The following is an 87,327-nucleotide window of genomic DNA, read 5'->3' on the forward strand; positions in this document are numbered from 1 at the left end:
GGATCGACCGGAAATTCGTCTTCGTCAAAGGGCGGGAGTTCGTCGATGAAGTTATTGAGGAAGAGGGGGAGCTCGATTATTACCGGGCGCGTGCCAACGGGAAACCGTACTACGTGCCGCCGAAAGAGGAGCTCCTCCGCTACGCGAACGCCAACTACTACGAGGAGACGCCGCAGGTCGCGGCATTCCGGAAATACGCGAAGCGGCATTTCTTCCCGGGAGATGAAGCCGGGCTCGAAAACTGGGTCGACACGGCGCATTTCTACATCACGGCAGAGCCGGCACCGACGAAGGCCATGTCGGCGCTTCTCGAAGACGCCGGCGCCATCCCGAGCGAACAGCAGCTCATGGAGATTTTCCCGCTGTACGTGGAAATGTCGAACAACACGAGGATTTGGGAAAACCGGGGCCACACCCCGAACGAACTGGCCGGCGCCGGTCCGGTGAACCGCTTTGCCGGAAGCCGCATGCCTTCATTTGAAGCACCACCCGTGCATCCCGTCACCGTCCAGAAAATCGGCCGCAACGACCCGTGCCCGTGCGGAAGCGGGAAGAAGTATAAAAAGTGCTGCGGGAAGGCGCAGTGAGCCGGCGGGATAGTTAAAACCTCCCGATTCGGGGAAAGGGATAGGTAACAAGCTGTTCTTTCAGAGGAGGAGATCGGGTGAGGATTCGGAAGGTGGATTTTTTTCACGGCGCACTGACGAACGTATTGCTGAACAAGGGATTTGAAGTGTCGATTCTCGAAGGACATCCGGAAGGCGTATACAAGCTCAAGCGGGACGGCGAAGAATTCGTCGTGTATTCCAAGTACCTGTCGGCGCCTTCGTCGAAGCGGAAAGAAAAATCGATCCGGTGGTCGTTCTCATTCCGGCCGGAAGAAGTGGCGCGGATCCGGGAGCTGGACGATGAATTCGGAAACTGCCACGTGGCGATCGTCGGATCGTACGGCAACCGCCCCGGCGGCGAACTGATCGTCCTCGACATGGACGAGCTGACCCGCTGCATCGGCGGACTGGAGCTTCATGAAAGCTACTGGATCGTCGTGCTGCGGCGGAAACACTACCGCACCCGCGTATACGGCAACGCCCTAAAGCGGAGCGAAGCGTTCATCCCGAAAATGAAAGTCATGGGCGTGCACGTGGACGAAGGCGCCCTGGAAGGCGAAGTTCTGGAATAACCAAAGGAAAAGCACCCGCCGTGGCGGGTGCTTTCGTATTGGAACGGATTTCGCGGTGTGGGGTGGGTGTTAACTTTGGGCGTGCGGGTGTCACGTTTGGGCGAGCGAGTGTTAACTTTCGCAGGGTGAGTATCAACTTTAGAGTTTCAGTATTGGTGAGTGAGTGGGCGTTAAGGCTCGAATAGTGAGTGAGTTTACATAATCCTGGGGGGGATCGTGAAATGTTGTGTATCTGGGTCGAAACGTTGTGTATCTAGGTTGAAACGTTAATTTGCTAGGCTGAGACGTTAATTTGCTGAACTGAAACGTTAATTAGCTAGGCTGAGACGTTAATTTGCTGAGCTGAGACGTTAATTATCTAGGGACCCAGACGCCGCAATTTGAAACGGCGTCAGCCGACACCCAAGCAATCAGAAGGGGAGAAGGCACCCACTCGCTGTGGATTGCCACCGGCTCGGCGTCGAAAGGTCCTCACTCGGGCTTGAAAGCTGCCGACTCGGACCCGATTGCCGCCCACTCACATCCGGAAGAGGCATGCCGTGTCAAATTGCGGCTCACTCGCGTACCAAAGCGGCTTACTCGCGCCGAATTGCGGCTCACTCGGACCCCAAAGCGGCTCACTCGCGCCGAATTGCGGCTTACTCGGGTCCCAAAGCGGCTCACTCGCAGTCCAAAGCGGCTCACTCGTCCCTCAAAGCGCCCACTCACTTTTTCACTCTCCCACACCCCAAATCTCTCACCCGCCCCAAAGGCATCAAACCCTCTCACCACGCCCTAAACCCCTCACCCGCTCCCCAGCAAGAATCCGCTGCTTTCCCCCATGACCACCCCAGCCACGCAACTCCCCACAAGCAGCAGGAGAAAGACGCCGGCGAGGGCGAGGTCCGTAGCTCTCAGCTCCACGGGGCGGTGAAATTCACTACGCGGTTCGCCGGTGAATCCACGGGCTTCCATGGCGAAGGCGGTGCGTTCGGCTTTGCGGACGGCGCCGGCGAGCATCGGGATGAGGAGGCGGCGCATGCCGAGGGCGCGCTGCCACCATCGTTTGCCTTCGTCGGCGCCGCGAAGCCGCTGGGCCTGACGGATCTGCACCAGTTCGTCTTTCAATACCGGGAGGAACTGGTAGCTGACCATCGTGCCGTAGGCGAGTTTCGGCGGGAGTCGGAGTTGCTGCATGAGGCTCATGACGAATGTGACCGGATCGGTGGTGAGGGCGAACAGCAGCGAGAGGCTGGAGAAGGCCATCACTCGGAAGGTGAGGGACCAGGCGCGCGCCCATTGTTCGTCGGTCACGTCGATGCCGAGGAAGGAGCCGATGATTTCTCCGCCGGTGTCGGCGCCGAAGACGAGTGTGGTCCACAGGTAGCCGGCGGCGCCGAGCGTGAACGGGAGCATCATGAGCGCCCACAGTTTCCAGTTGATCCGGCTGGCCGCCGCTTGAAACACGAGGATGCCGATCCAGAAGAGGAGGGGCGTCCACGGGTTGAAGAAGAAGGCCATCGTGAGCATCGCGATGATGACGACGAGAAACTTCACCGACGGGTTCATGTCATGCAAGAGCCGGCTCAAGGCGGGTCGCTCCTTTCGGCGGGATCAAATGATGGTCGGCGAGAAGTGCGGAATCCGCCCAGATGTCCGCGGCCTTGAATTTGCCGGTGAGCCGGCCGTCTTTGATCAGCAAGACCGAGTCGGCGATGGCGGCGGCGAATTCCATGTCGTGTGTGATGATGAGGAACGTCACTCCTTCACGCCGCCTTTCGTCAATCAGGCCGAACAGCTCAAGAAGGGCGGCGGCGTCCTGGCCGGAGGTCGGTTCGTCCATGATGATGACCGGCCGGTTGTCCGCGAGCATGGCGCCGATCGCCACGCGCCGCTTTTGTCCGTGGGAGACGGAGAACGGGTGGGCGTCCGCGATTTCGTCGAGCCGGAGGCGTTCCATCAGATCATCGATGCGCTCTGCGGAGGCGATTCCGGAGAAGGCGAGTTCGTCGCGGACCGACTCGGTCAGGAACAGGAATTCCGGCGATTGGGGCACGTAGCCGACGCCGGGCGCCTTGATCGCCCCGCTTGATTTATAGATGCCGCAGAGCGCTTTCGCGAGTGTTGATTTGCCGCTGCCGTTCGGGCCGGCGATGACGGCGACTTCGCCCTGGTCCAGTCCGAATGACAGCGGGGCGAGGATCTGTTTGTCTTTGATCGTCACTGAAAGTCCGTCCACACCGAGCACGGGTCCCGGCCCGGCAGCGGGCGGCCGTTCCGGGAACCGGACGGGCGGTTTCGGCGAGAACGGCCGGTCTCCGGTGAGCCGTCCGTCCGGTCCGAGTTGGAGTTCCCGGTCGAAAAACCGGTGCCACAGGTCAAGCCGGTGTTCCACCGCGACGACGGTGAGGCCGGTCTGTTTCTGCAGATGGTCCAGCCACCGGACGAGTTCCTCGGCGGTGAGCGGGTCGAGATGGGCGAGCGGTTCGTCGAGGAGCAGCGCGTCCGGCTCCATGACGAGCGCACAGGCGGTCGCAATGCGCTGTTTCTGCCCGCCTGACAGGTTCTGGATGACCGAGTGACGGAAGCCGGAAAGACCGGTGAGTTCCAGCACGTCCGTGATCCGGCGCTCCATCTCGGCCCTCGATACATGCAGGTTCTCAAGTGTGAAGGCGAGCTCCTCCTCGACGGTCGGCATGCAGAACTGCGAGTCGGGGTCCTGAAAGACGGTCGCGACGAGCCGGTTGATCTCGCCCGGATGCCAATCCTCCGACGGCCGGCCGAACAAGGAAAGGCCGCCCGACACGAAACCGTCGCAGTTCGCCGGGTACAGGCGGTTGAGCAAGAAAAGAAGCGTACTTTTGCCGCAGCCGCTCGGTCCGGACAGGACGACCCGCTCGCCGCGTTTGATTTCAAACGAAAGATCGGTGAGCGTGTTCCCCCCGTCATCCGGGAACCGGAACGACATGCGGTCGAGTGCGAAAATGGACTCAGACACGGGCCTCCCCCTTGCCGGCCCGGGAAATGGCGTAGCCGCGGAGTGCACCGGTCGCGAGCAAGCCGTCCGCGAGGTATTTGCCTCCGACGCCGGCAATGAGGATGCCGCTCATCACGCGGAGTCCGAGCATGATCAGGACGAACTTCGGATCAAGCGCCGCGTAGCCGGAGACGAAATAGCCGTAGACGAAGCTGAACACGGCGGAGCCGGCGCCCGCGAGCATCATGACGGGAAGGTTGAACCGCTTGTAGCCGGTCGCCGCGAAAGCCGCTTCCGCACCGAGCCCCTGGATGATTCCGGACAGGATGAGGCGCGGACCGGCGCCGTTTCCGAGCAGGACTTCGATGATCGCGGCGAGCGTTTCGGGCAGGAAGGCGGCGCCGGGCTTCCGGATGATCGCCATGCAGAGGATCGAGACGATGAACCAGATGCCGAACATCCACTCGTAGGCGAGCGGCCCGATGAGCCCCGACCAGATATTGCCGAGATGGACGAAGACGAGGTAGACGATGCCGAAGACGACGCCGAACAGCGACATGAGGATGATTTCCTTCAGCTTCCATGATTTCATCATCGGCCGGCACCTCCGTGGGATGGGCTGTTCACGCTCATCGAGACGGTCATGACGAGGTGGCGGTGCTCATCCGAGCGGGCGTTCGTGAACGCTTCTTCGTAGAAGTCAAATACATCGTGGATATCTCCGTGGATGCCGCTCGCGTAATGCATCGATTCGTTGAAGACGCCGCGTTCCTTCGCCCGGTCGACTTCCCGGTAGATGACTGACATGTAGTCCGGGTTGTTCATCGGATAAAGCGCGAACTGCGAGGAGACGTACTGCCGGGTCTCGTCCCGGTTCAGCAGTTCGTCCGGCTTGTCGAGAAACGCGTCCCCCGCCGAATCTCCCGGGCAGCCGGCCGAGAACGTGCCGTTCAGTGCGACATGCACGCCGGTTTTTGCCGCATGCAGCGTGATCGCCTTGGCGACATTGAACACATGCGCCTGCTTGCCGCGGATGACCGTCGATACGTCGTCGGTATGCATCCAGACGGCGGATGTGTCGGTTTCCTTCAGTGCGCCGGTGATCACGTCGACGAAGCCGTCCGTCATCGGGTTGAGCGTGAAACGGAACCCGGTGATCGGGCTCATTCCGCATTGCAGTTGATCCATGTTGATTTCCCCCTTGTTGAAAATGAACACAAAAAAGCCGCATCCGCGAAGATGCAGCTGAGATTTCTGAAAGCCGTGCGAACACTAAAGCAGGCGCATTGAAATCCGCCGCACTTCCTCACGCAGGTCCTAACCTGTTCGAGTCCAAAGGGATCGGAGCAGTCGCTCGCATCTCAGCCCAAAACGGGCACCCCCAGCGCAGAAAACGGTATGCAGTTTTTTCGTGCAGGCGGGATTTCCCGCCGCTCATAGTGTAGGTGATTGGCCCGGAGAAGGCAAGCCCCTTTATAATCGGGTATAGAAAAGCGAGCCGCCAGACTGAGCCAGCCGGAGGGATATCCTATGACCGAACAATTCGAACCCAAGCATTTTGCGGAACTTTTATCAGAGCGATCCGTCGAGGACGCCATCCAGTACAAGAATTCCTGCATTCCCGGGACGCTGTACAAGTTCTCTCCGCTTTTTGACGAGCGGCGGGTGGATTGGCGGACGGAGAATGAGCTGCGCATGGCGTCGATCCGCAACGGGGAGATCTGGGCGAGCGCCGCGGAGTTTCTGAATGACCCGTTTGAGTTCAAAGCCGTTCTGCTGGACGATTCGGAGTTTGCGGATCAGCAGGAGGCCGGGATGATGGAGCGGCTGCTCGACCGGATCCGGAAAGTGCTCCTGTCGGCCAGCTTCACTGCGAAGCTGGACAATTTTCCGATGTGGGCCCACTACACAAACAATTATCAGGGGTTCTGCGCGGAGTACGCGGTGACCGGCGGGGACCGGCTGTTTCCGGTCATTTATGCGCATGACCGGCGGAATGCCGCGAAGCTGCTGAAACGGATGGTGCTGGAGCTGCATCTGCTTTTCAAGGGAGAGCTGGAACGCGAGCAGCTGTCCGCGGTTGAACCGGCGCTGTTGTATTTAAGCCATTTCGTCAAGCACGATTCATGGGACTACGAGGAAGAGTACAGGATCGTCCCGGCAAATCCGGGACGGGCGAACGGCAAGCTGATCGGGAATTCGGAGGCGGGACTGGAGCTGTCCGCGCTGTGCCTCGGCAACAGATGCCGCCGGGAAGACAAGCTTTCGCTGTATGACATCGCATCCGAGCAGGAAGTTCCGATCTACGAAATCGACTTCGACAACAGCAGTTCCAAATTCCGCCTCATGTTCAGGGAATTCCGGCCCGAGTGAAGAGTGGTTTTGTTAAATAACGAGCTAGAAAGCACATGATTCTAATAAGTTCGACAAAATGAACGAAACAGATGGACAGCCCCGAATGGATATAGGTATAATGGATACAGAATAGGAATCGAAAAGAAAATCTTACAGTCAGCTGGATATGGTAAGCAGTTCGGACATCGCGGAAAAGGCTGTCGGAGAGCATCGGGTTGAGCGGCACAGGTTCCTGGGAACGCCCGGTTTGTCTGCCGGGTTGAAGAGAGGGGGAGAGAGCGGGCGTCCGGACAGGAGTCCGGATGCCGTGGGGAACAGTGCTGCTTATGGGAATTCAATTATCAAATTGTTGCTACTTTGTCGTGAGTTTGTGTTAAAAGCAGACCATTCAAAGGGGGAGTAGTTTCAATGCAGAAGGATTTCTACCGGATCGACGGACGGGTCATGGGCATCTTGCCGGAATTTGACGAATACGGCAAGCCGGGATCGCTCGTCCTGGAGCCTGACCGGACGTTCATCGTCCCAATGAAACCGCGCCATCTGATCGACCGCACACTCCGCACATACGGGACGAGCTACCGCGGAGCCGTGGAAGGGGCGGCCTATATTCTGGAGCGGAATCACAATCCGCCCGTCCTGATCAATGCGGGAAAACCGGTCATCCTGTTCCCGACCACATCGCCCTCACGCGAAGAATGCGCCTGGTTCGCCCTGGACCATATCGTCCACTTCCAGGAGGAAGAAAAGGCGACCACCCGCATCACCTTCACGAAAGGCAACAGCCTCGTCGCCGATGTCAGCTGCTACAGCTTCAACACGCAATTCCAGAAAGCGCTGCGCTTCCGTCACCAACTCGAGCGCCCGGACGACCGCCTGTCGCAGGCATTCGAACCGGGGGTGAGTTACCACCTGGTGAAAGGGAAGGGCATGCGGAATTTCGAGCGCAGGGACTGAGCCTCATTCATTGCAGACGATCCGGGAGCCGGCGAGAGCCGGCATCCCGGGTCGTTTTTGTCGTCCGGCCCATATGCAACTTTCCCCCGCCCCGCCCGTATAAAGGATTAACGGATGAGCCAGCACAGATGAAAGGCGGAGAGCGTCATGTTCGGTGTGTTTCTGGTCGTTCATATCGTGTCGGGAGTGTTTTGCCTCATCAGCGGGTTGTTTGCGATGGGGGCGCCGAAGCGGCGGGGGCGGCATACAACCGCCGGGAAGGTTTACCTTGGGTCTTACACGTCCGTGTTCGTTTCATCGCTCGTGATGTCGGTGCTTCGTTGGGAAGAAAGTGCGTATTTATTTTATATTGCGTTGTTTTCCTATGGGCTGGCGGTGTTCGGCCTGGTCGCGGCCCGCAGGAAGGGGCGGGGCTGGACCGGACGGCATATCGGGGGGATGCTCGGTTCGTATATCGGAATCGTGACGGCGACGCTTGTCGTGAATGTTCCCCGGGTGCCGCTGATCGGTGAGTGGCCGGTGCTCGTCTTCTGGTTGCTGCCGACGGTGATCGGGACGCCGCTCATTGTCCTGGCGGGCCGGCGGTACCGGCCGAAGAGGCGGGCGGCGTGAGGGGACATATCCACGCTCCGTTCCGGGTAAAGAATTCTATGGGTGCATCCATGGAATTCGGTACAGGAATGGAGGATATGATGAATTTAAATGAAATGATCGAAGGCATGACTGAAGAGATGGTGGAGGTACGGCGTCAGATCCACCGGCATCCGGAGCTGAGCCATGAGGAGTCCAAGACGACGGAGTTTGTGCGGGTGCTGCTTTCCGGGACGTCGATGGAGTGGCGCGATCCGGGGACGCCGACGGGGCTCGTCGGGCTGATGCATGGCGGTGCCGGCGACGGGCCGGTGCTCATGCTGCGGGCCGATCTGGATGCGCTTCCGCTGAACGAAGAAACCGGGCTGCCGTTTGCGTCGGAGCAGACGGGAGTCATGCATGCGTGCGGACACGACATCCACACGACGGTGCTCGTCGGGACGGCGCTTGCACTCGACCGGATACGCGACGAGTGGCGGGGAACGGTGAAGTTCGTGTTCCAGCCGTCCGAGGAGAAGGAAGGCGGTGCGCCGGAACTGATCGATGGCGGCGTTCTCGAGGACCCGAAACCGGACCATGCAGTATGCCTGCATACGTGGCCGATCACGGACGCCGGGAAGATCGGCATCCGGCCGGGGCCGATGACGGCGGCGAACGACAGCTTCGTCGTGACAGTGACCGGCACGGGCGGCCACGGGGCGCATCCCGAGACGGCGATCGACCCGATTCCGGTGTCCGAGGACATCATTGATTCATTCCAGCGGATCATTTCCCGGAATCTGTCGCCGTTCGATCCGGCGGTGATCACGGCCGGGCAGATCCACGGCGGGACGGCGGACAATGTCATCGCGAAAGAAGTGATGTTCTCGGGGACGATCCGGACGCTCGCCCCGAACACGCGCGACTACGTGAAGAAGCGGATGGAGGAGATCGCATTCCATACGGCTGCTGCATCCGGAGCCGAGGCGAACGTGACGTTCAGCGGAGGGACGCCGCCCGTCATCAACGACGGACCGCTCGTCCATGTGCTCGAGCGTTCCCTGATCAAGAGCGTCGGCCGGGAGAACATCGACCATCTGGAAGTCCCGTCGATGGGGAGCGAGGACTTCGCTTATTACCTCGAACAGGTGCCGGGCCTCTTGTTCCGTCTCGGGACGGGCAATGACGAGGACAGCCGCACGCGTGTCGGGCTGCACAGTCCGGAGATCGTATTCGACGAACGGTCGATTCCGACGGGGATCGCCGCGATGTCCGGATTTGCGCTGGAGTATCTGAATGAAGGCATGGACGGCCGGCTTTCCTGAGAGGAAGCCGGCTTTCCTGTACGGCAAGGAAGTTTGTCGAACGGAAAGAAGTTTTGCGGATTTTAGCTTTGAATTCAAGATACCTGCTATAATGGCCTTAACAGTTATTTTCAGTCGGTTCGAGGAACACGGGAACGGGGGGATGAGGTGCAGGTGATGGAGCAACAGAAAGCGCCCGTGACTGTCGAAGAGGAAAGTCCCATGGCCGTGCTGTTCAGCGGATGGGCAGGGAAGACGCGGTTCGCAGTGACGATCGAGAGCCGGGACGCGGATCTGCTTGAAGGGGAAGAAGGCCTCTCGTTCGCCCGGACATGCGCCGGGCGGCACGGATGCCGGACATTCCTCGGGATGGATCCGGTTGTCGTATTTGAAAAAAGCGGAGCGGCCAGACGGACGTATCTGTTTACATTTTGATCGATTGGACTGAAGACCGGCCATGTGCCGGTTTTTTCTTACCGGAAAAAGGTACCCACTCGCTACGGATTGGTACCGACTCGCCTCGGATTGCCACGCACTCGGAGGAAATTGGCACCGACTCGCGAAAGATTGCTACCGTCTTTAAGAAGAAAGCAACCGGCTCAACCCAAAACACCGCCGCAGCAAGGAGATTTCCTCCAGCTGTGGCGGTGTTTTGTTTAATTCGCGCTTCCCGGGATGGCGATTCGCGCGGAAGTGAGCCGCTGACGGACAGCGATGCCGATCCAGGCGGCGAGTCCGGCCTTGATGAAGCCAACGGGGAGGAACGGCGTGAATCCGCCGGCGAATGCTGCCGGCCAGGAAAGGCTGGCTGCGTATTTCAGCCAGAGGGTCCCGATGATCAGTGTGATGAACATGCCGATCACATTGGCGACGAGTGCCTGCTTGACCGTGAAACTCGTCTTTTCCAGATAGAGGCCCATGATGAAGGCCGCCGGAATGAAGCCGAACAGGAATCCGCCGGTCGGGCCGAACAGGCTGCCGAGCCCGCTTCCCATTTCTGCAAAGACCGGCACCCCGATGGCCCCCAGGCACAGGTAGATCACGACGGACAACGTCCCGTATCTGGCCCCCAGGATGGTGGCGGCGAGCCCGATTGCAAGCGTCTGGCCGGTGATCGGCACGAGCGGCAGCGGCACGACAACCTGCGCCAGAATTCCGATGATCGCCGCGAACAAAGCCGCCACGATCATCATCGATAGATTGGAACGTGATTGTTGCATAGGTATACCCTCCTTAATTGAATATAAGTAAACCTAAATTATAAATAAGATAACAAAACTATTGTATGTTTCTTTTGCAACAGTGTAAAGAGCAAGTCGAAAAGAGTTGTTTTATTCCTTACGTCAGCAGTCTCTTAAATATCTTCTCGGTATATAGGTTAAAAGGCCTGTAAAGTCTCTTATTTTTATCATTTAAGAGATGCGTAAGAAGGTCTAACGTATGATTCGGTTACTCAGAAGTGATAACCGGTCTCGTATGATGATGCCGGTAAGGATGACCAATTGGGGGGAGTGGCAATGCGTGGTTTAATGCCTTGGATCATCAGTTTAGCTTTGCTGATGTTGGCAGGATGCAGTCCATTTGTGAAGGAAGCCGTTGAGCCGAAGGTCAAGGGCAGTGCGTCTGAAATGAAAATACCGGAATTCTCGGTTCCGGAACAGGAGCCGATCGCCTCTATCGTCACTACGGAGAAGGCGATGGCTCTGACATTTAATGGACTGGCTGAGGCGTCCACCATGCATGGGGTATTGGACGCCTTAGATGAGGTCGGTGTGAAGGCGACATTTTTTGTTCCCGGTATCCGTGTGGCTGAACAACCGGAGCTGGCCCGGGAAATTATGGACCGTGGGCATGAGTTGGCCAATAACACATTGAATCAGGTAATGCCGAACAGCCTTTCCTATAAAGAAGCTTACATGGAGATTAATTTGGCGAATGAAGTACTGAAGCAGACAGTGAAAATCGAGCCGAGGTATGTGCGTTCACGCTCGGGAGATTCGGGAGTTTCATTCGAACAAGCGGCATCGCAAATAGGAATGCAGGTTGTGACAAACACGATCAACCCAAAGGACAGTGACATGAAGTCAGCGGAAGAAATCGCCGCGTATGTAAAGAGATTTTCAACCCGGGGAGCAATCATCCAATTAAACACTGATGTCAATCCGGCTGTTGTTGACGCTATTCCGCTTATTTATGAGGAAGCTGCGACATCAGGGTACGAATTCATGACACTGGATGAGATTGCAGCCACCTCCTATGCGGATGAGGAATACACATCGAACGGACTGAAAGAAAATCTCGATTATAAAAAGTTGCAACCAAAGATCATCGAGCGGTTCAGCACAAGCAAAAAAGAGATTGCTCTCACGTTTGACGACTGGGCGAGTGATAAAACTATCTCCAAAGTGCTTGAGATTCTCAAGTTACAGAATGTCAAAGCTACCTTCTTCCTGAAAGCAGATGGAGTGGAGGCGAATCCGCAGCTGGCGCGCCTAATTTTGGAGGACGGCCATGAGATTGCCAATCATTCCTACTCGCATCTTGACTTGACGACAATGACTCCGGAAGAGATCCAAGAAGATCTGATCAAGGCGGATGAGGTGATTTCGCAGGCGATCCGGAAGACTCCGTCCAATTATTTCCGGCCTGCAAAAGGGATCATCGACGAGGAACGTGCAAAGATAGTGGCGGCCACAGGTATAGAGGCGACTATCCTGACCGGAGTGAGTTCGCTTGATTGGAATATGTGGTTTACGGATCAGGAAATCTATGAACGGGTGATGGAGCGTGTGGAACCGGGCAGCATCATCACGATGCATATCCTTGACGAATCCCACACAATCAAGGTTTTGCCAAGATTGCTGAAGGATCTTCGGGAAAAGGGATACGAATTCCGGACAGTTGACTCGTTCATGAAGGACAGGCAAGTAACGGCCGTGGAAAAACGGGCGGATGGGAGGTAATAATCATGGCGGTTGCAAAGGAAATCTTGACCCGGCCAAAAGAGGATCGGCGTCTTCTAAGCAATATTCCGGATCCTCTGAACCGGCGTCGCCCGGAAGACAGAAGGGGATTCCGGACGAAGGATGGTGAGATCGATCCTTCTGACTCGAACGGCTTACACAACCTGAAGGAACGGGGACGCCGGTATGTGGCGGACTTTCCGGTCAGAGTAAAGATAGGCGGAAAAAAAGGTAAGATGATGGAATTGTCCTGTCAGGATATTTCAAACACCGGGATGCTGCTAAAAGTTCCCGCAGAACACGATACGGAATTCAACGTCTTTCAAGAGCTATCGCTTAAATTTTTACTGCCCGGAGGGATCATGCCGGAAGGGTATGAATCGAGAATACGGATGCGAGCCAGCGTTGTGCGGGTGCTCCGTGCAGAGCCGACGGAAAATGAGAAGTCAGTCCTATATGTGGCGGTGAGCTTTGAACAACCGCTTCGCCATTACTTGTCCCGGAGAAGATGGGGATTATCGGTGGCGACTGCCAGCCTGTTGCTGTTCTTCATCGCGCTGATCGTCGTGCTCATGCGTACAGAAAGCGTCGTGTATTTCAAGTTCAATAAGTTCCTCTACTTTTACAGTATTATAGCTGCCGTATTTCTGCTCAGCCGGTACTTCTTCGGCAGCTTGTATCGGAAAGTCCCGGTCAACCTGCAATATGAGCCCGGGGTGTCGATTATCATCCCGGTGTTCAATGAAGAAGAATGGATTGATCGGACGATTCTCGGCTGTATTGATCAGTCTTACCCGATAGATAAACTTGAAGTGATTGTCGTGGATGACTGCTCCACAGATACGACTGCGAAAAAGGTCCGGGAAACGATCAGGCGGATTAACCGCGAGGGGGAGCGCTTCAAAACAGAGGAACGGATCCGGTTCCATATCCTTCCCAAGAATGCCGGAAAGCGTGAGGCGCTCGTCGAAGGAGTGAAGATGGCGAAACATGACCTCGTTGTCTTTGTTGATTCGGACAGCTTCCTTGAACCAAATGCTATCCGGACGATCGTGCAACCATTCCAGGATCCAAAGATGGGCGGGGTCGCCGGCAGGACTGAAGTGGAGAATAAATTCACAAATGCGCTTACGAAGCTGCAGACAGTCCGCTATTATATTTCATTCCGTATCATGAAGGCGGCAGAATCGTGGTTTGATGCGGTGACATGCCTGTCTGGCCCACTGTCTTGCTATCGAAAAGACTTGGTGATGGCCAATGCCGAGGATTGGCTGAACCAGCGCTTTCTTGGCCATCAGGCCACGTTTGGCGATGATCGGAGCATGACGAACTATATCTTGAAAACACATCGTACGGCCTATCAAGATGATGCAGTCTGTTCAACGATTGTGCCATCGAAAACAAAGATTTTTCTAAGCCAGCAAATGAGATGGAAGCGGTCTTGGCTCCGCGAGTCACTGCGGGCACTGACTTTCATGTGGAAAAAGGAACCGTTCATGTTCTTGTTCTTCATCGTCGGTTTGATCGTCCCGATTGCGGCTCCGGTAGTCGTTTTATATAACCTTGCATACGTGCCGATCGTTCATGGCGTATTTCCGACGACATTTCTGCTCGGTCTCGCCTTGATGGCGATGTTGATGAGTTTTGCTTATTTGTTTTTCCGCAGAAGCAAGCTGTGGTTCTTTGGTTTCATCTTTGTCCTTTACTATGAATTCATCTTGCTTTGGCAGATGCCTGTAGCATGGGTGACATTCTGGAAGTCAACCTGGGGAACGAGAGAAACACCGCAGGATGTGATGGAGAAAAACAAGAAACTCGAGAAACGCCGAATGCGGGAAATGAGGAAAAAGCGGGCAAAGGTGGAGAGCTGATATGGACAACAACCCATTTAATCACCAGTGGAAAGACCGGAAGAAAAAATTCCGTTCAGTCGTGCAGGTAGGCATTCTGGCCATACTTGCCTACTTCATCGTCCATTCGGTCTTCTTCATCAAGAAGCATGAGACGGCCGCCATTGAAGAGGAAAACGGCCGGGGGTTCATCGCGTTATCTTACTTCGGGGTGGATCGGAGCGGGAACACGAAATATTTGTCAAAGAATGAGTTGGATCGTCAACTGACAATCTTGAAGGACCAAGGCTTTGAAACCGTGTCTCAAGAGCAAGTCCTTGAATTCTATAAGAACGGCACACCGCTTCCGAAGAAAGCGTTGTTCCTTTCATTTGAAGACGGCCGGACCGATTCCGCCATTTTCGCGCAGGGTACCCTTGAGAAGCTCGGTTACAAGGCGACGATGTTCACGTACGCCGACAAAATGGATGCCAAGGATTCCAAATTCCTGAAGCCGAATCATCTGAAATCGATGATGAAGAGCGGGTTCTGGGAGTTGGGAACGAACGGCTATCGATTGAAGTATATCAACGTCTTCAACGGAGAAGGCGGTTATCTCGGAGAACTTGATGAGGAACAGATCCCTGACAAGACGAAAGTCGAATACTATAACCATTATCTGATGGACTTCCTGAAAGATGAATTTCTCATTCCGAAAGAGTCCCATGAGGAGATGGCAGAGCGGATTACCGAAGACTATGTCCGGATGGAGAACATCTACACCGAGAAGTTCGGCGAGGTTCCGGGAGCTTATGCAATCATGCACTCGAACTCCCTTTACAACAACTTGAATCCGCTTGTCACGCAGGTGAACGATCAAGAAATCAAAAAGCAGTTCAAGATTCACTTTAACAGGGACAGGAAAGCGTACAACAGTCGCTATGAAAATCCGATGAACTTGAATCGGCTGCAGGTTGCACCCCATTGGCCGGCCAATCATCTCCTGATGCAGATACAAAAGGATTCCCAAATACCGGTGAAGTTCATTTCAGGCGATGAAAAAGTGGCAGGGATGTGGCAGCCGGTGGATGGAGTCGCTGAACACCGTGACGGGCAGATCATCCTCACGTCGGTTCCGGGTAAGGAAGCGGCATTAACTCTTCAGCAGACAATCCCGGGCAACTCGGAGATCACGATGACATTGAATGGCAATATCATGGGGAATCAAACGATTGTCCTGCAGAGCAAGAAGGACCATTCTATCGTGAAGCTCAGTCTCGAGAAAAACAAAATGAGTGTTATCCGGGGAGAGGCGGACAAAGAAGAATATATCCAATCTTCTTATGAACTGAGCGAGCCGGAGTGGGACAGGAAAGACTATGCATTCAGCAAAGCGACCAACTATACGTATCTTGACACGCAAAGGGGTTCCCGGATTGACGAAGATGAATATCCTTCCAATTTGAAAAACAATCGGCCGATCAAACTTAAATTCGAGGGGGATCTATTGCGGATAAACCTGGACGGGCAGGAATGGACCGTGGATACAAGGGAGCAAGGATTTGAGGAAGGGTATTGGATGGCCCTGTCCGGCTCTTCAGTCAAACAAAATACGACACATGAGCAATTCGAGGACGAGATTTACGATGCCATCTTCTCGGATTTGCTGATCATGTCAGGAAAGGAACCGGTTTACACGGCTTTCCCCGCTGCAACGGAACGGGTAAAGCAAAGGGTGTCCGATCGGGTGAATAAGGTGCTCGATTTCTTTATTGATGAAATATGAAAATGACCATGGCAGCCGGAAAAGTTTCAGGAAGAAGGCGGTGCAGAGATGAGGTGGATTCCCAATATATTAATAACAGTCGTTGCCGCTCTGCTGCTGGCTTCCTGTTCGATAAGAATGGAAGGGGCTGTGCAGAAGGAAGAGAATGATCAATCTCCCTACAAGATTTCCGCGTGGGCCGTCGAATGGCAGGAAGAAGCGGGGCTTGAAGAGGTGCGCCAGGCGGCAGAAGGAATAGATGATCTTCTCCTATTCGGTGCCTATTTCAGCGGGAACGGAGGACTGCTCCTGACAGACAGCGCCAAGCGGATGCTCGATACGGTGTTTACAGATGAACGGCTAGAGAAACAAGAAAAGTTCCTGACGATCGTCAATGACCGTTTTCTGGCGCCAGGTCAAGTGGAACATAAGAACCCGGAGCTCATCAGAACGGTTCTGTCGGATGCCGAATCCGAATCCCGTCATATTGATGAAATCCTCCGGTTGGCATCCGCTTACCCGCTGGACGGGATTGAACTGGATTACGAAAACGTGCCGACGGACCTCGCGGGACAATTTATCAATTTTATCAAAAGGTTGGATGAGCGGCTGGCCGATAAACAGCTAAAGCTGAGAGTCGTCCTGGAACCAGGTTTTCCGGCTGACCGGCTTTCCCTTCCTGCAGGAGTTGGATTTACGGTGATGGCGTATAATCTGCACGGCTTTCATAGCGGACCCGGGCCAAAAGCGGATGAGGCATTCCTCGATCAGCTAATGGACAGGTTTCCAAACGTAAATAACAATATTTCGTTTGCCTTTTCCACAGGCGGATTTGCATGGAAGGATGGTTCGGCAACGGCGTTGACCGAACTGCAGGCAATAGAGTTTGCCGGAAAGGCGAACAATCCGCCGGACCGGGACTCCGGAAGCCAAGCGTTGTCGTTTCAGGCGGATGAAGACGGAGCAGTGAGCGAAGTATGGTATGCAGATGCAGAGACCATCAGGCACTGGATGGAATACATGCACAAATGCGGGGGTTACAAGGGATTTTCAATCTGGCGGATGGGCGGTTTATCAGGCCCGACTCTAAATATGCTGGAGGAACTATAAGGAAAAGAATGGCGGGTGGGAAGAGTGGATAATTTAAATATCGCCGTAATCGGTCTTGGATACGTCGGTTTGCCGCTGGCTGTAGAGCTGGCAAAGAAGTTTCATGTTGTCGGGTTTGATATTAATGCGGAAAAAGTAGAAGCCTACAGGAATGGTGTTGATTTGACTGAAGAGGTCGGGGGCGAGGTTCTTCGGAACACCGGGGCCATATTCACATCAGATGAGGCATTTCTTCGCAGCGCCGATGTTTTCATTGTTGCTGTCCCGACGCCGATCCATTTCGACCATACGCCAGATCTAGGTCCGGTGATATCCGCCTGCAGGACGGTGGGGCGCCATCTGTCAAAAGGGACAACCATTGTATTCGAGTCTACGGTATATCCCGGGACGACAGAGGAAATCTGCATTCCCATATTAGAAGAAACGTCGGGATTGCGGGTGAGGCACGATTTTCACGTTGGGTATTCTCCGGAACGCATCAATCCCGGGGATAGGGTACACACATTAACATCGATTACGAAAATCATCTCGGCGACAGACAGCGAAGCACTTCAGCGTATAGACGATATGTATTCCGCCATCATCGAGGCGGGGGTATACCGGGCTCCATCAATCAAGGTGGCAGAAGCCGCCAAGGTGATTGAAAACGCACAACGGGATATTAACATCGCGTTCATGAACGAGCTATCTATCGTTTTCAACAAGATGGAGATAGATACGAATGACGTACTGAAGGCTGCATCGACGAAGTGGAACTTCATGAACTTCACGCCGGGACTTGTCGGCGGGCACTGCATCGGTGTGGATCCCTACTATTTCATCTACAAAGCGGAACAGCTTGGATATACATCACAGATAATGGCCGCCGGAAGGAAGATCAATGATTCGATGGGGAACTTCATCGTGGCGAATGTCGTGAAGGAGCTGATCCGTTCCAACGGCAAGATCAGCGACCATGCGCGAATCGGCATACTTGGCTTTACGTTCAAAGAGAATTGCGGGGATTGCCGGAATACGAAAGTGATGGATATTGTGGAGGATCTGAAGACCTACCGGTTTGAATGTCTGGTGCATGATCCGTTGGCCGACCCGTCGCAAGTGTATAGGGATTATGGAATCACGCTCGTTAAAGAGGAGGACCTGCGGGAACTGGACGCTGTCATCATCGCGGTTGCCCATGATGTGTTCATGAATGAGTATCCTGCTGAGCGGATTCGGACAATGTTAAAAGATGATTGCCATGTCATTTTCGATTTAAAATCGATCTATTCGCCGGAAGAAGTGAAGGAGCAGCATCTCTCGGCTTGGTCATTGTAATGATGGACGTAAAGTATTAATTTGAAAGCCGGGAATCTCCCGGTTTTTCTTGTCGCGGAAAGAATGAGACCGAATCAGGGCCGGGTTCTGGAATAAAGAATTCCACCGGTCAGCGTCCGGCAAGAAGCTCATATAGTTCAGTCAGTTTTCCGTCAGGGTCGACGCCAAGATCGTCGTATAGAAGACGGGCGTATTCCTCATATAGCTGGAGAGCCTTCGGCCTGTTGCCCTGTTGCGCAAGGAGGAGCATGCTATTGCGGATATTGCGGTCCAGATACGGATCCAGCGACTGTTGAATCTGCAAGTACTCAAGCGCACGGGACAGATTGCGATCCTGATAGTAATCCACGAGTCTGTCCAAAAGAAGGATGACATGTCGTTGATATTGCTCGGCTTTGTCGTCTGCCCAAGGGTATCCGCTTTGTCCGAATAACCTTCCGGTGTAGCTGTGAATAACAGTGTCGATTTCCTTTGCGGGCAACGTGCCGGCCAAGCTCAGCTCTATCATGTCCAATTCCGGTGTAACCGCGCCCGCATTAAAAATATAGTTCGGATTGGTGAACGACACGGAGCCCGCCAAACCACAGGATTTAAGCAACTTTCGTAGATAGGAGAGGCAAGTGTGAAGGTGGATTTTAGCTTTCTTGTATTCATGGTCCGGCCAAAGTGCCTCAATCAATACGTCACGATGGACCTGCCGATTCTGGTTCAAAATGAAGTAGGCGAACAGTTCTTTCACCTTGGAAGTTTTGAAAATAAGTGGCTGGCCATTCAGCGTGGCCACAAAATCTCCGAACACCTTAATATTCAGTGTGGAAGCAGGATGTTCTTGCCCAGCGGAAGCTAACTGTGAACGGTTCGATTTTAGCCTGTCTAGTGTTTTCTCAAGACGCCTGGCTGTGATCGGCTTCAAAATATAGTCGACCGACTCGATTTCAAATGCCTGTACTGCATAGTCAGAGTGGCCGGTGACAAAAACAATTTGTACCCACGGGAAACTTGAAATGATTTCTTCAGCAAGATCCAGGCCGCTGACTGTGCCCATTTCGATATCCGCAAAAACCGCATCGGCCGTACTGGTAATCAAAGCATCCTTGAGGGATTCAGGCTCCGTAAATGCTCCGATGACTTCCACTTGCCCGGAGTCTTCCAGCTTTCTGCGCAATAGGGAAAGGGCCAGCGGTTCATCATCGATCAAAAAGGCACGAATCATTTAAATCAGCTCCTTTATCCGTAGTTTCTGCCAATTTAACATCTTTAATGAAGTATACTATATATATTGGTGAAAGGTTCGGAAACAAATGGTGGCATATCAAATTTGGTCGAATGTCGGCCTAGCACACATATGGTGATGGGATGCCGTGCTGCAAGGAGGAGCGACAGATTGAAGAGAGCGGTCGTCATGATTGTTTGTCTCGCGATTGCGGGACTGACACTAGTTAGTTTATTTGGCGGTTCTGCTTTGCAGTTTGGCAATGAAGCTCATGTAATCGCCGGCAAGACGAAGATTACTAATGAAGAGAGAGAGTTATCCAAGTTAATTGGCGAATGGGCTTTTTATCCTGGAGAATTCATTGACGCTAAACATCCGCCGGATTTGAAATTGGCCCCCGCACGGATACACGTTCCCGGAAAATGGACAGATAGCTTCAGTGACCGACACTTTCAGGCGGGGACGTATCGGACGATCATCACTGTTCCTGAAGAAGGTAGATACGGCATCAAGGCACCGGCTATCCGACATGCGGCCCGTGTCTTTATAAATGGCGAAGAGGCGGCCGTCCTAGGGCATCCCTCTACCTCGGGCGAAATGCACCGTTACCGTGAGGACTCATTTTTGGCATTCGGAGGAAGTTCCGGGAAGCAAGTGGACCTGATCATCCAAGTGTCCAATAAGACGACCAATGGAGGAATTACCAAGCCCATTCTTTTTGGAACCTACGAAGCGGTCCTTTTGCGAGACGGCAGAGATCAATTGCTAGACAGCCTTGTTATATCCGGTTACCTGGTACTTGGACTGCTCATCTTTTTTCACTTTTTGATATCGGGCAGAGCACGTTCGGAATTGTATTTCTCATTATTTTGTATTATGCAGGCTATTTACTCTTCTGCAATACGTGAGCGGCTCGTTTATTTGGTGTGGCCGGAGATTGATCGGTTTCGGCTGCTGGGCCTGCAACTATCTACGCTGACATTTTCGATCCTCTTCTTTTTTGTATTTATTGAGTTGGTATTCAACGGTCGCCTGTCAGGCAGGAGGAAAACCATCCCGGTCATTTTATTAATCGCGTACGGCGGACACAAGTTGATTCCGGGGGCTTCCGAAGCAATCATTAAGCATGTGCCACCTGTTATTTACTATAGTGCCTTAATCGGCATACTGAGCTTGGCCTTTCTGTACATCATTCAGGCAATGACCAAAGCCCTGATTGGCAAGCTCCCGGGCTCGGAATACTTGGTAATCGCCACAGTCGCGTTTTGCTGCAGCGGACTAATCTTGGCAGCGGAACTGCTGTTTGCTGTAGATACAGGCGGAACTCTGCCTGTCCTGTTCTTTTTGACCACAGCCGCTTTCGCAGCATTTATTGCTAATCGCCAGCGCCTCGCACTGGATGAAGTCACCCGGCTGTCTTCAGAGCTGCTTGTCCAGGATCAGTTAAAGGATCAGTTCCTCGTAAAGACGGCAACCATGCTGGAAGAACCGGCGGTAAAAATGATGAAAGAGACGAGCCGGCTGATCTCTGGAGAGGCCGGGACACTCACCCGGGAACAACAACAGAAGATGATTGGCATTCGAGGGAACCTGAGAAGGAATCTGCGGCTGGTAGAGTCACTTAAATCAGCGGGCGGGGGCATGCAGCCTGTTCAGAATCCGGTGGCCCTTACTGCAGGCGCTGTTGATAAGATGATCTCTGGAATCGTTGCTCAACTGGAGAAGGAAACAGCAGCTGGAATCCGTTTCGAGCACTCGGTAAAATCCCCTCTATTGTTGGCCGACTCCGATTTGTTGCTTCGGATTCTCCGTCATTTGATCAGTTTCGCTGTCCGGCATGGCGGGAAAGACGAAACTATTTTCCATTTGGAGCGGGGTAATGACCCGGCAAATTGTCTGTTGAAGATGGCAATCCGCAAGTCCGACTTATCGGAGAAGGATATAGCTCTGCTATTTGATCCATTTTCAACCGTCAGGACAGGCGAAGAGAGCATGGACATGGGATTGGCGATAATCAACAAACTCGTATCCAGCATGGCTGGGGAGGTACGGGCCAGGACTGAAGGGGAAGGGATGCTCAACATCGAACTGGTCTTTCCGTCCGTTAAAGGCGGACAGCCGCCGGAAGCGGGAGTGCTAGAACTAGATTTGCCTGAGAAAGGATGGACAGTAAACGCGGAAGGCAAACCCTCGGTCCTTCTTGTCGGAAGTTCGGCGGGACGGGTGCAACGTATGCTGAAGTTGCTCAGGGAAGCCGATCTGAATGTATACTATTCTGCGGTCGAAGAACAGGCTATCGAGGCGTTGGAGAAAGAAAGAATCGACCTTGTCGTTCTAGATGTATACCTTTCTGACCAGACAGGCCTGTCTGTTGTCCGGTGGGTCAGAGAAAGGTACGATTCGATCATGATGCCGGTATTATTGTTGACCGAGCTGGACTCCCACCAACTATTCGCCGGCACGCAGTTAACAATGGAAACGATTCATCCATCTGCCGCTGACGCGGATATTTTATCTCGTCTAAGGATGATGATTGCGATGAAGACGATGGTGGAGGAGTCGGTCCGGCAAGAGCTTTCGGTTTATGAAGCACGCATTTCTCCTCACTTTTTATATAATGCGCTGAATTCAATGATCTCTTTGAGCTATGAAAAGCCGGATGTTGTCAGGGAAGCACTTGAGAACCTATCAATCTACTTTCGGGCCAAGCTCAGCTTCCAGAAAAAACGAAGGATGGTCCCTTTAGAAGATGAAATTGAGCTCGTTCGTGCCTACTTATCCATTGAGAAATTGCGCTTTGGAGAAAGGCTCGGAATCCACGAGGATATCGATGAGTCGATTAATGTTCTGGTGACAGAAATGTCCGTCCAATCGATCGTAGAGCAGATTGTTTGCAGCGGATTGGCTGAGAACCAGTGGAGGACCAATCTTTATTGGCAAATCGCCAGGGAAGAAGAAAGAATTATCATCCGAGTCTGGAATGGAGAGAAATGGTTCCCCGGACAGAATATTGGCTTTGTTACGGAGGAGGACAGTGCCGGCCGGTTTTTGCAACTGTCCGGTGATTTTAACCTTGCACCAGGTTCTGACTACAAGGTAGTGACCACAGAAGCGAATGGTCACCTGGTGACCATTTCAATTCCAATAAATTGATCTGCCGGAGGCAATTCTTTAGTTAATACAGTTCGAGAGCAAATGCCGCAAATCGGAGCTTTTATCCTGATTTGTGGCTTTTTCAATAAATCTGCAGAATCTAAAGTGAGTAAATAGTCCTTTTGTGATTTATAATGTCTGATTTAAGAGTTTTTTAAGAGGGTCTTAAGTATCATTCAATTAATGTTGAACCCAGGGGGGATCCTATGGATCGCAAATGCTTGTTAAATGAGCCGGAGGAGAAATTGTATTGGCGGAGTTGGCAAGCTGAGGAAGAAGTTTCAGAACTCCAGAGGGAACTGGAGCATCTGCGTTCGCTCGTTTACACTGACGACCTTACAGGCTTGCCCAACATGCGGGCTTTTGAGATGGATATCCAGGAAGTACTGGGTAGTGGGAAGGCTTTTGGGGTTTGTTATATCGATTTGAATCGATTTAAAGCGATTAATGACCGCTATGGCCATGCGGATGGGGACTTGGCCTTGATTAAAACTGCCGAGAGGTTGAAGCATGCCGTTCGGTCAGACGCCAAAGTGTATAGGAAATGCGGGGATGAGTTCTTGCTGCTGATCGAGGAGCCGACTATCCAAAAGACGGCAAGGCGTGTTCGGCAGTCGTTTGAGATGCCGGTACGCGTGAATGGGAAATTGTTGATGATTGGAGCTAGCCTGGGCGTATCTTTATCGCCCGCTCATGGTGTGACAGTGCAAGACTTGTTGATGGAAGCCGACTTCTCCATGTACGAAGAAAAAAACAGCAGTCGGTCTGTTAAAAATAGTAATCTCTCAAGTCCTACCCGCGGCGTGAATGGGTCTCCATTCAGCCGTAACCCAACCAATGATATAGTAAGAAAGAACAATCGATGATAGAATATTCAATAAATAATTGATGCGCATGAAATGACAATCTTCTCTTCCTTCCGGCAGTAATATGGGCTTTTAGACTATTTAAAGTTAACTGTTTGAGTGTTGCCTGCAGGAAAAGGAGGCTATTGTCATGAAACGCCTGATGGCCATTTTAATATCCATTTTGATTGTTGGAATTACTGGCCTCGGGTTGCTAAAAGGACCAGGCGCGGGAACCCGTGATTTTCTATATAGTGAGTCCGGATTCATGGAAGTGCCACTCGAAGAGCTCTCCCACCCGATTGAGTTATCCGGGGAGTGGACCTTTTATCCCGGCATCGATGTTGATCCTGAAAATTTGCAGGATATCCGGCAGGCCCCTGAGTCTGTCAACTTGGGGGATTGCCTGCTCAACAAAACGAGAATGTCAGAAAAGATGAAACCGGGCACTTACCGAATGGTGATACGGCTTCCAGAGGATGATCGGGTCGCTTTTAAAATTAATTCAATTCATCGTTCCAACCATCTCTTCATCAACGGCGAAAAAGTACGGGCAGCACGCAAGGAGAGCTACGGAGGTTTCTCTGTGCAAGAGAGGAGTCGGCTTGTGTTTGCGGAAACTGTCGGCAGGGAACTCGACATACTTCTGCAGGTGAAAAGACCATCGCAGCTGGATAGAGGGGGTTCGGGACCAATACTGTTTGGAACCCCTGATCAGATCATCCGGAAGGACAGCAGGGAAAAACTATTCGATGGTATGGTAGTGGGCGGATTCATTCTGCTGGCAATGGTCGGGCTATTCCACTTTCTGCAATCGCGTTCCGAGAAATTCGAACTTTATTTCGCCTTGTTCTCCTTAACAATCGCCATCTATTCTTCAACGTTGCATGAAAAACTGATTTACCTTGCATTGCCGAATCTAAATCATTTTACGCTTAGCAGTCTGCAGATCTCGTTTCTTTCATTTTCCGTTCTGTTTTTCATCTCTTTCATCGAAAAACTTTTTATTGACCGTCCGGTCTGGTGGTGGAAGAGAGGAATAGTTCTTCTACTTCTCTTTTATGGAATCCAAGCCTTGTTCTCGAATTTCACAGAATCGATTAGCACAAAGATCAACCCCATTCTCTACCAAACTTTATTGATTGGCATTTTGGGATCTGCCTTCCTATATATTCTCACGACAATGGCCATCGCGTTTAGAGGACGAAGGGCGGGATCGGAGTATCTGCTTCCCACGACAGTGGCTTTTGCCTGTTTCGGATTACTCATCGGGGCAGAATTAATCGGAGGGCTTGATATTGGCAGACTTCCGCTTTTCTTGTTTTTCGTCATGACCGCGACATTCGCCTTGTTTATGGCGGAACGACGCCAACTTGCATATCAGGAAACGGCAGAACTGACTGCGAAATTGCTCGTTCAAGGTGGTGAGCGTAACAATTTTCTCGTCCGGATGGCCGCAGCATTTGAAGCGCCGCTCTCAGGGATGATGGAAGAGGCTGCTGAATTAATGTCCGGAGCCGTAGGGCCGCTGAACCAGGAACAACAAGAACGGATGATCGGAGTGAACCGGAATGCACGCCGATTGCGCCAGATTGTTGAGTCACTGGATTTTGCGGGAGGCGGAAGATCCGTACCGGGTCCGATGCCGGTCCGGATTGAAATGACCGATATTAAGCAGATGGCGGAAGAGATTGTCATGTTGCTTGACAGGCCGGAGTATAGTCCATTCAGCTACGATTTATCGGTTGATCTGCCGCCGGTGCTTGCAGATGAAGGTCTGTTGCGGCAAATTCTTTATCACATGATGAACTATGCATTAAGAAATTCAGGTAATGACGGACTCGAAATCAGTGCCGGACAATATGGTGGAAAAGTGAAGTTGACTGTACAGATCAAACATTCCGGCAAGGACTGGGAAGACGCTACCCGCCTGTTCGATCCTTTCTATCAGTTGACGGGGAATCCGGAAGGCCTTGCACTTGGTCTGCCAATTGCCAAGCGTCTTGCCGGACTGATCGGCAGTGAGATCGGTGCAGAGTCAAAGCAGGGTGCAGGTCTCGACTTATTCCTAGTACTGCCTTTGGCAGAGGAACATCAAGGACCGGAGAGGGAGCAGGGGAGAAAAACGGCCGGTTGGTATGGGGATTCGGCGGCAAAAGGAGTCGTGTTATTTGCCGGGCATGATGGGAACGAATCGGATCGGTTCGTCAAGTATTTAGCCAAGGAATATTACGTATTAAAGGTGGACAGCGGATCAGCTGCCATCCGGGCAATCAAGCAACAACGATTTGACATTGCGGTGATCGGGTTCCGGCTTCCTGACCGTCCGGGGACTGCTGTTGCCCGTTCAATCAGAAAACGTCATCATGCGATCGAGCTTCCGGTCCTGTTGCTTACTGAAGAGGATGAGGCAGGAAATGTTGTCGGTTTGGGAGAAGCCGATGTAACCGACCTGCTGTACGGGGGTGCCACCGAGTCTGAATTAATGTCCCGGGTGAAAGCACTCATGGCCATGCAGGAGGCCGTCGCCGAGTCGGTCCGGCAAGGTTTGGCCGGATACCATGCGCAGATTGCTCCGCACTTCTTGTTCAACACGTTGAACACAGTCATAGCGCTCAGCTACGAAGACCCTAATAAGATGCGAGGGGCCTTGGAACATCTGGCTGTCTATTTCCGGGCAAAACTTGATTATCAGAAGCAACAGGGTCTCGTTCATCTTTCGGACGAAATTGAGCTTGTCCGTTCGTATATTGCAATTGAACAATTGCGATATGGTCATCGGCTCACTGTGTGTGAAGATATCGATGAATGCATAGATGTGGAGATCCCTGCCATGACAATCCAACCGCTCGTCGAAAATGCTATTCACCATGGGTTGGCAGATAAAAAAGAAGGGGCCGTCTTGACCTGGACGATACGAAAAGCGAACGGCGGAGTGGAGATCGCCATTCGAGACAACGGAAAGGGTATCCATGAAGAGCGGCAACGTCAGATGTTGCGTGGAGATACAGGGCGTCTCGGATTCCAGAACCCGATGCAGAAGGTGAAGCTCATACCGGGTTCGAGCTTTATCCTGGATAGTGTGGAAGGGCATGGCACGTCGGTCATCATCCATCTTCCGACCAGACGGGAGACGGGGGGATGAGTTACATTTCCAGCAGTGAGCTCTCCAGCAAGTACCCCACTTCATATTTCTCCGCAAGGGAACGGATGAACTCAAGCCGTTCCTTTTCGGTTTGCCCGGAATCGGACTCCATTTGCTGCAGGCGGCTGTATTTTTCGCGTTCTTCCGGGGTTGCCTGCTTTTTGAAATAGCCCCACATATGCTGGAAAGCGTTCATCATCGATCCGGGTGTCGGCGGTGTATTTTTGGCTTCGGTGATCAGCCGTTCGACGTCCGCCAGGCGGCAGTCTGATTTCAGCGTTTCTCTTATTTGCTCGTAGTGTTTCTGGCTGTGGTACATGACCAGGTATTTTTCCGTCCGCCAGCGTTCTTCCATCTTTCTTCGTTCAGTCACGCGGATTCGCCTCCTCTTTTATTCCCTCTTTCCCCAATCAGAGCCTGCCGGAACACCAAGTGCCGTTTTCGGGTATAGTGGATAGAAAGAGAGAAGAGGTGTTTGTATGGGTGTGTTGGAGCGGAATCATGTGACGGTTCGCGGGACCGGGGAGCGGACGATCGTGTTCGCACACGGGCTGGGCTGCGACCAGACGGTGTGGGAGCGGGTGGCGCCGGCCTTCGAAGGTGATTTCCGGACGGTGCTGTTCGATTATGTCGGCGCGGGTCAGAGCGACAAGTCGGCGTATTCGGGCGGCCGCTACGGTTCGCTGGGCGGCTATGCGAAGGATGTGGTGGAGATCGCAGATGCGCTCGGTCTCCGGGATGCCGTGTTTGTCGGCCATTCCGTGAGCGGGATGATCGGGGCGCTTGCTTCGCTTGAGCGGCCAAATGCCTTTTCGAAGCTCGTCATGATCGGTCCCTCGCCGCGTTACTTGAACGCGCCCGGCTATCCGGGCGGCTTCGAGCGGGAAGATGTCGAGGAGCTGCTCGGGATGATGGAGATGAATTACTTGGAGTGGGCGAAATATATGGCGCCGGTTTCCATGCAAAACACGGACCGTCCCGCACTCACCGAGGAACTTCAGGAGCGGTTCATGGCGAATGACCCGGCCATCATGCGGCAGTTTGCGGAAGTGACATTCCTATCGGATGAGCGGGATATCCTCGAGGAGATCCAAGTGCCCACTTTGATCCTGCAGGCACGCGAAGATGTCGTGGCGCCGGTCGCGGTAGGTGAGTACATCCATTCGCACATCAAGGGAAGCGAATTCAGGCTGATTGAGGCGAACGGGCATAACCCGCATATCAGTTCACCGCAGGAGACGATCCGCGAGATCATGAAGTTCATCGGTGAATGATGAGTTTGGAGGCCTGAGGTAAAATAAATTCAGTGCGGCAAGTGAAAGGCAAGGTGTCGTCGAATTGGACAGGCAGTTGGAGCGGGCGCCGGTCGGCTATCTCATATTGGACAAAGACTGGCGCATCGTGGATTCAAACCGAATGATGTTGGACATTACCGGGCGGACGGAAATGGCCGGGCATATGCGGGAACTTCTGACCGTACCGGGATGGATGTTTTTCCAGACGTATTTCATTCCGGCGATTGAGCTGCACGGACGGGTTCGGGAAATGGAGATTTCCATGAAGGGGCCGGATGGCCGGTTCCCGGCTTTGCTGAGCGCAGCCAAAACAGACGGTTTTTACGAGTGCGCCATTATGGCGATGCCCGTCCGGGGCGCATATGAGTCCGGCTTGATCGAGGCCAAACGGGAAGCCGAGCAGATTCGCCGGGAAGCGGAAGAGGCGAACCGGCAGCTGATGGGCCTCGTCGATGAGATTGAGCAGAAACAGGCGGAGCTGATCGGACTGAATGAGCGGTTCCGTGAAATGGCGTCGACCGATCCGCTTACGGGACTTCCAAACCGCCGGGCTTTTGAGGAAAAACTCGGAAGTCTGCTGGAGAGAATGGAAAAGGGCGGGCCGTCCGTGGCGTTTCTCATGCTGGATATTGACCGGTTCAAATCGGTGAACGACACGTACGGCCACGACACCGGAGACGAAGTTCTGAAAACGGTCGCCCATGTGCTTGGAAGAGAGTCCGACGGCTTCCTCGCCTCGCGGATCGGCGGAGAAGAGTTCGGAGTGCTGCTGGACGGCGCAGTAGCGATCGAAGAGCGAGCCGCCGAGTTCGCCGAGGAAATCCGCAGAGCCGTCGAGGAATCGGAATCGCCGGTCAGAGTGACCGTGTCGGTCGGGGTCGCCGCCGCTCGGATCGGGGAATCCGCTTCCGACGTATACAAGCGTGCGGATGACGCGCTGTACCGGTCGAAACGGGAAGGACGGAACCTGGTTTCGGTCGGCTAAACGGAAAGAGAGGATGTCTGCGGATGGACATCCTCTCTTATTTGTCGTTGCGAAAAGCAAGCCCCGGCCGGCAGGCGCTCAAGTCACGCATCCAGCGCCTCCACGTTCCGGAAGCCTTTCGTCTTCAAGTAGTTCATCCGGTGTTCGAAGGTCTCGATCGTGTCGGAAGGGTCGAGCCATTCAAAGTTCAAGGGGCTGAGCTCATCGCGCCGGATCCTGACCGAGAGGATGCAGCCGCGGATCGGCGGTTCATCGGCCTGTGAATCGTCCATGACGTTGATGAGCACCTGTTCAACGGGAAGGATGGCGAACAATTCTCGCGCAATCCGGATCGCCGAGCTGCAGACGTAATCCTGATAAAGCAGGAGGTAGCGCTTTTTCGCCATCGGCTTGACCGACAGCTTGCCGGTTGTTGTGAGCGTGGCGACGTCGCGGGGAACGACCGGGCTGTCGCCGATGAAAAGGGTGGCGGCCGGGGTTCCGGCCGGGCAAATCTCAAGATCCACCCGGCTGCCGAGCGTCCGGATATCTTCAAACGGGTCGGTCTGCTCAATGGCCGACAGCCACGCAGTGTGATCTCCCGAGAGCACCCGCTCGGCAAACTCTTTGGACTCCCGCAGTTCGGCGAAATGCCGATCGTCGATATCGGCGGCTTCCCGGACCGCCTGCTCAAGCCGGGCTTGTTTTGATTCTGCCCGGTTGAACAGCCGGTCAAGCCAATTCGGGTGATAGGAAGCGAGCTGCCTTCTGGCTTCCGCGACGGCCGGACCGTCCCCGGTTTGCCGGATTTCCTGCATGGCGATCGCCGTCCAGTCGACCGGGTCGGCCGCTTCATGATGGACCGACGTCAGCATCGCCACGTGGGCATTGTATTCCTCAACAGCCCGGACATTCTCATCCGGAAACCGGGCCGGATCGGTCTTGGTCTGTTCATAGGCAACGCGTTGCGGCCTCTTCGTCCGCCTGCCGACTTTCGTGCGGTAGGAGAGCCCGGTGCCCGGAATCCCGAGATTCGCATACGTCCCGCGCTTTCCGACCGTGACACTCGCACCGCGAGGGCCGACCGACATGCTCGCGCCCCGTTTCCCGACATTGACCAGGACACCCGGCGCAATCTTGATCCGTCTTTGAAATCTGAATCCCATCGTGAGGGACCACCTCGCTATTCTAGAAGTTATTCACTTTGTTTAATGATAAATTGTTTGGGGGGAAAAGGAAAGAGAATGGAAGGGAAGATCAATTTTGGGCGTTCAGGCGATGGTGGAAGTAAGTTCAGTTGCCGCCATGCTTGTAACGGGGTAATTGAACCGTTCCTATAAATCTCGGGCCAACACATGTGACCGGGCATAAGTTGAGGCTTTGGCGGGAAAGGAAATAATGACTGACTTTCTTAGCCTTTGTGTACAAGGAGGTTTTTTTGTACTTGTCTCGAATATAGTTTGGAAGAGAGTATTTTATTGAGGAGGATGAATGTGAAACGGACTTCCAAGGTTTGGGTCTCCGTTGCAACAGCATCAATGCTGACGTTTGGAGTGGCAATGCCGGTGTTGGGAAATGACCAGGCGGAGGCAAGTGTCGAAGCGGCCGCAGTTCAATACACAGATGTCCCGCAGTCGAGTTCACATTACGCCAATATTCGTCGTGCGCAGGAACTGGGACTCATGACCGGCTATGGTGACGGCACGTTCAAACCGAACCAGCAGCTGAGCCGCGGGAATGTTGTAAAGGCACTCGGCAAATATGCCGTCAAGCAAAGCGGAATGTCGCTTGATCAGTATATGAAAACTTACAGCATCGCCCGTGTGGAAAATTTCAGTGACGTCCCGAACAATGCACCTGACCAGGAACTCGTGAAATACTCGAAGATCGTGAAGGACCTCGGCATTTTCACTGGATCCGATAATAAGTTAATGGCCGGCAAAGCGATCACGCGTGATCAGATGGCGGAAGTGCTCGTCCGGGCATTCGCATTCCAGGACCTGCCGGGCAAGCCGGCCATCAAGGACACCGGCAAGTCGGCCTATGCCAAGTCGATTGAGATCCTCTTTGAAAACGGCATCACGGTCGCCAACCCGTACAGACCGCACGCCACAACAAGCCGCGCCCAGCTGGCGACATTCCTCGTCCGTGCGTATGACAAGGTGAGCGGCGAAGAATCCGTCATGCCGGCTGAATTCTATTCGAAACTGAGGCAGGGGATCGTGCCGGGAGCGGCAGTGCAGATTGGATCGACTCTGCCGAAACTGAAAGCCAAGCTGGGGGAACCTGAACGGTCGGATGATTTTGAGGGTGGCTTGGTGCATCGGTATGGTCAGTACGTGTACGGTGTTCCTTATGAAGATCCGGCAGAGCCGATTACGACTGTTTCATACGACTTTGGAACGAACACTCCAACCAAGGAGGAGGTATTCCGCCATATGGGTATAGGGGAAGAACCCGAGCCAGTGGATGGACTGCTTTATTACTGGTACGGCTATGGGGAATATGAAATCTTCTTTGAGATGGAGAAAGACGGGGACGGGATGAGATATCTCACAGTGAAATGGAATGGATGAGCAAAAGTCCATCTGCAGACTTCTGACGAAAAGCCGTGTTGCCTGATGGCAACACGGCTTTTAATATGGTCACATCTTCTCCAATATCCTGATCACCCTCAGCAAATTCCGGTTCTCCGGCACGTCCACGTCATATCTTTCCCCGAGCTCAATCACCTTGCCGGCCATGTATTCGACTTCGGTTTTGCGGCCGTGTTCGATGTCCTGCAACATGCTCGTTTTTCCTTCGGGGGCGAGGCTTTCAAGGACGGGGCGTGCCCGCTGGATGTCGGCTTCGGTCAGGTTGACGCCGACGGCCCTGGAGATCCGGACGACTTCCATCATGACGGATTCAAGCCAGTCGCGTGCGCTTTTCACATTTTGGAAGACGGAGTACGGGGCGCGCAGGACGGAGGAGATTTGGTTGATGCCGACGTTGAGCATGAATTTCCACCACATCTCTCGCCAGATGTCGTCCGGGATTTCAAACGGGACGTCCGCCTGTTCGAACAGTTCCCGGACGGCGGTCTCGGCTTCTGGGTATTCGCCGTCTTTTGTGCCGAAGACGATTTTTCCTAATTTGGAGTAGGAGATGTCCCGGTCTTTCCGCTGGGCATCGATGCCGACGCACATGCTGTAGAGAACGGGATTTTCCGGGTAGGCGGCTTTCAGCTCGTCTTCGCTGGAAATTCCGTTCAGGAGCGGCAGCAGAATGGTGTCCGGTCCGATGAACGGGCGGGATTCTTCGATGGCGCCGGCGAGCTGGTCGTTTTTGACGCCGAACAGGAGGAGGTCGACCGGCTCGGTGTTTTCATCTGAGGATTGGTAGTTGAAGCGGGCGTTGCGGCCGTTGATGCGGATGCCGTGTTCCGCGTAGCGGGCCAGGCGGCGCTTGTCGGCGAGAACAGAGAATTGGTTGCCGAGGTGTTGCTGAAGGCGTTCCCCGTAGGCTGCGCCGATCGCGCCGAGGCCGATGAGGGCGGCGGTTTTGATTTGCTCCATGGCGGTGGTCCCTGCCTTTCTTTTCGATTAATGAAAGTGTAGCATAATAGGGAAGAGATGAAAGATTTAAAATACATATCCGCGGAGGGATCGGTCATGGAGAACGGACTATTGGCACGCTTGCTGGAAGGTCATGAAAAGGCGTTGGATCGGGACGGCGTCAGCGGCACGCGCTTGGCGGAGCGGTTGGCAGCTCTTTCGGAGATCGGCGATACGGCCGAGGGCGGAGTCGACCGGACGGGATTTTCATTTGAGGAGAAGCAGGCGAAGGAGCAGGTGATGCTCTGGATGCGCGAGGCGGGGCTTGATGTCCGTGAAGACGGCGCGGGCAATGTGATCGGCCGGCTGGAGGGCAAGTCGGACGGTCCGGCGTTTGCTGCCGGATCGCATGTCGACAGTGTGCCGAACGGCGGGAACTTCGATGGGCCGCTCGGTGTGCTGACGGCGCTGGAAGTGGCCGAGGCGTGGAAGGGGACGGGCTTCGTTCCGCCGGTTCCGTATGAAGTGCTCATCTTTTCCGAGGAAGAAGGCTCGCGGTTCGGCGCGGGCATTCTCGGCAGCCAGGCGATGACCGGCGACTTGGACCGGGCTGCTGTGGACCGGCTCACTGACAATGAGGGCAGACCGTTTTCGGAAGTGATCGGGGATTACGGCAGTTCGGAAGAGGCTTTTTTCGCATCGGCGAGGGATCTGGCGGAGATCGGGTTTTACACGGAGGTCCATATCGAGCAGGGGAAGCTTCTTGAAGCGGCGGATCTTCCGGCGGGCATCGTGAAGGGGATCGCCGGGCCGGCTTGGCTGGATATCCGGTTCGCGGGTTCTGCGGGCCATGCGGGCAACACGCCAATGGCCGGGCGCCGGGATCCGCTCGTGGCCGCCGGACGTTTCGTTTTTGAAGCCAGCTCGCTCCCGCCGTCCGTGAGCGAGACCGCAGTTGCGACGGTCGGCCGGCTGACCGTCTCGCCGAATGGGACGAATGTCATTCCTGAGCAAGTGGAACTGACGGTCGATATCCGGGACCTCGACAAAGATGCGCGCGATGCGCTCGTCGAAAAAGTATGGGAAACGGCGGAGCGGTGCGCGGCAGAGCGCGGCGTGCAGGTCGAGCTGGAGCTGGCCTCCTCGATCGATCCGGTGCCGGTTGAGGAAAGCATCCGCGAAGAGCTGCGTGAGGTTTTCCGTGCAGAGGGGCTGGAGCCGATGGAGCTCATGAGCGGCGCCGGGCACGACGCGATGATCCTCGGCCGGCATATGCCGATGGCGATGATCTTCGTGCGAAGCCAAGACGGCGTAAGCCATAATCCGGCGGAATGGACGGACCTGTCCGACTGCGTGCAGGGCGTTCATCTGCTGAAAAAGTTCGCCGAACGGCAGATGGAACGCATGGCCGGGAAGTGAGGGACTGATAAAGGGGAAGCGGGATTGAAACAGGGCGGGCGGCGGTGAAAATCCATGCGGGGGATTGCGGGCGCGAAAAGGTGCAAAGCGGACGCGAAAAGTGCTCGAGCGGCCGCGAGAATTTTGCCCGCGAGAATTGCGGTCGCGAAAAGATGCAAAGCGGACGCGAAAACCTGCCCCTGAGGATTGCGGGCACGAAAAGATGCGAAGCGGTCGCGAAAACCGGCCAAGCAGGCGCGAAAAGATGCAAAGCGGACGCGAAAACCACCCAAGCAGGCGCGAAAATTTGCCCGTGAGAATTGCGGGCGCGAAAAGGTGTAAAGCGGGCGCGAAAATCTGCCCGTTAGAATTACGGGTACGAAAAGAGGCAAAGCGGGCGCGAAAACCACCCAAGCGGTCGCGAAAATGCGCCCGGGGAATCGCGATCGCAGAATACCGAGCTGCCCGCCTTTCCGCCAGTCGTGAATCTTTCAATCCCCGTGGCCGTAGAAGGGCCGGGGGGATTTGATGAGAACTTATTGGCTGAGACAACTGCTGGTCGCAGGTTTGCTCGTGGTATTGGCGGCCGGATTGGATTTATATATGAGGCAGTTCCCGCCGGATTCTTCCGGTGCCGTGGGACGTCTGGTTTTATTTCTGGCGATTGCTGCGACGCTGTTTGCGTGCAATCAACTGTTGTTTCACTATTCCCAGGCTCATGCCGGGTTCATGAAGCACCGGATATGGAACAAGATGAGCCTCGTCATTTTTGTTTGGCTGCTCATCTCATCGGTCATCCTGATGGTCCTGCTCATGCTGACGCCGATGCCTGATCTCATCCAAGCACATTTATGGATGATGTATTTGATCGGCATTTATTTTCTTTTCTTCATGAATCTGCTCATTCTGTCGTTTGTCCATCGCTTGGTTGAACGGCAAACGACGGTCGAGCGGAAATTGATTTACACGTGGGTTGCCGGAGTTGCAGTGCTTGCCGTCGTTTTCTTTGTCATTTAATTCAATAAGAAAGGAGACGATCTCATGGCGTTGTCCCCTAACGAATTCCGCGAACGGGTCCGCACGGGCATCCACACAGGCCCGACATCCGGCTTTTGTGACGGTTTTGTCCAGGCAAACCTGGCCATCCTGCCGAAAGACGAGGCGTTCGAGTTTCTCTTGTTTTGCCAGAGGAATCCGAAACCGTGCCCGATCATCGATGTGACGGATATCGGGTCGCCGGTGCCGAAGTTGTCTGCACCCGGGGCGGATCTCCGGACTGATATTCCGAAATACCGGGTATATGAAAAGGGAGTACTCATAGATGAACCGGCTGATCTGATGGGCTATTGGCGGGATGATCTCGTCGCTTTCCTTATCGGCTGCAGCTTTACGTTCGAAGAGGCGCTGATCCGGAACGGCATCCCGATGCGGCACAATGAGGAAGGCGTGAACGTCCCGATGTACCGGACCTCAATCGAGACAGTGCCGGCGGGCAGGTTCTCCGGCCCGACCGTCGTCTCGATGCGGCCGATCCGCAATGAAGACATTGTCCGCGCCGTCCAGGTGACGAGCCGGTTCCCGTCCGTCCACGGGGCGCCGGTCCAAATCGGGAATCCCAAAGAAATCGGCATCTGCGACTTGTCCCGGCCGGATTACGGTGACCCTGTCACGATCCGTGAAGGGGAAACGCTGGTGTTCTGGGCGTGCGGCGTCACCCCGCAGGCAGTCGCCATGCATACGAAGCCTGAGCTCATGATTACTCATGCGCCGGGGCATATGTTCGTGACGGACTTGAAGACGGAGAGTCTCGGGGTGATCTGAAGGCTGCATATGTAAATCGGGATGCCGACATACTCAGCTTTAGGAGGGATGTTCGTGAGGAAAGTTACTTTTGAAGAAGTGATGCGCCATCACCGTGCGAACAGGGAAAGAGTGACCCGCGTCCTTGAGCATTATGACCGCCTGAATCCGGCTGACCCAACAGGTGAGAAGCCTGAAAAAGAACGCCACCCCGATGAAGCGGAAGTCTTGTCCAGGTTCAAGCTGAAATGATCAGCCAAGAAAAGATCGATCGTGCAATCAAGGAATTGGAGGGCATCCAATCTTATAAGGAAGACAATCTGGCTGCAATGGTCAAAGTGGCTGCAGTCATCACGTCTTTAATGGCGCCCTATCATCGGGTCGATGCGATGCCGATCATTGTTGGAGGACTGGCTGTCGAAATTTATACAGCAGGAGATTATACGACGAGGGATATTGATCTGGTCACAAGTTCGAGCATGACACTGAGGGAATTGTTGCCGAAAATCGGCTTCGACAAAGCGGGCAGGATTTTCTATCATGAACAATTGGAAGTCGCGGTCGATGTGGTGGACAGTGCGCTGGAAGGTTCCTATGACCGGCTCACAGAAATGAAAGTGGGCGAAGACTCGATTTATATTATCTCCATTGAAGATATTATTTTAGATCGTCTTAGAGGGTCTGATCACCCCGACAATGATCGATGGGGATTATTCCTTTTGTCGAACAACTACGAGCAGGCAGATCTCGATTATATCCGGAACCGGGTGGAGAACAAAGATGAAGGCTTGACGCTTGATCGCTGGGTTCTGATGATCGAAGACCAACTTGATAATTGAACAAGCCGCCCAGCATCTGGAAGATCGATGGCTGGACGGCTTTTTTATTTGCGGAACGATGGATTCAACAGGCTTGAGGAATTTATGAGGCCAAACTCTCCTCACTCGAGACCAAACTCTCCTCACTCGAGACCAAACTCTCCTCACTCGGCCCCAAACTCTCCTCACTCGAAGCCAAACTCTCCTCATTCATTCCATATCCCCGGCCAGCGACCCGAGCAGTCCTTCCTGATACCCCGCTTTTCCGACTTGGCGCAGTTCGGCGGCGAGGTCGGTCAGGGCGGGGTCTTCGAGTCCGTCGAGTTTGGCGAGCCGGGGGGTGATGTCTTCGTCGGAAATGGCGGCCCGGTAGGAATCGCGGTCCATCCGCCAAAGTTTCGCTTGGCCGGGGTAGCGGTGGAGCAGCCGCTGGGCCATCTGCAGGCCTTCCGGGTCGAAGTCGCCGGAGTAATGGAACGCGACGTCTTGCCGGGCGAGCATGTCGAGCCGACCCACGCGGCGGTGCGGAACTGGCCGTGCGTGCAGATGACCGGCACGTCCGGGACGAGGTCGACGAGTGCTGAGCAGACGCCGGAGTTTTCGACGATCCACACGTCGCGGCCGGCGGCGGGGGTGATGGCCGTCAGCCCGCCGAGCATTTTCAGCGGGACGTTCAGCACGCTTCCGGTGTCGGCTGCCGCTTTCCAGAGCGGATGCACGCCGGCCGCGGTATGGCCGATGAGCCCCCGGCACGTCACGAAACTCCACAGATCATCCCGGGCGAGGCCGAATGCGGCGTACAGTTCGTTCAGGTCTTCCGAAGAGCGCGGCATGCCCGTGTCTTCGGCGCCGTCCGTGACCGACCGCACGTACAGGCAGTGGGTGAGCAGCCGGCCGTCAATCTGGTTCCCGTCGAAGCCGTGGGGATTGCCGGTCGTTTTTTGGGCGAACAGGGAAAGAAGTTCCGTGTGTCCTTTCGCGAGAGTTGATATCCATCCCGCCGATATTGACACTCGCCGCTCCAAAGTTAGTACTCACCATGCCGTCTCTTGCTACATCAATCGCAGAATGAAATTACACAGAGACCCGAACAACGCCTGAAACTCTTTTCCGGGAAGGACGTATAACAGATAACTCTCATTTAGATTGGATGCTTGGTTCTATGATGATTTTTATGATTGCCTTGTCGGCTTGGCTCGTCTGCCTGCTGCCGATTTATTTGTTCATCCGGAGGGCGAACAAACGGGAGACCGGCGAGGAACGGATGTCTGCCGTCATGACGTTGGTCGTGTCGGGTTTGATTTCGCTGTTTCCTGCCGGTGCGCTGGCCGCAATCCTGCTGGCGGTAATGGGCTCGGTCCATACAATCGGTCTGGTGTTCGGGATTGATCTTTCCGGCTGGAGTCTTCTTTTGCTGGCGACGGCGATTTTCGCGTATTTGTTTACGCTCGATTCTGTAGTCGCAGTCATCCTCGGGGCAGTTGCGGGGGATGGACTGGTTCAAAGTTTGATCCTGTTTGGGATCAGATGTCTCGCCTTTTTTGCGATCTGCCGGCTTTTCGGAGCGGAAGAAAGGGGAAGTCTGGTATTGGGCGTCGGGGTTGCTTCAGTCATTTCTGTATTTGAGTGGCTGATTGAGATGAGAGAAAGACGGGAACCGCCGGCAAAGGGATAAAATTAAATGGGCAGGCTTCGCAGAGGCGGAGCCTGTTCTTTTTGTCTTTATATCATTTTTTGATATATCTATAGACAACTCTCTGCCCACCATGCTATATTGGTTTTGGATATATCACTTAGCGATATAAGGAGCGAGGGGAATAGCTTGAACAAAAATGAACAGCTGACGGATTCGATGTTTTATATCATGGCGGTCCTGGCGCAGCCGCGGCATGGCTATGCCATCATGAGCCAGATTGAGGAGACGTCGGAAGGGGCCATCACGATCGGGCCCGCCTCGATGTATACAATCATCAAGAAGTTATTGAAAAGTGAATGGATTTACCTGTATGACGACTCAGATTCGAGGAGGAAGACGTACCTGCTCACCGATAAGGGCAGGGAAGTGCTGGAAGAAGACTTGAAAACTAGAAAGCTGATGATCCAACTGGCAGAAAACGGACTGAAGGAGGCGGGGAAATGAAGAAGACCAAGTACATCACATCAGGCGGGCTGGCGTTTTCGGAGGAGAAAGACATGAAAAAACTGCAGCGATTCTCCCGCGAAGGTTGGCACTTGAAGGATTTTGCATTCATGGGCTATACACTGGAGAAAGGGGAGCCTGCAGATTTCATTTACAGCATTGATTACCGGACTTTGGAGGACGGAGAGGAGGATGAGTATCTGGATGTATTTGACTCCTCGGGATGGTCGCATGTTGCGTCAGCTGCAACTATTCACTTGTTCCGGGCGCCTGCCGGAACGAAGCCGCTTTATACCGACCGAGAGACGACGGTCGAGAAATACGGCAGGAACAGTGCATGGATCGGAAAGGCGGCCCTTCCGCTCGTCCTGCTGACGGGAATTGCGTGGGCGGGAGCCATCCTGAGCACCGGAATCCTGAATGCATTCCTTTTCGTCGCAGCAGTCATCCTGACCGTTATGGCGGTTCCCGCTGCCTGGACTGCGCTTACGGCGTATGAGAACAAGTGGAAAGCGGCAGGCAGGATTAAAGCGGCCAGCCTGGCGAAAGTGTTGCCTTTCCTCATCGTCATGGGAGCGCTGATCGCCTTCGTCGGATTCAGCAATACGAATGCTGCGGTCAAAATGTTTCTTTCCATGCTGGCCGGGGCTCTCGCGCTTCCTCTGCTTGTCTGGGCGGTGATGGCTTCCGCGAACCGCCTCCGGGCTAAATAATTCAATCGACCAAGCCGGTCTGCCGATTTTTCGGTGGGATCGGCTTTTGTTTGCAAGTTGCACCGGAAGGCGTTCTGGACGAAGATAGAAGAAGAAACAACCCATGAAGGAGGTCCCCCCGATATGGCCGCCCAGCATGACTTTACAACCGGTCCGCTCGCCCGGCAGCTGTATTCATTCGCGTGGCCGATCTTGCTTGCGAATTTGCTTCAAGTTTCTTATCAGCTTATCGACAGCCTGTGGGTCGGGAACCTGATCGGGGCGGATGCGCTCGGAGCGGTGTCGCTGTCGTCGACGGTGCTGTTCACCGTGCTCTCGTTTGTGATCGGACTGAACAATGCGGCGCTGACGATTCTGTCCCAGCAGAAAGGGCGGGGGAGCGAGTCGGGCCTGAAGCGATATCTGAATGCATTCGTCGTGCTCATGTCCGCGATGGCGATCGGGCTCGGGCTGATCGGGTTCGCCGCGGCTACCCCGGTCCTGCGGCTGCTCGGGACGCCGGACGTCATGATGCCGCTCGCCGTCAGCTACCTGAAGATCAACTTCATCGGCATGCTGTTCCTGTTCGGATACAACTTCATCACGACGGTGCTCCGGTCGGTCGGCGATTCGAAGACGCCGCTTTATTTTGTGACGGCGGCGGTCGTGCTCAACACAGTGCTCGACCCGCTTTTCATTTCCGGATTCGGGCTGGGGGTCCAGGGGGCGGCGTATGCGACAATTGTCTCGCAGGGCGGCGCGTTCGCATTCGGTTTTATCTATATCCGCCGGAAAAAGCTCGTCCCGTTCACGAAGCCGTCCGTCCCGTCCGCTCGCGAAGTGAAGGATATCCTGAAGCTCGGCATCCCGGCGGGACTCCAGATGAGCGTCATTTCTGCGGGAATCATGGCGATCATGAGTGTCGTCGCTTCGTTCGGTCCGGCCGTCGTCGCGGGCTACGGGGCAGCGCAGCGGCTCGACAGCCTGATCATGCTGCCGGCGCAGGCGCTCGGCACCGCGGTCAACTCGATGGCCGGCCAGAACATCGGCGCGGGCAAATGGGACCGGGTGAGCCGGATCACGAAGTACGGGTTTTTCTTCAATCTGGTCGCCATGCTCGCGCTCGCCGCGATTCTCGTCTTGTTCGCCGACTTCGGCATCCGGCTGTTCATCGATGATCCGGAGGCGGTGGCATTCGGCGCGGACTATCTGAAGATGATCGCCTTCTTCTACCCGTTCCTCGGCATCAACTTCATCCTGAACGGCACGGTGCGCGCGGCGGGCGCGATGTTCCAGGTGCTCGTGCTCAACATCATTTCATTTTGGGTGCTGCGCTATCCGCTCACCTGGCTGCTCGCCGGGTGGTACGGGGAAAAGGGCATCGCGCTCGGTATGGGCGTGAGCTTTGCCATCAGCAGCCTCGCCGCCTTCCTTTATTACCGGTACGGCGGCTGGCGTCATATCAAGACCATCAGCGAGGAGGAAAAAACATGAAAGCAGACAGCATTATTTTCGACCTGGACGGCACACTTTGGGACTCCCGCAAAGCGGTCGCAGAATCCTGGACGAGCGTAATCCGCGAAACACCGGGCGTGGACGGCGAAGTGACCGAGGAAGACCTGACGAAAACGATGGGTCTTCTGATCGAAGAAATCGGCAAAATCCTGTTCGGAGATTTGGAAGAAGAGAAGCGGACCGCGCTCATGGATGCGTGCGTCCGGCACGAAAATGACTGGGTTGCGGAAGTGGGGGGCGTTCTTTATCCGGATCTTGAGGAAGTGCTCCGGGAGTTGTCGGAGCAATTCCGCCTCTTCATCGTCAGCAACTGCCAGGACGGATACATCGAGGCGTTTTTTGCGGCACACGGACTGGAGCGATTTTTCGAGGACTATGAAAATCCCGGACGCACCGGACTGCCAAAAGGCGACAACATCCGGCTTATCGTCGAGCGGAACGGCTTGAAAGCCCCCGNTCGGCACCGCGGTCAACTCGATGGCCGGCCAGAACATCGGCGCGGGCAAATGGGACCGGGTGAGCCGGATCACGAAGTACGGGTTTTTCTTCAATCTGGTCGCCATGCTCGCGCTCGCCGCGATTCTCGTCTTGTTCGCCGACTTCGGCATCCGGCTGTTCATCGATGATCCGGAGGCGGTGGCATTCGGCGCGGACTATCTGAAGATGATCGCCTTCTTCTACCCGTTCCTCGGCATCAACTTCATCCTGAACGGCACGGTGCGCGCGGCGGGCGCGATGTTCCAGGTGCTCGTGCTCAACATCATTTCATTTTGGGTGCTGCGCTATCCGCTCACCTGGCTGCTCGCCGGGTGGTACGGGGAAAAGGGCATCGCGCTCGGTATGGGCGTGAGCTTTGCCATCAGCAGCCTCGCCGCCTTCCTTTATTACCGGTACGGCGGCTGGCGTCATATCAAGACCATCAGCGAGGAGGAAAAAACATGAAAGCAGACAGCATTATTTTCGACCTGGACGGCACACTTTGGGACTCCCGCAAAGCGGTCGCAGAATCCTGGACGAGCGTAATCCGCGAAACACCGGGCGTGGACGGCGAAGTGACCGAGGAAGACCTGACGAAAACGATGGGTCTTCTGATCGAAGAAATCGGCAAAATCCTGTTCGGAGATTTGGAAGAAGAGAAGCGGACCGCGCTCATGGATGCGTGCGTCCGGCACGAAAATGACTGGGTTGCGGAAGTGGGGGGCGTTCTTTATCCGGATCTTGAGGAAGTGCTCCGGGAGTTGTCGGAGCAATTCCGCCTCTTCATCGTCAGCAACTGCCAGGACGGATACATCGAGGCGTTTTTTGCGGCACACGGACTGGAGCGATTTTTCGAGGACTATGAAAATCCCGGACGCACCGGACTGCCAAAAGGCGACAACATCCGGCTTATCGTCGAGCGGAACGGCTTGAAAGCCCCCGTCTATGTCGGCGACACGGAAGGCGACCGGAAAGCCGCCCGCCAGGCAGGCGTCCCGTTCATCTGGGCCGCGTACGGATTCGGCGAACCGGAAGAGTGGGACGCGAAGATTGACCGTGTTGGGGAATTGGTGGATCGGGTGTCGACTTACTGAGGAAGAGTGTTAGCTTGGGCGAGCGTTAATTGAGGGATTGCGAGTGTTAACTTCTGGAGGTGGGTGGCGACTTCGGGAGGGTTTTATTTTCGCGGAAGCAAGGTGGACTTTCGCGGAAGCAAACTTTCTTTCCTCATTTTCACGGAAGCAACGAGAGCTTTCACGGAGGCTGAATGGAGTCTAAAATCATGCAACCGATCAAACCCCTCGCGGAGTCAAAGCCGGTGCAGCAGGTGCGGCAGATGAACCGGGGGATCCTGACGGCGTTTGGGGCGATTGGGATCGCGCAGGGGCTGAAGATTTTCACGCATAAGGCGGTGACCGGGAAATGGGACCTTCGGCAGGCGTTCACGACCGGCGGCATGCCGAGTTCCCACTCGGCCGGGGTGTCGGCGCTGGCAGCGTACGTCGCGTCGAACAAAGGGGCACGACATACGGAGACCGCGCTCGCCGTCGTGTTCGGGACGATCGTCATGTACGACGCGCAGGGGATCCGCCGGCATACCGGAGAGATTGCGAAGCTCGTGAATGATCTCGAGGACAACTTTGTAAAGTTGTCCGGGGAATTCCCGAGTCTCGAGTATGTGGAGCAGGAGAAGGAACTGAAGGAGCTGCTCGGCCACCAGCCGCTTGAGGTGCTTGTCGGCGGCCTGTTCGGCGCGGGGCTCGGCTATACGATGGCGAAGATCGAGAACCGGGAGCGTGAGATGGAGCAGGCGCGCGGCCGCCGGACGGATCACCTCGATTCATGAAAAGGGCTTTCCGGAGAATCCAACCGGAAAGCCTTTTTCTCATTGCTGTTCAAGCGCGTGTCCGAACCGGTACAGCTTCGCTTCTTCGCCGTGCCTGCCGATGAGCTGCATGCCGATCGGGAGGCCGCTTCCGGAAAATCCGCACGGGAGGCTCAGACTCGGGTTTCCGGTGAAATTTGTCGGGGAAGTGAGTCGCAGGAGGGACGGGACGACGTCCAACTCCTTGCCCCGGATGGTCACTTCGCGCTGGCCGATGTCGGTCGGGAGGATCGGAAGCGTCGGGGTGAGCAGTACGTCGACCTCGTCAAACACTTCGTTGTAGGAATGAACGAGCGACCGGCGGGCCTGCAGGGTCTGGACGTATTGCCAGGCGGAGATGCGGATGCTGTCTTTCAGCCGGCCGAGCACTTCGGGGGCATAGTCGTCCGGCCGTTCCTCCATCAGCTGCCGGTGGACGGCGGCCGCTTCCGACTGGATGGTGACCATCTGGTGGTGCCAGATGTCGGGGAGCGCCGGGATATCGGCTTCAAGAAGTTGGGCCCCCTTCTGTTCGAACCGCTCTGCAGCCTGCCGGACGGCCTGTTCCACTTCCGGATCGACGTCGCTGAAGTATTTTGCCGGCAGGCCGATCTTCATTCCCCGGACGTCTTGGCCGAGCTGCGCGGTGAAGTCCGGAACATCCGCCTTCATGGAATGCGGGTCCTCGGAGTCATGACCGGCGAGGATGTTGAGCAGAATTGCATTGGACCGGACGTCTTCGGTCAGCGGACCGGGGTGATCGAGCGTGTCGGCGAGCGGGAAGATGCCATGCTTGCTGATCCGGCCGAACGTCGGTTTCATGCCGACGAGGCCGCAGGCGGATGCCGGGATGCGGACCGAGCCGCCGGTGTCTGTTCCGATTCCGGCGATGGCCATGCCGGATGCGACCGCTGCAGCTGAACCGCTGCTGGATCCTCCAGAGATTTTTGAAGGGTCGAACGGGTTCCGGACCGGTCCGAAATGAGACACATCACCGGTCGGGCCGTAGGCGAATTCGTGGGTGTTCGCCTTGCCGATGATGACGGCTCCGGCGTCTTTCAGCTTTCGCACGACCGTCGCGTCTTCGGCGGGAACACGGGATTCGAAGATTTTGGAGCCCATCGTCGTCCGGACGCCCTCCGTGTCGATCATGTCCTTCACGACGACCGGAATTCCGTGGAGCGGTCCCCGCATGCGGCCGGCCTCCCATTCGCGGGTGAGCCGCCCGGCATCTTGGAGCGCTTGTTCTTCGCAGACGGTGATCAGGGCATTCAGTTCACCGTTCAGCCGGTCGGTCGCATCGAGCGCTTCCCGGACGAGTTCCAGCGGGGAAAAGCGGTTTTCGGCCAATCCCCGGATCGCATCGGTCATTTTCATATCGATCGCCCCCTTTTTCACTAGGGTAGGGGAATGGCGAACGGAAGTCCACCGGGGGCGGTTCCCACCCGTGCAACGATGGGATACAATAGGCTTATCCATACATAGGGTGCAAGAAGTGGAGGAAGGAGGGATGAAAATGCAGCCACAGTCATTCAATGAAGAACTCGTCGCACAGAAAGGCCTTCAGCGCATTGCGACGTGGGGGAAAGTCATGGGCATCGTCATGATGATCACGGGCGGAATCGCCGCACTGTCGGGCCTGATTTACTTTATCGTCGGCGCCATCCCGGGGGCGATCACGGTTTTTCTCGGCTACCTGACTTATAAAACCGGAGCGGCCGCGGCGGCCATCCGCCAGGGCGGCGACACACGGGCATTGAGCGATCTGTTCCATCACTACGGCCTTTATCTGCTCGTCTCGTTCATCATGTTCGCCGTCAGCATCGCCGTCACGATCCTCATGTTTCTGCTGTTCGGGATGTTCTTCTTTACGAGTTTCAATAATGGTTTCTGACTTCTTCGGCAATCCGGCCATCCCGGGTTGCTTTTTTATTTTCCCGGTCGGAGATTAGAATATTGGCAAGATACTTGCAAGTCTATGGGGCAACCAAAAGAAAGGGGGAAGGACATGCGGATCAATAAGATGTTTTCAACGGTGGATGTTCATGTGGCCGGGGAGCCGCTCCGGATCATCACGGACGGCCTGCCGGAGATCGAGGGCAAGACACAGCTCGAACGGCGGGCGTATTGTATGGAGCACCTTGACGGGATCCGGAAGACCCTTATGCTGGAGCCGCGCGGCCATCACGGGATGTACGGCTGCATCATCACACCGCCCGCCGAAGAGGGCTCGGATTTCGGGGTGCTGTTTATGCACAACGAGGGCTGGAGCACGATGTGCGGCCACGGCATCATTGGCGTCCTCACGATGGGAATCGAGACCGGGCGCTTTGAAATGAAGGAGGCGAGCCGGGAATTCGTCATCGACAGTCCGGCGGGCCGGGTCGTCGCACGCGCCGAATTCGACGGGACGAATGTAAAGTCCGTGTCGTTTGAGAACGTTCCGTCATTCGTCTTGGAGAAAGATCTCCGGCTCGAAGTGGACGGGAAGACGCTAACGGCGGACATTTCGTTCGGCGGTGCGTTTTATGTGATTCTGGATTCGGCACAGCTCGGCCTGTCCGTGGAAAATGCCGATCTGCCGGAGCTCCAGAAATGGGCGACGAAAATCAAACGGGAGGCGGAGCGCACAGTCCGCGTCATCCATCCGCTCGAGCCGGGGCTGCAAGGGATCTACGGCGTCATCTACTCCGACTGCCCGCGGAAATCCACGTCCGACCTGCGCAATGTGACCGTGTTCGCCGATGAACAGATCGACCGCTCCCCGTGCGGAACCGGGACGTGCGCCCGGCTGGCGAGCCTCCATGCGCACGGTCAGCTTGAAGAGGGGGAAAGCTTTATCCACGAAAGCATTACGGACGGCCAGTTCCGCGGCACGATCCTGTCGGAAGCGGAAGTCGGCGGCAAGCTTGCCGTCATTCCGGAAGTGACCGGAAACGGCTACCTGACGGGAATCCATCAGTTCCTGCTCGACCCGGAAGATGAATGGCCGGAAGGGTTTTTGCTCGAGGAAACGGAAGAGCAGTCGGTTGAGTCCCGGACTTAAAAAGTGTCAATTACTTTTACACTAATAACAGGGTGTCAAATATGCTGGACATTATGAGGAGGGACATACAATGAAAAGGAATCAGCGGATGTTGGGAACTTCAGTCTTGGCAGGGATGCTGATGCTCGCAGGATGTTATGGCGGGGATAAAGAAAACACTGCCTCCGGCGACGATGCGAAAGCGGCTGACCCGGGAAGCAAGCAAGTCCTTCATCTGGCTGCGGGCGGTGAAATCCCGACGTTGCAGACGAATGGGTCGATGGACGGACTTTCGCAGACCGTGTTGCAGAACGTGGTTGAAGGATTGTTCCGGCTGGATCAGAACGATCAGGTCGTGCCGGGCGTGATCGATGATTTTGACGTAACCGAAGATGGTCTGAAATACACGTTCAATCTGAAAGAAGATGCGCTCTGGAGTGACGGGGAACCGACGACGGCGAATGATTTTGTGTATGCCTGGAAGAAAGCGCTTCATCCCGATACGCTTTCACCGCACGCTTACCTGATGGGACCGATCAAAGGGGCGAATGGCATCCAGGACCCGGATTCCCCTTCCTATGGGAAAGTGGACGAGCTCGGCGTCAAGGCGGTGGACGACTATACGCTCGAAGTCGAACTGGAGAACGCGGTGCCGTATTTCACGGAACTGCTGACCAATCCGGTCTTCTACCCGCAGCCACAGGAATTTGTCGAATCCCAGGGCGACAAATACGCGCTGGAAGCGGACACGATGGTCTACAACGGACCGTTCGTGCTGAGTTCATGGGACCATGACGCGAAATGGGTGCTGGAAAAGAACGACAAGTACTGGGACGCGGACACGGTGAAACTTGACGAGGTGGAAGTCAAAGTGACGAAGGACACTGCCACTGAAGTGAACCTGTATGAGACAGGATCGGTCGATGTCGCCAACCTGTCCTCGGAATTCATCGACGTCTACCAGGACAGCGACGAATACAACACGTCCCTGAAATCCGAGGTGTATTTCCTCAGAATCAACCAGCGCAACGATCAGCTAAAAAACACGAATATCAGGAAGGCGCTCGATATGGCTTGGGATAAGGAACAGGCCGCCGAACTGATTTTGAAGAACGGTTCCATTCCTGCTTACTTCCTCGTCTTCCCGGGGTTCGTGGAACTGCCGGACGGCTCGGATTTCCGGGAAGCCTATGGCGACTTGAACAAAGGGACGGTTGAGGAAGCTCAGGAGCTCTGGCAAAAAGGCCTGGATGAACTCGGGATGTCCGAACTGACGTTCGAAATGCTGAGCTACGATGACGAACAGCGGAAGTCGGTCGCAGAGTTCATGAAGAACCAGCTCGAGAAAAATCTTCCGGGACTGACGATCACGATCAACCAGCAGCCGAACAAGCAGAAAATCGACTTGGAAGCGAACCAGGACTACGACCTCTCCTATTCGGGCTGGCGGAATGACGTGGCGGATCCGGTGGAGTTCCTGACGATCTTCCAGTCCGACGGCGCCTATAACTGGCAGGACTTCAAGAATGAACGCTATGACGAAATCCTGAACAAGGCACAGACCGATTTCTCGGATGAGGTCGGCCGCTACAAGGAACTTCAGGAAGCGGAGAACATCCTGATCGGCGAAGAAGCAGCCATTTCACCGTTGTACCAGGCGGGTTCGGCGCGACTGATCAAGCCGCATGTCAAAGGATTCACCGCCCACGGAAATTCGACATTCACGTATAAATGGACATCCGTCGAAAAGTAAAAACACCGGAAAAGACAAGGGTGAATGAACTCTGAACGGAAGGGTGAGAGAGCATGAAAAAATACATTTTCAGCAGATTCGGCTATATGCTGTTCACATTTTTGCTGATCGCAACATTCACCTTCTTCCTGATGCACACGCTGCCCGGCTCGCCCTTCAATGATGAACGGCTGTCGGCGGCGCAGAAGGCGCTCATGGCGAAGCGGTACGGGCTCGATGAACCGCTGGCCGTCCAGTATTTCAAATATCTCGGCAATCTGCTTGCCGGTGATCTCGGTGTCAGCTTCCAGTTTGACGGACGCTCCGTGACGAGCATCATCGGCGAACGGATCGGTGTATCGGCGGTGCTCGGTGCACAGTCATTGATTGCCGGCACGCTGCTCGGCCTCTTGCTCGGCATCGTTGCGGCCCTGAAGCACAATACGTTTCTCGACTACGGTTCGATGATCATCGCCGTTCTCGGCCTGTCGATCCCGAACTTCGTTTTTGCAGGGCTTCTGCAGTACTGGGTCGGCGTCCGCCTCCAGTGGCTGCCGGTCGCATTCTGGGAAGGATTCGAGTATTCGATCCTTCCGACGATTGCGCTCGCGGCGTTTGTCGTGGCGACGATCGCCCGGTTCATGAGGAATGAAATGCTCGATGTGCTCGGGAACGACTATATCGTCACGGCGAGAGCCAAAGGGATCCGCGAGTCGCTGCTCATCATCCGGCATGCCCTCCGCAATGCGATGATCCCGATTGTCACGATTCTCGGACCGCTTGCGGTGTCGCTGATGACCGGCACGCTCGTCGTCGAGCAGATTTTCAGCATCCCGGGCCTCGGGGAACAGTTCGTCAAGTCGATTCTGACCAACGACTATCCGGTGATCATGGGTGTGACGCTGTTTTACAGCTTCTTCTTCATTCTCATCGTGTTCGTCGTTGATATCTTGTACGTCCTCATCGATCCGAGGATCCGGCTGACAGGAGGTGGGCGTCATGCGAATGGATGATCTGGAACTGCATGATGACTTGTTTGAGCTTTCAAGAGAAGCGGATGCGAAGAAGGCCGCGGAGGCTTCTGTGCCGTCCAACTCCTATTGGAAAGACTCCTGGGGCCGCCTCCGGAAAAATAAAGGCGCATTCGCCGGCCTGATCATGATCGGGCTCATCCTGTTCATGGCGATCGCCGGTCCGTACATGAATTCGCACGGCTTTGACGACCAGAACCTGGAGCATGCCAACCTGCCGCCGAAAGTGCCGGGACTTGAGCAGATCTCATGGCTCGGGATGAGCGGTACGGACATCCGTGGCATCGATCAATATGCGGCGAAAGATGTGCAGGACTACTACTGGTTCGGCACGGACAGCCTCGGCCGGGATATCTGGACGCGGATCTGGGAAGGGACCCGCATTTCGCTTTACATCGCGTTCCTCGCGGCTGCCCTCGACCTCGTGATCGGCGTTGCCTACGGAAGCATATCCGCCTACTATGGCGGCCGGGTCGATAATGTGATGCAGCGGGTCATCGAGGTGCTCATCGGAATTCCGAGCCTCATTGTGATCATTCTGCTGATTCTTGTCCTGCAGCCGGGAATCATTTCCATCACGCTCGCGATGGTGATCACCGGCTGGGTCAACATGGCCCGGATTGTCAGGGGACAGGTGTTGAAGCTCAAAAACCAGGAGTTTGTTCTCGCATCGCGGACATTGGGTGCGGGGGATGCCCGGCTTATGGGCGGCCATCTCATCCCGAACACGCTCGGCCCGATCATCATCACGACGATGTTCACGATTCCGAACGCCATCTTCACGGAGGCATTTCTGAGCTTCATCGGTCTCGGTCTCCAGCCGCCGATCGCGTCGCTCGGAACGCTCGTCAACGACGGCTTTAAAATGATGAAGATTTATCCGCATCTCCTGATGTACTCGTCGATCATCATCAGTATGATCATGGTGAGTTTCAACCTGCTCGGAGACGGGCTGCGGGATTCGTTGGATCCTAAAATGCGCAAATGAGGAGGAGGACGATGGAAACCATCCTTTCAGTAAACAACTTGAAAGTCTCATTCGATACGGATGCAGGAGAAGTCCAGGCGGTCCGTGGAGTGGAGTTCGACCTCCAGCGCGGAGAAATCCTCGCGGTCGTCGGGGAGTCGGGATCCGGCAAGTCGGTCATGTCCAAGAGCCTCGCCGGACTCGTGCCGAAACCCGCCGGACGGATCAAGGAAGGAAGCATCCTTTACAAGGGAGAAGACGTCACTAAGTTCAGCAAAAAGCGTCTGCGTGCACTCCGCGGAGCGGAAATCTCGATCATCTTCCAGGACCCGATGACGTCGCTCAATCCGACGATGCCCGTGAAAAAGCAGATCATGGAGGGGATTCTGACCCACCAGGACGTCTCGCGGAAACAGGCGGAGGAGAAGGTGCTTGAGCTCCTCAAGCTCGTGGGCATCCCGGACGCGGAAACCCGTGCCGGACTATATCCGCACCAGTTTTCCGGCGGCATGCAGCAGCGCGTGGTCATCGCGATGGCGCTTGCCTGCAACCCGGAAATCGTCATCGCGGACGAGCCGACGACGGCGCTCGATGTTTCGGTCCAGGCCCAGATTTTGGAGCTGATCAAAGACTTGCGCGACAAGACCGGCACTTCCTTTATTTTCATCACGCATGACCTTGGCGTCGTAGCGGAAGTCGCGGACCGGGTGGCAGTCATGTATGCAGGGAAAATCGTGGAGATCGGGAAGACGGATGAAGTGTTTTACAATCCTCAGCACCCGTATACGAAAGGCCTGCTCGAAGCGATGCCGGATCTCAAGCTCGGCAGCGACGATCTGAAGACGATCCCCGGTTCACCGCCGAATCTGCTTTACCCGCCGGAAGGGGATGCGTTTGCGGAGCGGAACGAATATGCCCTTAAAATCGATCATGAGCTTGACCCGCCGATGTTCAAGGTTACGGATACCCACTATGCCGCGACTTGGCTGTTGCATGAAAAGGCGAAGAAGGTGGCGCTCCGCATCGGACAGATGAGGGTGAAGGAAGAGTTGCTCTCACATGCCGGGGAAATCACCGTGCCGGCGCGAGAGGAAAAACTCCTGGAGATCCGGGATTTGAAACAGCATTTTCAGATCGGCAAGAAGAACATCGTGAAGGCGGTGGACGGAATTTCGCTGGATGTGTTCAGGGGAGAGACTTTCGGGCTCGTCGGAGAATCGGGTTGCGGAAAGTCGACGACCGGCCGGACGATCATCGGGCTCAATCCGCATTCCGGCGGGGAGGTCCGCTATCTGGGAGAAGACGTCCGGTCCATGAAGCGGTCGGAACTGAACAAGAAAATCCAGATGGTGTTCCAGGATCCTTACTCTTCCCTCAATCCCCGTTGGACGGTCGCCGATATCATTGCCGAAGGAATGGATATCCACCGGCTTTACTCGAGCCGATCGGAGCGGATGGAGAAAGTCCATCAGCTTCTGGAAACTGTCGGCTTGGCAAAAGAGCACGCCAACCGATATCCGCATGAATTCAGCGGCGGGCAGAGGCAGCGGATCGGGATTGCTCGTGCTTTGGCTGTGGAACCGGATCTGATCATTGCGGACGAGCCGATTTCGGCGCTCGATGTATCCATCCAGGCGCAGATCGTCAACTTGCTGAAAAAGCTTCAGAGGGAAAAAGGGTTGACGTATATTTTCATCGCTCATGATCTGTCGATGGTCCGCTACATCAGCGACCGGGTCGGCGTCATGTACAAGGGCCGCCTCGTCGAAGTGGCGGAGAGTGATGAACTGTACGAAAATCCTCTGCATCCATACACCCGGTCCCTCCTGTCCGCCATTCCGGTGGCCGACCCTCATGCGACCAGATCGAGGGAGCGGCTGGAGAAACCGGAGATCGTGCACTCGGAGGATGACATGCTTCGCGAAGTCGCACCCGGTCATTGGCTGCTTTGTTCCGAAGAAGCGGCGGCCGAGCGAAGAGGCGGGAGTGCTGACAACGGGCTCATCCTGGCAGGAGGGGAATTGGTATGAAGCGGGTGCTGACCAGATGCCTGGCCCCCGCGGTTCTGTTGCTGACAGCCGATTTCGTCTCCGGCGGGAAACTGTCGGATCCGCTGTTCCTGCTCGGGGCTGCCCTGTTTTTCGCGGGAGGAGTCGTGCAGGTTGTCCGGGCGGGGGTGTTTGATGGATTCATCCGGTCGTTCAAATCGTTCCGCCGCCAATCATCAAAGGTGGAAGCGTACGTGTCCGGGATGACGGACGCAGAGGAAGTGTCAGGACCGGCGAAGGAAACCGATGCATTCAGGCTCGCCGTAATCCTGGGCGGCCTGCTCATCTGCGGAACGGGATTCAACGGGATTTACTTATATTGATCAAAGGGAGATGGAGAAATGAGTCACTATGATACAATCCGCACCGAAATGGAACGTCTTGGGCTGGACGGTTTCATGATCACGGGGGAATGGAACCGGCGGTATGTGTCCGGATTTACAGGTAGCAACGGGGCGGTCCTGATCACCCGGGATCATGCGGAGTTCATTACGGATTATCGGTATTTTGAACAGGCGGGGCAGCAGACGGGGCTGGAGGTCGTGCTGCATGCGGAACATACCGGGCACAAGCAGAAGATCTATGATGAAGTCACTCGGGAGGTCGAGAAGCATGGGTTGCGCCGCGTCGGGTTCGAGCAGCAGCACGTCAGCTTCGGCAACTACGAGCGCTTAAAGGGGCAGACGGATGCGGAGCTCGTGCCGACGTATGACCTGATCGAGAACATCCGGATGATCAAGACGCCGGAAGAAATCGAGAAGCTGCGAATCGCCTCGAGGATCACGGATGATGCGTACGAGCACATCCTCGGATTCATCCGGCCGGGCCAGAAAGAGACGGACGTGGCAGATGAACTCGTCCGGTTCATAAAGGAGCAGGGGGGCCATTCGGTCGGGTTCTATCCGATCGTCGCTTCCGGGATCCGTTCGTCGATGCCGCACGGCCGGGCGAGCGACAAGATGATCGGGCAAGGGGAGATGATCACGATTGATTTCGGTGCGAATTTCGAGGGCTATTGGTCGGATATTTCCCGCACGGTATCGGTCGGCGAACCAAGCTCCGAAATGCTCGAGATCCAGGATGTCGTGCTGCGCTCGTTCCTGAATTGTCGCAGCCAGATCAAGCCGGGCATGACGGACAGCGAAGTCGATGAGAAGATGCGGGAAGTGCTGATCGAGAGCGGATTCAATGAGCGATCCGGCACAGGGACCGGTCACGGCATCGGGCTGGAAGTCCACGAAAAGCCGCTGTTCTCGGTCGACTCCGAAAAAGTGCTCCAGCCGAATATGGTCATCACGATCGAGCCGGGCATCTACCTGCCGGGCGTCGGCGGGGCACGTGTGGAAGACGTGCTGCTCATCACCGAAGACGGCTGCGAAGTGCTGACGCCGTCGACGAAGGAACTTGTCGTCCTCGACGTAGCGGGTGCACTAAAATAATGAAGAAAGAAGGGCCGTCCGGGAGGAATCCGGATGGCCCTTCTTTGGGGAAGAGTGTCAACTTCGGATGGATGAGTGTCAACTTTAGAGAAGTGGGCGTTAACTTTCGCCGGGCGAGTGTCAACTTTGTTGGAAAGTGGTGTGAGGAATGCTCGTTGAACCCAATTGCGGCTCACTCGCCGGGTTCCGATAACACTTGGTTCGGTTGCGATAACACTCGGCCGTCCTCCGGTAACACTCACGTGTCTTCCGATTACACTCGGACCCGCTCCGATTACACTCGCCCGTCCTCCGATCACACTCAGCCTCGCTCCGCTAACACTCACCTCATCCCCTCATCAAAAAAGCCTTGCTCCTCCTCAGGAACAAGGCTTACACAACCCGCTCAAACCCCGAGCGGTTCTTCTTTTTCCACAGACTCTTCAACAACCGACTCCCCAGCCACAAACCTTCCCCGTTTCCGACTTTCCGCGTACTCATCCCAGTATTGCTGCATTTTCTTCCGCCCTTCTTCGACTTCGGGGTGGAACTGGATGTGGGCGTTTCGGCGGGTTTTGCCGATGTAGTCGACGGCTTCCCGGCGGATGTCGGAGAGGCCTTCGCGGCCGGTGTTCCGGGCGATGGAGAGGGCGGCGGCGACGCCTTGGGCCATGGCGACTTTGGCGCCTTCGATGCCGGTGATGTTGCCGGCGACGTAGAGGCCGTAGACCGGCGTTTCCATTTGTTCATTGTGCAGTGGAACGTATCCGCCGAGTTCGTCGATGTGGTGGAACGGGCAGCCGGTGAGGCCAATCAGTTCGGCGAGCGGATACAAGCCGCCGGCGATGCAGACGAAGTCGGCGTCGATGCGCTGCTCGGTGCCCGGGACGATGTTGCCGTCAGGGGTGACGGTGGCGATGAGGACGCCTTCGACTTGTTCGGTCCCGATGATTTCGATGACGGCTTTGCGGAGCATGACCGGGATGCCCCACATTTTGACGCCGCTTTTCGGATAGAATGTGATGCCCAGTTTTTTCATGAAGTCGTTTTGCATGAGCTTGCTGCCGAGCTGGACGAATTTGGACGGGGCCATGTGGGAGACGTGGAGCAGGGAGTCCATGACGTCCGCCGGATTGGCGCTGTCTTTGTTTACTTCGTTCATTTTCGGGAGGGCGATGGCGGCGACGTCGATGCCGGCGATGTTCAGCTCCATGGCGATCGCCGAGGAGAGGACGTTCACGCCGATGATGACGCCTCGGCTGCCCGGTTTGACCCGGTGGACGTTCGTCATCACTTGGGCGGCGCCGACGCTCATGACGCCGGGCAGTGTCCAACCGGGGATGGCGACCGGTGTTTCGGCGGCACCTGTCGCAAGGAGAAGGGACGGCGCCGTGAAGGTTTCCCGGTCGGTGTAGACGTGCCAGATGCCGCCGGTCTGCTCGATGTTCGAGACGGCGGTTCCGAGCCGGATGTCGAGGGCGAGCGCCCGGGCGCGATCTTCGAGCTTCCGGGTTTCCTCGATGCCGTTCCACCATTTGCCGCCGGGTTCTTCGTAGAGCTGTCCGAGCAGACGGCCGCCCGGTTTCAAGTATTCGTCGAGGATGAGGACGTCGAGCCCGCATTCCGCGGCGGTGATACCGGCGGAGAGGCCGGCGGGTCCGCATCCGATGATGATCACGTCAGCCATTGTTTTTCCTCCAATCCCGAACCGGTGCGTCCAGCTGTCCGCCGCCCTTGACGACCATGCCGTCTTTGACCGGCGTGAGGCATGCGCGTACGCCTTGTTCGCCGTCGACCGTCACCCGGCATTCGAAGCAGTGGCCGATGTTGCAATAAATGCCGCGCGGGCTGCCGCTTTCTTCGTGACGGCGGAGCGTCCGTACGCCGTTCGCGAGAAGCGCGGCCGCGATCGGCTCGTTTTCGATGCCTTCGTATTCCTTCCCGTTGAAAAGAAACTTCACCGTGCGCGTATCATTCAGCTTTCCGAGCACCGGGTGATCCAGAATCCGTTCAGTCATTGCCGATCGCCCCCAGATCTCCGAAGTGGACCGGCCGGACAGGCGGCTGGTATTTGAGTGTCACTTGCGTGGCGTCCCGCTCCGTCACGGTGCAGGCGATGGCGTCCACCATGTTGCGGCAAGTCCGGCCACCGCAATAGCCCATGCCGGCGCGCGTCCGCAGTTTCAGTTCGCGTGCGTTGCAGTTGTATGCTTCTGCAGTTTCAAGCAGCTCCCCGTAGGTCACTTCTTCGCATCTGCAGATGATCATTTCCTTGTCGGTCATTGCACTCACCTCTGGACTAGACTTTTGATGCTATCCGTTCTGGATGCAAGATTGGTGCCAATTTCACAGGCTGATGCCGAGCTTGTTCATCCGGTTATATAAAGTCGCCCTCGTGATGCCGAGATTGGCGGCGCAGAGCTGCTTGTTCCCGCCGGCGTTTTTCAGCTCCCGGAGCAGGATCGAGCGCTCGTATTCCTGCAGTTGTTCGGTGAGGGTGCCGCCGGCGGCACGTGCCGGTTCTCCGCTCTCGCCTTGCTGAACCGGCCCGGTGACGCGCTCGATTTCCGGGGGCAGGTCTTCGCTCCGGATGTCGCCGTTGTCGGAGAAGATGACGAGCCGTTCGATCACGTTCCGGAGTTCGCGGATGTTCCCCGGCCAGGAGTGTTTCAGGAGCGACTGCATGACTTCCTGGGACACGCCGTGGATCGGCCGGTTGTATTTCATCGAGAATTCGTAGAGGAAGTAGTGGGTCAGTTCCAGGATGTCTTCGATCCGGTCGCGGAGCGGCGGGATCCGGATGTTGACGACGTTCAGCCGGTAGTACAGGTCCTCGCGGAATTTCCCCTCGTCGACGAGCTCTTTCAGGTTGCGGTTCGTGGCGGCGACGACGCGGAAATCGACTTCGATCTCTTTCGTCCCGCCGACTCGGAAGAACCTCTTTTCCTGAAGCAGACGGAGGAACTTCACCTGCATCTCGAGCGGCATTTCTCCGATCTCATCGAGGAACAGGGTGCCGCCTTTTGCGAGTTCGACTTTGCCTTTTTTCCCTTTGGCGTCGGCGCCGGAGAATGCACCTTTTTCGTAGCCGAAGATTTCGCTTTCGAACAGGCTTTCCGAAATGGCGCCGCAGTTGATGGCGATGAACGGGGCGTCGTCCTCTTCGCGCAGATGGTGGACGGCTTTTGCGAACAGTTCCTTGCCGGTGCCGCTTTCCCCGTTGATGAGGATGCTGGCGTTCGTCCGTGCCGCTTTCGTCGTCAGGTCAATCGTCCGTTTCAGTTCCCGGCTGTTCCCTTTTATATAGGAGAACGGGTCGGCGGAAGGAGAGGTTTTCCGGATCTGCTCTTCCAGCCGGAACAGCTTTTCCGATGTGCTGTGAAGCTCGTTGTTTAGCCGGATCTGGCTCGTGATGTCGGTCTCCGCGACAACGGCGCCGATCGTCTTCCCTTCAAGCCGGACCGGATTGGAATTGATGAGCACGACGAGGTCTTCGCGTGCGTGGTGCTGCTGGTGGAGGACGGAGGAGCCGGTCTTCAGGGAATTCAGGATTTCAAGCTGGTCGGACCGGAAGAAGTCGGTGATCGGCTTGCCGATGATGTCTTCCTCTTTGAGAGAGAAGATGTCCTCCGCCCCGCGGGTCCAGTGGACGACGCGGGCTTTTTCGTCGATGACGGTGCACGATTCATTAATCGTCCCGAGAATCGTCTCCAGGTAGGCGCATTTGCGCTTGAAGGCGTCCAGCATGTTTACGGCGACCGTTTCATAGCTTAAGTGGCCGATTTTCCCGCCGTGTTCATCTTCGACGAGCAGGAACGGGTAGTCCCCGAGCAGGGCGAGCGCTTCTTCGAGCGGACGGCCGGCGCGGATGGACAAGACCGGCCCGCCGTCCAGTTCGTCCGGTGCCTCGGAGCGGCTCATGAAAAAATCGACTTTCAGCGGCGTTTGAAGCATCATCATGGCTCCTCCTGTCTAAAAGGTTTGTCACTGTCCAATATATTTTACATGACTTGGCCCTTTATTCAATAGAATATTTGGAATTGGTGAGATTGTCAGAGTTGGCATGGGTCTTGCATTAGATTAAGCGTGCAAGGATTTCAGGAAGGGGGAACGAAATGTCATCCCATATAAATCGAGATGTTGTCGTCATCGGCGGCGGGATCATCGGAGCCGCCATCGCCTACTACGGGACCCAATCAGGACTCGACATCACGGTCCTCGAAAAGGGGTCGCTTGCGAGCGGCACTTCTTCCCGCTGTGACGGCAATATTCTGGCCATTGATAAAGATCCTGGCTTCGACAGCCAGATGTCGCTCGTCAGCCAGCGGCTCGTCCACGAACTGAGCAGCGAACTGGAAGTGCCGTTTGAATACCGCAACCCGGGAAGCATCCTCGTCTGCGAGAACGACGCGGAAATGGAGGCGGCCCAGCAATGGGTCAACCAGCAGCTGGCGGCGGGGCTCGACTTCAAGATGCTCGACCGCGAGGACCTGCGGAATGAATCCAAATACTTTGCGGACGATCTGTACGGCGGGCTTGAATGCAAGACCGATTCGACGGTCAATCCGTATATGCTGACGTTTTCGATGTTCCATTCGGCGAAGAAGCAAGGGGCCCGGATCCATACGAACACGGAAGTGAAAAACCTCCGGCGCAATCCGGACGGCACGTTCACGATCGAGACGGACGGGGTGACATACACCGCGAATAAAGTCGTCAATGCCGGCGGGGTCTGGGCGCCGCGGATCGGCCAGATGCTCGGGGTCGATGTTCCGATCCATCCGAGGAAAGGCCAGCTCATCGTCGCCTCCCGGCAGGAGCCGGTCGGACTCAGGAAAGTGATGGAGTTCGGCTACCTCATCTCCAAATTCGGCGGGGAGCGGGTCGTCGATGAAATGACGGAGAAATACGGAGTGGCGCTCGTGTTCGAGCCGACGGAAAGCCAGAACTTCCTGATCGGCAGCAGCCGTGAATTTGCCGGGTTCGATACGCGCGTAAACCACGAAGTGACGCGTTACATCGCCAAGCGGGCGGTCCGCTTTTATCCGAAAATGGCCGATATGACGGTGATCCGGACGTATGCGGGGCTCCGCCCGTGGACGGAGGACCATCTGCCGATCATCTCTGAAGCGGAAGGCGTTCCGGGCTTCTTCATCGCGGCAGGCCATGAAGGCGACGGCATCAGCCTGGCGGCGGTGACCGGGAAAGTGGTGGAAGAAATGCTGAACGGCAAACAGACGTGCATCCCGACGGAGCCCGTCCGGCTGGGCCGGTTCAAGGAAAAGGTGGGGGTTTCATGAAAAGCCAGCGTGTATTCCAGACGATCGATACACATACCGGCGGGAATCCGACCCGCACGGTCATCAGCGGACTGCCGCCCCTGAACGGGGAGACGATGTCCGAAAAGATGCTCGACATGCAGAACCGGTTCGACTGGATCCGGAAGTTCCTCATGAATGAGCCGAGGGGACACGGCGTCATGTCGGGCGCGCTCATGACGGACCCGTGCCATCCGGACGCCGATGTCGGCGTGATCTATATCGAGACCGGCGGCTATCTCCCGATGTGCGGGCATGACACGATCGGGTTCTGCACGGCGCTCGTCGAGGCGGGCCTGATCGAAGTGAAGGAACCGTTCACGGACATCAAGGTCGATACGCCGGCGGGTCTTGTCGAGGTCAGGGTCCGGGTCGAGGACGGCAAGGCGAAGGAAGTGACGTTCGAAAACGTGCCGGCGTTCCTGCTGAAGTCGGTCGGGATCGACGTGGACGGGATCGGACATGTTGAAGCCGACATCGCCTACGGCGGCAACTTCTACGGCATCATCGACGCACGGAAGCTCGGACTGACGCTCACCGAGGACCATTCCGCGGAGATCATCAGCAAGGCGATCCGGATCCGGAACGCGATCAATGAACAGGAAGAAATCGTGCATCCGCAGTATCCGTTCATCAGTGGGCTCACGCATATCGAGTTCTTCACCGATCCGGTGCACCCGGAAGCGGACGTGAAAAACACCGTCATCGTCCCGCCGGGCGGCATCGATCGCTCGCCGTGCGGCACGGGGACGTCCGCGAAGCTCGCGACGCTGCATGCCCGAGGGGAAATCGGTGAGAACGAGCCGTTCGTCCATGAAAGCATCGTCGGCACGCTGTTCCGTGCCCGGGTGCTCGGCACGGCGGATGCGGGCGGCAAGGAGGCGGTCCTGACGGAAGTGTCCGGTTCGGCCTGGATCATGGGAATGCACCGGTTCTTCTACAACGAGCGCGATCCGCTCCGCGAAGGGTATCTGCTCATCCCGCCGATGGAGCATGAAACGCCGCAGGAAACTGCGAAGGGGGGAGTCTGAATGGAGTTCAAAAAACTTTACAGCTCAATCGACGCCCATGCCGCCGGCGAAGCGTACCGCATCGTGACCCAGTCGCCGATCCGGCCTGTCGGGAGGGACATCCGGGAAAAGGCGGCGCAACTGTCGGCCGGATTCCGGACGGAAAAGAACCTGCTCCTGAACGAGCCGCGCGGCCACCGGGGCATGCACGGCTGCATCGTCACCGATTCGGCGGGGGCGGATGCGGGACTGTTGTTCTTCGTCCATGACCGGGTGAGCACATTCAAGTACGAAGGCGTCATGGCCGCACTCACTGCACTTCTTGAAACGGGCAATCTGGCCGTAGCGGAAACCGGTGAATATACGGTGGACACGGTCACCGGCATCCACAGGGTGAAAGCGGACGTCTCGGGGGACGAAGTGCGGGCCGTGCAAGTGGAAAGCCGCTCCGCGGAAGTGTCCGGTGAGCCGGAACGCCCGTCGGTCAGGATCGACGGGGAACGGGACTATCTGATTTATCCGCTGCCTGCGGACATCCCGGCGATCGAACTGAATCATCTCGCGGCCATCGCCGACTGGGGACTTGCGAAGACCCGCAGCCTGACTGACGAGAAAGTGCCGTTCACCGGCGTCATCCTCGTCGAGAAGGTTGCGGACGGAAAGGTGAGGACGGTGACCTTCGAGCCGGACGGCTACATCCTCCGCTCGCCGGGCGCCGACACGACACTCGCGCTTCTCGCCGAACAGGCCAAGCGGACCGGCGCCGGGACGATTGAAAACGACAGCATCTTCGGAAGCCCGCTCACCGCGGAACTGACGGACGGCGACCGGCTCGCCGGCACCGTCCGCACCGAACCGTTCATCACCGGCACGCACGACTTTGTCTTCGACCGCGAAGATCCGCTCGAACAAGGCTTCGTCATCGCCTGACCGGCCATAGCCATAATTAATTCACGACACAGGGGATAGGGGAGACACGGCCAATAAAAGGAGGAATGAGATGGAAAGCGAAAAGCGTTTACCGAGCCTCGGAGAGATTTTATTCGTGCTCATCGGCTTCACCGTGATCATGTTCCTGTTCATCGTCCGGTTCGAGATCTCGATCCAGCTGGCGCTGCTCACGACATGGGCACTCATCATGCTCGTCGGCCTGAAAATCGGCTACAACTACAAGGAAATGCAGGACGGACTGCTGAAGGGGATTTACGACGGGCTCGAATCGGTGCTGATCCTCATCTCGGTCGGCGCCCTCATCGGGACTTGGATCGCGGGCGGCGTCGTGCCGTCGATCATCTACTATGGCCTCGCGGTCATCAACCCGTCGATCTTCCTGTTCGCGGCATTCCTGATCTGCACGGTCACATCGATCGCGACCGGCACGTCGTTCGGCTCGGCCGGCACGGCGGGGATCGCGATGATGGGGATCGGGGCGAGCTTCGGCTTCCCGCTCCCGCTCGTCGCCGGTGCCGTCATCTCCGGCTGCTACGTCGGCGATAAGCTGTCTCCGCTGTCCGACACGACGGTCATGACGGCGTCGCTCTCGAAAGTGGACCTGATCGACCATATCAAATCAATGCTCACCGCGAGCATCCCGGCGTGGATCATCACGGCGATCCTGTTCCTCGGCGTCGGATTCTTCTACGGCGGCAACGGGGACATGAGCAGCGCCGTTTCGACGATGGCGTCGCTCCAGGAATTCTTCAACATCGGCTGGTACATGATCATCCCTGCGATCATCGTCATCATCTTGCTGGCGATGAAAAAACCGGCGATCCCGGTCATCCTGTTCGGGGCGCTTCTCGGATCTGTGTGGGCGTTCCTGTTCCAGGGCCAGAGCGCGCTGAACTCCGTCAACATCCTGTATGCCGGCAACGCGATCGAATCCGGCGTGCCGTTCATCGATAACCTGCTGAACCGCGGGGGCATCGTCTTCATGCTCGACGTGATCGTGCTGATCATCTTCGCGCTCGGGGTCGGCGGTCTCATGGAGCGGATCGGAATCCTGCGGGCGATCGGCAATTACTTGATCAAATGGGCAAACAACAGCGGCAACTTGACGCTCACGACGATCCTGTCCGCGTTCTTCGGCAACTTCTTCGGCGGAGCGGCCTACGTCTCGGTTATCACCGGAAGCAAGATCACTGCGGACAGCTACGACCGGATGCACATCGACCGGCGTGTGCTGTCACGGAACACCGAAGCGGGCGGGACGCTGACGACGCCGATGGTGCCTTGGTCGGACGGCGGTGTCTTCATGGCAACCGCACTCGGGGTTTCGACTTTGAGCTACCTGCCGTTCCTCTGGTTCAACTTCATCGCGCTCATCATCTGCCTGATCTACGGCTACCGCAACATGTTCATCTGGTACACCGACCCGGAAGCGGCACCTGTGAAGCAGACCCGCTCCGGCAAGAAACTCTCGACATCCTGATCACATGAATGGAGGAAATGAAAATGAAAAAACTTGAAGGCGCATTCCCGGTACTCGTCACTCCGATGCACGAAGATGAAACGGTCAACTACGAAGGGTTTGCACAAAACATCGAACGCTTCATTGAAGAAGGCGTGAAGGGCCTCTGCACGAACGGCAGCACGGGCGAGTTCGTCAGCCTCACGAAAGAAGAGCGTTTCAAGCTCGTTGAAGTCGCGGTGAAGCAAGTCGCGGGACGCGTGCCGCTCATCGTCGGGACGGCTGCCGAGACGACGGCGGACGCCATCGCATACACGCAACAGGCGGAAAAGGCCGGAGCCGACGCGGCGCTCCTCATCAACTCGTACTACGCGCATCCGAAGGAAGAAGAGATCTATGAGCACTTCAAGACGGTCGCCGAGTCGGTCTCGATCCCGGTCATGATCTACAACAACCCGTTCACGTCGGGTGTCGACATCAGCACGGAGACGATCCTGAAAGTCGGGCGCGACGTCGCCAACATCACGCACATCAAAGAGTCGAGCGGGGACATACGGAAAGCCCGCGACATCGCGCGCCAGGGGAAAGGCGATCTCCAGGTGTTCTGCGGGTCTGAAGACCTCGCCATCGAATCGCTGCTCGTCGGGGCAACCGGCTGGATCTCCGTTTCCGGCAACATCGTGCCGCGTCTCGTGACGGATCTGTATAACGCCGTCCAGGAAGGCGATCTTGACAAGGCGTGGGGCTTGTATGACCGCCTCCTGCCGCTCTGCGATTTCCTTGAAGGTTCCGGCAAATACGTCCAGATCGCCAAGCGGGCGATGGAACTGAAAGGCTGGGCAGGCGGACCTTGCCGCAAGCCGCGCCTCCCGCTCACCGAGGAAGAGGACGCCAAACTGAAGGAACTGATGGACAGCCTCGCGACGGTCAGCCAATAAAAAGGGGGAGAGCGAACGATGGAAGCAGTCAAATACGAACTGAAGCCGAAAGTCCGCGAGTTTCTGAAAGGGACGAAAGGGCTGTATATCAACGGTGAATATGTGGAAGCGAAAAGCGGGAAGACATTCGACGTCCTGGACCCCGCGACGGAGGAAGTCATCGCGAAGGTGAGCGAAGCCCAGGCGGAAGACGTGGACGCCGCAGTCGCAGCCGCGCGCAAGGCATTCGATGAAGGGGAATGGACGAAGATGGAAGCGGCCGAGCGGTCGCATCTCATCTACAAGTTCGCGGATCTTCTTGAAGAGAACCGCGAAGAGCTTGCGCAGCTCGAGGCGCTCGACAACGGGAAGCCGTATGAAACGGCGCTCGCCGATGATGTGGACGGGACGGTCCAGCATTTCCGGTATTATGCCGGGTGGGCGACGAAGCTGTTCGGCAAGACGACCCAGGTTTCACCGGATTATGTGACTTATACGGTCCATGAGCCGGTCGGCGTCGTCGGGCAGGTCATTCCGTGGAATTTCCCGCTCGCGATGGCGGCGTGGAAGCTCGGTTCGGCGCTTGCGGTCGGCTGCACGGTCGTCATCAAGCCGGCGAGCGAGACGCCGCTCTCCCTTCTTTACGCGGCCCGTCTCTTCAAGGAAGCGGGCTTCCCGGACGGCGTCGTGAACGTGGTTCCGGGTGCCGGGCGCGTCGCCGGAGAAGCGATCATTACGCATGTGGACGTCGACAAGGTCGCGTTCACCGGCTCGACCGCCACCGGCAGGGAAGTGGCGAAGAAGGCGGCCGACCAGATCAAGGGCGTGACGCTCGAACTCGGCGGGAAGTCGCCGGCGATCATCCTGGAAGATGCCGACCTCGATGAAGCGATCGAAGGGGCCTTCGCGGGAACGATGTACAACCACGGCCAGAACTGCAGTGCATGCACTCGCGTCTTCGTCCACCGCAATCTGTATGACCGGGTCGTCGAAGAACTCGCGAAAAAAGCAGACGCGCTGAAAGTCGGACCGGGCCTCGATCCGGAGACGGACATGGGGCCGCTCGTCTCCGAAAAGCAGCTGAACACGGTGCTCGGCTATATCGAGAAGGGCAAGGAAGAAGGGGCCCGTCTCGTCGCCGGCGGAGAGCGGGAAGGCGACAAAGGCTACTTCGTCCGGCCGACGATCTTTGCGGATGTCGAGGATGACATGACGATCGCGCGCGAGGAGATTTTCGGGCCGGTGATGGCCGTCTTCCCGTTTGATACAGTCGAAGAAGTGATCCGCCGTGCGAACGACAGCGACTACGGCCTCGCGGCAAGCGTCTGGACGACGAATATCAAGAGCGGCCACTACATCGCGGGCAAGCTCCAGGCGGGGACGGTCTGGGTGAACGATTTCGGTCTCGAATGGGAGACGATGCCGTTCGGCGGCTACAAGCAGTCCGGGGTTGGCCGTGAAATGGGCGGCGAGTACGGACTGGCGAACTACACGGAAGTGAAGAGCGTCTTCGTGAACATCAAGCAGTAAATTTGGCTTAAATGAAAATGGAGTCTAAAGATTCAGCCGCCTTCGCGTATAATAGGAATATGACACGGTAATGACCAGAAGGGGATGGGGGTATGCTGACTGTCATTGATTTCTTGGGGATGGCCGCGGGGATGGCTGTCCTGGTTCTCCTGATTTCCTTTGGGGTGGAGCGGCTGTCGTCGCGGATTGCCGGCAGCCCGTTCGGCCGGTGCACCCGGATTGCGGTTTCGCTCGGGGCGGCGCTCGCGCTGCTCGGCATCGGGGCGATGGCGACAGGCCATCCGTTTGCGTTTCTCGTGGCGCTGGTCGTCGGCATGGCGGTCCTCCTGAACCGGTACTGGCTCGGGCATTTTTNGCGGGAACGATGTACAACCACGGCCAGAACTGCAGTGCATGCACTCGCGTCTTCGTCCACCGCAATCTGTATGACCGGGTCGTCGAAGAACTCGCGAAAAAAGCAGACGCGCTGAAAGTCGGACCGGGCCTCGATCCGGAGACGGACATGGGGCCGCTCGTCTCCGAAAAGCAGCTGAACACGGTGCTCGGCTATATCGAGAAGGGCAAGGAAGAAGGGGCCCGTCTCGTCGCCGGCGGAGAGCGGGAAGGCGACAAAGGCTACTTCGTCCGGCCGACGATCTTTGCGGATGTCGAGGATGACATGACGATCGCGCGCGAGGAGATTTTCGGGCCGGTGATGGCCGTCTTCCCGTTTGATACAGTCGAAGAAGTGATCCGCCGTGCGAACGACAGCGACTACGGCCTCGCGGCAAGCGTCTGGACGACGAATATCAAGAGCGGCCACTACATCGCGGGCAAGCTCCAGGCGGGGACGGTCTGGGTGAACGATTTCGGTCTCGAATGGGAGACGATGCCGTTCGGCGGCTACAAGCAGTCCGGGGTTGGCCGTGAAATGGGCGGCGAGTACGGACTGGCGAACTACACGGAAGTGAAGAGCGTCTTCGTGAACATCAAGCAGTAAATTTGGCTTAAATGAAAATGGAGTCTAAAGATTCAGCCGCCTTCGCGTATAATAGGAATATGACACGGTAATGACCAGAAGGGGATGGGGGTATGCTGACTGTCATTGATTTCTTGGGGATGGCCGCGGGGATGGCTGTCCTGGTTCTCCTGATTTCCTTTGGGGTGGAGCGGCTGTCGTCGCGGATTGCCGGCAGCCCGTTCGGCCGGTGCACCCGGATTGCGGTTTCGCTCGGGGCGGCGCTCGCGCTGCTCGGCATCGGGGCGATGGCGACAGGCCATCCGTTTGCGTTTCTCGTGGCGCTGGTCGTCGGCATGGCGGTCCTCCTGAACCGGTACTGGCTCGGACATTTTTCTGAAGAACGCGGACGATGACGGAATCCGGAGGGAGCGAACTTAGCTTCCTCCGGATTTTTTGGACGCAACGAAAAGCCCGGAGTGCGCAAGCGGCACTCCGGGCTTATTAAATCGAGGGTCAGCCGGGGATCCGGCGTCTTTGCCCCGAAGAGGGGATGTTCAGTTCCTCCCGATACTTGCTGACGGTACGCCGGGAGATCGTGATGCCTTTTTCCTTTTTCAGCTGATCGGAGAGCTTCTGGTCGGAGAGCGGCTTGGATTTGTTTTCCTGGTCGACAATCCGTTTCAGGAGGCTCTTCACTTTGCTCTGGGACACGGCGTCGCCGTCGACGGTTGCGAGTTTCGAGCTGAAGAGGGATCGGAGTTCGAATGTCCCTGCAGGCGTCCGGATGATTTTGCCGGTGACCGCCCGGCTTACGGTCGATTCGTGCATGTCGATTTCGTCGGCGACTTCCTTCATCGTGAGCGGGTTGAGCGCAGACGGGCCGGCGGTGAAGAACCGGCGCTGCCGTTCCAGGAGGGAGCCGACGATTTTGATGATCGTGTTCCGGCGCTGTTCCAGGCTGTTTTGAAGCCAGCGGTATTGCTTGTATCGCTCGTTCAGGTAGTCGGAGGCTTCGTTGTCCGCCGACAGGAGCGGAATATAGTCGGGATTCAACCGGATTCCCGGAACATGCCCGTCATTCAGGCGGAACGTCAGCTTGCCAGCGTCCTCCTCGATGAGGATATCGGGATTGACGTAGTCCGGCTTGAAGTCGGAAATGAACGCGCACGGATTCGGACTGAGCGAGCGGATCAGATCGAGCGCTTCCTGCACGTCGCGGACCGGGACGCCGAGCTCCGCCGCCAGGTCATTCCAGCGGTTCCGGGCGAGGAGGGTGAAATGATCCCTGACCATGGCCCGCGCGGTTTCTGCGTCCTCGGCGTTGTCCAGCTGGAGCAGCAGGCATTCCTGCAGCGACCGGGCGCCGATGCCGGCCGGTCCGATGCTTTGAAGGAGGAGGATGCCCCGCTCGATCTCGGGTCCGCAGGCATTGTCGGTGTCAGCCAGCCGGAGATAGCCGTCATCATCGAGATTGTGGATCAGGGCCTGGACGAGCGCACATTCCTGCTCATCTTTGAACGTCATGCGTGCGAGCGCACACAGCTCATCACGGAACAGCGGCTCGTTCCCTTTCCAGCATTCCGGAAGAAGCCCGGTGCGCGGCCCGGAGACGGTCCGTTCAACCGGCCGGTCATCGAACGAGTCGACGGCGTCCGGCGATTCCAGTTCGATGAGCGGATTGTCCGTCTGCTGCTGCCAGAGGAACTGCTCCAGTTCATAGGTTGTATATTGAAGGATCTCGATTGCCTGCCTCAATTCCATCGTCATGACCAGCTTCAATTCCTGGCGCTGTGTCAGGGTCAGATTCACGTCCGGTCCCTCCTTCTATAATGCCGTGAAAGCGTTTACCGGTTGGTTTCATCTTATTATAACACCGTTGTCAGTCTATTTCGATACTATTCTAGGATAGCTATCCTACGCATAACAACCGCGCGGCCCGTGCGATGACACTCGCGGTCTGTGCGATGACACTCGGGCATCCTCCGATGACACTCGTCCATATCAAAAAGCCTTCATCCAGATCCAACTGAGATGAAGGCTTTTTTCGGCTTTGGATTATCCGATGATCCGGAGTTCCCTTGGGAAGGAAGTGAGGACTTCCGCTTCGCCGTTTTCGTTGATATGGACCATGTCTTCGATCCGGATGCCGAGTCTGCCGGGGATGTAGATGCCGGGCTCGACTGTGAACACTTGTCCCGGGGCGGCCTTGTCTTCGTTGCGGCCGTGGACGGACGGGCCTTCGTGGACTTCGATGCCGATGCCGTGGCCGACCCGGTTGTTGAAGTACTGCCCGTATCCGGCGTCCGCGATGACGTCGCGGGAGGCGCGGTCGATGTCGGCGAATGTCGCACCTGCACGGGCCGCGTCGATTCCGGCCAGCGTGGACCGGAGGACGATGTCGTAGATCTTCCGCTGTTCATCGGTCGGTTCCCCGATGAGGAATGTGCGCGTGATGTCCGAACAGTAGCCGTCCTTGATGACGCCCATGTCGATCAGCACGACATCGCCTTCACGGAATTTGCGGTCTCCCGGATTGCCGTGGGGGAGGGCCGCTTTTTCGCCGGCAAGCACCATCGTCGAAAACGACGGGCCGTCTGCGCCCACTTTTCGCATGAGGTATTCGAGTTCGGCGGTGAGCTCCGCTTCCGTCATGCCGATGCGGGCCTTCTGTGCGCCGCCTTCCATCACTTCTTCGATGAGGCGGATCGCCGTGCGCATTTTACTGATTTCGTCCGCCGATTTGTAAAGGCGGAGCCGGGAGACGAGCGGTCCGACGTCCTGCACGGACAGTTCCGGGTATTGCCCGGACAGCCGCTTGAACCGGTCATAGGAAAGGACCGAGCCTTCGATGCCGATCTTCCCGGCGAGCGGTCCTGCGGATTCCTTCAGTTTCTCAAACGGCTGTTCATCATCGGAAATCGGGATCAAGTTCCGGACATCCGATGCCTCTTCGGCCGCCGACAGATCGAGTGCCGGAACGAACAGGATCTCCGGTTCGCCTTCCGCGCCGATCAGGAGCCCCATGAACCGCTCGTGCGGATCGGAAAGGAACCCGGTGAAATAAAACACGTTCGCCGGCGACGTGATGAGCGCCGACTGCACGCCTTCCGAACGGAGCTGCTCCCTGAATTTCCCGCGTCTCGTTGAATAGATCGTTTCCATTGAAATTCCTCCTCCAGTCAAATCCCCAATCAGTATACACCTCATGCAAAATCGGTGCCGGGCGGAAAGCGGCGGTTGAAGGGGAAGGTGTATAAAATATTGGACAATGCGATTGACATGTATAAAAACCGGACAGCAAACGTCGCCGGCTTCATCTTTTCGTGCTGATTCATCAACCAGCCAAGAGTTGGCATCGTCCTTGCAAGACGGATAACAGAATAGAAAAAAGATTCAATAAGGTGGGATGAGATGACAACCAATGTTCTGGAAGTGAAAAGCCTCAAGACATATTTCAATAAGAACAAAAAGACGATCCGGGCGGTGGACGGAGTCGACTTCGCCATCGGAAAGGGAGAGACGGTCGCGCTCGTCGGAGAGTCCGGCTGCGGGAAAAGCATGACTTCCCTTTCCATCATGGGACTCGTCCCTGCACCGGCCGGAAAGATCGTCGACGGCGAGATCCTGCTGGACGGCATGGATCTTGTCGGCCTGCCGGAGAAGCAGATGTACGGCGTCCGGGGGAAGGACATCGCGATGATCTTCCAGGAACCGATGACTTCGCTCAACCCGGTCCTGACGATCGGTGATCAGCTGTCGGGCGTGATCATGCACCATCTGAAGGTGAATAAGAAAGAAGCGATGAAAAGGGCGGCGGATATGCTCGATATCGTCGGATTCGCCGATCCGAAAAAGACGTTGAAGGACTATCCGCACCGGCTGTCCGGCGGGATGCGGCAGCGAGTCATGATCGCGATGGCGATGTCGTGCAACCCGAAGCTCCTGATCGCGGACGAGCCGACGACCGCACTCGACGTGACGATCCAGGCGCAGGTGCTGGAGCTCATGAAAGACCTGAGCCGGAAATTCTCCACGTCGATCCTGCTCATCACCCACGATCTCGGTGTCGTATCCGAGCTTGCGGAGCGGGTCATCGTCATGTACGCCGGCCAGATTGTGGAAGTATCGGACAACAGCCGGCTGTTCAATGAACCGCTTCATCCATACACGGAAGGATTGATCGGCTCCGTGCCGACGATCGACGGGGAGATCCGGCGGCTCGAATCCATTCCGGGGAACGTGCCCGCTCCCGGGACCGAACTCCCGGGATGCCGGTTTGCGCCCCGGTGCAGGCGGGCATTCGGCCGGTGCACGCAGGAAGTGCCTGAAATGCGCACATTCGAGGACGGCCGGTCGGTCCGGTGCTTCCTGTATGACGAGGGGGTGGAACAATGAACGGAATCGGAACAGCCCCGAGCCCCGAGGAACTCCGGGACGGGCTCCGGTCAGACACGCTGCTCGGCGTGCGGAACCTGAAGATGCATTTCCCGATCAAAGCGGGCGTGCTGCAGCGGGTCGTCGGCCATGTGAAAGCCGTCGACGATGTAAGCTTCGATGTGAAAAAGGGCGAGACGATCGGCATCGTCGGAGAATCGGGTTGCGGGAAATCCACGATGGGCCGCTCGATCATCCGCTTGTACGAACCGACGGCCGGAGAAATTTTCTATAACGGGACGGACATCGCCAAGCTTCCGGAACGGGAGCTCCGTCCGCTGATCCGGCGGAAGATCCAGATGGTGTTCCAGGATCCGAACGCATCGCTCAACCCGCGGAAATCACTCGGAAGTGCGCTTTCCGAACCGCTCAGATCGCACGGACTTTATGGGAATAAGCAGGAGCGCCAAGGGCATATCGAGGAATTGCTCGATCTGGTCGGACTCCATCCGTCCGTCATCAACAACTATCCGCATGAGTTTTCGGGCGGCCAGCGCCAGCGGATCGGCATCGCCCGTGCGCTCGTCCTCGACCCGGAGCTCGTCATCGCGGACGAGGCGGTGTCCGCGCTCGACGTTTCCGTCCAGGCACAGATCATCAACCTGCTGGAGGACCTCCAGGAGAAGCTCGGGCTGACGTACATATTCATCTCCCATGACCTGAGCGTCGTCCGGCATATCGCGGACCGGGTCGGCGTCATGTACCTCGGCAATCTCGTCGAGCTGTCCGACAAGGAGTCCTTGTATGAGGAGCCGCTTCACCCATACACGCAGGCCCTCCTGTCGGCCATTCCGGTCATCAAGAAAGACGGGGCGCAGCAGCGGGAGCGGATCGTACTGAAAGGCGACCTTCCGAGTCCGTCTTCTCCGCCGCAGGGCTGTGTGTTCCATACGAGGTGTCCGTATAAAATGCCGATGTGCGAGACGGTCGTTCCGGAATTCCGGGAAGCGGCACCCGGCCGTCAGGTGGCCTGCCATCTGTACGGGGAACCGCCGTTTTAACCGTCAAGACGGAAAGGGGGTGATCGGACCGGATTGATCAGGGAAGTGGGGACCGAACTTTACAATCAAAGGGGGAAATTGAATTGTCGACGAAAAAATTCGCATGGCTTGCCATGCTGCTGTCCATTTTGCTTATTGCGGCTGCCTGTACGCCCGCCGATGAAGCGACGAACGTGGATGCGGCCACGAAAGACGGGGCCAAGAAGGGCGGCGGGCTTGTGCTTGCCACGACGGCCGCACCGACTTTGTTCAATCCTTATTACTCGACGGATACATCCAGCTCCACGATCGAAGGCTTCATCTTCAGCGGCCTTGTCACCGTCGATGGGGATTTCAACCCGGAAGGCGACCTGGCCGAAAGCTGGGAGTTCTCGGATGACGGCCTCCGCTGGACATTCAACTTGCGCGACAACGTCAAGTGGCATGACGGGGAGCCGTTCACAGCGGATGATGTCGTCTTCTCCTACAACATTCCGCTGAGCGAGGACTACGTCGGGCCGCGCGGACTGCCGTTCGAGATCATCGAAGAGATCAACAAGATCGACGATTACACGGTCGAGTTCGTCTTGTCGGAGCCGTACGCCCCGTTCATCACGATCACGGCCCAGTTCGAAGTCCTGCCGGAGCACATTCTCGGCGATGTTCCGATTGCCGATCTCGGGAAGCACCCGTTCAACACGAAAGAGCCGATCGGAACCGGCCCGTTCAAGTTCAAGGAATGGCGGGAAGGGGAGTATATCCTGCTTGACCGCAACGATGATTACTATCTCGGGGCGCCAAAACTGGATTCCATCACTTACAAGATCGTACCTGATACAAACACGGCGATGGCCCAGCTGCAGGTAGGCGAAATCAACCTGGCCGGCATCTCCCCGGAATACACGGAAATGGCAGAGGACCTGGCCGCGAAAGGGAAGATCGAGCTCTCCTCGGGACCGTCCAACGCGTTTGAGTACATCGGCTACAACTTGAGGAACGAACTGTTCCAGGACAAGAAAGTCCGCCAGGCGCTCACTCACGCCATCGATAAGGAAGCGATCATTGAGGCCATCCTCGGCGGCGCCGGAACGGTCGCGAACGGTCCCGGAAGCCCGGCGAACTGGGCGTTCAATCCGGACATGCCTGAATTCGAATTCGATCCGGAAAAAGCGAAGGCTATGCTGAAGGAAGCAGGCTGGGAGCCCGGTCCTGACGGCATCCTTCAGAAAGACGGCAAGAAGTTCGAATTCGCCCTGAAGACGACTTCGGCAAACGAAATCCGCCAGCAGATCGCGGAAGTCGCCCAGCAGCAGTGGGCTGAAATCGGCGTCAAAGTATCGATCGAGCTTCTCGAGTGGAGCGCATACGTCGAACAGACGAGCCCGCCGAACTGGAACTTCGACGCAATCGTCGCCGGCTGGTCAATCGGAAGCGACCCGGATCCGACGTGGTTCTGGCACTCGTCCGAAATCGAGAACGGCCTGAACTACAACGGCTACTCCAACCCGAAAGTGGACGAGCTGCTTTCGGAAAACACGCAGATCTCCGACCTCGACGAGCGCAAGCGCATCATCGCGGAGGCGGATGCCATCGTCGCGGAAGACCAGCCGAACACATTCATCTATTACGTGGAAGGATACTTGGCCAAGTCGCCGAACCTCCACGGGCCGGAATACAACTCCGCCAACACGTACTACAAGCTCCACGAGTGGTACATCGATTGACCGGCAAAATCGCCGGATGATCTGAATTACGGGATGGCCGGCCTTTCCGCCCGCCTGGAGGGCGGTGACGGGGGAGGCCGTTTCCCATCTTGCCGGAAAGGAGCCGAACTGCAGATGTCAGCTTATATCATCAGGAGGTCGCTGATGGCAATTCCGCTGCTATTCATCATCACCGTCATTTCATTTGCGATGATGCGGATGGCTCCGGGTGACCCGACTGCGTTAATGATGGATCCGATGATCAAACAGGAAAACCTGGAAGCCTACAAGGAATCCTACGGTCTGAACGATAATGTCATCGTCCAGTACGGGCGGTGGCTCGGAAATATGGTCCAGGGGAATTTCGGGGAGTCGCTCATCCGCCAGGGGGTGCCGGTCAAGGACCTGATCCTGGCAAGGCTTCCGAACACCTTGCTGCTGATGCTCGTATCCACGATCATCGCCTTCCTCATCTCCATCCCGCTCGGTGTCTATTCGGCCACGCGGCGGAATTCAAAATCAGACTACGCCATTACATTCATCTCGTTTCTCGGGATCGCCACGCCGAGCTTCTGGATCGGCCTCATGCTCATCATGGTGCTGTCCGTCCATCTCGGATGGTTCCCGATCGGGGGCGTCGCCACGCTTGGCGAGCCGTTCAGCATCTGGGACCGGCTCCATCACCTGATCCTGCCGGCATTCGTCCTGGCGACGGCGGACATGGCGGGGCTGACCCGGTATTCCCGGTCCAGTATGCTCGACGTCCTCCGCCAGGATTATATCCGGACGGCGAAGGCGAACGGCTTCAAGGAGCGGACGGTCATCTTCCGGCACGGGCTGCGCAATGCATTGATTCCGATCATCACGATCTTCGGTCTCATGCTTCCGTCGTTCATCGGCGGCTCGGTCATCATCGAGAGCGTCTTCGCCTGGCCGGGGATCGGCCTGCTGTTCATGGATGCCGCGTTCCAGCGTGATTATCCGGTGATCATGGCGGTGGTCGTGATCGCGGCGGCGCTCGTCGTCATCGGGAATCTGCTCGCGGATATCCTGTACGCAGTCTTTGACCCGAGGATCGAATACTAAGGATTGATTGTTGATCAATGAAAGGAGGGCTTGACGGTGACCTTGACAGAAGAACCGAGACTGACCGGCCGGCCGGCCCTTCCCGAAGAGCCGGCAGCCGCGGCACATGAACCGATCTGGAAACTGATGATCCGTAAATACATGAAGAACCGTCTGGCCGTGATCGGGGCGGTGCTGCTCGTGCTGATCATCGGGGCGGCGATCTTCGCCCCGTGGCTCGCGCCGAAAGATCCGGCACAGCAAGTTCTGCTCGACAAGCTCGCACCGCCGGGCAAAGATTACCCGCTCGGGGCGGACAATCTCGGCCGGGATACGCTCAGCCGGCTGTTGTACGGGGCGCGCATCTCGCTCCTCGTCGGCTTCGCCTCGGTGGCGGGCTCCATCTTCATCGGAACGGTCGTCGGCGCGGTCGCCGGCTATTACGGGGGCAAGCTGGACGCCGTCCTGATGCGCTTCGTGGATGCGGTCATCTCGTTCCCGTCGCTGTTCCTGCTCATCACGCTCGTGACGATCTTCGAGCCGAGCATCATGACGCTAATCGGCATCTTCGCGATCTTCGGCTGGACCGGAACGGCCCGTCTCGTGCGCGGGGAGTTCCTGTCTCTTCGGCAATCGGAATTTGTCCTCGCCGCCCGGACGCTCGGACTCCGGAACACCCGGATCATCTTTTCACATATCCTGCCGAATGCACTCGGACCGATCATCGTGTCGGCGACGCTCGGCGTCGGCGGGGTCATCCTCGGGGAGGCGGCGCTCAGCTATCTCGGGCTCGGCATCCAGCCGCCGACACCGAGCTGGGGCAACATGCTCCAGAGCGCGCAGAACCCGCAGATCATGCTCGGGGCCTGGTGGTATCCGCTGTTCCCGGGTCTCATGATCCTTATCACCGTCCTGGCGTTCAATTTCGTCGGCGACGGGTTGCGGGATGCGTTTGATCCAAAGATTGATGATTGATCCGGCACATGAAAAAGCCGCTCCTGCAACTGCGCAGGGGCGGCTTTTCGGGTTCTGTCTTTTACTTGTTCACGCCGAGCTGTTCATAGAGGAATGAGTAGATGTCGGCGTGTTCCTCGATCAGCTTGGACGTCGGTTTGCCGAGTCCGTGGCCGGCGTCTTTTTCGATGCGGAGCAGCACCGGGGCATCGCCGAGCTGTGCCTCCTGGAGGGTGGCCGCGTATTTCATCGCGTGCAGCGGAACGACGCGGTCGTCGGTGTCCGCGGTCGTGATGAGGGTCGCCGGATGGGCGCGTTCCTGCACGTTATGGAGCGGCGAGTAGGCAAGGAGCGTGCGGAATGCATCCTCGCTGTCATCGGCGCTGCCGAATTCGGACGTCCAGAACCGGCCGACGGTGAATTTCTGATAGCGCAGCATGTCGGTGACCGGCACTTGGCAGATGATCGCGCCGTATAGGTCCGGACGCTGGTTGAGGCAGGCCGAGACGAGGAGCCCGCCGTTGCTTCCTCCCATGATCGCGAGCCGGCCGGATTCGGTCCATTTGTTGCCGATCAGCCATTCCGCGGCCGAAATGAAGTCTTCGAACACGCGCTGCTTGTTGCCGAACGTGCCGGCCTGGTGCCACGCTTCCCCGTATTCGCCGCCGCCGCGCAGGTTGGCTACAGCGTAGATGCCGCCGTCCTCGACGAACAGGGCGTTCGCCGGCGAGAACGAAGGGGTCATGCTGATGTTGAAGCCGCCGTACCCGTACAGGAGCGCCGGGTTTGAGCCGTCCGGTTCGAGCCCTTTGCGCCGGGTGATGAACATCGGCACCCGGGTCCCGTCGGTGGACGGATAAAATACTTGGACGGTTTCGAATTGCTCCGGATCGAGCCCGCCTTCCGGGACGAACACCGGCTCGAGTTTCCGGTCTTCGAGCCGCCAGCGGACGATCGTGAGCGGAGTGAGGTAGGACGTGTAGGAAATGAACAGTTCCCCGGCGTCTTTGTCGGCGGACAGCCCCTGGATCGTAATCATCTCCGGAAGATCCGGCGTTCCGTCAAGCTTCCCGTCGAGCGTCCGGATCTCGAGCCGGTGACGCGCGTCTTTCATATAGGCGACGGCCAAACGGTCTCCGATCAGCTTCGGATAATAGAGGACCTCTTCCCGCTCAGGCAGCACATCCCGCCAGTTTCCACGTTCGGGGGCGTTCGGATCGACCGCAATGATCCGTCCGTTCGGCGCCTCGCTGTTCGTGTAAAGATAGAACACACCGTCTTGATTGCCGATGAAGGAGTAGTAGGCATCCCCCTCGGCCGCGAGCGGACGGAATTCATCATTGCTGTTCGCAGGGCGGAAATAGAGCCGGCTTTTGTTTTCAGTCCCTTTCCACGAAGCGAGGATTAGCCAGCGCTTGTCGTCCGACAGCGTCGTGCCGAAGCTTAGTTCTTTGTCGTCCGGACGCTCGTGGATCAGCTCGTCCTCCTCCTGAGTCGTGTTGAGGCGGTGCAGATACAGCCGGTTGAAGTTGCCTTCGTCTTCGGGTGCAACCGAACCCGGTTCCGGATAGCGGCTGTAATAGAAGCCGTCGTCGTCCGGCGTCCAGGTGAGATCGGTGAACTTGCACCACTCGATCGTGTCGGGAAGGTCTTTTCCAGTCTTTAGGTCGCGGATCCGCACCGTGCACCAGTCGCTGCCGTTTTCCGACAGTGCATATGCGAGCAGGCGGCCGCCGTGACTGAAGGAAGTGGCCGTGACGGCAGTCGTCCCTTCTGGATTCAGTTCATTCGGATCGATCACAGTTTCCGGCGAGGCATCGTCGAGATTCCTCGCACGGCAGAGCACCGGCTGGTTCTGCAGGCCGCTGTTCACATTGAAGTAGTAATAATCGCCCTTCTTTTCGGGAAGGTCACGGACGGGATGGTCCCGCTTTTCGGTGATCCGCCGCTTCAGTTCATCGCGGCCGGGGAGCGCGTCGAAATAACTGCGGGTCTTCGCGTTCTGCTGCTCCGCCCAGATTTTCGTCTCCGGGCTTTCCGCATCCTCCAGCCAGCGGTACGGATCTGCGACCGGCGTGCCAAAGTACGTATCGACCGTATCGGTCTTCGTTGCAGACATGCTCATTTAAAAACCAACCTCCTGGGAATAAAAATAGAATCACCTTCTATTATGCAAGTTACATGCCGGAATTTCCTCTTTAATCTGAATTGTGGTGAATCGGGGGCTGGTTGGCCTACAGGGAAAGGGAGAACGTCAAATATGGAATGTGGAAGTTGAGGGCCTGCTCGGTTGACAGGTCCTTTTTAGGTGGTGAATTAGGCCTTTGAACCCAATTATTTAATGACTTTTGGAAATTCAATGGTCGATTGGTTGTTTATTGACTATAATTGAATTAGAAATATTTTCTTCTTATGAGAAATGTGAAGGGGATAGAGAGATGGAAGAAAAAGAATACCGGCCAGGTCACTCAAAGGTTCGAGCGGCTTTGGCCAACCAGCACGGATACGCACTCCTCATCGTACTGGTCGTCCTCATGATGGTCTCCCTTTTTGCCGTTTCCTTCTACACCACCTCCGCCAGCAACCGCCTCCAACAAGAACAAACCGAATCCTCCGTCCTCAGCGTCGGAGCCGCGGTTGAAGGAGAAGATAGAAAAGGAATGGATGTTACAACGGGAAAAAACACAGGTACAATTGGATGAGTTAGAAGATAAAATCAAGGATAATTTCTTATGCCAAAACTCTAAGCAGTCCTGCATCGATAAGAAAGTTGAACGGATTAACAAATTACAAAAAAGTGCTTTTATAAAAGAGATTGATCATACAGTGGAACAATATCGAAAAGATAATATTGGAAAAGAAGTATGGATTAATCAAGAAGAGAGCCTCGCGAATAAACTGGTAAAACTAGATTATATAGTGAATGATCATTCAATTATTATTAAGTTTCAAATGGAAGGTCGAAAGAAGAAAAAAGTATTGTCCGGTGAATTGGAAATGATTATTCCTGAGTTCGTCTCCATGTCTAAAGAGAATAGGAAAGTGATTAACCTTAAAGAGAAGGATCCAATGGAGATAAACAAGGAAATATTTAATCCTATATACTCGAATGGTATAAAAAAGTGTCCCCAAAATCCTAATGGCTTTGAAGGTACTTGCCTATGGCCAAACGGTCGATCTGCAATTGAAGCTGTAAAAGGCAATAATAAAAAAAGCGGATTGGAAGTTTGGTTCGAAGGGATAGAGGACCACTCTAAGGTAAAAGTAGTAGTAGAAGATTTATGTGATGCAATGAAAACAAACGGCGGTAACAATTGTAATCATAACTGGGGTTTTAGTAACGGAAATGTGTACGCTAAGTCATTAACCGACGATCCCAATGCCAATGATTTTTCAGACGGAACTGTTTTCTATAATGGTTCATTGAATATTCACAATTTCAAAAATGCCAGTAATGTTCACTTTGTTATTAGAGAACTTAATGCACACAAACTTAGTTTAGTGAATCAATCATCTCTCGTCTTGTTAGGCAAGCAACAACATTCGACAGGCCCACGTATTTTGGCGTCTTACGACTGGCATACTTTATCATTAGAAAGTGGTTCTAAAGCTTGCATAAATATAGAAAATATAACTAGCGATAGTAGGGAGAAAATCAAAAACATAGGTATAAATAACGGATTATTAGTCCTCTATCCAGACACCAAAGATAGGCCGCTTACTCCTATAAAAGGGAAGATAGAATATACAAATGATTACGGTGACTTCTTATCTGAGTGCGGTGTCGATTATACAAGTAGCATGACAGAAGAGATTTATATTAACAAAGTCGAGGAAACTAGTGACCTGGGGATCAAGACAGAGGTGGAGTATTAATGAATTCGAAGGGAGCCGGAAAGTGGCAATCTGGTCTAACTCTCATTGAAGTCCTTGCTGCTGTTGTTTTGTTGGGAATAGTGTTCCTCCTCACCGCTTCGATCTTCCCTCAAATGACCAAAATGAATACTGCGACCGGCAAGAAGATGGATACGATGACGCTGGCCAGGAATCAGCTGGCTGATATTGAAGGAGTATCTCTTCGTCTGGCTTCTCCGACGCTGGATTCGGTGTTTAACCAGCTGAATGATCAGTTGACGGAGAAGTTTAAGAAAACCAGTGTCACTGGAGAGTATGAGCGAACAGGGGCGGACTGGAAGTATAAGTTAACAATTTCGCCCGAGCCGAGCTATAAAGGGTCTAAGGCGGAGCCACCTCTAAGCGGCACTCCCGCTCTTTATCAGGTCAAGTTGGAGGTTTCCGAAAACGGGAAATCTGCCAGCTCCGTCTATGGTTATTTGGAGGTGGAACTGAGTGAAGGCTAAGCGAATGAATGAGAATGAAAACGGAATGACGCTCGTCGAGGTGTTGGCCACTTTGGTGATCGGTACGATGTTCATGCTGCTGGCGATGACGATCATGGGGCTGAATATGAAGATGAATGCGACGCAGGCTTCTACGACCCGGCTGCAGCAGGAGGCGAACTTGGTCGTCTCACAATTGACGGAGAATCATCGCCGGTGTAATTCACCCTATAATCTTCAGTTGTCCGCCAATCAAGTGGTTTTAAGTTGCAATGGAGATTCGCAGACCTTGGGTGGAGGAACTTATAACCATGAGCTTTCCGTAGGGGAAACCGCGGTGAATCAAACAACTCCATTGCAGGTGGATGCCAAACAGCAGACGGATGTCCATGTCACGCTGACGGTGATCGACCCGGATCATCAGAACAAAGAAATGACGGTATCGACGACGCTTTCCCGTCTGGGAACATTAAAATGACTGGATACATATCTAGAGCGGCTATTGCGGGCTGCTCTTTTTTTATTTCAGAGTGCCTTTTGTTCCAAGTTGTCCTCTGGCGGGTAAAGTGATGGAAAGTTCAAAGGCGGTGAATCGCGAATGGATATTCAGTTGCTGACGAAGGAAGAGTTGATTGAAAGAGGGTATGACCTCGATGACCTGGAGAGGGATCCGGAAAGCGGCCGGCTGTTCGTTCGGACGGGGGAAGAGGCGGATTTGCTCGTCCCGGTCGAGGGGCTCGTCTATGAGTTGGATGAGCTGGACGGCAATCTTCTCGGTTACGGGGAATATGCGGACGGGTTTTTGCACGGCATTTTGGTTGATGTTCAGCCGGGCAGACAGGTAGGACGGATCCGCCGCTATTTCCGGGGAGAAGAACAGGCGGATTGAAGATCAACCGGATTCATCCAATCCGCCCCGCCCCGGCCGAGTTTATCGCCATCCAGGAACGCTTGGGCAAGCAAACCGATACGAGTCTCGCGGTCCGGATTCAAGACATTTCCACTGTGGCCGGGGTGGATCTGGCGTATGCCGGTGCTGACGGGGAAGAGACCGGTTTCTGCCATATTGCGGTTTTGGACATGCAGACGATGCAGGTCATCGAACGGGCGGAGAGTGTGGGCCGGATCGAGGTGCCGTATGCCCCCGGCTTCCTGACGTTTCGGGAACTCCCGCTCATCTTGGAAGCGGCAGAAAAACTGAAGTCCGAGCCGGATCTTTTCATATTCGACGGCAACGGAATCCTGCATCCGCGGCGGATGGGGATTGCGACACACACATCCTTCTTTCTCGGAAAGCCGACGATCGGCGTGGCGAAAACTTATTTCAAAGTGGCCAACGCAGAATACGACATGCCGGATATTGAAAAGGGAAGCTATACGGACATCGTTGTTGACGGCGAAACGCTCGGCCGGGCGGTCCGCACGTCGGCAGGCGTGAAGCCGGTATTCGTCTCACCGGGCAATCAAATCAATCTGGCTTCCGCAACGGACATCGCCCTGCATCTGACGGGCCCGGGCAGCCGGATTCCCATTCCTGTCCGGGAAGCGGACATCCAGACGAGAAAAATGCGCCGCCGGTGGGCCGCCCGATAAAAGCAACGCTTCTCTCCAACTTGAATTTCGCGCAAGTAAAAGAGGCGGGAATGCATCCTGATTACCGGGGGCACTCTCGCCTCTTGTTTTCATTTCCTCGGTTCGTCGAACTGATTATTATTGTCGAGCTAGGCCTTTGGATTTATATCGTCCGTCAATTCTCTCGTGCTAGAAACCGCCTAATGGTCCTTCGGGCGCATGGAATAAGAGTTGTTTAAGAGACCATTGATAGAATTTCCGTAATGCATCGGCTGGGGCAGTGCGTCTGATCTTACGGAACGGTCGACTGCGAATCCGTGTTTGCCGATTGATGGAAAGCCGAGGAGGAGAGTTCAATGAAGGCTAAGCGGACGTGGCCGTTGACGGTTCAGTTCGGAGTGTTGCTCATAATGCTGGGAGGAGTCGGATATTGGCTGATTTCAGGGGATTGGCATTACGGGAGTACGGCGCTGGCAATTTGCGGTGGTTCACTCGTGATCATGTCATTCTTGAAGGGTCGGTTTGTGTTTATCTACACGGTTTCCGCGAGTCTGGCATTCGGTTTTTTCCTGACCGGAGCTGCGTTTTTGCGGGGAAGCGCCCAGTACACGCAGGTGGGTTATATGTATGTACACCTGTTGGTCACTGCGTTTTTGCTGATTTATTGGGTGCTTCAGGCATCTTTGCAGACATTGCTTAGAGAAAATCGGGATCTCCGCGATCACGTTTCCGTGCTGGAACAGCATGTGCCGAACATCGGGGCGCTGACTTTGACTGCATTCATTTCGCAGGGAAAGAAAGCCCTGGCCGGAGCGATGCGGCGGGATGAGGAAGTGTGGCTGCTGACCTTCACTCCCACCGGAAAGAACCGCCGTCTCCGCAAACTCGTTCAGGAGAAGATCGCAAATATGGCTTTGCAGGCGGTCCGGGATGAGTATGACTTTGTTTCGATGCCCGATGATAAGGTGATGGTCCTTCTCCAGGGAACGACCGAGGGAGGGGCCGTCACGGCGGCGATGAGGATTTTGAGCGGGGCGAGGGACAACTTCAATGAGATCGACCTTCCGTTCACACTGACAAAGAAGAAGCTGACAAATGATGTGGAGTTCGAAGAATGGAAGGGAGGCCGGTCGGCGTGACTTGGCTGCTGCTCGTAATCATGGCGTTCTTTTGGCTCCTTCTCATCTTTTACACGGTTACGACGATCGCCGGCCTTTGGTACCGGGCAAAGCGGAAGCCGCCGAAGCCGCTGGCGGACTACCCGAGTGTGTCGCTGCTCATTCCTGCGCACAATGAGGAAGTAGTCATCGCAGATACGCTGAGTGCGATGTTGCGGCTCCGGTACCCGGGCAAGCTGGATATTTATCTTCTTGATGATAATTCCTCCGACGGAACGGCCGACATCGGTAAGGAATTTGCAAATGTTTTTTCGAATGTCCACTATGTATCCGTGCCGCCGGGTGAGCCGAAAGGCAAGTCGCGGGTGCTGAACTACGGCCTCAGCATTACGGAATCCGATTATTTCATCGTCTATGACGCGGACAACCAGCCGGAGCCGGATGCACTGCGTCTGCTTGTGGAGACCGCTGAGACGACGGAGCGGGCGGCCGGTGCGGTCGGATACGTGAAGACGATGAACGGAAGCAAAAATTCGCTCACCCGCATGATCATGCTTGAATTCCAGGTGTTCCAACTGCTTATGCAATGCGGGCGCTGGGCTTTGTTCCGCCTCGGCTCACTGGCGGGCACGAATATGCTGCTTCGCCGGAGCGCCATTGAAAAAGTGGGCGGCTATGATGTTTACGCGCTCGCCGAAGATGCAGAGCTGACGGTCCGGTTGACCGCCGAGGGGTACCGTCTCCCGGTCGTTCCCGAGTCGAGGACTTGGGAGCAGGAGCCGGAGAAGCTGAAGACGTTCCTGAAACAGCGAACCCGGTGGCTGACCGGGAACTTGTATTTGCTGGAGAAGTCGATGCGGGATCTTTCCCACTGGGGAGGACGCACGTTCGTCCTGAGCATGCAGCATTTGCTGACTTATTTCGTGTTCGTGCTGCTATTGCTGTTTTCGCATCTGTTTCTCGTGCTCGGCATATTGAATATCGATGTGATCCAGCTCAGTGCACCACTTCTTATGCTCTGGTTCATGAGTTATATGGTGTTCACGATCCAGTTGCTGAGCGGCATCGTGGCCGACCGGAACGTAACGCCGAAAAATGTCCTTTTCCTGCTGTTGATGTATTTCACTTACGCACAGCTCTTCATCATCTTGCTTGTCCGCAGCACGTTCCTCCACATCCGGAGCCGGGCACGAGGTGAGGAGATCGGCTGGGACAAGACCCGGCGCTTCCGCCAGAAGGTCAGCGATGAACCGTCTTAAAAGGGGGCTCCTGCTGTTCGTCCTTCTCCCGCTCCTCGCTTCATGCGCCGAGGAAGATGTATCGGAAGAGCCGGCTTTCGCATACGTGGAGTCCCATTATCGGATGAATGACGGGACGGTCGGTGCTTATCCGGATGACCGGCAGGCGCCCCGCTTGTCCGAGAGCCTCGGCCAGTACTTGGAATATCTTGTCTCCGTCGGCGAGCAAGCGCTATACGAGGAACAGGTCAAACGGCTGGAAGATGAATTTCTTGCCGACACGCCCGCCGGTCCAGCGGTGAGATGGGAGCTCAATGAAGGCGCATCCGCCAATGCACTCATCGATGATGTCCGGATCGCTGCCGCACTGCGGGACGGAGCGGAAAAGTTCAAGAAACCGGCATACGGGGAACTGGCGGAACGCATCCTCCTCACAATCCGGACGAACCAGTTGAACGATGGGGTTATTACGGATTTTTTGAGCTGGGATGAGAAACAGGCACATGCGGCCGAAACAGTGACGCTCAGTTACTTGACGCCGGACTTCTTCAGCTTGTTTCCGGATGCCGAGGCCAACCGGAAACTATTGGAAGACATGCCGGGAGGAGATCCGTTCTTTCCTGAGACGTACCAGGCCGCCTCGGCAGAGTGGGTGTTGAAGCCGGAGATCCACATGGTCGATCAGCTTCTGATCGCGAACAACCGGAGTGCACTGGGAATCGATTCGCCGGAATTCAAGGAGTGGCTCATCCGTGAATGGTCGGAGAACGGCCGCTTGTCGGGCCGGTACGTGCGTGAATCGGGGAAGCCGGTTGAAGGCTACGAAGCGCTGTCGGTATATGCGCTGGCAGTGGAGTACCTTGAATCGGAAGAGGAAAAGGAAACGGCTTCTGAAATCCGCTCACACGCGGACCGGATTGTCGGGGAAGGGCCTCCTTCGGGACTTCATGTGTTTGATTATTTGTACTATCTTCGGATGAACCGGCTTTGAAGCTGCATGCCCCCCGGCCGTGAAACGGTCGAGGGGCATTTCCGTTTGGGGGACGACCGCCGGAAAACATGCACATTAGAGGTTGCGCAAGACCTCGCCCGGCGGTACGCTTGATTCATCAAGAAATGAAACGGGTGAGCGCATGAGGAACAGGGTGACGGTGGTCGGGAGCATGAATATGGATTTGATCACGAGGACGGATAGGCTGCCGCGGATCGGGGAGACGATCCTCGGGGAGACGATCGATTATCTGCCGGGGGGCAAGGGGGCGAATCAGGCGGTGGCGGCCGCCCGCCTCGGCTGCCAGACGGAAATGGTCGGCGCAGTCGGGACGGATGCGTTCGGGGATGTACTGCTGGAGGGGCTTGAGGCAAACGGGATCGGGACGGGTTCCGTGCGCCGGACGGACAGGCCGACCGGGATTGCGAATATTTTCAGTGTCGGCGGCGACAATTGCATCACGGTCGTCCCTGGGGCGAACGGGACGGTGACACCGGAAAGTCTGGACGACCGGGCGGCGGCTTCGATCCGGGAATCGGACGTCGTGCTTCTGCAGTTGGAAATCCCGGTTCTGACGGTGGCGAAGGTACTGGCGGAAGCGAAGTCGGCGGGAGCTGTGACCATCTTGAACCCTGCGCCGGCCCAGCCGCTTCCCGACAGCGTGCTTGCGGAAGTGGATTTCCTGACGCCGAATGAGACGGAGTTCGAGCTGCTTGCCGGGCGGGGGTTCTCATCGGATGAGGAACTGGCGCTGCTGATGAGCGAGTGGGAGGCGCGCCACGGCCATGGGCTTATCGTCACCCTCGGGGAGCGGGGCTGCGCATACTTGGAAGACGGAGGGATCCGGTTCGTTTCCCCGCAGAAAGTGGACGTCGTCGATACGACGGGTGCGGGGGACTGCTTCAACGGGGCGCTGGCCGCCGGCATCTCGCGCGGCTGGGCGGTCCGCACGTCCGTTGAATTCGCAGTCGCCGCTTCCTCGCTCGCCGTGACGAAGTTCGGGGCGCAGGAAGGCATGCCGAGGCTTGCGGAAGTGGCGTTCGAGGAATGAGGATTTCAACTCCAATCTGATGGGACGGACAGTCGTCTTTTACGGGGCGGTCAGCCGATACGCCCAGTTTGCCGAACTTCATTACAGGCAACTACAATGATACAGCCCCCGCCGCAGCGGGGCTGCCCGATGATCAAACCGAAAGGCGGAATACATAATGAAGAAACTGTTGCTGGATGTGGATACGGGGATCGATGATGCCATTGCGATCATCCTTGCCGCAAAGAAAGCGGAGGTCGTCGGGATCACGACGGTGAACGGGAACACGTCGCTGGATAATGCGACGGCCAATACGTTGAAAGTGCTGAAGCTGATCGGCCGTGAAGATATTCCGGTCGTCCGCGGCGCAGACCGGCCGCTGCTCCGGAAGCCGCATTTTGAAGTGAGTGTCCACGGCGACGACGGAATCGGCGGGGCGCTCCGCGATATGGAGCCCGGCAGTCCGGAACCCGGCTTCGGCCCGGATTTCATCATCGAACAGGCCGAAAAGCACAAAGGCGAATTGACGCTCGTCCTCACGGCGCCGCTGACGAACATGGCGCTTGCGATCCGCAAAGAGCCCCGGCTCAAGGACTGGGTGAAAGAAGTGGTCGTCATGGGCGGCGCGGTCCGGAGCCCGGGGAACATCACGCCGACGGCCGAGTATAATATGTACATCGACCCGGAAGCCGCGAAGGCCGTGCTGCACGCCGGACTCCCGCTGACACTTGTCGGCCTCGACGTGTCCCAGGAAACGCTCCTGACCGAATCGGACATCGAGCGTGCCCAGGGCAATGCGGAAGGAAGATTCGTCAAAGAGTCGACCGCCCATTATATGAAGCGGTTCGAGGAGCTGACCGGCCTGCGGGCTTGTGCGATGCATGATCCGCTCGCGGTCGGCGTCGCCCTCGACCGGTCGTTCGTCTGGACGGAACGCCTGCACGTCGATGTCGAGACGAGCTCCACGCTGTGCGACGGCCAGACGGTGTGCGACTTCAGCAACTGGACCGGGAAAGAGCCGAATGTCGATGTCTGCCTGGAAGCGGACTCCGACCGGTTTATTGATTTTCTTGTTGAAACGATTAAATCCTGACGCAAAAAAGTCCGCTTCGGCGGGCTTTTTTTATGTCTTGTCGGGAATTCGCCGATTTCTATTGATAAAGCGGGCATCCTACCGTACAATGAGATTTATTTTATTGAACAAAAATTCGGTCTATTCTGAGGCCCAAAAGGAGAGCGATGCCGGTGGATGTGTATCGGGAAGCGTTGGAGCTGCACAAGGAGCTGGAAGGAAAGCTGTCGGTCACGCTGAAGGCGCCGATCGAGACGAAGCGGGATCTGAGCCTGCTGTATTCGCCGGGGGTTGCGGCCCCGTGCCTGGAAATCGAAGCGGATCCGGGGCATGTGTACGATTATACGATCAAGGGGCACACGGTCGCCGTCATCAGCAACGGCACGTCCGTACTCGGGCTCGGCAACATCGGTGCGGCGGCCTCGATTCCCGTCATGGAAGGGAAGGCGGCGCTCATCCGCCGTTTCGCCGGGATTGATTCATTCCCGGTCGTGCTCGACACGGAAGATCCGGACGAGTTCGTGAAAGCCGTGACGCTCATGGCGCCGGTGTTCGGGGCGATCAATCTGGAGGACATCGCCGCGCCGGCCTGCTTTGACATCGAGGACCGGCTGAAGGCGGCACTCGACATCCCCGTGTTTCATGACGACCAGCACGGCACCGCGATCGTCGTTGCCGCGGGTCTCCTGAACGCCGCCCGGCTGACGGGCCGGGCGATGGGGGACCTTCGGGTCGTCCTCAACGGAGCGGGCGCTGCCGGCGTGGCGATCGCGAAGCTGCTGGACTGCTTCGGCGTGAGGCATATGATCATGTGCGACACGGCCGGCGCCATCTATGAAGGCCGTCCGGCGCGGATGAATGCCATGAAGGAAGAAATCGCGCGGATGACGAACCCGGAGCGGCTGTCCGGACCGCTCGCAGAAGTGATCCGCGGCGCGGACGTGTTCATCGGCGTAAGCGCGGCCGGTGCGCTCACGCCGGACATGGTGCGCGCGATGGCGGCCGACCCGATCATCTTCGCGATGGCGAATCCGACGCCGGAAATCATGCCGGACGAAGCGAAGGCGGCCGGCGCCCGGATCGTCGGCACCGGCCGGTCGGACTTCCCGAACCAAGTGAACAACATCCTCGCCTTCCCCGGCATCTTCAAGGGCGCCCTGTCCGTCAGGGCGAAAGACGTCAATGAAGAAATGAAGCGGGCCGCAGCCGAGGCGATCGCCGCCCTGCTCGGACCGGACACGCTCCGTGAAGAGTGTGTGATTCCGGATCCCTTCGACCCGCGCGTCGCGCCGGCCGTCGCCCGGGCGGTGGCGGAAGCGGCCATCC

General features: G+C 56.2%; 79 protein-coding genes, 4 pseudogenes and 1 riboswitch (1 of these 84 running past the window's edge). Of the genes and pseudogenes, 64 read left to right on the plus strand and 19 right to left on the minus strand.

Features of this window, described 5'->3' with window-relative positions:
* Together BN1189_RS07370 and BN1189_RS07375 are read left to right on the plus strand one after the other, a co-directional pair.
* A protein-coding gene (locus tag BN1189_RS07370) for a YecA family protein (RefSeq protein WP_040226925.1) crosses the window boundary here: on the plus strand, window positions 1-587 show its 3' end. Its footprint begins 784 nt before the window's first position; 587 of the gene's 1,371 nt are visible here — the last part of the coding sequence; its start codon lies beyond the left edge, outside the window; its stop codon occupies window positions 585-587.
* 77 nt (window positions 588-664) lie between these two features.
* Window positions 665-1,180: a hypothetical protein gene (locus BN1189_RS07375; RefSeq protein WP_040226927.1), complete on the plus strand. Its 516-nt coding sequence runs from the start codon at window positions 665-667 to the stop codon at window positions 1,178-1,180.
* Window positions 1,181-1,963: 783 nt separating this feature from the next.
* Here the strand turns inward: BN1189_RS07375 and BN1189_RS07380 are convergent.
* From BN1189_RS07380 to BN1189_RS07395, 4 genes are read right to left on the minus strand one after another with little or no spacing between them, the layout of a single operon-like run.
* Window positions 1,964-2,749, minus strand: coding sequence for an energy-coupling factor transporter transmembrane component T family protein (locus BN1189_RS07380; protein WP_040226928.1), 786 nt, complete (start codon window positions 2,747-2,749; stop codon window positions 1,964-1,966).
* Window positions 2,730-4,157, minus strand: coding sequence for an ABC transporter ATP-binding protein (locus BN1189_RS07385; RefSeq protein WP_040226930.1), 1,428 nt, complete (start codon window positions 4,155-4,157; stop codon window positions 2,730-2,732). The genes BN1189_RS07380 and BN1189_RS07385 overlap by 20 nt, the downstream gene beginning before the upstream one ends.
* Window positions 4,150-4,731, minus strand: coding sequence for an ECF transporter S component (locus tag BN1189_RS07390; protein WP_040226932.1), 582 nt, complete (start codon window positions 4,729-4,731; stop codon window positions 4,150-4,152). Before BN1189_RS07390 ends, BN1189_RS07385 begins: the two co-directional genes overlap by 8 nt.
* On the minus strand, window positions 4,728-5,324 hold the full coding sequence (locus tag BN1189_RS07395) for a YkoF family thiamine/hydroxymethylpyrimidine-binding protein (RefSeq protein WP_040227087.1): 597 nt from the start codon (window positions 5,322-5,324) through the stop codon (window positions 4,728-4,730). Before BN1189_RS07395 ends, BN1189_RS07390 begins: the two co-directional genes overlap by 4 nt.
* 98 nt (window positions 5,325-5,422) lie before the next feature.
* A riboswitch (TPP riboswitch) is annotated at window positions 5,423-5,529 on the minus strand.
* 137 nt (window positions 5,530-5,666) lie between these two features.
* Between BN1189_RS07395 and BN1189_RS07400 the strand changes: the two genes are divergently transcribed.
* The 5 genes from BN1189_RS07400 to BN1189_RS07420 all read left to right on the plus strand — a co-directional run bounded on the left by BN1189_RS07400 (window position 5,667) and on the right by BN1189_RS07420 (window position 9,754).
* Window positions 5,667-6,509 carry a DUF2971 domain-containing protein gene (locus BN1189_RS07400; protein ID WP_040226934.1) on the plus strand — a complete coding sequence of 281 codons (843 nt, stop codon included), beginning with the start codon at window positions 5,667-5,669 and terminating at the stop codon, window positions 6,507-6,509.
* A 390-nt stretch (window positions 6,510-6,899) separates the two neighbouring features.
* The gene (locus BN1189_RS07405; RefSeq protein ID WP_040226936.1) at window positions 6,900-7,445 is read left to right on the plus strand and encodes a competence protein ComK; all 546 of its coding nucleotides are present in this window, start codon (window positions 6,900-6,902) and stop codon (window positions 7,443-7,445) included.
* 147 nt (window positions 7,446-7,592) lie between these two features.
* Window positions 7,593-8,057, plus strand: coding sequence for an alcohol dehydrogenase (locus BN1189_RS07410; RefSeq protein ID WP_040226938.1), 465 nt, complete (start codon window positions 7,593-7,595; stop codon window positions 8,055-8,057).
* An 80-nt stretch (window positions 8,058-8,137) separates the two neighbouring features.
* Window positions 8,138-9,340, plus strand: coding sequence for a M20 metallopeptidase family protein (locus tag BN1189_RS07415; protein ID WP_040227089.1), 1,203 nt, complete (start codon window positions 8,138-8,140; stop codon window positions 9,338-9,340).
* A gap of 156 nt (window positions 9,341-9,496) precedes the next feature.
* Window positions 9,497-9,754 carry a hypothetical protein gene (locus BN1189_RS07420; protein WP_143242269.1) on the plus strand — a complete coding sequence of 86 codons (258 nt, stop codon included), beginning with the start codon at window positions 9,497-9,499 and terminating at the stop codon, window positions 9,752-9,754.
* A gap of 221 nt (window positions 9,755-9,975) precedes the next feature.
* On the opposite strand, the gene BN1189_RS07425 is transcribed toward BN1189_RS07420, so the two are convergent.
* Window positions 9,976-10,539: a biotin transporter BioY gene (locus BN1189_RS07425; RefSeq protein WP_040226942.1), complete on the minus strand. Its 564-nt coding sequence runs from the start codon at window positions 10,537-10,539 to the stop codon at window positions 9,976-9,978.
* A gap of 297 nt (window positions 10,540-10,836) precedes the next feature.
* Here BN1189_RS07425 and BN1189_RS07430 point away from each other — a divergent pair, with 297 nt between their 5' ends.
* The 5 genes from BN1189_RS07430 to BN1189_RS07450 are packed head-to-tail and all read left to right on the plus strand — an operon-like array spanning window position 10,837 to window position 18,303.
* Complete coding sequence (locus BN1189_RS07430) at window positions 10,837-12,282, plus strand: polysaccharide deacetylase family protein (RefSeq protein ID WP_040226944.1); 1,446 nt, start codon at window positions 10,837-10,839, stop codon at window positions 12,280-12,282.
* A gap of 5 nt (window positions 12,283-12,287) precedes the next feature.
* Complete coding sequence (locus BN1189_RS07435) at window positions 12,288-14,153, plus strand: glycosyltransferase family 2 protein (protein ID WP_040226946.1); 1,866 nt, start codon at window positions 12,288-12,290, stop codon at window positions 14,151-14,153.
* A gap of 1 nt (window position 14,154) precedes the next feature.
* Entirely contained in the window at window positions 14,155-15,897 is a 1,743-nt protein-coding gene (locus BN1189_RS07440) for a polysaccharide deacetylase family protein (RefSeq protein ID WP_040226948.1), read from the plus strand.
* Between the two features lie 48 nt (window positions 15,898-15,945).
* Window positions 15,946-16,986, plus strand: a complete 1,041-nt coding sequence (locus BN1189_RS07445) for a glycosyl hydrolase family 18 protein (protein ID WP_052455734.1) — start codon at window positions 15,946-15,948, stop codon at window positions 16,984-16,986.
* 24 nt (window positions 16,987-17,010) lie between these two features.
* Window positions 17,011-18,303 (plus strand): nucleotide sugar dehydrogenase, encoded by a 1,293-nt coding sequence (locus BN1189_RS07450; RefSeq protein ID WP_082194179.1) that lies wholly within the window; start codon window positions 17,011-17,013, stop codon window positions 18,301-18,303.
* 109 nt (window positions 18,304-18,412) lie between these two features.
* Here BN1189_RS07450 and BN1189_RS07455 read toward each other — a convergent pair whose 3' ends face one another.
* Entirely contained in the window at window positions 18,413-19,516 is a 1,104-nt protein-coding gene (locus BN1189_RS07455; protein WP_040226952.1) for a response regulator, read from the minus strand.
* 171 nt (window positions 19,517-19,687) lie between these two features.
* On the opposite strand from BN1189_RS07455, the gene BN1189_RS07460 reads away from it, so the two are divergent.
* The 3 genes from BN1189_RS07460 (at window position 19,688) to BN1189_RS07470 (ending at window position 26,659) form a co-directional block, all read left to right on the plus strand.
* Entirely contained in the window at window positions 19,688-22,669 is a 2,982-nt protein-coding gene (locus BN1189_RS07460) for a histidine kinase (protein ID WP_040226954.1), read from the plus strand.
* Window positions 22,670-22,875: 206 nt separating this feature from the next.
* Window positions 22,876-23,535 (plus strand): GGDEF domain-containing protein, encoded by a 660-nt coding sequence (locus tag BN1189_RS07465; RefSeq protein ID WP_040226956.1) that lies wholly within the window; start codon window positions 22,876-22,878, stop codon window positions 23,533-23,535.
* Window positions 23,536-23,665: 130 nt separating this feature from the next.
* On the plus strand, window positions 23,666-26,659 hold the full coding sequence (locus tag BN1189_RS07470) for a histidine kinase (RefSeq protein WP_040226958.1): 2,994 nt from the start codon (window positions 23,666-23,668) through the stop codon (window positions 26,657-26,659).
* Window position 26,660: 1 nt separating this feature from the next.
* Here the strand turns inward: BN1189_RS07470 and BN1189_RS07475 are convergent, their stop codons facing one another.
* Window positions 26,661-27,032: a YbgA family protein gene (locus BN1189_RS07475; RefSeq protein ID WP_040226960.1), complete on the minus strand. Its 372-nt coding sequence runs from the start codon at window positions 27,030-27,032 to the stop codon at window positions 26,661-26,663.
* 106 nt (window positions 27,033-27,138) lie between these two features.
* On the opposite strand from BN1189_RS07475, the gene BN1189_RS07480 reads away from it, so the two are divergent.
* Window positions 27,139-27,933 (plus strand): alpha/beta fold hydrolase, encoded by a 795-nt coding sequence (locus tag BN1189_RS07480; protein WP_040226962.1) that lies wholly within the window; start codon window positions 27,139-27,141, stop codon window positions 27,931-27,933.
* Window positions 27,934-27,997: 64 nt separating this feature from the next.
* Complete coding sequence (locus BN1189_RS07485; RefSeq protein ID WP_069201961.1) at window positions 27,998-28,939, plus strand: sensor domain-containing diguanylate cyclase; 942 nt, start codon at window positions 27,998-28,000, stop codon at window positions 28,937-28,939.
* Between the two features lie 83 nt (window positions 28,940-29,022).
* Here the strand turns inward: BN1189_RS07485 and BN1189_RS07490 are convergent, their stop codons facing one another.
* Window positions 29,023-30,084, minus strand: a complete 1,062-nt coding sequence (locus BN1189_RS07490; RefSeq protein ID WP_052455737.1) for a DUF4236 domain-containing protein — start codon at window positions 30,082-30,084, stop codon at window positions 29,023-29,025.
* A gap of 327 nt (window positions 30,085-30,411) precedes the next feature.
* Between BN1189_RS07490 and BN1189_RS07495 the strand changes: the two genes are divergently transcribed.
* Window positions 30,412-31,494 carry an S-layer homology domain-containing protein gene (locus tag BN1189_RS07495; RefSeq protein WP_257125396.1) on the plus strand — a complete coding sequence of 361 codons (1,083 nt, stop codon included), beginning with the start codon at window positions 30,412-30,414 and terminating at the stop codon, window positions 31,492-31,494.
* Between the two features lie 69 nt (window positions 31,495-31,563).
* Here the strand turns inward: BN1189_RS07495 and BN1189_RS07500 are convergent, their stop codons facing one another.
* Window positions 31,564-32,475 carry a ketopantoate reductase family protein gene (locus BN1189_RS07500; protein ID WP_040226965.1) on the minus strand — a complete coding sequence of 304 codons (912 nt, stop codon included), beginning with the start codon at window positions 32,473-32,475 and terminating at the stop codon, window positions 31,564-31,566.
* Between the two features lie 96 nt (window positions 32,476-32,571).
* Here BN1189_RS07500 and BN1189_RS07505 point away from each other — a divergent pair, with 96 nt between their 5' ends.
* The 5 genes from BN1189_RS07505 to BN1189_RS07530 all read left to right on the plus strand — a co-directional run bounded on the left by BN1189_RS07505 (window position 32,572) and on the right by BN1189_RS07530 (window position 36,491).
* Window positions 32,572-33,873 (plus strand): M20 family metallo-hydrolase, encoded by a 1,302-nt coding sequence (locus BN1189_RS07505; protein WP_040226967.1) that lies wholly within the window; start codon window positions 32,572-32,574, stop codon window positions 33,871-33,873.
* A 507-nt stretch (window positions 33,874-34,380) separates the two neighbouring features.
* On the plus strand, window positions 34,381-34,869 hold the full coding sequence (locus BN1189_RS07515; RefSeq protein WP_143242271.1) for a hypothetical protein: 489 nt from the start codon (window positions 34,381-34,383) through the stop codon (window positions 34,867-34,869).
* Between the two features lie 24 nt (window positions 34,870-34,893).
* Window positions 34,894-35,673, plus strand: a complete 780-nt coding sequence (locus tag BN1189_RS07520; RefSeq protein ID WP_040226972.1) for a putative hydro-lyase — start codon at window positions 34,894-34,896, stop codon at window positions 35,671-35,673.
* 54 nt (window positions 35,674-35,727) lie between these two features.
* Window positions 35,728-35,904: a hypothetical protein gene (locus BN1189_RS16055; RefSeq protein ID WP_179860930.1), complete on the plus strand. Its 177-nt coding sequence runs from the start codon at window positions 35,728-35,730 to the stop codon at window positions 35,902-35,904.
* Window positions 35,901-36,491 (plus strand): DUF6036 family nucleotidyltransferase, encoded by a 591-nt coding sequence (locus BN1189_RS07530; protein WP_052455738.1) that lies wholly within the window; start codon window positions 35,901-35,903, stop codon window positions 36,489-36,491. The genes BN1189_RS16055 and BN1189_RS07530 overlap by 4 nt, the downstream gene beginning before the upstream one ends.
* Before the next feature lie 189 nt (window positions 36,492-36,680).
* Here the strand turns inward: BN1189_RS07530 and BN1189_RS16770 are convergent, their stop codons facing one another.
* A complete protein-coding gene (locus BN1189_RS16770) occupies window positions 36,681-36,971 on the minus strand; it encodes a DUF2399 domain-containing protein (RefSeq protein WP_082194182.1) in 291 nt (96 codons plus the stop codon).
* Between the two features lie 26 nt (window positions 36,972-36,997).
* A pseudogene (locus BN1189_RS07540) lies at window positions 36,998-37,483 on the minus strand (TIGR02679 domain-containing protein); the annotation flags it as partial.
* Between the two features lie 263 nt (window positions 37,484-37,746).
* Here BN1189_RS07540 and BN1189_RS07545 point away from each other — a divergent pair.
* From BN1189_RS07545 to BN1189_RS07580, 8 genes and pseudogenes are all read left to right on the plus strand, one after another.
* Window positions 37,747-38,145, plus strand: coding sequence for a hypothetical protein (locus BN1189_RS07545; protein WP_143242272.1), 399 nt, complete (start codon window positions 37,747-37,749; stop codon window positions 38,143-38,145).
* Window positions 38,146-38,292: 147 nt separating this feature from the next.
* A complete protein-coding gene (locus tag BN1189_RS07550) occupies window positions 38,293-38,610 on the plus strand; it encodes a PadR family transcriptional regulator (protein ID WP_098049690.1) in 318 nt (105 codons plus the stop codon).
* Window positions 38,607-39,323: a DUF2812 domain-containing protein gene (locus tag BN1189_RS07555; RefSeq protein WP_040226977.1), complete on the plus strand. Its 717-nt coding sequence runs from the start codon at window positions 38,607-38,609 to the stop codon at window positions 39,321-39,323. The genes BN1189_RS07550 and BN1189_RS07555 overlap by 4 nt, the downstream gene beginning before the upstream one ends.
* A 123-nt stretch (window positions 39,324-39,446) precedes the next feature.
* Entirely contained in the window at window positions 39,447-40,796 is a 1,350-nt protein-coding gene (locus BN1189_RS07560) for an MATE family efflux transporter (protein WP_040226978.1), read from the plus strand.
* Window positions 40,793-41,191 (plus strand): annotated as a pseudogene (locus BN1189_RS16465) (HAD family hydrolase); the annotation flags it as partial. The gene BN1189_RS07560 and the pseudogene BN1189_RS16465, both read left to right, overlap by 4 nt.
* An 85-nt stretch (window positions 41,192-41,276) precedes the next feature.
* Window positions 41,277-41,759 (plus strand): annotated as a pseudogene (locus BN1189_RS07570) (MATE family efflux transporter); the annotation flags it as partial.
* On the plus strand, window positions 41,756-42,388 hold the full coding sequence (locus BN1189_RS07575; protein ID WP_040226982.1) for an HAD family hydrolase: 633 nt from the start codon (window positions 41,756-41,758) through the stop codon (window positions 42,386-42,388). The pseudogene BN1189_RS07570 and the gene BN1189_RS07575, both read left to right, overlap by 4 nt.
* Window positions 42,389-42,621: 233 nt before the next feature.
* Window positions 42,622-43,140 (plus strand): divergent PAP2 family protein, encoded by a 519-nt coding sequence (locus tag BN1189_RS07580; protein ID WP_040227108.1) that lies wholly within the window; start codon window positions 42,622-42,624, stop codon window positions 43,138-43,140.
* A 39-nt stretch (window positions 43,141-43,179) separates the two neighbouring features.
* On the opposite strand, the gene BN1189_RS07585 is transcribed toward BN1189_RS07580, so the two are convergent.
* Window positions 43,180-44,535 carry an Asp-tRNA(Asn)/Glu-tRNA(Gln) amidotransferase GatCAB subunit A gene (locus BN1189_RS07585; protein ID WP_040226983.1) on the minus strand — a complete coding sequence of 452 codons (1,356 nt, stop codon included), beginning with the start codon at window positions 44,533-44,535 and terminating at the stop codon, window positions 43,180-43,182.
* 133 nt (window positions 44,536-44,668) lie between these two features.
* Here BN1189_RS07585 and BN1189_RS07590 point away from each other — a divergent pair, with 133 nt between their 5' ends.
* The 8 genes from BN1189_RS07590 to BN1189_RS07625 all read left to right on the plus strand — a co-directional run bounded on the left by BN1189_RS07590 (window position 44,669) and on the right by BN1189_RS07625 (window position 53,400).
* Window positions 44,669-45,052, plus strand: coding sequence for a DUF5362 family protein (locus BN1189_RS07590; RefSeq protein ID WP_040226985.1), 384 nt, complete (start codon window positions 44,669-44,671; stop codon window positions 45,050-45,052).
* Window positions 45,053-45,166: 114 nt separating this feature from the next.
* Window positions 45,167-46,204, plus strand: coding sequence for a proline racemase family protein (locus tag BN1189_RS07595; RefSeq protein ID WP_052455740.1), 1,038 nt, complete (start codon window positions 45,167-45,169; stop codon window positions 46,202-46,204).
* A 70-nt stretch (window positions 46,205-46,274) separates the two neighbouring features.
* Window positions 46,275-47,936 carry a peptide ABC transporter substrate-binding protein gene (locus tag BN1189_RS07600; protein WP_040226987.1) on the plus strand — a complete coding sequence of 554 codons (1,662 nt, stop codon included), beginning with the start codon at window positions 46,275-46,277 and terminating at the stop codon, window positions 47,934-47,936.
* A gap of 53 nt (window positions 47,937-47,989) precedes the next feature.
* Complete coding sequence (gene opp3b / locus BN1189_RS07605; RefSeq protein ID WP_040226989.1) at window positions 47,990-48,928, plus strand: oligopeptide ABC transporter permease; 939 nt, start codon at window positions 47,990-47,992, stop codon at window positions 48,926-48,928.
* Window positions 48,921-49,934, plus strand: a complete 1,014-nt coding sequence (gene opp3C / locus BN1189_RS07610) for an oligopeptide ABC transporter permease (RefSeq protein ID WP_040226991.1) — start codon at window positions 48,921-48,923, stop codon at window positions 49,932-49,934. Before opp3b ends, opp3C begins: the two co-directional genes overlap by 8 nt.
* An 11-nt stretch (window positions 49,935-49,945) precedes the next feature.
* Window positions 49,946-51,943 (plus strand): ABC transporter ATP-binding protein, encoded by a 1,998-nt coding sequence (locus BN1189_RS16655; RefSeq protein WP_069201962.1) that lies wholly within the window; start codon window positions 49,946-49,948, stop codon window positions 51,941-51,943.
* Complete coding sequence (locus BN1189_RS07620; protein ID WP_040226993.1) at window positions 51,940-52,284, plus strand: DUF3899 domain-containing protein; 345 nt, start codon at window positions 51,940-51,942, stop codon at window positions 52,282-52,284. The genes BN1189_RS16655 and BN1189_RS07620 overlap by 4 nt, the downstream gene beginning before the upstream one ends.
* Before the next feature lie 18 nt (window positions 52,285-52,302).
* On the plus strand, window positions 52,303-53,400 hold the full coding sequence (locus tag BN1189_RS07625; protein ID WP_040226995.1) for a M24 family metallopeptidase: 1,098 nt from the start codon (window positions 52,303-52,305) through the stop codon (window positions 53,398-53,400).
* Window positions 53,401-53,785: 385 nt separating this feature from the next.
* Here the strand turns inward: BN1189_RS07625 and BN1189_RS07630 are convergent, their stop codons facing one another.
* From BN1189_RS07630 to BN1189_RS07645, 4 genes are all read right to left on the minus strand, one after another.
* Window positions 53,786-55,066: an NAD(P)/FAD-dependent oxidoreductase gene (locus BN1189_RS07630; RefSeq protein ID WP_082194186.1), complete on the minus strand. Its 1,281-nt coding sequence runs from the start codon at window positions 55,064-55,066 to the stop codon at window positions 53,786-53,788.
* Window positions 55,059-55,397, minus strand: a complete 339-nt coding sequence (locus BN1189_RS07635; RefSeq protein WP_040226997.1) for a (2Fe-2S)-binding protein — start codon at window positions 55,395-55,397, stop codon at window positions 55,059-55,061. Before BN1189_RS07635 ends, BN1189_RS07630 begins: the two co-directional genes overlap by 8 nt.
* Window positions 55,390-55,662 carry a (2Fe-2S)-binding protein gene (locus tag BN1189_RS07640; RefSeq protein WP_040226999.1) on the minus strand — a complete coding sequence of 91 codons (273 nt, stop codon included), beginning with the start codon at window positions 55,660-55,662 and terminating at the stop codon, window positions 55,390-55,392. The genes BN1189_RS07635 and BN1189_RS07640 overlap by 8 nt, the downstream gene beginning before the upstream one ends.
* A 63-nt stretch (window positions 55,663-55,725) precedes the next feature.
* The gene (locus BN1189_RS07645) at window positions 55,726-57,336 is read right to left on the minus strand and encodes a sigma-54 interaction domain-containing protein (RefSeq protein WP_257125397.1); all 1,611 of its coding nucleotides are present in this window, start codon (window positions 57,334-57,336) and stop codon (window positions 55,726-55,728) included.
* A 158-nt stretch (window positions 57,337-57,494) separates the two neighbouring features.
* On the opposite strand from BN1189_RS07645, the gene BN1189_RS07650 reads away from it, so the two are divergent.
* The 8 genes and pseudogenes from BN1189_RS07650 (at window position 57,495) to BN1189_RS07685 (ending at window position 65,917) form a co-directional block, all read left to right on the plus strand.
* The gene (locus BN1189_RS07650; protein ID WP_040227001.1) at window positions 57,495-58,679 is read left to right on the plus strand and encodes an NAD(P)/FAD-dependent oxidoreductase; all 1,185 of its coding nucleotides are present in this window, start codon (window positions 57,495-57,497) and stop codon (window positions 58,677-58,679) included.
* The gene (locus tag BN1189_RS07655) at window positions 58,676-59,728 is read left to right on the plus strand and encodes a proline racemase family protein (protein ID WP_040227003.1); all 1,053 of its coding nucleotides are present in this window, start codon (window positions 58,676-58,678) and stop codon (window positions 59,726-59,728) included. Before BN1189_RS07650 ends, BN1189_RS07655 begins: the two co-directional genes overlap by 4 nt.
* Window positions 59,729-60,637 (plus strand): proline racemase family protein, encoded by a 909-nt coding sequence (locus BN1189_RS07660; protein WP_040227005.1) that lies wholly within the window; start codon window positions 59,729-59,731, stop codon window positions 60,635-60,637.
* Between the two features lie 70 nt (window positions 60,638-60,707).
* Window positions 60,708-62,138 (plus strand): Na+/H+ antiporter NhaC, encoded by a 1,431-nt coding sequence (nhaC, locus tag BN1189_RS07665; RefSeq protein ID WP_040227007.1) that lies wholly within the window; start codon window positions 60,708-60,710, stop codon window positions 62,136-62,138.
* Window positions 62,139-62,161: 23 nt separating this feature from the next.
* Window positions 62,162-63,055, plus strand: a complete 894-nt coding sequence (gene dapA / locus BN1189_RS07670) for a 4-hydroxy-tetrahydrodipicolinate synthase (protein ID WP_040227009.1) — start codon at window positions 62,162-62,164, stop codon at window positions 63,053-63,055.
* Window positions 63,056-63,073: 18 nt separating this feature from the next.
* Complete coding sequence (locus BN1189_RS07675; RefSeq protein WP_040227011.1) at window positions 63,074-64,564, plus strand: aldehyde dehydrogenase family protein; 1,491 nt, start codon at window positions 63,074-63,076, stop codon at window positions 64,562-64,564.
* Between the two features lie 355 nt (window positions 64,565-64,919).
* Window positions 64,920-65,543, plus strand: a pseudogene (locus BN1189_RS07680) (aldehyde dehydrogenase family protein); the annotation flags it as partial.
* Window positions 65,544-65,635: 92 nt separating this feature from the next.
* Window positions 65,636-65,917, plus strand: coding sequence for a hypothetical protein (locus BN1189_RS07685; protein WP_040227013.1), 282 nt, complete (start codon window positions 65,636-65,638; stop codon window positions 65,915-65,917).
* A 100-nt stretch (window positions 65,918-66,017) separates the two neighbouring features.
* Here BN1189_RS07685 and rpoN read toward each other — a convergent pair whose 3' ends face one another.
* Together rpoN and BN1189_RS07695 are read right to left on the minus strand one after the other, a co-directional pair.
* On the minus strand, window positions 66,018-67,313 hold the full coding sequence (rpoN, locus tag BN1189_RS07690) for an RNA polymerase factor sigma-54 (RefSeq protein WP_040227014.1): 1,296 nt from the start codon (window positions 67,311-67,313) through the stop codon (window positions 66,018-66,020).
* Window positions 67,314-67,559: 246 nt separating this feature from the next.
* Complete coding sequence (locus BN1189_RS07695; protein WP_040227015.1) at window positions 67,560-68,666, minus strand: M24 family metallopeptidase; 1,107 nt, start codon at window positions 68,664-68,666, stop codon at window positions 67,560-67,562.
* A 249-nt stretch (window positions 68,667-68,915) separates the two neighbouring features.
* On the opposite strand from BN1189_RS07695, the gene BN1189_RS07700 reads away from it, so the two are divergent.
* The 5 genes from BN1189_RS07700 (at window position 68,916) to opp4C (ending at window position 74,661) form a co-directional block, all read left to right on the plus strand.
* A complete protein-coding gene (locus BN1189_RS07700; protein ID WP_040227016.1) occupies window positions 68,916-69,899 on the plus strand; it encodes an ABC transporter ATP-binding protein in 984 nt (327 codons plus the stop codon).
* On the plus strand, window positions 69,896-70,939 hold the full coding sequence (locus BN1189_RS07705; RefSeq protein ID WP_052455741.1) for an ABC transporter ATP-binding protein: 1,044 nt from the start codon (window positions 69,896-69,898) through the stop codon (window positions 70,937-70,939). Before BN1189_RS07700 ends, BN1189_RS07705 begins: the two co-directional genes overlap by 4 nt.
* An 83-nt stretch (window positions 70,940-71,022) precedes the next feature.
* Window positions 71,023-72,642 (plus strand): peptide-binding protein, encoded by a 1,620-nt coding sequence (locus BN1189_RS07710; protein WP_040227017.1) that lies wholly within the window; start codon window positions 71,023-71,025, stop codon window positions 72,640-72,642.
* A 114-nt stretch (window positions 72,643-72,756) separates the two neighbouring features.
* Complete coding sequence (locus BN1189_RS07715) at window positions 72,757-73,707, plus strand: ABC transporter permease (protein WP_040227124.1); 951 nt, start codon at window positions 72,757-72,759, stop codon at window positions 73,705-73,707.
* A 36-nt stretch (window positions 73,708-73,743) separates the two neighbouring features.
* Window positions 73,744-74,661: an oligopeptide ABC transporter permease gene (opp4C, locus tag BN1189_RS07720; protein ID WP_373604614.1), complete on the plus strand. Its 918-nt coding sequence runs from the start codon at window positions 73,744-73,746 to the stop codon at window positions 74,659-74,661.
* Between the two features lie 61 nt (window positions 74,662-74,722).
* Here the strand turns inward: opp4C and BN1189_RS07725 are convergent, their stop codons facing one another.
* Window positions 74,723-76,765 carry a prolyl oligopeptidase family serine peptidase gene (locus tag BN1189_RS07725; RefSeq protein ID WP_040227018.1) on the minus strand — a complete coding sequence of 681 codons (2,043 nt, stop codon included), beginning with the start codon at window positions 76,763-76,765 and terminating at the stop codon, window positions 74,723-74,725.
* Window positions 76,766-77,078: 313 nt separating this feature from the next.
* On the opposite strand from BN1189_RS07725, the gene BN1189_RS15835 reads away from it, so the two are divergent.
* The 12 genes from BN1189_RS15835 to BN1189_RS07780 all read left to right on the plus strand — a co-directional run.
* Window positions 77,079-77,342, plus strand: coding sequence for a hypothetical protein (locus tag BN1189_RS15835; protein ID WP_143242274.1), 264 nt, complete (start codon window positions 77,079-77,081; stop codon window positions 77,340-77,342).
* The gene (locus BN1189_RS07730; protein WP_040227019.1) at window positions 77,305-78,516 is read left to right on the plus strand and encodes a hypothetical protein; all 1,212 of its coding nucleotides are present in this window, start codon (window positions 77,305-77,307) and stop codon (window positions 78,514-78,516) included. Before BN1189_RS15835 ends, BN1189_RS07730 begins: the two co-directional genes overlap by 38 nt.
* Window positions 78,516-79,001, plus strand: coding sequence for a type IV pilus modification PilV family protein (locus tag BN1189_RS07735; RefSeq protein ID WP_040227020.1), 486 nt, complete (start codon window positions 78,516-78,518; stop codon window positions 78,999-79,001). Before BN1189_RS07730 ends, BN1189_RS07735 begins: the two co-directional genes overlap by 1 nt.
* A 4-nt stretch (window positions 79,002-79,005) precedes the next feature.
* Window positions 79,006-79,458: a PilW family protein gene (locus tag BN1189_RS07740; RefSeq protein ID WP_040227021.1), complete on the plus strand. Its 453-nt coding sequence runs from the start codon at window positions 79,006-79,008 to the stop codon at window positions 79,456-79,458.
* A 120-nt stretch (window positions 79,459-79,578) separates the two neighbouring features.
* Entirely contained in the window at window positions 79,579-79,869 is a 291-nt protein-coding gene (locus tag BN1189_RS07745; RefSeq protein WP_040227022.1) for a hypothetical protein, read from the plus strand.
* On the plus strand, window positions 79,866-80,573 hold the full coding sequence (locus BN1189_RS07750) for an endonuclease V (protein WP_040227024.1): 708 nt from the start codon (window positions 79,866-79,868) through the stop codon (window positions 80,571-80,573). Before BN1189_RS07745 ends, BN1189_RS07750 begins: the two co-directional genes overlap by 4 nt.
* Window positions 80,574-80,932: 359 nt before the next feature.
* Window positions 80,933-81,691, plus strand: coding sequence for a hypothetical protein (locus tag BN1189_RS07755; protein WP_218922846.1), 759 nt, complete (start codon window positions 80,933-80,935; stop codon window positions 81,689-81,691).
* The gene (locus tag BN1189_RS07760) at window positions 81,667-82,929 is read left to right on the plus strand and encodes a glycosyltransferase family 2 protein (protein WP_052455742.1); all 1,263 of its coding nucleotides are present in this window, start codon (window positions 81,667-81,669) and stop codon (window positions 82,927-82,929) included. Before BN1189_RS07755 ends, BN1189_RS07760 begins: the two co-directional genes overlap by 25 nt.
* Entirely contained in the window at window positions 82,916-83,899 is a 984-nt protein-coding gene (locus BN1189_RS07765) for a hypothetical protein (protein ID WP_040227027.1), read from the plus strand. Before BN1189_RS07760 ends, BN1189_RS07765 begins: the two co-directional genes overlap by 14 nt.
* A 142-nt stretch (window positions 83,900-84,041) precedes the next feature.
* Window positions 84,042-84,950 carry a ribokinase gene (gene rbsK, locus BN1189_RS07770; RefSeq protein WP_082194188.1) on the plus strand — a complete coding sequence of 303 codons (909 nt, stop codon included), beginning with the start codon at window positions 84,042-84,044 and terminating at the stop codon, window positions 84,948-84,950.
* A 157-nt stretch (window positions 84,951-85,107) separates the two neighbouring features.
* The gene (locus tag BN1189_RS07775; protein ID WP_040227029.1) at window positions 85,108-86,022 is read left to right on the plus strand and encodes a nucleoside hydrolase; all 915 of its coding nucleotides are present in this window, start codon (window positions 85,108-85,110) and stop codon (window positions 86,020-86,022) included.
* Window positions 86,023-86,174: 152 nt separating this feature from the next.
* Window positions 86,175-87,327 (plus strand): NAD(P)-dependent malic enzyme (locus BN1189_RS07780; protein ID WP_040227135.1); only part of this gene is annotated, 1,153 nt, incomplete at its 3' end.

It is taken from the genome of Bhargavaea cecembensis (assembly GCF_000826125.2).
Classification (GTDB): Bacteria; Bacillota; Bacilli; order Bacillales_A; family Planococcaceae; genus Bhargavaea; species Bhargavaea cecembensis_B.

Bases quoted from the DNA above. Each gene is read 5' to 3' on its own strand.
- BN1189_RS07390 (WP_040226932.1), bottom strand. From the start codon at position 4,731: ATGATGAAATCATGGAAGCTGAAGGAAATCATCCTCATGTCGCTGTTC.
- BN1189_RS07395 (WP_040227087.1), bottom strand. From the start codon at position 5,324: ATGGATCAACTGCAATGCGGAATGAGCCCGATCACCGGGTTCCGTTTC.
- BN1189_RS07400 (WP_040226934.1), top strand. From the start codon at position 5,667: ATGACCGAACAATTCGAACCCAAGCATTTTGCGGAACTTTTATCAGAG.
- BN1189_RS07405 (WP_040226936.1), top strand. From the start codon at position 6,900: ATGCAGAAGGATTTCTACCGGATCGACGGACGGGTCATGGGCATCTTG.
- BN1189_RS07410 (WP_040226938.1), top strand. From the start codon at position 7,593: ATGTTCGGTGTGTTTCTGGTCGTTCATATCGTGTCGGGAGTGTTTTGC.
- BN1189_RS07415 (WP_040227089.1), top strand. From the start codon at position 8,138: ATGAATTTAAATGAAATGATCGAAGGCATGACTGAAGAGATGGTGGAG.
- BN1189_RS07420 (WP_143242269.1), top strand. From the start codon at position 9,497: ATGGAGCAACAGAAAGCGCCCGTGACTGTCGAAGAGGAAAGTCCCATG.
- BN1189_RS07425 (WP_040226942.1), bottom strand. From the start codon at position 10,539: ATGCAACAATCACGTTCCAATCTATCGATGATGATCGTGGCGGCTTTG.
- BN1189_RS07430 (WP_040226944.1), top strand. From the start codon at position 10,837: ATGCGTGGTTTAATGCCTTGGATCATCAGTTTAGCTTTGCTGATGTTG.
- BN1189_RS07435 (WP_040226946.1), top strand. From the start codon at position 12,288: ATGGCGGTTGCAAAGGAAATCTTGACCCGGCCAAAAGAGGATCGGCGT.
- BN1189_RS07440 (WP_040226948.1), top strand. From the start codon at position 14,155: ATGGACAACAACCCATTTAATCACCAGTGGAAAGACCGGAAGAAAAAA.
- BN1189_RS07445 (WP_052455734.1), top strand. From the start codon at position 15,946: ATGAGGTGGATTCCCAATATATTAATAACAGTCGTTGCCGCTCTGCTG.
- BN1189_RS07455 (WP_040226952.1), bottom strand. From the start codon at position 19,516: ATGATTCGTGCCTTTTTGATCGATGATGAACCGCTGGCCCTTTCCCTA.
- BN1189_RS07465 (WP_040226956.1), top strand. From the start codon at position 22,876: ATGGATCGCAAATGCTTGTTAAATGAGCCGGAGGAGAAATTGTATTGG.
- BN1189_RS07470 (WP_040226958.1), top strand. From the start codon at position 23,666: ATGAAACGCCTGATGGCCATTTTAATATCCATTTTGATTGTTGGAATT.
- BN1189_RS07480 (WP_040226962.1), top strand. From the start codon at position 27,139: ATGGGTGTGTTGGAGCGGAATCATGTGACGGTTCGCGGGACCGGGGAG.
- BN1189_RS07490 (WP_052455737.1), bottom strand. From the start codon at position 30,084: ATGGGATTCAGATTTCAAAGACGGATCAAGATTGCGCCGGGTGTCCTG.
- BN1189_RS07500 (WP_040226965.1), bottom strand. From the start codon at position 32,475: ATGGAGCAAATCAAAACCGCCGCCCTCATCGGCCTCGGCGCGATCGGC.
- BN1189_RS07505 (WP_040226967.1), top strand. From the start codon at position 32,572: ATGGAGAACGGACTATTGGCACGCTTGCTGGAAGGTCATGAAAAGGCG.
- BN1189_RS07515 (WP_143242271.1), top strand. From the start codon at position 34,381: ATGAGAACTTATTGGCTGAGACAACTGCTGGTCGCAGGTTTGCTCGTG.
- BN1189_RS07520 (WP_040226972.1), top strand. From the start codon at position 34,894: ATGGCGTTGTCCCCTAACGAATTCCGCGAACGGGTCCGCACGGGCATC.
- BN1189_RS07530 (WP_052455738.1), top strand. From the start codon at position 35,901: ATGATCAGCCAAGAAAAGATCGATCGTGCAATCAAGGAATTGGAGGGC.
- BN1189_RS16770 (WP_082194182.1), bottom strand. From the start codon at position 36,971: ATGCTCGCCCGGCAAGACGTCGCGTTCCATTACTCCGGCGACTTCGAC.
- BN1189_RS07545 (WP_143242272.1), top strand. From the start codon at position 37,747: ATGACGTTGGTCGTGTCGGGTTTGATTTCGCTGTTTCCTGCCGGTGCG.
- BN1189_RS07555 (WP_040226977.1), top strand. From the start codon at position 38,607: ATGAAGAAGACCAAGTACATCACATCAGGCGGGCTGGCGTTTTCGGAG.
- BN1189_RS07560 (WP_040226978.1), top strand. From the start codon at position 39,447: ATGGCCGCCCAGCATGACTTTACAACCGGTCCGCTCGCCCGGCAGCTG.
- BN1189_RS07575 (WP_040226982.1), top strand. From the start codon at position 41,756: ATGAAAGCAGACAGCATTATTTTCGACCTGGACGGCACACTTTGGGAC.
- BN1189_RS07585 (WP_040226983.1), bottom strand. From the start codon at position 44,535: ATGAAAATGACCGATGCGATCCGGGGATTGGCCGAAAACCGCTTTTCC.
- BN1189_RS07590 (WP_040226985.1), top strand. From the start codon at position 44,669: ATGAAAATGCAGCCACAGTCATTCAATGAAGAACTCGTCGCACAGAAA.
- BN1189_RS07595 (WP_052455740.1), top strand. From the start codon at position 45,167: ATGCGGATCAATAAGATGTTTTCAACGGTGGATGTTCATGTGGCCGGG.
- BN1189_RS07600 (WP_040226987.1), top strand. From the start codon at position 46,275: ATGAAAAGGAATCAGCGGATGTTGGGAACTTCAGTCTTGGCAGGGATG.
- opp3b (WP_040226989.1), top strand. From the start codon at position 47,990: ATGAAAAAATACATTTTCAGCAGATTCGGCTATATGCTGTTCACATTT.
- opp3C (WP_040226991.1), top strand. From the start codon at position 48,921: ATGGATGATCTGGAACTGCATGATGACTTGTTTGAGCTTTCAAGAGAA.
- BN1189_RS16655 (WP_069201962.1), top strand. From the start codon at position 49,946: ATGGAAACCATCCTTTCAGTAAACAACTTGAAAGTCTCATTCGATACG.
- BN1189_RS07620 (WP_040226993.1), top strand. From the start codon at position 51,940: ATGAAGCGGGTGCTGACCAGATGCCTGGCCCCCGCGGTTCTGTTGCTG.
- BN1189_RS07625 (WP_040226995.1), top strand. From the start codon at position 52,303: ATGAGTCACTATGATACAATCCGCACCGAAATGGAACGTCTTGGGCTG.
- BN1189_RS07630 (WP_082194186.1), bottom strand. From the start codon at position 55,066: ATGGCTGACGTGATCATCATCGGATGCGGACCCGCCGGCCTCTCCGCC.
- BN1189_RS07635 (WP_040226997.1), bottom strand. From the start codon at position 55,397: ATGACTGAACGGATTCTGGATCACCCGGTGCTCGGAAAGCTGAATGAT.
- BN1189_RS07640 (WP_040226999.1), bottom strand. From the start codon at position 55,662: ATGACCGACAAGGAAATGATCATCTGCAGATGCGAAGAAGTGACCTAC.
- BN1189_RS07645 (WP_257125397.1), bottom strand. From the start codon at position 57,336: ATGATGCTTCAAACGCCGCTGAAAGTCGATTTTTTCATGAGCCGCTCC.
- BN1189_RS07650 (WP_040227001.1), top strand. From the start codon at position 57,495: ATGTCATCCCATATAAATCGAGATGTTGTCGTCATCGGCGGCGGGATC.
- BN1189_RS07655 (WP_040227003.1), top strand. From the start codon at position 58,676: ATGAAAAGCCAGCGTGTATTCCAGACGATCGATACACATACCGGCGGG.
- BN1189_RS07660 (WP_040227005.1), top strand. From the start codon at position 59,729: ATGGAGTTCAAAAAACTTTACAGCTCAATCGACGCCCATGCCGCCGGC.
- nhaC (WP_040227007.1), top strand. From the start codon at position 60,708: ATGGAAAGCGAAAAGCGTTTACCGAGCCTCGGAGAGATTTTATTCGTG.
- dapA (WP_040227009.1), top strand. From the start codon at position 62,162: ATGAAAAAACTTGAAGGCGCATTCCCGGTACTCGTCACTCCGATGCAC.
- BN1189_RS07675 (WP_040227011.1), top strand. From the start codon at position 63,074: ATGGAAGCAGTCAAATACGAACTGAAGCCGAAAGTCCGCGAGTTTCTG.
- BN1189_RS07685 (WP_040227013.1), top strand. From the start codon at position 65,636: ATGCTGACTGTCATTGATTTCTTGGGGATGGCCGCGGGGATGGCTGTC.
- BN1189_RS07695 (WP_040227015.1), bottom strand. From the start codon at position 68,666: ATGGAAACGATCTATTCAACGAGACGCGGGAAATTCAGGGAGCAGCTC.
- BN1189_RS07700 (WP_040227016.1), top strand. From the start codon at position 68,916: ATGACAACCAATGTTCTGGAAGTGAAAAGCCTCAAGACATATTTCAAT.
- BN1189_RS07705 (WP_052455741.1), top strand. From the start codon at position 69,896: ATGAACGGAATCGGAACAGCCCCGAGCCCCGAGGAACTCCGGGACGGG.
- BN1189_RS07715 (WP_040227124.1), top strand. From the start codon at position 72,757: ATGTCAGCTTATATCATCAGGAGGTCGCTGATGGCAATTCCGCTGCTA.
- BN1189_RS07725 (WP_040227018.1), bottom strand. From the start codon at position 76,765: ATGAGCATGTCTGCAACGAAGACCGATACGGTCGATACGTACTTTGGC.
- BN1189_RS15835 (WP_143242274.1), top strand. From the start codon at position 77,079: ATGGAAGAAAAAGAATACCGGCCAGGTCACTCAAAGGTTCGAGCGGCT.
- BN1189_RS07730 (WP_040227019.1), top strand. From the start codon at position 77,305: ATGTTACAACGGGAAAAAACACAGGTACAATTGGATGAGTTAGAAGAT.
- BN1189_RS07735 (WP_040227020.1), top strand. From the start codon at position 78,516: ATGAATTCGAAGGGAGCCGGAAAGTGGCAATCTGGTCTAACTCTCATT.
- BN1189_RS07740 (WP_040227021.1), top strand. From the start codon at position 79,006: ATGAATGAGAATGAAAACGGAATGACGCTCGTCGAGGTGTTGGCCACT.
- BN1189_RS07745 (WP_040227022.1), top strand. From the start codon at position 79,579: ATGGATATTCAGTTGCTGACGAAGGAAGAGTTGATTGAAAGAGGGTAT.
- BN1189_RS07760 (WP_052455742.1), top strand. From the start codon at position 81,667: ATGGAAGGGAGGCCGGTCGGCGTGACTTGGCTGCTGCTCGTAATCATG.
- BN1189_RS07765 (WP_040227027.1), top strand. From the start codon at position 82,916: ATGAACCGTCTTAAAAGGGGGCTCCTGCTGTTCGTCCTTCTCCCGCTC.
- rbsK (WP_082194188.1), top strand. From the start codon at position 84,042: ATGAGGAACAGGGTGACGGTGGTCGGGAGCATGAATATGGATTTGATC.
- BN1189_RS07775 (WP_040227029.1), top strand. From the start codon at position 85,108: ATGAAGAAACTGTTGCTGGATGTGGATACGGGGATCGATGATGCCATT.